The organism is Ensifer sp. R-19, from assembly GCF_049905105.1.
GTDB lineage: Bacteria > Pseudomonadota > Alphaproteobacteria > Rhizobiales > Rhizobiaceae > Ensifer.
This window is the reverse complement of record NZ_CP184569.1, coordinates 3272501-3387843: the sequence shown is the minus strand read 5'-3', so window position 1 is coordinate 3387843 and position 115343 is coordinate 3272501. Positions and strand designations below refer to the sequence as shown.

Annotated in this window: 101 protein-coding genes, 1 tRNA gene and 2 pseudogenes (2 of these 104 running past the window's edge); 57 read left to right on the top strand and 47 right to left on the bottom strand. The window is 62.9% G+C overall.

Annotated elements, in window-relative coordinates; all coding sequences use genetic code 11:
* On the bottom strand, positions 1-275 hold the 5' end (the start) of the coding sequence (locus ACN9MO_RS16380; protein WP_425985632.1) for a hypothetical protein. Its footprint begins 559 nt before the window's first position; only the first 275 of its 834 coding nucleotides appear in the window; the start codon lies at positions 273-275; its stop codon lies off the left edge, out of view.
* 305 nt (positions 276-580) lie between these two features.
* Here ACN9MO_RS16380 and sdhC point away from each other — a divergent pair, with 305 nt between their 5' ends.
* From sdhC to lpdA, 17 genes are all read left to right on the top strand, one after another.
* Positions 581-973 carry a succinate dehydrogenase, cytochrome b556 subunit gene (sdhC, locus tag ACN9MO_RS16375; RefSeq protein WP_034802580.1) on the top strand — a complete coding sequence of 131 codons (393 nt, stop codon included), beginning with the start codon at positions 581-583 and terminating at the stop codon, positions 971-973.
* 14 nt (positions 974-987) lie between these two features.
* Entirely contained in the window at positions 988-1368 is a 381-nt protein-coding gene (sdhD, locus tag ACN9MO_RS16370) for a succinate dehydrogenase, hydrophobic membrane anchor protein (protein ID WP_058321723.1), read from the top strand.
* Between the two features lie 7 nt (positions 1369-1375).
* The gene (gene sdhA, locus ACN9MO_RS16365) at positions 1376-3217 is read left to right on the top strand and encodes a succinate dehydrogenase flavoprotein subunit (RefSeq protein WP_057254997.1); all 1842 of its coding nucleotides are present in this window, start codon (positions 1376-1378) and stop codon (positions 3215-3217) included.
* Between the two features lie 18 nt (positions 3218-3235).
* A complete protein-coding gene (locus ACN9MO_RS16360; protein WP_057254998.1) occupies positions 3236-4015 on the top strand; it encodes a succinate dehydrogenase iron-sulfur subunit in 780 nt (259 codons plus the stop codon).
* A gap of 304 nt (positions 4016-4319) precedes the next feature.
* On the top strand, positions 4320-4868 hold the full coding sequence (locus ACN9MO_RS16355; RefSeq protein WP_057254999.1) for a protease inhibitor Inh/omp19 family protein: 549 nt from the start codon (positions 4320-4322) through the stop codon (positions 4866-4868).
* Positions 4869-4927: 59 nt separating this feature from the next.
* The gene (gene zapE, locus ACN9MO_RS16350; protein WP_057255000.1) at positions 4928-6082 is read left to right on the top strand and encodes a cell division protein ZapE; all 1155 of its coding nucleotides are present in this window, start codon (positions 4928-4930) and stop codon (positions 6080-6082) included.
* Between the two features lie 183 nt (positions 6083-6265).
* Positions 6266-7231 (top strand): malate dehydrogenase, encoded by a 966-nt coding sequence (gene mdh / locus ACN9MO_RS16345; protein ID WP_057255001.1) that lies wholly within the window; start codon positions 6266-6268, stop codon positions 7229-7231.
* Positions 7232-7344: 113 nt separating this feature from the next.
* The gene (sucC, locus tag ACN9MO_RS16340) at positions 7345-8538 is read left to right on the top strand and encodes an ADP-forming succinate--CoA ligase subunit beta (RefSeq protein WP_057255002.1); all 1194 of its coding nucleotides are present in this window, start codon (positions 7345-7347) and stop codon (positions 8536-8538) included.
* A 17-nt stretch (positions 8539-8555) separates the two neighbouring features.
* Positions 8556-9458 carry a succinate--CoA ligase subunit alpha gene (gene sucD / locus ACN9MO_RS16335; RefSeq protein ID WP_058321727.1) on the top strand — a complete coding sequence of 301 codons (903 nt, stop codon included), beginning with the start codon at positions 8556-8558 and terminating at the stop codon, positions 9456-9458.
* Between the two features lie 244 nt (positions 9459-9702).
* Positions 9703-12699, top strand: a complete 2997-nt coding sequence (locus tag ACN9MO_RS16330; RefSeq protein ID WP_057255004.1) for a 2-oxoglutarate dehydrogenase E1 component — start codon at positions 9703-9705, stop codon at positions 12697-12699.
* Positions 12700-12755: 56 nt separating this feature from the next.
* Complete coding sequence (gene odhB / locus ACN9MO_RS16325) at positions 12756-13988, top strand: 2-oxoglutarate dehydrogenase complex dihydrolipoyllysine-residue succinyltransferase (protein ID WP_057255005.1); 1233 nt, start codon at positions 12756-12758, stop codon at positions 13986-13988.
* A gap of 64 nt (positions 13989-14052) precedes the next feature.
* Positions 14053-14442, top strand: a complete 390-nt coding sequence (locus ACN9MO_RS16320; protein ID WP_425985622.1) for an MAPEG family protein — start codon at positions 14053-14055, stop codon at positions 14440-14442.
* 14 nt (positions 14443-14456) lie between these two features.
* Entirely contained in the window at positions 14457-14882 is a 426-nt protein-coding gene (locus ACN9MO_RS16315) for a VOC family protein (RefSeq protein WP_057255007.1), read from the top strand.
* The gene (locus ACN9MO_RS16310) at positions 14879-15520 is read left to right on the top strand and encodes a LysE family translocator (protein ID WP_057255008.1); all 642 of its coding nucleotides are present in this window, start codon (positions 14879-14881) and stop codon (positions 15518-15520) included. The genes ACN9MO_RS16315 and ACN9MO_RS16310 overlap by 4 nt, the downstream gene beginning before the upstream one ends.
* Positions 15521-15522: 2 nt before the next feature.
* Positions 15523-16023 carry a hypothetical protein gene (locus ACN9MO_RS16305; protein WP_057255100.1) on the top strand — a complete coding sequence of 167 codons (501 nt, stop codon included), beginning with the start codon at positions 15523-15525 and terminating at the stop codon, positions 16021-16023.
* Positions 16020-16772 (top strand): SDR family oxidoreductase, encoded by a 753-nt coding sequence (locus ACN9MO_RS16300; protein WP_057255101.1) that lies wholly within the window; start codon positions 16020-16022, stop codon positions 16770-16772. Before ACN9MO_RS16305 ends, ACN9MO_RS16300 begins: the two co-directional genes overlap by 4 nt.
* Positions 16773-16796: 24 nt before the next feature.
* On the top strand, positions 16797-18203 hold the full coding sequence (gene lpdA, locus ACN9MO_RS16295) for a dihydrolipoyl dehydrogenase (RefSeq protein WP_058325694.1): 1407 nt from the start codon (positions 16797-16799) through the stop codon (positions 18201-18203).
* Between the two features lie 149 nt (positions 18204-18352).
* Here the strand turns inward: lpdA and ACN9MO_RS16290 are convergent, their stop codons facing one another.
* A complete protein-coding gene (locus ACN9MO_RS16290; protein WP_057255010.1) occupies positions 18353-18847 on the bottom strand; it encodes an acyl-CoA thioesterase in 495 nt (164 codons plus the stop codon).
* A 215-nt stretch (positions 18848-19062) separates the two neighbouring features.
* Here ACN9MO_RS16290 and ACN9MO_RS16285 point away from each other — a divergent pair, with 215 nt between their 5' ends.
* Complete coding sequence (locus ACN9MO_RS16285; RefSeq protein WP_112995693.1) at positions 19063-19551, top strand: DUF2867 domain-containing protein; 489 nt, start codon at positions 19063-19065, stop codon at positions 19549-19551.
* Positions 19552-19578: 27 nt separating this feature from the next.
* Here ACN9MO_RS16285 and ACN9MO_RS16280 read toward each other — a convergent pair whose 3' ends face one another.
* Entirely contained in the window at positions 19579-20655 is a 1077-nt protein-coding gene (locus tag ACN9MO_RS16280) for a TraB/GumN family protein (protein ID WP_113133413.1), read from the bottom strand.
* 99 nt (positions 20656-20754) lie between these two features.
* Positions 20755-21690, bottom strand: a complete 936-nt coding sequence (locus ACN9MO_RS16275; protein WP_112995695.1) for a tyrosine recombinase XerC — start codon at positions 21688-21690, stop codon at positions 20755-20757.
* 134 nt (positions 21691-21824) lie between these two features.
* Between ACN9MO_RS16275 and ACN9MO_RS16270 the strand changes: the two genes are divergently transcribed.
* Both ACN9MO_RS16270 and ACN9MO_RS16265 read left to right on the top strand, forming a co-directional pair.
* Positions 21825-22748, top strand: a complete 924-nt coding sequence (locus ACN9MO_RS16270; protein ID WP_057255014.1) for a GNAT family N-acetyltransferase — start codon at positions 21825-21827, stop codon at positions 22746-22748.
* A gap of 62 nt (positions 22749-22810) precedes the next feature.
* On the top strand, positions 22811-23944 hold the full coding sequence (locus tag ACN9MO_RS16265; protein WP_112995696.1) for an AAA family ATPase: 1134 nt from the start codon (positions 22811-22813) through the stop codon (positions 23942-23944).
* A gap of 51 nt (positions 23945-23995) precedes the next feature.
* On the opposite strand, the gene fsa is transcribed toward ACN9MO_RS16265, so the two are convergent.
* Complete coding sequence (fsa, locus tag ACN9MO_RS16260; RefSeq protein WP_057255016.1) at positions 23996-24649, bottom strand: fructose-6-phosphate aldolase; 654 nt, start codon at positions 24647-24649, stop codon at positions 23996-23998.
* Between the two features lie 177 nt (positions 24650-24826).
* On the opposite strand from fsa, the gene ACN9MO_RS16255 reads away from it, so the two are divergent.
* From ACN9MO_RS16255 to ACN9MO_RS16220, 8 genes are all read left to right on the top strand, one after another.
* A complete protein-coding gene (locus ACN9MO_RS16255) occupies positions 24827-27043 on the top strand; it encodes a primosomal protein N' (RefSeq protein WP_112995697.1) in 2217 nt (738 codons plus the stop codon).
* 138 nt (positions 27044-27181) lie between these two features.
* Positions 27182-27568, top strand: coding sequence for a hypothetical protein (locus tag ACN9MO_RS16250; RefSeq protein WP_057255018.1), 387 nt, complete (start codon positions 27182-27184; stop codon positions 27566-27568).
* 262 nt (positions 27569-27830) lie between these two features.
* A complete protein-coding gene (locus ACN9MO_RS16245; RefSeq protein WP_058325691.1) occupies positions 27831-28391 on the top strand; it encodes a F0F1 ATP synthase subunit delta in 561 nt (186 codons plus the stop codon).
* A complete protein-coding gene (atpA, locus tag ACN9MO_RS16240; RefSeq protein WP_057255020.1) occupies positions 28391-29920 on the top strand; it encodes a F0F1 ATP synthase subunit alpha in 1530 nt (509 codons plus the stop codon). The genes ACN9MO_RS16245 and atpA overlap by 1 nt, the downstream gene beginning before the upstream one ends.
* Positions 29921-29947: 27 nt before the next feature.
* Complete coding sequence (locus ACN9MO_RS16235; protein ID WP_058325690.1) at positions 29948-30829, top strand: F0F1 ATP synthase subunit gamma; 882 nt, start codon at positions 29948-29950, stop codon at positions 30827-30829.
* Positions 30830-30853: 24 nt separating this feature from the next.
* On the top strand, positions 30854-32371 hold the full coding sequence (atpD, locus tag ACN9MO_RS16230) for a F0F1 ATP synthase subunit beta (RefSeq protein WP_093233134.1): 1518 nt from the start codon (positions 30854-30856) through the stop codon (positions 32369-32371).
* Between the two features lie 119 nt (positions 32372-32490).
* Positions 32491-32892: a F0F1 ATP synthase subunit epsilon gene (locus ACN9MO_RS16225; RefSeq protein WP_057255102.1), complete on the top strand. Its 402-nt coding sequence runs from the start codon at positions 32491-32493 to the stop codon at positions 32890-32892.
* 254 nt (positions 32893-33146) lie between these two features.
* On the top strand, positions 33147-34574 hold the full coding sequence (locus ACN9MO_RS16220) for a mannose-1-phosphate guanylyltransferase/mannose-6-phosphate isomerase (RefSeq protein ID WP_112995698.1): 1428 nt from the start codon (positions 33147-33149) through the stop codon (positions 34572-34574).
* 223 nt (positions 34575-34797) lie between these two features.
* Here the strand turns inward: ACN9MO_RS16220 and ACN9MO_RS16215 are convergent, their stop codons facing one another.
* On the bottom strand, positions 34798-35901 hold the full coding sequence (locus ACN9MO_RS16215; protein ID WP_057255024.1) for a saccharopine dehydrogenase family protein: 1104 nt from the start codon (positions 35899-35901) through the stop codon (positions 34798-34800).
* A 125-nt stretch (positions 35902-36026) separates the two neighbouring features.
* On the opposite strand from ACN9MO_RS16215, the gene ACN9MO_RS16210 reads away from it, so the two are divergent.
* Positions 36027-36458, top strand: coding sequence for an Lrp/AsnC family transcriptional regulator (locus ACN9MO_RS16210; protein WP_057255025.1), 432 nt, complete (start codon positions 36027-36029; stop codon positions 36456-36458).
* Between the two features lie 36 nt (positions 36459-36494).
* On the opposite strand, the gene ACN9MO_RS16205 is transcribed toward ACN9MO_RS16210, so the two are convergent.
* A complete protein-coding gene (locus tag ACN9MO_RS16205; RefSeq protein ID WP_255571356.1) occupies positions 36495-37421 on the bottom strand; it encodes a DUF6030 family protein in 927 nt (308 codons plus the stop codon).
* 277 nt (positions 37422-37698) lie between these two features.
* Here ACN9MO_RS16205 and ACN9MO_RS16200 point away from each other — a divergent pair, with 277 nt between their 5' ends.
* Complete coding sequence (locus ACN9MO_RS16200) at positions 37699-38604, top strand: aminoglycoside phosphotransferase family protein (protein WP_112995717.1); 906 nt, start codon at positions 37699-37701, stop codon at positions 38602-38604.
* A 432-nt stretch (positions 38605-39036) separates the two neighbouring features.
* Entirely contained in the window at positions 39037-39786 is a 750-nt protein-coding gene (locus ACN9MO_RS16195) for a F0F1 ATP synthase subunit A (RefSeq protein ID WP_112995718.1), read from the top strand.
* Positions 39787-39825: 39 nt separating this feature from the next.
* On the opposite strand, the gene ACN9MO_RS16190 is transcribed toward ACN9MO_RS16195, so the two are convergent.
* The 4 genes from ACN9MO_RS16190 to ACN9MO_RS16175 are packed head-to-tail and all read right to left on the bottom strand — an operon-like array spanning position 39826 to position 43365.
* Positions 39826-40674 carry a metal ABC transporter permease gene (locus ACN9MO_RS16190; protein WP_112995699.1) on the bottom strand — a complete coding sequence of 283 codons (849 nt, stop codon included), beginning with the start codon at positions 40672-40674 and terminating at the stop codon, positions 39826-39828.
* Entirely contained in the window at positions 40671-41531 is an 861-nt protein-coding gene (locus ACN9MO_RS16185; RefSeq protein ID WP_057255029.1) for a metal ABC transporter permease, read from the bottom strand. The genes ACN9MO_RS16190 and ACN9MO_RS16185 overlap by 4 nt, the downstream gene beginning before the upstream one ends.
* On the bottom strand, positions 41528-42463 hold the full coding sequence (locus ACN9MO_RS16180) for a manganese/iron ABC transporter ATP-binding protein (protein WP_058321745.1): 936 nt from the start codon (positions 42461-42463) through the stop codon (positions 41528-41530). Before ACN9MO_RS16180 ends, ACN9MO_RS16185 begins: the two co-directional genes overlap by 4 nt.
* On the bottom strand, positions 42460-43365 hold the full coding sequence (locus ACN9MO_RS16175; protein WP_112995700.1) for a metal ABC transporter substrate-binding protein: 906 nt from the start codon (positions 43363-43365) through the stop codon (positions 42460-42462). Before ACN9MO_RS16175 ends, ACN9MO_RS16180 begins: the two co-directional genes overlap by 4 nt.
* A 122-nt stretch (positions 43366-43487) precedes the next feature.
* Between ACN9MO_RS16175 and ACN9MO_RS16170 the strand changes: the two genes are divergently transcribed.
* On the top strand, positions 43488-43916 hold the full coding sequence (locus ACN9MO_RS16170) for a Fur family transcriptional regulator (RefSeq protein WP_057255032.1): 429 nt from the start codon (positions 43488-43490) through the stop codon (positions 43914-43916).
* 71 nt (positions 43917-43987) lie between these two features.
* Here the strand turns inward: ACN9MO_RS16170 and ACN9MO_RS16165 are convergent, their stop codons facing one another.
* The gene (locus tag ACN9MO_RS16165; RefSeq protein WP_112995701.1) at positions 43988-44899 is read right to left on the bottom strand and encodes a DMT family transporter; all 912 of its coding nucleotides are present in this window, start codon (positions 44897-44899) and stop codon (positions 43988-43990) included.
* 158 nt (positions 44900-45057) lie between these two features.
* Positions 45058-46545, bottom strand: coding sequence for a nucleobase:cation symporter-2 family protein (locus tag ACN9MO_RS16160; RefSeq protein ID WP_113133414.1), 1488 nt, complete (start codon positions 46543-46545; stop codon positions 45058-45060).
* Positions 46546-46846: 301 nt separating this feature from the next.
* Here ACN9MO_RS16160 and ACN9MO_RS16155 point away from each other — a divergent pair, with 301 nt between their 5' ends.
* On the top strand, positions 46847-47302 hold the full coding sequence (locus tag ACN9MO_RS16155; RefSeq protein ID WP_162728077.1) for a hypothetical protein: 456 nt from the start codon (positions 46847-46849) through the stop codon (positions 47300-47302).
* A 111-nt stretch (positions 47303-47413) separates the two neighbouring features.
* Here the strand turns inward: ACN9MO_RS16155 and ACN9MO_RS16150 are convergent, their stop codons facing one another.
* The 8 genes from ACN9MO_RS16150 to ACN9MO_RS16115 all read right to left on the bottom strand — a co-directional run bounded on the left by ACN9MO_RS16150 (position 47414) and on the right by ACN9MO_RS16115 (position 56062).
* Complete coding sequence (locus tag ACN9MO_RS16150) at positions 47414-49135, bottom strand: ABC transporter substrate-binding protein (protein ID WP_057255036.1); 1722 nt, start codon at positions 49133-49135, stop codon at positions 47414-47416.
* A 79-nt stretch (positions 49136-49214) separates the two neighbouring features.
* Positions 49215-49637: a DUF2160 domain-containing protein gene (locus ACN9MO_RS16145; RefSeq protein WP_082616181.1), complete on the bottom strand. Its 423-nt coding sequence runs from the start codon at positions 49635-49637 to the stop codon at positions 49215-49217.
* Positions 49637-50455, bottom strand: a complete 819-nt coding sequence (locus ACN9MO_RS16140; RefSeq protein ID WP_057255037.1) for a carbohydrate ABC transporter permease — start codon at positions 50453-50455, stop codon at positions 49637-49639. The genes ACN9MO_RS16145 and ACN9MO_RS16140 overlap by 1 nt, the downstream gene beginning before the upstream one ends.
* Before the next feature lie 22 nt (positions 50456-50477).
* Positions 50478-51344 carry a carbohydrate ABC transporter permease gene (locus ACN9MO_RS16135; RefSeq protein WP_057255038.1) on the bottom strand — a complete coding sequence of 289 codons (867 nt, stop codon included), beginning with the start codon at positions 51342-51344 and terminating at the stop codon, positions 50478-50480.
* A 2-nt stretch (positions 51345-51346) separates the two neighbouring features.
* Positions 51347-52417: an ABC transporter ATP-binding protein gene (locus tag ACN9MO_RS16130; RefSeq protein ID WP_093233142.1), complete on the bottom strand. Its 1071-nt coding sequence runs from the start codon at positions 52415-52417 to the stop codon at positions 51347-51349.
* A 21-nt stretch (positions 52418-52438) separates the two neighbouring features.
* Positions 52439-53509: an ABC transporter ATP-binding protein gene (locus ACN9MO_RS16125; protein ID WP_110878788.1), complete on the bottom strand. Its 1071-nt coding sequence runs from the start codon at positions 53507-53509 to the stop codon at positions 52439-52441.
* A 139-nt stretch (positions 53510-53648) separates the two neighbouring features.
* Positions 53649-55166: a glycerol-3-phosphate dehydrogenase gene (gene glpD / locus ACN9MO_RS16120; protein WP_058321751.1), complete on the bottom strand. Its 1518-nt coding sequence runs from the start codon at positions 55164-55166 to the stop codon at positions 53649-53651.
* A 131-nt stretch (positions 55167-55297) separates the two neighbouring features.
* Positions 55298-56062 (bottom strand): DeoR/GlpR family DNA-binding transcription regulator, encoded by a 765-nt coding sequence (locus tag ACN9MO_RS16115; RefSeq protein WP_058321804.1) that lies wholly within the window; start codon positions 56060-56062, stop codon positions 55298-55300.
* Positions 56063-56233: 171 nt separating this feature from the next.
* Between ACN9MO_RS16115 and ACN9MO_RS16110 the strand changes: the two genes are divergently transcribed.
* The 7 genes from ACN9MO_RS16110 to ACN9MO_RS16080 all read left to right on the top strand — a co-directional run bounded on the left by ACN9MO_RS16110 (position 56234) and on the right by ACN9MO_RS16080 (position 64305).
* Complete coding sequence (locus tag ACN9MO_RS16110; protein ID WP_112995705.1) at positions 56234-57001, top strand: SDR family oxidoreductase; 768 nt, start codon at positions 56234-56236, stop codon at positions 56999-57001.
* A gap of 220 nt (positions 57002-57221) precedes the next feature.
* Positions 57222-58118, top strand: coding sequence for a LysR family transcriptional regulator (locus tag ACN9MO_RS16105; protein ID WP_112995706.1), 897 nt, complete (start codon positions 57222-57224; stop codon positions 58116-58118).
* A gap of 179 nt (positions 58119-58297) precedes the next feature.
* Positions 58298-58777 (top strand): formate dehydrogenase subunit gamma, encoded by a 480-nt coding sequence (locus ACN9MO_RS16100; RefSeq protein ID WP_057255044.1) that lies wholly within the window; start codon positions 58298-58300, stop codon positions 58775-58777.
* A complete protein-coding gene (locus tag ACN9MO_RS16095; protein WP_112995707.1) occupies positions 58774-60330 on the top strand; it encodes a formate dehydrogenase beta subunit in 1557 nt (518 codons plus the stop codon). The genes ACN9MO_RS16100 and ACN9MO_RS16095 overlap by 4 nt, the downstream gene beginning before the upstream one ends.
* An 11-nt stretch (positions 60331-60341) precedes the next feature.
* A complete protein-coding gene (fdhF, locus tag ACN9MO_RS16090) occupies positions 60342-63221 on the top strand; it encodes a formate dehydrogenase subunit alpha (RefSeq protein ID WP_058321755.1) in 2880 nt (959 codons plus the stop codon).
* Positions 63222-63242: 21 nt separating this feature from the next.
* Positions 63243-64082: a formate dehydrogenase accessory sulfurtransferase FdhD gene (gene fdhD / locus ACN9MO_RS16085; protein WP_113133417.1), complete on the top strand. Its 840-nt coding sequence runs from the start codon at positions 63243-63245 to the stop codon at positions 64080-64082.
* Positions 64072-64305 carry a formate dehydrogenase subunit delta gene (locus tag ACN9MO_RS16080; protein WP_057255048.1) on the top strand — a complete coding sequence of 78 codons (234 nt, stop codon included), beginning with the start codon at positions 64072-64074 and terminating at the stop codon, positions 64303-64305. Before fdhD ends, ACN9MO_RS16080 begins: the two co-directional genes overlap by 11 nt.
* Before the next feature lie 150 nt (positions 64306-64455).
* Here the strand turns inward: ACN9MO_RS16080 and ACN9MO_RS16075 are convergent, their stop codons facing one another.
* From ACN9MO_RS16075 to rocF, 4 genes are all read right to left on the bottom strand, one after another.
* Positions 64456-66240: a methyl-accepting chemotaxis protein gene (locus ACN9MO_RS16075; protein WP_113133418.1), complete on the bottom strand. Its 1785-nt coding sequence runs from the start codon at positions 66238-66240 to the stop codon at positions 64456-64458.
* A 433-nt stretch (positions 66241-66673) separates the two neighbouring features.
* Positions 66674-67153, bottom strand: coding sequence for a chemotaxis protein CheW (locus ACN9MO_RS16070; protein ID WP_057255050.1), 480 nt, complete (start codon positions 67151-67153; stop codon positions 66674-66676).
* Positions 67154-67492: 339 nt separating this feature from the next.
* Positions 67493-68698: an ornithine--oxo-acid transaminase gene (gene rocD / locus ACN9MO_RS16065; RefSeq protein ID WP_112997084.1), complete on the bottom strand. Its 1206-nt coding sequence runs from the start codon at positions 68696-68698 to the stop codon at positions 67493-67495.
* 22 nt (positions 68699-68720) lie between these two features.
* A complete protein-coding gene (gene rocF, locus ACN9MO_RS16060; RefSeq protein WP_058321760.1) occupies positions 68721-69644 on the bottom strand; it encodes an arginase in 924 nt (307 codons plus the stop codon).
* A 154-nt stretch (positions 69645-69798) separates the two neighbouring features.
* Here rocF and ACN9MO_RS16055 point away from each other — a divergent pair, with 154 nt between their 5' ends.
* Both ACN9MO_RS16055 and ACN9MO_RS16050 read left to right on the top strand, forming a co-directional pair.
* Positions 69799-70233 carry an Lrp/AsnC family transcriptional regulator gene (locus ACN9MO_RS16055; RefSeq protein WP_043614769.1) on the top strand — a complete coding sequence of 145 codons (435 nt, stop codon included), beginning with the start codon at positions 69799-69801 and terminating at the stop codon, positions 70231-70233.
* A 111-nt stretch (positions 70234-70344) separates the two neighbouring features.
* On the top strand, positions 70345-70827 hold the full coding sequence (locus ACN9MO_RS16050; RefSeq protein WP_057255053.1) for a VOC family protein: 483 nt from the start codon (positions 70345-70347) through the stop codon (positions 70825-70827).
* Positions 70828-70893: 66 nt separating this feature from the next.
* Here ACN9MO_RS16050 and ACN9MO_RS16045 read toward each other — a convergent pair whose 3' ends face one another.
* The 5 genes and pseudogenes from ACN9MO_RS16045 to ACN9MO_RS16025 all read right to left on the bottom strand — a co-directional run bounded on the left by ACN9MO_RS16045 (position 70894) and on the right by ACN9MO_RS16025 (position 80016).
* Complete coding sequence (locus tag ACN9MO_RS16045; protein WP_425985584.1) at positions 70894-71685, bottom strand: APH(3') family aminoglycoside O-phosphotransferase; 792 nt, start codon at positions 71683-71685, stop codon at positions 70894-70896.
* A 160-nt stretch (positions 71686-71845) separates the two neighbouring features.
* Positions 71846-74659, bottom strand: a pseudogene (locus ACN9MO_RS16040) (translocation/assembly module TamB domain-containing protein); the annotation flags it as partial.
* Between the two features lie 1468 nt (positions 74660-76127).
* Positions 76128-78041: an autotransporter assembly complex protein TamA gene (locus tag ACN9MO_RS16035; RefSeq protein WP_113133424.1), complete on the bottom strand. Its 1914-nt coding sequence runs from the start codon at positions 78039-78041 to the stop codon at positions 76128-76130.
* Positions 78042-78310: 269 nt separating this feature from the next.
* Entirely contained in the window at positions 78311-79540 is a 1230-nt protein-coding gene (locus ACN9MO_RS16030) for an MFS transporter (protein ID WP_425985581.1), read from the bottom strand.
* 218 nt (positions 79541-79758) lie between these two features.
* Positions 79759-80016: a glycine zipper domain-containing protein gene (locus tag ACN9MO_RS16025; RefSeq protein WP_058321762.1), complete on the bottom strand. Its 258-nt coding sequence runs from the start codon at positions 80014-80016 to the stop codon at positions 79759-79761.
* 430 nt (positions 80017-80446) lie between these two features.
* Between ACN9MO_RS16025 and ACN9MO_RS16020 the strand changes: the two genes are divergently transcribed.
* The 4 genes from ACN9MO_RS16020 (at position 80447) to hemA (ending at position 85720) form a co-directional block, all read left to right on the top strand.
* The gene (locus tag ACN9MO_RS16020) at positions 80447-80935 is read left to right on the top strand and encodes a (2Fe-2S)-binding protein (protein ID WP_034802397.1); all 489 of its coding nucleotides are present in this window, start codon (positions 80447-80449) and stop codon (positions 80933-80935) included.
* A gap of 81 nt (positions 80936-81016) precedes the next feature.
* Entirely contained in the window at positions 81017-83362 is a 2346-nt protein-coding gene (locus tag ACN9MO_RS16015; protein ID WP_112997303.1) for a xanthine dehydrogenase family protein molybdopterin-binding subunit, read from the top strand.
* Positions 83363-83377: 15 nt separating this feature from the next.
* Entirely contained in the window at positions 83378-84175 is a 798-nt protein-coding gene (locus tag ACN9MO_RS16010) for an FAD binding domain-containing protein (protein ID WP_057255057.1), read from the top strand.
* A gap of 330 nt (positions 84176-84505) precedes the next feature.
* Positions 84506-85720 (top strand): 5-aminolevulinate synthase, encoded by a 1215-nt coding sequence (gene hemA, locus ACN9MO_RS16005; RefSeq protein ID WP_057255058.1) that lies wholly within the window; start codon positions 84506-84508, stop codon positions 85718-85720.
* 250 nt (positions 85721-85970) lie between these two features.
* Here hemA and dxr read toward each other — a convergent pair whose 3' ends face one another.
* Positions 85971-87146, bottom strand: coding sequence for a 1-deoxy-D-xylulose-5-phosphate reductoisomerase (dxr, locus tag ACN9MO_RS16000; protein ID WP_425987124.1), 1176 nt, complete (start codon positions 87144-87146; stop codon positions 85971-85973).
* Positions 87147-87355: 209 nt separating this feature from the next.
* Between dxr and ACN9MO_RS15995 the strand changes: the two genes are divergently transcribed.
* From ACN9MO_RS15995 to ACN9MO_RS15980, 4 genes are all read left to right on the top strand, one after another.
* Entirely contained in the window at positions 87356-88078 is a 723-nt protein-coding gene (locus ACN9MO_RS15995; protein WP_112997068.1) for an META domain-containing protein, read from the top strand.
* A gap of 133 nt (positions 88079-88211) precedes the next feature.
* Positions 88212-88373, top strand: coding sequence for a Thivi_2564 family membrane protein (locus ACN9MO_RS15990; protein ID WP_089044368.1), 162 nt, complete (start codon positions 88212-88214; stop codon positions 88371-88373).
* A 135-nt stretch (positions 88374-88508) separates the two neighbouring features.
* Positions 88509-88877, top strand: a complete 369-nt coding sequence (locus ACN9MO_RS15985) for a VOC family protein (protein WP_110878799.1) — start codon at positions 88509-88511, stop codon at positions 88875-88877.
* Positions 88878-89066: 189 nt separating this feature from the next.
* Positions 89067-89999, top strand: coding sequence for a phosphatase PAP2 family protein (locus ACN9MO_RS15980; protein WP_057255060.1), 933 nt, complete (start codon positions 89067-89069; stop codon positions 89997-89999).
* Between the two features lie 185 nt (positions 90000-90184).
* Here ACN9MO_RS15980 and ACN9MO_RS15975 read toward each other — a convergent pair whose 3' ends face one another.
* Both ACN9MO_RS15975 and ACN9MO_RS15970 read right to left on the bottom strand, forming a co-directional pair.
* A complete protein-coding gene (locus ACN9MO_RS15975; RefSeq protein ID WP_112997070.1) occupies positions 90185-90673 on the bottom strand; it encodes a RidA family protein in 489 nt (162 codons plus the stop codon).
* A complete protein-coding gene (locus ACN9MO_RS15970) occupies positions 90667-91389 on the bottom strand; it encodes an SDR family NAD(P)-dependent oxidoreductase (RefSeq protein WP_112997071.1) in 723 nt (240 codons plus the stop codon). Before ACN9MO_RS15970 ends, ACN9MO_RS15975 begins: the two co-directional genes overlap by 7 nt.
* 113 nt (positions 91390-91502) lie before the next feature.
* On the opposite strand from ACN9MO_RS15970, the gene ACN9MO_RS15965 reads away from it, so the two are divergent.
* Positions 91503-92405, top strand: coding sequence for a LysR family transcriptional regulator (locus ACN9MO_RS15965; RefSeq protein ID WP_112997072.1), 903 nt, complete (start codon positions 91503-91505; stop codon positions 92403-92405).
* Here the strand turns inward: ACN9MO_RS15965 and ACN9MO_RS15960 are convergent.
* Together ACN9MO_RS15960 and ACN9MO_RS15955 are read right to left on the bottom strand one after the other, a co-directional pair.
* Complete coding sequence (locus ACN9MO_RS15960; protein ID WP_112997073.1) at positions 92402-92902, bottom strand: GNAT family N-acetyltransferase; 501 nt, start codon at positions 92900-92902, stop codon at positions 92402-92404. The genes ACN9MO_RS15965 and ACN9MO_RS15960 overlap by 4 nt on opposite strands.
* 132 nt (positions 92903-93034) lie before the next feature.
* Positions 93035-93111, bottom strand: a tRNA-Arg gene (locus ACN9MO_RS15955).
* Positions 93112-93362: 251 nt separating this feature from the next.
* Here ACN9MO_RS15955 and ACN9MO_RS15950 point away from each other — a divergent pair.
* The 4 genes from ACN9MO_RS15950 (at position 93363) to metH (ending at position 99857) form a co-directional block, all read left to right on the top strand.
* The gene (locus ACN9MO_RS15950) at positions 93363-94259 is read left to right on the top strand and encodes an ROK family protein (protein ID WP_112997074.1); all 897 of its coding nucleotides are present in this window, start codon (positions 93363-93365) and stop codon (positions 94257-94259) included.
* 4 nt (positions 94260-94263) lie between these two features.
* Positions 94264-94758: a heme-degrading domain-containing protein gene (locus ACN9MO_RS15945; protein WP_112997075.1), complete on the top strand. Its 495-nt coding sequence runs from the start codon at positions 94264-94266 to the stop codon at positions 94756-94758.
* Positions 94759-94761: 3 nt separating this feature from the next.
* Complete coding sequence (locus tag ACN9MO_RS15940; RefSeq protein ID WP_110878826.1) at positions 94762-95922, top strand: AGE family epimerase/isomerase; 1161 nt, start codon at positions 94762-94764, stop codon at positions 95920-95922.
* A gap of 164 nt (positions 95923-96086) precedes the next feature.
* Positions 96087-99857 carry a methionine synthase gene (metH, locus tag ACN9MO_RS15935; RefSeq protein ID WP_113133421.1) on the top strand — a complete coding sequence of 1257 codons (3771 nt, stop codon included), beginning with the start codon at positions 96087-96089 and terminating at the stop codon, positions 99855-99857.
* Positions 99858-99935: 78 nt separating this feature from the next.
* Here metH and ACN9MO_RS15930 read toward each other — a convergent pair whose 3' ends face one another.
* Both ACN9MO_RS15930 and ACN9MO_RS15925 read right to left on the bottom strand, forming a co-directional pair.
* The gene (locus ACN9MO_RS15930; protein ID WP_112997076.1) at positions 99936-100742 is read right to left on the bottom strand and encodes an alpha/beta fold hydrolase; all 807 of its coding nucleotides are present in this window, start codon (positions 100740-100742) and stop codon (positions 99936-99938) included.
* A 39-nt stretch (positions 100743-100781) separates the two neighbouring features.
* Positions 100782-101804 (bottom strand): DUF1254 domain-containing protein, encoded by a 1023-nt coding sequence (locus tag ACN9MO_RS15925; protein ID WP_425985566.1) that lies wholly within the window; start codon positions 101802-101804, stop codon positions 100782-100784.
* A gap of 234 nt (positions 101805-102038) precedes the next feature.
* Here ACN9MO_RS15925 and ACN9MO_RS15920 point away from each other — a divergent pair, with 234 nt between their 5' ends.
* Positions 102039-104255, top strand: a complete 2217-nt coding sequence (locus tag ACN9MO_RS15920; protein WP_113133422.1) for an adenylate/guanylate cyclase domain-containing protein — start codon at positions 102039-102041, stop codon at positions 104253-104255.
* 29 nt (positions 104256-104284) lie between these two features.
* On the opposite strand, the gene ACN9MO_RS15915 is transcribed toward ACN9MO_RS15920, so the two are convergent.
* From ACN9MO_RS15915 to ACN9MO_RS15880, 8 genes and pseudogenes are all read right to left on the bottom strand, one after another.
* Positions 104285-104788 carry a YHS domain-containing (seleno)protein gene (locus ACN9MO_RS15915; RefSeq protein WP_255571361.1) on the bottom strand — a complete coding sequence of 168 codons (504 nt, stop codon included), beginning with the start codon at positions 104786-104788 and terminating at the stop codon, positions 104285-104287.
* A gap of 29 nt (positions 104789-104817) precedes the next feature.
* A complete protein-coding gene (locus ACN9MO_RS15910; protein ID WP_112997077.1) occupies positions 104818-105408 on the bottom strand; it encodes an ankyrin repeat domain-containing protein in 591 nt (196 codons plus the stop codon).
* 133 nt (positions 105409-105541) lie between these two features.
* Positions 105542-106201: an aspartate/glutamate racemase family protein gene (locus ACN9MO_RS15905; protein ID WP_112997078.1), complete on the bottom strand. Its 660-nt coding sequence runs from the start codon at positions 106199-106201 to the stop codon at positions 105542-105544.
* Entirely contained in the window at positions 106198-107661 is a 1464-nt protein-coding gene (locus ACN9MO_RS15900) for an MFS transporter (protein ID WP_058325623.1), read from the bottom strand. Before ACN9MO_RS15900 ends, ACN9MO_RS15905 begins: the two co-directional genes overlap by 4 nt.
* 294 nt (positions 107662-107955) lie before the next feature.
* Positions 107956-108798, bottom strand: a complete 843-nt coding sequence (locus ACN9MO_RS15895) for a MurR/RpiR family transcriptional regulator (protein ID WP_112997395.1) — start codon at positions 108796-108798, stop codon at positions 107956-107958.
* Between the two features lie 224 nt (positions 108799-109022).
* Positions 109023-109943 (bottom strand): polyphosphate kinase 2, encoded by a 921-nt coding sequence (ppk2, locus tag ACN9MO_RS15890; RefSeq protein ID WP_057255075.1) that lies wholly within the window; start codon positions 109941-109943, stop codon positions 109023-109025.
* A gap of 117 nt (positions 109944-110060) precedes the next feature.
* Positions 110061-111545, bottom strand: a pseudogene (locus ACN9MO_RS15885) (aldehyde dehydrogenase family protein).
* A gap of 376 nt (positions 111546-111921) precedes the next feature.
* Positions 111922-112410 carry a DMT family transporter gene (locus ACN9MO_RS15880; RefSeq protein ID WP_112997384.1) on the bottom strand — a complete coding sequence of 163 codons (489 nt, stop codon included), beginning with the start codon at positions 112408-112410 and terminating at the stop codon, positions 111922-111924.
* An 84-nt stretch (positions 112411-112494) separates the two neighbouring features.
* On the opposite strand from ACN9MO_RS15880, the gene ACN9MO_RS15875 reads away from it, so the two are divergent.
* The gene (locus tag ACN9MO_RS15875; RefSeq protein ID WP_057255078.1) at positions 112495-113421 is read left to right on the top strand and encodes a LysR family transcriptional regulator; all 927 of its coding nucleotides are present in this window, start codon (positions 112495-112497) and stop codon (positions 113419-113421) included.
* A gap of 82 nt (positions 113422-113503) precedes the next feature.
* On the opposite strand, the gene ACN9MO_RS15870 is transcribed toward ACN9MO_RS15875, so the two are convergent.
* Together ACN9MO_RS15870 and ACN9MO_RS15865 are read right to left on the bottom strand one after the other, a co-directional pair.
* Complete coding sequence (locus tag ACN9MO_RS15870) at positions 113504-114541, bottom strand: Tim44 domain-containing protein (protein ID WP_113133428.1); 1038 nt, start codon at positions 114539-114541, stop codon at positions 113504-113506.
* A 214-nt stretch (positions 114542-114755) separates the two neighbouring features.
* A protein-coding gene (locus tag ACN9MO_RS15865) for a GMC family oxidoreductase (protein ID WP_113133423.1) crosses the window boundary here: on the bottom strand, positions 114756-115343 show its final stretch. It continues 1008 nt past the right edge of the window; only the last 588 of its 1596 coding nucleotides appear in the window; its start codon lies beyond the right edge, outside the window — the gene reads right to left on this strand; it ends in the stop codon at positions 114756-114758.

The following is a 115343-nucleotide window of genomic DNA, read 5'->3' as shown; positions in this document are numbered from 1 at the left end:
TGCCGGGTGCGGGTGTTCACGTCCGGCAACCCATCGTTGGCCATCCAGTCGCGACGGTGCATGCGATTGCGGTTCCAGCCGTTGCGGTAGCCCATGCCGCCAAACTCGTAGCGCGGACCGGGGCGACCTTGATACATGCGGACATGGTTGGTTCGTGTCTGAACGCCGCGTGCTCCGCCCCAGTCGCGGGCCTCCAAGGGGATGCAGGTGGTGACGATGACCAGGCCGGCGAGCGCTAGCACTTTGGTCGCATGGATTGCCTTGAACAGAGTCATTCTGTTCGCCCTCCGGAGGACACTTAACAATTGGTTAAGATCACTCTCGCCCACTTTCGCGGGAAAGTCACGGAATTGCTTGGCTTTTTGCGGCTATCGTTAACGGATGCCCATGTCTCCGGCAGGCTGGAAAATGGCGCAATTCGTCTAATCGATTAAATTGATTTTGCACCGCAAACACACTTGTCGTTAAGCATTATGGTGATTAAAGGTCCGAATGACTGAATTGCGCACAATCAGGTGCGATACCGGACTAAATTCGTCCAGTTTTTTGGGCGAAAATCCGGGCATTCCGTGAGGTTCCGATGACGAATGTCACAAGAAGCCGGCCACTCTCGCCGCATCTTCAAATCTATAAGCCGATCCCGACGATGGTCATGTCCATTGTGCACCGCATCACCGGCGGCGCGCTCTACTTCGGCACCATCCTCGTTGCCTGGTGGCTGATCGCCGCCGCGTCGGGTGCGGCCTACTACGACTGGGTCAGCTGGCTGTTCGGCACGCTGATCGGCAAGCTGGTGCTCTTCGGCTACACCTGGGCGTTGGTGCACCACATGCTCGGAGGCTTGCGCCACTTTGCCTGGGATCTCGGCTACGGTTACGAGAAGCACTTCGCCACCAAGATGGCCAAGGCGACGATCATCGGTTCGGTGGCTCTGACGCTGCTGATCTGGGTTGTCGGCTATCTCGTCCGCTAAGAGGAAAGACACCCATGGATATGCGCACACCTCTCGGCAAGGTCCGCGGCCTCGGTTCGGCCAAGGAAGGCACCGATCACTTCTGGCGCCAGCGCCTGACGGCGGTCGCCAACGTTCCGCTGTTGATCTTCTTCGTCATCTTCCTCGTTCGCTACGCCGGTGCGCCCCACGCGGACGTCGTCGCCGCGCTTGCGAACCCCTTCGTCGCCGTCGTCATGGCTCTTGTCGTGCTCTCGGGCCTCATCCACATGCGGCTCGGCATGCAGGTGATCATCGAAGACTACGTGCATGGCGAAGGCATGAAGATCGTCCTTCTCATGCTCAATACATTTTTCACGATCGCGGTTGGTGGGCTCTGTCTCTTCGCCATCCTGAAGATCGCTTTTGCAGGGTAATTTCGCCATGGCATCGAACAGTTCACCCGCTGCAAACGGCAAGGCCTATGAATATGTCGATCACGCCTTCGACGTCGTCGTCGTCGGCGCCGGCGGCGCCGGTCTGCGTGCCACCCTCGGCATGGCAGAGCAGGGTCTGAAGACCGCCTGCATCACCAAGGTCTTCCCGACCCGCTCGCACACGGTTGCCGCCCAGGGCGGCATCGCTGCCTCGCTGCAGAACATGACGCCGGACAGCTGGCAGTGGCACCTCTACGACACCGTCAAGGGTTCCGACTGGCTCGGCGACGTCGACGCCATGCAGTATCTCGCCATGGAAGCGCCGAAGGCGGTCTATGAGCTCGAGCACTACGGCGTGCCCTTTTCGCGCAATGCCGAAGGCAAGATCTACCAGCGGCCCTTCGGCGGCCACATGCAGAACTACGGCGAAGGCCCGCCGGTTCAGCGCACCTGTGCTGCTGCCGACCGTACCGGCCACGCGATCCTGCACACGCTCTATGGCCAGTCGCTCAAGAACAATGCCGAGTTCTTCATCGAGTATTTCGCGCTCGACCTGATCATGTCGGATGACGGCCGCTGCACCGGCGTCGTCGCCTGGAACCTCGATGACGGTACGATCCATCGCTTTTCCGCCAAGATGGTGGTGCTGGCGACCGGCGGCTACGGCCGCGCCTATTTCTCGGCGACCTCTGCGCACACCTGCACCGGCGACGGCGGCGGTATGATCGCGCGCGCCGGCCTGCCGCTGCAGGACATGGAATTCGTCCAGTTCCACCCGACCGGCATCTACGGCGCGGGCTGCCTGATCACCGAAGGCGCACGCGGCGAAGGCGGTTACCTCGTCAACTCCGAAGGCGAGCGCTTCATGGAGCGCTACGCGCCCTCGGCCAAGGACCTTGCCTCGCGTGACGTCGTATCGCGCTGCATGACGATGGAAATCCGCGAAGGCCGCGGCGTCGGCAAGAACAAGGACCACATCTTCCTGCACCTCGACCACCTGGATCCGGCGGTCCTGCACGAGCGCCTGCCGGGCATCTCGGAATCGGCGAAGATCTTTGCCGGCGTCGATGTGACGCGCGAGCCGATCCCGGTTCTGCCGACGGTGCACTACAACATGGGCGGCGTGCCGACCAACTACTGGGGCGAAGTCCTGAACGCCGATGCCCAAAACCCGGAGCGCATCGCGCCCGGCCTGATGGCGGTGGGCGAAGCCGGCTGCGCCTCGGTGCACGGCGCCAACCGTCTCGGTTCCAACTCGCTGATCGACCTCGTGGTCTTCGGCCGCGCCGCTGCCATCCGCGCCGGCCAGGTGATCGACCGCAACGAGGCGGTGCCGGAGCTCAACAAGGCCGCCTGCGACCGGATCATGGACCGCTTCGACCGCCTGCGTAACGCCAATGGCAGCACGCCGACGGCGGTGCTGCGCGAAAAGATGCAGCGCGCCATGCAGGAAGATGCGGCCGTGTTCCGCACCCAGGAATCGCTGGAATCGGGCTGCAAGCGCATCTCGGCGATCTGGAAGGAGCTGCCTGATATCAAGGTCACCGACCGCTCGATGATCTGGAACTCCGACCTGGTCGAGACGCTGGAACTCGAAAACCTCATGGCCAACGCCATCACGACGATCTACGGCGCCGAAGCGCGCAAGGAGAGCCGTGGGTCGCACGCCCGCGAGGACTTCACCGAAGGCGCTCTCGGCGGCCGCGACGACGTCAACTGGCGCAAGCACACGCTTGCCTGGGTCAACGAAGCCGGCGACGTCAAGCTCGACTACCGCCCCGTTCATACCGACCTGATTGCCGACGGCATCGATCCCAAGAAGATCGAGCCGAAGGCGCGCGTCTACTGATCTTGAGGAATAAGCCACATGGTTGAACTCGCTCTCCCCAAGAACTCGCAGATGACGGAAGGCAAGGTCTGGCCGAAGCCGCAGGGCGCGACCAACGTTCGCGAATACCGCATCTACCGCTGGAACCCGGATGACGGCGCCAATCCGCGCATCGACACCTTCTACATTGATGTCGACGATTGCGGCCCGATGGTGCTCGACGGTCTGCTCTACATCAAGAACAAGATCGACCCGACGCTGACGTTGCGCCGCTCCTGCCGCGAAGGCATCTGCGGCTCCTGCGCCATGAACATCGACGGCACCAACACGCTCGCCTGCACCAAGGGCATGGACGAGGTGAAGGGCACGGTGAAGGTTTATCCGCTGCCGCACATGCCTGTCGTCAAGGACCTTGTGCCGGACCTCACCAACTTCTACGCCCAGCACCGCTCGATCGAGCCCTGGCTGAAGACGGTGTCGCCGACGCCGGCCAAGGAATGGAAGCAGAGCCACGAGGACCGCCTGAAACTCGACGGCCTCTACGAGTGCATTCTGTGCGCCTGCTGCTCGACCTCCTGTCCGAGCTATTGGTGGAACGGCGACCGCTACCTCGGTCCGGCCGTGCTGCTGCAGGCCTATCGCTGGCTGATCGACAGCCGCGACGAAGCGACCGGCGAGCGTCTCGACAATCTCGAGGACCCCTTCCGCCTCTACCGCTGCCACACGATCATGAACTGCGCCCAGGCCTGTCCGAAGGGCCTGAACCCGGCGAAGGCGATCGGCGAAATCAAGAAGATGCTGGTCGAGCGCCGCGTCTGACCGGCCGGATTGGAAACGAAGTTCAGGAGACGGCGAGCCTTGGCTCGCCGTTTTCTTTTTGATGTCATCGGTGAAACGGCGATCGACAATTCGTGATTGTGCCGCGGCGACAGGGGATAGGCAGTTGGCAATGTGGCGATAACCGCGCCGAGCATGCGTCTTGCAGCCGGGCTGTCAGGACGTTTCAATCCTGCAACAGGTCGCAAGGAATCGTCGTCGCTTGATTTGTCAGGTGGATTTGCTGTATTTCGGCCTATATTGTCGCGTTGCATCATGGTTCGCGGACACGAACAGGAGTAGGGATATGCGGGTTATTCATGCGGCGGCGGGGCTGGCAGTTGTGCTTGCGCTGACCGGATGCCAAAGAACATCGATGGGCGGTTTCGGTTCCCAGGATGTTTCACCCGCTCCCATCCAGGCCGCACCGGTTCCCTCGGTTTCGTCGAACCAGCTTCCGGCGCCGAGCGGCAACACCTCGCAATTCCCGGCTGCACCGGCGAGCGGCACGGCGATCGCCGGCGGCGGTGTTCAGCAGCCCGGCACGCAGGTCGCCGCGGCGGCGGGCGGCGGGCTTGACGTCACCAAGGAATCGATGGTCGGCAACTGGCGCGTATCGAGCGCCGGCTCCTCCTGTGACATGTTCCTGACGCTTACCAATCTCGGCTCCGGCTCGCGCGGCGGCACCCGCGGCTGCGCCGGCGAGCTGACGACCATGGGCTCCTGGGAAGTGGCCGGCAAGCAGGTGGTTCTGAAAGACCGCAGCGGCAACGCCATCGCCCGTCTCTACAAGACGGCCGACGCCCGGTTCGACGGCTCGACCAATGGCGGCCAGCCGGTCAGCCTCAGCCGCTGACGCTTTTCCAGCCCGGTCTCGCGCCGGGCTTTTGTTTTCCGGCTCCTCTCGGGTGAGACGTGCTCAATCCTGACGACAGTATCTACCGCAAGCTCGAAGCGCTCGTTACGAGTGGCGAGCGTAAGCGCGACCCCGCACAGTTTACGATTGCGCGGCGTTTCGATCATCTTTCCGCCGAGCTGCTCGCCAGCCGCCCGTCGCGCAAGACCAATGCGCTCGGCTGGCTGTTCGCCTCGCGCAAGAAGGACCATCCGCCGGTAAAGGGCCTCTACATCCATGGCGGCGTCGGGCGTGGCAAGACCATGCTGATGGACCTGTTCTTCGATACCGTGCCGATCCAGCGCAAGCGTCGGGCGCACTTCCACGAGTTCATGGCCGATGTGCACGAGCGCATCTACAAGCACCGCCAGAAGCTGAAGAACGGCGAGACGAAACAGGCCGATCCGATCCCGCCTGTCGCCTCGGAGCTTTTCGGCGAGGCCCGGCTGCTCTGTTTCGACGAGTTTTCGGTGACCGATATTGCCGACGCGATGATCCTTGGGCGGCTCTTCGGCGAGCTTTTCGCAAAGGGCTGCGTGCTGATCGCGACGTCGAACGTGGCGCCTGACGATCTCTATCGCGACGGCCTCAATCGCGGCCTGTTCCTGCCCTTCATCGATCTGCTCAAGGCGAATGCCGAGGTCATTTCCTTGGACACGGATACCGACTATCGCCTCACGAAGACGGACGGAAGTCCGGTGTGGCTTTCGCCGCTCGGCCCGGAGGCGGATGCGGCGATGGCGCGCGCCTGGATGCGGGAAACCCGCAACGAGGCTGTTGCTCCGGCCGAAGTGCCGCGCAAGGGCCGCAAGATCCATGTGCCGGCCGCCGCCGGCCAGAGCGCCCGCTTTGCGTTCGCCGATCTCTGCCAGCAGCCACTGGGTGCTGCCGATTATCTGGCGATCCTCGAGCGTTACTCGACGATCTTCGTCGACCACGTGCCGCATCTGGGACCCCATATGCGCAACGAGACCAAGCGCTTCATCCTTCTGGTCGACACGCTCTACGACAATGGCGCCCGATTGTTCGCGTCGGCCGCGGCCGAGCCACAGGATCTCCTGACCCAGAAGAAGGGTACGGAAGGCTTCGAGTTCGACCGCACGGTTTCGCGTCTGATCGAGATGCAAAGTGAGGAATATGCCGCCGAACACCCCGCCAATCGGACCGTTTCGTGACGCGGTTGTGACGGAAAGTCTTACGTTTACGTAAGACTTTTATGATCTAACCGATTGAAATTGCTTCATCCAAAAGTATCGTTTGATATTTTACCATTTGCCGTTTAATGGCTTTCGGCGAAGGTTTGGCGTTTGCCGCGTTTCAGGCCTTGATCATATTGGGATCACAAAGGAAGCACTTTCATGGCTCGCAACAAGATCGCACTTATCGGTTCAGGGATGATTGGTGGCACGCTGGCGCATCTCGCCGGCCTGAAGGAGCTGGGCGACATCGTCCTCTTCGACATTGCCGACGGCATCCCCCAGGGCAAGGGTCTCGACATCGGCCAGTCCTCCCCGGTCGAAGGTTTCGACGCGAACCTGACGGGTGCCAGCGACTACGCCGCCATCGAAGGCGCCGATGTCTGCATCGTCACCGCCGGCGTTGCCCGCAAGCCCGGCATGAGCCGCGACGATCTGCTCGGCATCAACCTCAAGGTCATGGAACAGGTCGGAGCCGGCATCAAAAAGTACGCTCCGAACGCCTTCGTCATCTGCATCACCAACCCGCTCGACGCCATGGTCTGGGCGCTGCAGAAGTTCTCGGGCCTGCCGAAGAACAAGGTCGTCGGCATGGCCGGCGTTCTCGACAGCGCGCGCTTCCGCCTGTTCCTTTCCCAGGAATTCAACGTTTCGGTCCAGGACGTCACCGCCTTCGTTCTCGGCGGCCACGGCGACACCATGGTGCCGCTCGCCCGCTACTCGACCGTTGCCGGCATCCCGCTGACCGACCTCGTGCAGATGGGCTGGCTCACCAAGGAGCGCCTCGAAGAAATCGTCCAGCGCACCCGTGACGGCGGCGCTGAAATCGTCGGCCTGCTCAAGACCGGCTCGGCCTACTACGCTCCGGCCGCTTCGGCGATCGAGATGGCGGAAGCCTACCTCAAGGACAAGAAGCGCGTGCTGCCCTGCGCCGCGCATCTGACCGGCCAGTACGGCGTCAAGGACATGTATGTCGGCGTTCCGACGGTCATCGGCGCCGGCGGCGTCGAGCGCATCATCGAGATCGATCTCAACAAGGCCGAGAAGGAAGCGTTCGACAAGTCGGTCGCTTCGGTCGCTGGCCTTTGCGAAGCCTGCATCGGCATTGCGCCGAGCCTGAAGCAGTAATCGCGTCGCGTTGAGCGGATGCTGGCATCCGCTCAACCTCTTTGTTTTTGCCGCATTTGTGCGACGGCAGGTGTTTCACCTGTCTGCAGAATGCTCCAGACAGGAAAAACACCATGAACATTCATGAATATCAGGCCAAGGCTCTCCTGAAGAGCTATGGCGCGCCGGTCGCGGAAGGTGTCGCGATCTTCTCCGCAGAAGAGGCAGAAGCCGCTGCCAAGAAGCTCCCGGGCCCGCTCTACGTGGTCAAGAGCCAGATCCATGCTGGCGGCCGCGGCAAGGGCAAGTTCAAGGAACTTTCCGCCGACGCCAAGGGCGGCGTTCGTCTTGCCTTCTCGATCGATGAAGCCAAGGCTCATGCCAAGGACATGCTCGGCAACACGCTCGTCACTGCGCAGACCGGCCCTGCCGGCAAGCAGGTGAACCGCCTCTATATCGAGGATGGCGCCGACATCGACCGCGAACTCTATCTGTCGCTGCTCGTCGACCGCTCGGTCGGCCAGGTTGCCTTCGTCGTTTCGACCGAAGGCGGCATGGACATCGAGGCTGTTGCGCACGACACGCCGGAAAAGATCGTCAACGTCGCGATCAACCCGGAAGCCGGCGTCACCGCCGCTGATCTCGCCAAGCTCACCTCGGCCCTGAAGCTCGAAGGCGAAGCCAAGGCTGATGCCGAAAAGCTCTTCCCGATCCTCTACAAGGCCTTTGTCGAGAAGGACATGAGCCTGCTCGAGATCAACCCGCTGATCGTCATGAAGAACGGCCGCGTGCGCGTTCTCGACGCCAAGGTCTCGTTCGACGGCAACGCGCTCTTCCGCCACGACGACATCAAGGCACTGCGCGACGAAACCGAAGAAGACGCCAAGGAAATCGAGGCCTCCAAGTGGGACCTCGCCTATGTCGCGCTCGACGGCAACATCGGCTGCATGGTCAACGGCGCCGGCCTTGCGATGGCGACGATGGACATCATCAAGCTCTACGGCAAGGAGCCGGCGAACTTCTGTGACGTCGGCGGCGGCGCCGGCAAGGAGAAGGTTGCGGCAGCCTTCAAGATCATCACCGCCGACCCGAAGGTCGAGGGTATCCTCGTCAACATCTTCGGCGGCATCATGAAGTGCGATGTCATCGCTGAAGGTGTCGTTGCGGCCGTGCAGGAAGTCGGCCTCAAGGTTCCGCTGGTCGTTCGTCTCGAAGGCACGAATGTCGAGCTTGGCAAGAAGATCCTGAACGAATCCGGCCTGGCGATCACCGCCGCCGACGATCTGGATGACGCTGCCAAGAAGATCGTCGCCGCGATCAACGGCTAACTGAAGGACCAGACCTCATGTCGATTCTCGTCAATAAGAACACCAAGGTCCTCGTTCAGGGCCTGACCGGCAAGACCGGCACCTTCCATACCGAACAGGCGCTTGCCTATTACGGCACGCAGATGGTCGGCGGCATTCACCCGAAGAAGGGCGGCGAAACCTGGACCGGCTCCAAGGGCGAAACCCTGCCGATCTTCGCGTCGGTTGCCGAAGGCCGTGAAAAGACCGGTGCGGACGCATCCGTGATCTATGTTCCGCCGGCAGGCGCCGCGGACGCGATCATCGAGGCGATCGATGCGGAAATCCCGTTCATCACCTGCATTACCGAAGGCATCCCGGTTGCCGACATGGTGCGCGTCAAGGCTCGTCTCGACCGCTCCAAGTCGCGCCTGCTCGGCCCGAACTGCCCCGGTATCCTGACGCCGGAAGAATGCAAGATCGGCATCATGCCGGGCTCGATCTTCCGCAAGGGTTCGGTCGGCATCGTTTCGCGCTCCGGTACGCTGACCTATGAAGCCGTGTTCCAGACCTCCAACGAAGGCCTCGGCCAGACGACGGCCGTCGGCATCGGCGGCGACCCGGTCAAGGGCACCGAGTTCATCGACGTGCTGGAGATGTTCCTGGCGGACGAGGCCACGACCTCGATCATCATGATCGGCGAAATCGGCGGCTCGGCCGAAGAGGATGCGGCGCAGTTCCTCATCGACGAAGCCAAGAAGGGCCGCAAGAAGCCGATGGCCGGCTTCATCGCGGGCCGTACCGCGCCGAAGGGCCGCACCATGGGTCACGCCGGCGCCGTCGTTTCCGGCGGCAAGGGCGATGCGGAATCCAAGATCGCTGCGATGGAGCAGGCAGGCATCCGCGTGTCGCCGTCGCCGGCCCGTCTCGGCAAGACGCTCGTCGAAGTCCTCAAGGGCTGATCGCAAGACTTCTGTCCGGGCCGGACCATTCCGGTCCGGACAGCGTGCCTGCCGCGTGTTTCCTTGGCTGATTGAAGATCAGGATATGCGGCAATCTACTGCCACGGCGATCCCGGCGCGTCCCTTTGATGCGCGGCGCCGTAGGAAAGGCCAGGCGCCAACCGCGCCGAACGAACATGAACGACCGGGATACCCGGCAACCCAACTTCAGTCAGGAGGCGGACAGAACAGTCCGCGTGAGACCATGACAAGGCAAGAGGCCAACGAGCAATTCCAGCTCACTTCGTTTCTGGACGGCGCCAACGCCGCCTATATCGAGCAGCTCCAAGCACGCTATGAAACGGACCCGGCGTCCGTCTCGGCCGAATGGCAGGCCTTCTTCAAGGCGCTCGCCGACCGGCCGGAAGATGTGGTGAAGGCAGCCAAGGGCGCCTCCTGGAAAAAGAACAACTGGCCGATCGCGGCCAATGGCGAACTCGTCTCTGCGCTCGACGGCGATTGGGGCACGGTCGAAAAGGTCATCGAGAAGAAGGTCAAGGCGAAGGCTGAGGAAGCCGCCGTCGCCACCGGCACTGCCGTGAGCGAGGCAGATATCCTTCAGGCGACGCGCGATTCCGTCCGCGCCATCATGATGATCCGCGCCTATCGTGCCCGTGGCCACCTGCATGCCAAGCTCGATCCGCTCGGCCTTGCTGCCCCGGTCGAGGACTACAACGAGCTTTCGCCCTCGAACTACGGGTTTGAGGAGAAGGATCTCGACCGCAAGATCTTCATCGACAACGTGCTCGGCCTCGAATACGCGAGCATTCGCGAAATGGTCGAAATCCTCGAGCGCACCTACTGCTCGACGATCGGCGTCGAATTCATGCACATGTCCAACCCGGAAGAGAAGGCCTGGATCCAGGAGCGCATCGAAGGACCGGACAAGGGCGTCGAGTTCACGCCCGAGGGCAAGAAGGCGATCCTCCAGAAGCTGATCGAGTCGGAAGGCTTCGAGCAGTTCATCGACGTCAAGTACAAGGGCACCAAGCGCTTTGGTCTCGACGGTGGCGAATCGCTGATCCCGGCACTCGAGCAGATCATCAAGCGCGGCGGCCAGGAAGGCCTCAAGGAAATCGTGCTCGGCATGGCCCACCGCGGCCGCTTGAACGTGCTGTCTCAGGTGATGGCCAAGCCGCATCGCGCCATCTTCCACGAGTTCAAGGGCGGCTCCTACGCGCCTGACGACGTCGAAGGTTCGGGCGACGTGAAGTACCACCTCGGCGCTTCCTCGGACCGCGAATTCGATGGCAACAAGGTTCACCTGTCGCTGACGGCGAACCCCTCGCACCTCGAAATCGTCAACCCTGTCGTCATGGGCAAGGCCCGTGCCAAGCAGGACCAGATGGCGACCGTGTTTGAAGGCGACATCATTCCGTTGCGCGAACGCTCGAAGGTCATGCCGCTCTTGCTGCATGGCGACGCCGCCTTTGCCGGCCAGGGCGTGATTGCTGAAATCCTCGGCCTTTCCGGCCTGCGCGGCCACCGCGTTGCCGGTACCGTCCATTTCATCATCAACAACCAGATTGGCTTCACCACCAATCCGGCCTTCTCGCGTTCGTCGCCCTATCCGTCCGACGTCGCCAAGATGATCGAGGCGCCGATCTTCCACGTCAACGGCGACGATCCGGAAGCGGTCGTCTACGCGGCCAAGATCGCCACCGAATTCCGGATGAAGTTCCACAAGCCTGTCGTCATCGACATGTTCTGCTACCGCCGCTTCGGCCACAACGAAGGCGACGAGCCTGCGTTCACGCAGCCGAAGATGTACAAGGTCATCCGCGCCCATAAGACCGTCGTCCAGCTCTACTCCGACCGTCTGGTCGCCGAGGGCCTGATGTCCGAAGGCGAAGTCGAGAAGATGAAGGCCGACTGGCGCGCTCACCTCGAGCAGGAGTTCGAGGCTGGCCAGTCCTACAAGCCGAACAAGGCCGACTGGCTGGATGGTGTCTGGTCGGGCTTGCGCTCGGCCGACAACCAGGACGAACAGCGCCGCGGCAAGACCTCGGTGCCGATGAAGCAGCTCAAGGAAGTCGGTCGCAAGATCTCGGAGATCCCGGCCGGTTTCAATGCACACCGCACGATCCAGCGCTTCATGGAAAACCGCGCTCAGATGATCCAGACCGGCGAAGGCGTCGACTGGGCCATGGCCGAGGCACTCGCCTTCGGCACGCTCGTCACCGAAGGCACCAAGATCCGCCTTTCGGGCCAAGATTGCGAACGCGGCACCTTCTCGCAGCGTCATTCCGTGCTCTACGATCAGCAGAGCGAAGAGCGCTACATTCCGCTTGCGAACCTGTCGCCGACCCAGGCCCGCTACGAAGTCATCAACTCGATGCTCTCGGAAGAAGCGGTCCTCGGCTTCGAATACGGTTACTCGCTCGCCCGTCCGAACGCGTTGACGCTTTGGGAAGCCCAGTTCGGCGACTTCGCCAACGGTGCACAGGTCGTCTTCGACCAGTTCATCTCGTCGGGCGAACGCAAGTGGCTGCGCATGTCTGGTCTCGTCTGCCTGCTGCCGCACGGTTATGAGGGCCAGGGTCCGGAGCACTCGTCCGCCCGCCTCGAACGCTTCCTGCAGCTCTGCGCCGAAGACAACATGCAGGTCGCCAACGTCACGACGCCGGCGAACTACTTCCACATCCTGCGCCGGCAGGTGAAGCGCGACTTCCGCAAGCCGCTGGTCCTGATGACGCCGAAGTCGCTGCTGCGCCACAAGCGGGCGGTTTCGAGTCTGTCGGAAATGGCCGGCGAGAGCTCGTTCCACCGCCTGCTGTGGGACGATGCCGAGGTGATCAAGGATGGTCCGATCAAGCTGCAGAAGGACTCGAAGATCCGTCGCGTCGTGCTCTGCTCGGGCAAGGTCTACTACGACCTGCTCGAAGAGCGCGAGAAGCGCGGCATCGACGACGTCTACCTGCTGCGCGTCGAACAGCTCTATCCGTTCCCGGCCAAGGCGCTGATCAACGAGCTCAGCCGCTTCCGCAACGCGGAGATGGTCTGGTGCCAGGAAGAGCCGAAGAACATGGGCGCCTGGTCGTTCATCGACCCCTATCTCGAATGGGTTCTCGCCCATATCGACGCCAAGTATCAGCGCGTGCGCTACACCGGCCGTCCGGCTGCCGCCTCGCCGGCAACGGGCCTGATGTCGAAGCACCAGGCGCAGCTTGCCGCCTTCCTCGAGGACGCGCTGGGGGGCTGACGCTCCCCACGCTCTGAGCCAATAGAAACAGATATCTGATCAACGGAACAAAAATCATGGCAACAGAAATCCGCGTTCCCACCCTCGGCGAATCCGTCAGCGAAGCGACCGTCGGCACCTGGTTCAAGAAGGTCGGCGATGCCATCAAGGCCGATGAGCCCCTGCTCGAACTCGAAACCGACAAGGTGACGATCGAAGTGCCGGCGCCAGCCGCTGGCACGCTTTCCGAAATCGTTGCGCAGGCCGGCGAGACCGTCGGTCTCGGCGCGCTGCTCGGCCAGATCGCTGCCGGCGCTGCTGCTGCCGCTCCGGCGGCTGCTGCCGAAAAGAAGGCCGAGCCGGCCGCTGCCGCTCCGGCTGCCCCGGCTGCCGCTGCAGCACCCGCTGCCTCGTCGATGCCGCCGGCACCGGCTGCCGCGAAGCTGCTCGCCGAAAACAACCTGTCGGCCGATCAGCTCGATGGCTCCGGCAAGCGTGGCCAGGTGCTGAAGGGTGACGTGCTTGCAGCCGTCGCCAAGGGCATCTCGACCCCTGCTGTCGCAGAGCCCGCAAAGGTCCAGGCCCGTGCGCCGTCGACGGCAGAAGATGTCGTGCGCGAAGAGCGCGTCAAGATGACCCGCCTGCGCCAGACGATCGCCAAGCGCCTCAAGGATGCGCAGAACACCGCCGCCATGCTCACCACCTACAACGAGGTGGACATGAGCGCCGTCATGTCGCTGCGCAACAAGTACAAGGACATCTTCGAGAAGAAGCATGGCGTGAAGCTCGGCTTCATGGGCTTTTTCACCAAGGCCGTGACCCACGCGCTGAAGGAAATCCCGGCTGTTAACGCCGAGATCGACGGCACCGACATCATCTACAAGAACTACTGCCACATCGGCGTCGCCGTCGGCACCGACAAGGGCCTTGTCGTTCCGATCGTGCGCGATGCCGACCAGATGTCGATCGCCGAGATCGAGAAGGACATCGGCCGTCTCGGCAAGGCTGCGCGTGATGGCGCGCTGTCGATGGCCGACATGCAGGGCGGTACCTTCACCATCTCCAACGGCGGCGTCTACGGTTCGCTGATGTCCTCGCCGATCCTCAACGCGCCGCAGTCGGGCATTCTCGGCATGCACAAGATCCAGGACCGTCCGGTCGCCATCGGCGGCCAGGTCGTCATCCGCCCGATGATGTACCTCGCGCTCTCGTACGATCACCGCATCGTCGACGGCAAGGAAGCCGTGACCTTCCTCGTCCGCGTCAAGGAAAGCCTCGAGGATCCGGAGCGTCTGGTTCTCGATCTCTAAGAGTTGGGCGGGGGCGATTGCAGCCCCCGCTTCTTTCTGCGCCGCGCTTCTCCGGATCGCATCGATGTCGTTCGAACTGACCTACCTGCTCTGGAGTGCCGTTCTCGCCTTCGCCTATATGATGGCGCAGGCGGGCGCCTATCGCCTGCAGCACGGCGTCATCGAAGCTGATACCAATCGCGACGTCGTGCCGGAGCCCAATGTCTTTACCGGGCGGGCGGGACGGGCGCTGCGCAATTTTCACGAGACCTATCCGGTCTTCATCGCCCTTGCGGTCGTGATAGAATTCTCCGGACGGAGCGGACCGCTCACCCAATGGGGCGTGGGGATCTGGTTCTGGGCAAGACCCGCCTACCTGCCGATTTATATTGGCGGCCTCGGATTGGTTCGCTCCGCCGTCTGGACCGTTTCGGCGGTCGGGCTCCTGCTGATGATTGCGGGTATTCTGATCTGAACGGAGGAACTCGCATGGCATCCGAACCAAACGTTCCGCCGATCCAGGTGCATCTCTGCGTCAAGGACGGCATCGCGGCGATCGCCTTTTACGAGAAGGCCTTTGGTGCCCAACACACCTTTTGCCAGCTGGCGGAGGATCGCAAGCGCGTGATGCATTCCAATCTCGCGCTCTTCGGCGGCGAGATCATGCTGCACGACGAATTTCCCGAATTCGGCTCGAACGTTCTTTCGCCGAAGACGGTCGGTGGTGCGAGCGTCGCCATCAACATCAATCTGCCTGATGCCGCCGACGTCGATGCAGCCTATGACCGGGCGATCGCCGCCGGGGCATCGACAGTTCTGGAGCCGCAGGATACCTTCTGGCACGCACGTTACGCGCGCATCCAGGATCCCTTCGGCCACGTCTGGGCCTTCAACGCACCGGTCGCACAACCATGAGCCAATATCTCCTAGAACTCGCATCGCTGATGGCGATCTTCGCCTTTGCGATCGTCTCTCCCGGCGCCGATCTGGCCATGGTCATGCGCCAGTCGATCGTGCATGGCCGGCGCCCGGCCATCATCACGTCCTTCGGCATCGGCACCTCGCTGATGTTCCATGTGACTTACACGATCCTCGGTCTGGGGCTGATCATTTCGCAGTCGATCTACCTCTTCAACATCGTCAAATGGTGCGGCGTCGCTTACCTGATCTATATCGGCATCAAGGCGCTCCGTGCCGGCCAGACGGAGATCAAGGTCGAGCGCGCGGAAGGCAATGAGCCGGCCAAGGGCCAGTCGACCGCCAAGGCTTTCGGCCTCGGCTTTGCCGCCAATGCGCTCAATCCGAAGCCGGTATTCTTCTTCCTGTCGATCTTCTCGACCGTCGTCAGCGCCCACACGCCGATCCTCGTCAAGTTCGGCTATGGGCTGGTCATGGCCACCTGCCTGATCCTCTGGTTCGTCGGCGTCAGCCTGTTCATGACGACGCCGCGGATGCGCGCCGCCTTCACCCGCGCCAGCAAGTGGATCGACCGCGCCAGCGGCGTGGTCTTCATTGCGCTTGGTCTCAGGCTCGCGACGGAGAAGGCAGCCTGATCATGATCTCCGGTCGCTTCATCTTGATGCTGTTCTGCACCGCGCTTGCAGCGCCGGCTGCCGCTGCCGATTGCAAGCAGTCGCACGCGATCTACGCCGATCGTGACGGCGGCTATGAGCTGCGCTTCGAGCCGGTCGGCTCGGCAAGTGCGGCGACCAGCAACCACTTCAAGGTGGCGGTGCTCAAACCCGGGCTTCTGCTCGACGGCGTCGTGATGCCGGCGGGAGAGCCGGAACGCGCCACGGGGCTGATCATGCACAATTGCCCGGAGGGTGACGCGACCGGCGAGGAACTGCGCGCCTGCACGGTATGGCAGGGCGTCGTCTATGCGCTCGACAAGGCCGGTGCGATCAGCGAGATCCCTGGTGAAGCCGAACAGGCGGCCGAGCAGTTGCTGCTTCCCGATTTCGGGCCTTCCCTCAGAGCATCGAGCGCCTGGGGCAAGGGCAAGGCCGAGGCCGACAGCTGGGATTCTTTCACCCTCAAGGGATGCGCCGCATGAGCGCAGGCCCCGTTCTTCTCGTGACAGGCGGTAGCCGCGGTATCGGCGCGGCGGTTTGTGTCGCCGCGGCGAAAGCCGGCTGGCGTGTCGCAGTCAACTACGCGACGAACCGTGATGCGGCAGATGCGGTTGTCGGCGCGATCGAAGCGGCCGGCGGCTCGGCGATTGCGGTTCAGGGCGATGTCGGCTCGGAGGCGGATATCCAGGCGATGTTCGCTGCCGTCGATGCGGCCTTCGGCCGGCTGGATGGCCTCGTCAACAATGCCGGCATCGTTGGGCCGACCGCGCGGATCGACGAGATGTCGGTCGAGCGGCTGGAGCGGATGTTCCGCATTAACGTCACCGGCTCCATTCGCTGCGCGGCGGAAGCGGTTCGGCGCATGTCGACGCGCTACGGCGGCAAGGGTGGCGCCATCGTCAACATCTCCTCGGCCGCAGCCGTGCTCGGCTCGCCGGCACAATATGTCGACTACGCCGCCTCGAAGGGTGCGATCGACACCTTCACCATCGGCCTTGCGCGCGAGGTTGCGACCGAGGGCATTCGCGTCAATGCGATCCGTCCCGGCGTCATCGATACCGAGATCCATGCCTCCGGCGGCCTGCCGGACCGGGCGCGCGATCTTGCTCCCACCATTCCCGTTCAGCGACCCGGCACCGCCGAGGAAGTCGCTGACGCGGTTCTCTACCTCCTGTCAGACAAGGCGACTTATGTGACGGGGGCAATTCTCAATGTCAGCGGCGGGCGGTAACCGCCCTGAAGGAAGGATATTCTAATGGCTTATGATCTCATCGTTATCGGCAGCGGCCCCGGCGGCTATGTCTGCGCCATCAAGGCGGCTCAGCTCGGCCTGAAGGTGGCCGTCGTCGAGAAGCGCGCCACCTATGGCGGCACCTGCCTCAACATCGGCTGCATCCCGTCGAAGGCGCTACTGCATGCTTCGGAGGTGTTCCATCAGGTCGCCCATGGCGTCGACGCGCTTGGCGTCGAAGTCGCAGCACCGAAGCTGAACCTCGAAAAGATGTTGGCCCACAAGGACGCGACCGTTAAGTCCAACGTCGAGGGCGTCTCGTTCCTGTTCAAGAAGAACAAGATCGACGGCATCCAGGGCACCGGCAAGGTTCTCGGTCAGGGCAAGGTTTCGGTCACCAACGACAAGGGCGAGGAGCAGATCCTCGAAACCAAGAACATCGTGATCGCCACCGGCTCCGACGTCGCCGGCATTCCGGGCGTTCAGGTCGATATCGACGAGAAGGTGATCATCTCCTCGACCGGCGGCATCGCGCTCGAAAAGGTCCCGGCCAACATGATCGTCGTCGGCGGCGGCGTCATCGGCCTCGAGCTCGGCTCGGTCTGGGCGCGCCTCGGCGCCAAGGTTACGGTTGTCGAATATCTCGATACCATCCTCGGCGGCATGGACGGCGAAGTTGCCAAGCAGTTCCAGCGCATGCTCGCGAAGCAGGGCATGGACTTCAAGCTGGGCGCCAAGGTGACCGGCGTCGTCAAGGACGGCAAGGGCGCCAAGGTGACCTTCGAGCCGGTCAAGGGCGGCGACGCCGTGACGCTCGATGCCGACGTGGTGCTGATTGCCACCGGCCGCAAGCCTTACACCGATGGTCTTGGCCTCGATAAGGCCGGCGTCGTCATGGACCAGCGCGGTCGTGTCGAGATCGACCATCACTACCAGACGAGCGTTACCGGCATCTACGCGATCGGTGACGTCGTGCGCGGCCCGATGCTCGCCCACAAGGCGGAAGACGAAGGCGTCGCGGTTGCCGAGATTCTCGCCGGACAGGCCGGCCACGTGAACTATGACGTCATCCCGAGCGTCGTCTACACCCAGCCGGAAGTCGCCTCCGTCGGCAAGACCGAGGAAGAGCTGAAGGCTGCGGGCGTCGCCTACAAGGTCGGCAAGTTCCCCTTCACCGCCAATGGCCGCGCGCGCGCCATGCTTGCCACCGACGGCTTCGTGAAGATCCTCGCCGACAAGGAAACCGACCGGGTTCTCGGCGGCCACATCGTCGGCTTCGGCGCCGGCGAGATGATCCACGAAATCGCCGTGCTGATGGAGTTCGGCGGTTCGTCGGAAGACCTCGGCCGCACCTGCCACGCGCATCCGACCATGTCGGAAGCGGTCAAGGAAGCGGCTCTTTCGACCTTCTTCAAGCCGATCCACATGTAATGATCCAGCGAGGGGGCTGCAGCAAGCGGCCCCCTTGTTCCAGCCGCGCGCTTCAACACGCCGGCTGTTGTTGCGGCGCTTTCACCAGTGCCGCGTCAGCGTTCGCTGACATCCCCCCCGGAGATTTCGTGGCGGATGGCGACTATCTCTCATTCTTCAGAAGCAGATCGGAGCGCGTGGAAGCGCTCCTCGAACTCCCGCCTGAGGCTGCGTCGTGCTTCGGCCGCGCGCTGCCGGCGCTTGCGGTCGGCGGTGTCAGTGTTCAGCGGAGGTACGGGCGTCGGCGCGCCGTCGGCGTCGACCGCGACCATCGTGAAGTAACAGGAGTTGGTGTGTCGCCGCTCGCCACTCCTGATGTTCTCGGCCTCGACGCGGATGCCGATTTCCATCGAGGTGCGGCCGGCATTGTTGACCGCGGCACGGAAGGTGACGAGCTCGCCGACGTGGATGGGCTGGCGGAAGGTCACCTGGTCGACCGAAAGCGTCACCGCATATTGCTGCGAATAGCGCGAGGCGCATGAGAACGCCACGCGATCCAGGAGATTGAGCAGCGCGCCGCCATGGACCTTGCCGCTGAAATTCGCCATGTCCGGCGTCATCAGCACGACCATTTCGAGTTCGCGTGTGTCGTGGCTGGTTTCCATTGTCCATCTCCAGAATTTGCAACGCTCAGCTTGAGTTATGCAGCTTGTCGGAGCGAAGGGAAGGGGCCTCACCGCATCGGCGAATGACGGCCCCGGCGGCAGACTGGGTGTGACGATTGGACCGAGGGCTGCGACAAGCGGTCTCCTGTCCAGGCACGACGGAGGGCGCAATCATGTCTCAAAGGACAAGCGACGCCGTGGCGTCAGGAGGAAACATGAATCCGAGAGCCGTGGCCACCTCGTTGCCGAACCGGCATCTACCCGACGCCGATTGGGCCGACCGATTCGAGCTCGCGCTCGACGGCAAGGGCGTGACCGCTGCGGAAGCGGCCGAACGTTCGCTTGGCCGTTCGCCGCGATGGATTCGCGAACTGCTGCGCCTGCGCAACCGCGTGGTCTCGCTCATTGGCCTGAAATCGGCAGCGCCGAAACCGGGTCGCTTCGGGCTGGTCGGGGCGTTTCCAGTGCTGTCGAAAAGCGACGACGAAGTGGTGCTCGGTTTCGACGACAAGCATCTCGATTTTCGCATCGTCGTGGATGTCAGGGCGGGATCCGCGGTCAACCAGATCGTCGGCGTCACCACGCTCGTCCGCAGGCACAATACGCTCGGGCGGGTTTACCTGGCGGCGGTCACACCGTTTCACAAGGTGATCGTGCCGACGCTTCTGGCCCGGGTGGCGGGTCCGGGCGGTCAGATTGGCTGATCAGTCTCCGGCTTGAACGCCCGCCAGTCAGTTGGCGCGCGTGACCGTGAAGCCCTGGGCGCGGAGCAGTTCGACAAGACCTTCCTTGCCCGGAAGGTGCAGCGCTCCGACCGCCATGAAAGCGCCGCCGTCCTTCAGGATCGGTTCGGCACGTGTCGCCATCGTCTTGTTGCGGTCGACGATGATGCGCTGCTCGAAATCGGCATAGCCGAAATCCTCGGCGGAGCCCTTGTCGGAAACGGATCTCATCATCGGCATGATCATGCCGGTGTCGCCGGAAAGGTAGAGATCGGTCATTGTCGCGAAGACGTCGTCGATCGTCTTGCCGAGCGCCAGCGTCTCGATCAGCGCGCGCAGGTGCAGTTCTGTCGGAAGCGAATCCATCGCTGCGAGCTGTTCGATCAGCGTCTCCAGGCCCTTGAGCGTTTTGCCCTGGCTGACCGCATCCTCGGCAATCTTCTTGTCGAGGAAGGAGGCGCCGGTCGCCTTGCGGCTGATCTCGCAGGCGGGCAACGCGACGAAGCTCGCGATCATCCAGGGTTTCATGCGCGCAACGAGCGTCAGCGGAATGCCGCGGGCTTTGAGGCCCGCTTCGAGCTGTTCGCGATCGCCGGGCTCCAGGAAATCGGCGATCGTCTTGTTGTCCGGAAACATGGTGAGGTCGGGCCGCATCAGGATCGCGGCGGCCGATTTCTTCTCGTCGACGATCTCGTCCGATTCGACGATGACGGTTGAGGCTGCTTCGAAAGCGGCCGGCGCCTCGGCAGGCAACGCCAGTACGCGCGGATCGGTCACGTGCATGGTGCCGAGCAGCCAGGAGGCCGCGATGCCGTCCTTCTCGATCTTCCAGAAGATGCCTTTGCCGTTCGGCACGGCGGCGGCTTCCGCTTCGAGTGCGGCGAATTTGGTCGGATCCGACTTGGCAAGGGCGGTGAGCACATTCGAGCCGCCGCATTCGGCTTCCTGCGCATCGGCTTCCGCAACGAAGAAGAGTGCAACGACGAGGCTGGCGGCAAGAACAACATGCAAGAGGGCAATGAGCCAAAGCGTATCGTCAGCGACCCGCGCAAGCAGGTTTCGATCAGGTCTCGCAAAGGCGGTCATCATTGTTCCCCGACGGTCGGACGGTCGTTGCTGAACCCTAGGGCCGGGCCGGTCACGGCTTCCTTAAAGGGCATGGTTAATCCATCGTTTCGCCGAAAATCAGGCGCGCGGATGGGCGCGATCGTAGATTTCCAGAAGCCGCGCGGAATCGACACCGGTATAGACCTGCGTGGTCGACAGGCTGGCGTGGCCGAGCAGTTCCTGGATGGTTCGCAGATCGCCGCCGCCGGCCAGCAGATGGGTGGCGAAGGAGTGTCGCAGCGCATGCGGCGTTGCCGTGTCCGGCAGGCCGAGGGCCCCGCGCAGCTTCTGCATTTCCCGCTGGATGATTGCCGGCTGCAGCTTGGCGCCACGGGCACCACGAAACAACGGTTCATCAGCAGGCGGCTGATAGGGGCAGAGTTTGATATAGGCTGCGACGGCTTCACGCGCAGCCTGAATCAATGGCACGAGCCGCGTCTTGCCGCCTTTGCCGATGATGCGCAGCGACGAGGGCGAGTCGGCGAAATCGCCCGATGTCAGCCCGAGCGCTTCGGAAATGCGCAGGCCGCAGCCATAGAGCAGGGTCAGCACCGCGGCATTGCGCGCGGCGATCCAGGGCTCCTCGGCAAGCTGCGCCTCCGAGGTCACGACGTTCAGCGCCTCTCGGTCGGTCAGCGGCTTCGGCAGGGATTTCGGCTGCTTCGGCGAGCGCACGGCGGCGGCACCTGCTGCGTTCGCAAGGCCATTGCGTTCGAGAAAGCGCAGGAAGGAGCGCAAACCGGCGAGGCCACGGCCGAGCGTGCGTGCACCGGCGCCACCCTTGCGGCGCTGGGCGAGGAAGCCGCGCAGATCCGCCGGCCGCAGCGTCCGGATGTCGGAAAGGCGCGGCGGCCCGGCCAGATGGCCGGTCAGGAATGTCAGGAATTGACGGGTGTCGCGCTCATAGGCCTCGACGGTGTTGTCGGAGAGGCGCCGCTCCCGCATGAGCCCATTGAGCCAACGTTGGCGTTCGGCAAGGAGTTCCGGATGGCCGATGACGAGGAGCTCGTTCATTGTCGCTTCCCAAGTTGGTCCATCGGCGACAATGCCCTGACGCATCTTATGTTTTTGCTAATGCGCCCTTGGAATCTGTCATTCTTCGATCATATAGAATTGCGATGGTCAGCCGGAAAGAATCGGATCGGACTATGGTGGGACGGGATTCGGTGAACGGATTCGCGCATTTTGCTGAAGTACTCGCCCTGGTCTCACAGGGAAAACCTGGTCACATCGTTGACACCCTGATTGCCGAGCGCGGGCAGCGCATCGTCAAGAGCCCGATGTGGCCGTTGATGCGACCTTTTCTCTACGCGTTGCTGAACTACCGCAAGGCGCACGAGTTCGCCGATGCGGTCGCCAACATGCCCGGCTTCCAGGCCTTCGAACATCTGAGTTCGCTTCTCTCGCTGGAGGTGCGGGTCGACCGGGCCGAGCGCATTCCGGCCAAGGGCGGCTTCCTGCTCGTCAGCAACCATCCGACCGGCATTGCCGACGGTATCGCTGTTTTCGACCTGCTCAAGACACGGCGGCCGGACATGATGTTCTTCGCCAATCGCGACGCCATCCGCGTCAATCCACGCTTTGTCGAGATGGTCATCCCGGTCGAATGGCGTGAGGAGCACAAGAGCAAGCTGAAGGCCCGCGAGACGCTGCAGGTGACCAACCGGGCGATCGGCGAGGGCAAGGCGACGGTGCTCTTCCCTTCCGGGCGCATCGCCTATTGGGCGGACGGCTGCCTCAACGAGCGGCCGTGGAAGACGTCTGCGGTGGGCTTTGCGCGCAAATACGGCCTGCCGATCCTGCCGGTGCACATGAGCGCCCGCAATTCCGGCCTGTTCTACTGGTTCGCCAAATGGTCGACGGAACTGCGCGACATGACCGTGTTCCACGAGCTGCTCAACAAGAAGGGCGACTTCTTCGATTTCCGCATCGGCAACCTGATCCCGCCGGAGGCGCTGGAAGGTGAGCCTGGCGAGGTGACGAAGGCGCTCGAGCGGCACACGGTGTTCGATCTGGCCATGGACGCGGACGTGGCGTTCCAGCCCCGGTTGCAAGCAGAGGTCGCGCTCTAGCGATCAGCCGCGCCATGCCTGCCGGGCTTCACGCCGTGCGGCGGATCGGCTAGGTCTTGGGCATGCAGCTTCAATCCATGTTTGCCGAAAACTACCGTTCGTTGAAGTCGATCCGCATGGATCTGACGGGCGTCAACCTGTTCATCGGCGAGAACGGCGTCGGCAAGTCCAATCTCTATCGTGCGCTTCAACTCGTGCAGTCGGCGACGCGCGGCACTCTGGCGCGCGAGATCGCGGAGGAGGGCGGGATGTCGTCGGCGCTCTGGAGTGGCCGCCGCCGCGCCGACAAGCCGGCGCGCATAAGGCTCGAGACCGAGTTGCTGGATGAGGAGCGGGCGATCACCTTTCGCTACCGCATCGAGGCCGGGCTGCGTCCGCCTTTGGCGGCCGCAGGGTTTGCCTATGAGCCCCAGGTCAAGGAAGAGGAACTGACCGTTGAAACCGGCCGCCGTCCCGTGACGATGATGAAGCGGTCCGGCCCCGGCATCTTCGTGCGCGGCGACCGCGGGCGGATGGAGGACTATCCGGAAACGGCTCTGACCTCGGAAACGGCGATCTCGCTGCTCGGCGATGCCGGCCACTATCCGGAGGTCGGCACCTTTCGCCGCGCGGTCGACCAATGGCGGTTCTTCCATGGCTTCCGCACCGATCGCGATTCGCCGTTGCGGTTGCCTTGCCTCGCCGTGACGGCGCCGATGCTTGACGAGACGGGTGTCAACATGGCTGCGGTGTTTGCGACGCTCAGGCACACACGTGAGGATACGGTTGATCTCGATCGAGCGGTCGCCGACGCCTTCGGCGGCGCCTATCTCGACGTTCCCGAACCGGGACAGTTTGCCGAGTTTTCGCTGGTCTTTCCGGATTTCCCCAACCGGCCGTTTTCGCCGCGCGAGCTGTCGGATGGGCAGATGCGGTTCCTGGCGCTGGCGGCGGCGCTGCTTTCCTATCGCCGGCCCCGGTTCATTGCGCTGAACGAGCCGGAGACGAGCCTGCATCCGGACATGCTGCCGGCGCTCGCCGACATGGTCGCCAGCGCTTCGCGCGAAAGCCAGATCTGGATCGTCACTCATTCTGAGCGGTTGGCGGAGGAAGTGCGCCAGCGTTGCGGCATCCGTCCGCGCCGGGTGATCCGCAAGGACAGCGCCACCTGGATCGATGGCATGCGGCTGACGGGGCTGATGGACGACGACGAGTAGGCAACAAAAAACCCCGCAGCGATGCGGGGTTTTCATTCATTCCTGAAGCAATCAGGCGATCTTCTGGCCGGTCTTGGCCCAGTCGGCCAGGAACATTTCGAGGCCCTTGTCGGTCAGCGGGTGCTTGACCAGAGCCTTCAGCGTTGCCGGCGGCGCGGTGATGACGTCGGCGCCGATGAGGGCGGCTTCCTTGACGTGGTTCACGGTGCGGATCGAGGCTGCAAGGATCTCGGTCTCATAGCCGTAGTTGTCGAAGATGTGGCGGATCTCGCGGATCAGGTCCATGCCATCGAAGGCGATGTCGTCGAGGCGGCCGACGAAGGGCGAAACGAAGGTCGCGCCGGCCTTGGCGGCGAGCAGGGCCTGATTGGCCGAGAAGCACAGCGTCACGTTGGTCTGGTGGCCGTCCGAGGTCAGCGCCTTGCAGGCCTTGAGACCGTCGAGCGTCAGCGGCAGCTTGATGCAGATGTTGTCGGCGATCTTCGAAAGAACGGCCGCTTCCTTCATCATCTCGGCGTATTCGGTGGCGGTCACTTCAGCCGAAACCGGGCCTTCGACGATCGAGCAGATTTCCTTGGTGACTTCCGTGATGTCGCGGCCCGACTTCAGGATCAGCGACGGGTTGGTGGTGACGCCATCGAGAAGGCCGAGATCGTTCAGCTCGCGGATTTCCTTGACGTCGGCGGTATCAACGAAAAATTTCATGGAGTCACTCCTTGGGCACGATTGCCGCTCGGGCGCATCTCTACCGGGGAGGAATTCCGTTGGCAGAGATCGCGCGCGTTGAAACTCTGGTGGAACCGTGACAAACCCTGCGCCGGCAAGGCTGCGGTTCGCAGCGCAGTTTTCTTTAACCGAAACACGTGGCAAGGTCACGGCAAAATGACTCGCGATTCAACCGATTTATTCGGCGATTTGCTCGGGCCGATTTCTGCCCGTCGCGTCGTGCCGGTCCTGGTGCCCATGCCGGCGCCGAAAGCCTATTCCTATGCGGTTCCCGACGGCATGGCGGTCGAGCCGGGCTCGATCGTGCAGGTGCCGCTCGGCCCCCGTCTCGTCGTCGGCGTGGTCTGGGATGGAGACGATGACGGCAATGTCGATCCGAAGAAACTCAAGACAATCGAGAAGGTTTTTGACTGCCCGCCGCTGACGAGGGACATGCGAACTTTTCTTGACTGGGTTGCTGCCTACACTGTGACGCCGCCGGGGCTCGTCGCGCGCATGGCGCTCCGGGCACCGGCGGCCTTCGATCCGGAGCCGATGGTGGAAGCGCTGCGCCTCACGGAGATGCGACCGGAGCGCATGACGGCGGCTCGTGAGCGCGTCATCGCGACCGCGAGCGACGGCCTCTCCTGGACGCGCTCCGGGCTTGCGCATGCGGCCGGCACATCGTCGAGCGTGATCGAGGGGCTGACGCAGCAAGGCGTCTTAGAAACCGTATTCATGGCGCCGCCGCCGGTGGTTGCCTTGCCTGATCCCGATTTTGTCGCGCCCCGGCTCGAAGGGCCCCAGAAGGATGCGGCAGCCGATCTCCTGGCGGCGGTGGAGGAGGGCGGCTTCTCTGTGTCGCTGATCGACGGCATCACCGGCTCCGGCAAGACCGAGGTTTATTTCGAGGCGATTGCCGCGACGCTTCGGGCAGGCAAGCAAGTGCTGATACTCTTGCCGGAGATCGCGCTGACATCGAGTTTCCTCGAGCGCTTCCAGGATCGTTTCGGGGCGAAGCCGGCGGAGTGGCACTCGGACCTTGCGCCGCGGACGCGCGAAAAGGTCTGGCGCCAGGTGACGACCGGCACGGTGCGTGTCGTTGCCGGCGCGCGGTCCGCGCTGTTCCTGCCGTTCGAAGAGCTCGGTCTCATCATCGTCGACGAAGAGCACGACCCGGCCTACAAGCAGGAAGACCGCGTCTTCTACAATGCGCGCGACATGGCGGTCGTGCGCGGTCGGATCACCGGCTTTCCCGTCGTGCTCGTCTCGGCGACGCCATCGGTCGAAAGCCGAGTCAATGGCGAAGTCGGCCGTTACAAGCCGATCCACCTGCCGACGCGTTTCGGCGATGCGGCGCTGCCGCGGCTCGGCGTGGTCGATATGCGCCAGCATCCGCCGGCGCGCGGCGGCTTCCTTTCGCCGGTTCTCATCAACCAGATCGGCAAGGCCGTTGAGCGCGGCGAACAGGCGCTGCTTTTCCTCAACCGCCGCGGTTATGCGCCGCTGACGCTCTGCCGCGTCTGCGGCCATCGCTTCCAGTGCCCGGACTGTTCAAGCTGGCTCGTCGAACACCGCTTCCGCGGGCAGATCCAGTGCCACCATTGCGGCTATACGGAGAAGACGCCGGAGGCCTGCCCCGAATGCGGCACGCTCGATCATCTCGTTGCCTGCGGCCCGGGGGTCGAACGCATTGCCGAGGAGGTGGAGCGGCATTTCCCCGAGGCGCGCACGATCGTGCTGTCCTCCGACCTCATGGGCGTCAAGCGGCTGCGGCTGGAACTCGACGCCATTGCGCGCGGCGAAGCGGACATCGTCATCGGCACCCAGCTTGTCGCCAAGGGGCATAACTTTCCGCTGATGACGCTGGTCGGCATCGTCGATGCCGACCTCGGCTTGGCCAATGGCGATCCGCGGGCAGCCGAGCGGACGTTCCAGCTTCTTTCGCAGGTGACCGGCCGCGCCGGGCGAACCGGCCTCAAGAGTCTCGGCCTGTTGCAGACCTACCAGCCGCAGCATCCGGTGATGCAGGCCATCGTCTCCGGCGATGCGGATGCCTTCTACGACCGCGAGATCGCCGAGCGCGAAAAGGCCTTGCTGCCGCCCTTCGGCCGGCTCGCCTCGCTGATCGTTTCGGCCGATACCCGTCAGGATGCCGAGGGCCATGCGCGGGGCTTGCGCATGGCTGCGCCGCGGACCGACGGCATCACCATTCTCGGCCCGGCGGAGGCGCCGCTGGCGCTGATCCGTGGACGGCATCGCTTCCGCCTGCTGGTGCATGGCCGGCGCAACAGCGACATGCAGGCTTTCGTCAAGGCGATGATCGCCGCCGGCCCCAAGGAGCGCGGCTCGATCAGCGTCCAGCTCGACATCGATCCCCAAAGCTTCCTGTAAATTCAAGTTTCCTGTGATCGTCGCGTTGAACAGGCCGCGGGCGATTCACAACCGGGGCGACATGCGCTAGAGGTCAAGGACGCGCCGCTTCGGCCGAAGACGAAACGGCATGACAAGGGCTCATCTGCAGGAACGGGCATGGAATTCTACATTCCGACGGAAACCGGCGAATTCCTCGCCTTCTGCGCGGCCGTGGCTGCGGCGCTGATCGGCGTCGTCATGCTGTTTGCGCCGCGGCTTACCTTTCGTGCGGCTGGCATCGGCATTGCCGAGGGGCGGCGCGGCGGTTATGCCGAGGCACGCTCCACCATGGGCGGCATGCATGTGGGGCTCGGCCTTGCCGCGATCCTCCTGGCGCAGCCGATGGTCTATCTTGCAGTCGGAGCGGCGTTCGCGCTTGCCGCCTTCGGCCGAATCCTCTCGATGATGAGCGACAACGGCGGCACGGTCTACAACTGGCTGGCGCTCTTCGTTCAGGCGGCACTCGCCATCCTTCCGCTCGCATACGTCTTCGGCATGATCTGATCGTGCCGCGGGCCGTTCCGCGATTCACAACGCAGGAAACGAATTTACGGCAAAATTCGGCCAAGGTGGCCGACTTATGCCGCATTCCTGCCGTTCGCGTGTTGCGAGTCCAAACATCCTATGCTAGACGAACCGCGAATTGCGGGGGAAGTGGGTCGCCAGGCCTCGATATCCTGCAAATTATTGCAGCAAATTCAAGAATTTAAGTTGACGGCCCACCGCCAGCTCGGTTCTTGGATGAAAATGAGAGAAGCTTGTGCCCGTGGCAGACACATCCCAGCTTATTTCCGGTGTTGCAGAAAGATACGCGTCCTCGCTTTTTGAACTCGCGCTCGGCGCCGGTTCCGTCGAGGCAGTCGGCGCGGATCTGACCCGCGTCCAGGCCCTGATCGACGGCAGCGATGATCTGAAGCGGCTGATCGTAAGCCCGGTCTTTTCTGCAGACGACCAGTTCAAGGCCATTTCGGCAGTTGCCGAGAAGGCTGGTATCTCCGGGCTCGTCGGCAACTTCCTCAAGGTCGTTGCCCGCAATCGCCGACTCTTCGCGCTGCCGGGCATGATCAAGGCGTTCCGCCTGATCGCCGCACGCCATCGTGGCGAAGTCTCCGCCGACGTCACGTCGGCCCATGCGCTCTCTGCAGTGCAGGAAAACGAATTGAAGGCGACGCTGAAAAGCGTCACCGGCAAAGACGTGACGGTCAACGTCACCGTCGACCCGTCTATTCTTGGAGGTCTGATCGTCAAGGTCGGGTCCCGCCAGATTGACACCTCCCTTCGCACCAAACTCTCTACCCTTAAGCTTGCACTGAAAGAGGTCGGCTGATGGATATCCGCGCCGCGGAAATTTCCGCAATTCTCAAAGATCAGATCAAAAATTTCGGCCAGGAAGCAGAAGTCTCCGAAGTCGGTCAGGTGCTTTCCGTCGGTGACGGTATTGCCCGCGTCTACGGCCTCGACAATGTTCAGGCAGGCGAGATGGTCGAATTCCCGGGTGGAATTCGCGGCATGGCGCTGAACCTCGAAGCCGACAACGTCGGTGTCGTTATTTTCGGTTCGGACCGTGACATCAAGGAAGGCGACACCGTCAAGCGGACCGGCGCCATCGTGGACGTCCCGGTTGGTCCGGAACTGCTCGGCCGCGTCGTCGACGCGCTCGGCAACCCGATCGACGGCAAGGGCCCGATCAACGCCAAGCAGCGCTCGCGCGTTGACGTCAAGGCTCCGGGTATCATTCCGCGCAAGTCGGTTCATGAGCCGATGTCGACCGGCCTCAAGGCCATCGACGCTCTGATCCCGGTTGGTCGTGGCCAGCGCGAGCTCGTCATCGGCGACCGCCAGACCGGCAAGACCGCGATCATCCTTGACACGATCCTCAACCAGAAGGCCATTCACGACAATGGTCCGGAAGGTGACAAGCTGTATTGCGTCTACGTCGCAATCGGCCAGAAGCGTTCGACGGTTGCCCAGTTCGTGAAGGTTCTGGAAGAGCGTGGCGCTCTGCAGTACTCGATCATCGTTGCTGCAACCGCATCCGACCCGGCTCCGATGCAGTACCTCGCACCGTTCGCCGGTTGCGCGATGGGCGAATACTTCCGTGACAACGGCAAGCATGCCCTCATCGGCTACGACGACCTGTCGAAGCAGGCTGTTTCCTACCGTCAGATGTCGCTCCTGCTGCGCCGCCCGCCGGGCCGCGAAGCTTACCCGGGCGACGTTTTCTACCTGCACTCCCGCCTGCTCGAGCGCGCTGCAAAGCTCTCGGACGACAATGGCGCCGGTTCGCTGACGGCTCTGCCGGTCATCGAAACGCAGGGCAATGACGTTTCGGCGTTCATCCCGACCAACGTGATCTCGATCACCGACGGCCAGATCTTCCTTGAAACCGACCTGTTCTACCAGGGCATCCGTCCGGCCGTTAACGTCGGTCTGTCGGTTTCGCGCGTCGGCTCTGCCGCGCAGATCAAGGCGATGAAGCAGGTTGCCGGCTCGATCAAGGGCGAACTCGCTCAGTATCGTGAAATGGCCGCCTTCGCGCAGTTCGGCTCGGACCTCGATGCCGCTACGCAGCGCCTGCTGAACCGCGGTGCCCGCCTGACCGAACTCCTGAAGCAGCCGCAGTTCTCGCCGCTGAAGACGGAAGAGCAGGTCGCGGTCATCTTCGCTGGCGTCAACGGTTACCTCGACAAGCTGCCGGTCAACCAGGTCGGCAAGTTCGAGCAGGGCCTGCTTTCGTACATGCGTTCGGAAGGCAAGGACATCCTGGAAACCATCCGCAAGGACAAGGCGATCTCCGACGACGTCAAGGGCAAGCTGAAGGCTGCAATCGACAGCTTCGCCAAGTCTTTCGCCTGAGCGGATTTCATTTAGGACGGATAACGGATGCCTTCACTTAAGGATCTGAAGAACCGGATCGCCTCCGTCAAGGCGACGCAGAAGATCACCAAGGCGATGAAAATGGTCGCCGCGGCGAAGCTTCGGCGTGCGCAGGAGGCGGCCGAGGCCGCCCGGCCTTACTCGCAGCGCATGGCTACCGTTCTCGCCAACATCGCTCAGGCGGTTGGTGCGGACGACAGCGCGCCTGCCCTGATGACCGGAACCGGCAAGGACGATACGCACCTTCTGGTCGTCTGCACGGCTGAACGCGGCCTTTGCGGCGGCTTCAACTCGCAGATCGCCCGTCATGCCCGCGACCACGTTCGCAAGCTGCTCGCAGCCGGCAAGACGGTCAAGATCATCTGCGTGGGCAAGAAGGGCTTCGATATTCTGCGTCGCGAATTCGCGTCGCTGATCATCGATCGTGTCGACCTGCGTGAAGTCAAGAAGATCGGCTTCGAAAACGCCGACCAGATTGGCCACAAGGTCATCGCGCTCTTCGAAAAGGGCGAGTTCGATGTCTGCACGCTGTTCTACTCCGAGTTCAAGTCCGTTATCGCCCAGATTCCGACGGCTCAGCAGCTGATCCCCGCTTCGGCCGGCCCGGTCGCAGCGGAAGCATCGGATGCTTCGGCCGTCTATGAATATGAGCCGGACGCGGGCGCGATCCTGAGCGACCTCATTCCGCGCAACATTTCCGTGCAGATCTTCCGGGCCCTGCTCGAGAACGTCGCCGGCGAAATGGGCGCGAAGATGAGCGCGATGGACAATGCGACGCGCAATGCTGGTGAGATGATCAACAAGTTGACGCTGAACTATAACCGTCAGCGCCAGGCTCAGATCACCAAGGAACTCATTGAAATCATCTCGGGCGCGGAAGCGCTCTAAGGTTACGGAAAGAGGGTAAGGATTATGGCTAAGGCAGCTACCCCGAAAGAAACCGCAGTGGAGAAGAAGCCCGCTGCACCGAGGAAGGCAGCTTCCGCCAAGACCGCAGCAGTTGCCGCAACCGGCGCTGTCGGTCGCGTAACGCAGGTCATCGGCGCCGTCGTTGACGTCGTGTTCGAAGAAGGCCAGCTTCCGCAGATCCTGAACGCGCTGGAGACCGACAACCACGGTAACCGCCTCGTTCTCGAAGTCGCTCAGCACCTCGGCGAAAACTCCGTCCGCACGATCGCCATGGACTCGACCGAAGGTCTCGTGCGCGGCCAGCCGGTCACCGACACCGGTGCGCCGATCACGGTTCCGGTTGGCGACGAAACGCTCGGCCGCATCATGAACGTCATCGGCGAGCCGGTCGACGAAGCCGGTCCGCTCGTTACCTCGGGCAAGCGCGCGATCCACCAGGATGCGCCGTCCTACGTCGAGCAGTCGACGGAAGCACAGATCCTTGTCACCGGCATCAAGGTCGTCGACCTTCTCGCGCCTTACGCAAAGGGCGGCAAGATCGGCCTCTTCGGTGGTGCAGGCGTCGGCAAGACCGTTCTCATCATGGAACTGATCAACAACGTCGCCAAGGCGCACGGTGGTTACTCGGTGTTTGCAGGCGTGGGTGAACGCACCCGCGAAGGCAACGACCTCTACCACGAAATGATCGAGTCCGGCGTTAACAAGCATGGCGGCGGCGCAGGCTCCAAGGCTGCGCTCGTTTACGGCCAGATGAACGAACCGCCGGGCGCCCGCGCTCGCGTCGCTCTGACGGGCCTCACGATCGCTGAAGACTTCCGCGACAAGGGCCAGGACGTTCTGTTCTTCGTCGACAACATCTTCCGCTTCACCCAGGCAGGTTCCGAAGTGTCGGCTCTGCTCGGCCGTATTCCTTCGGCCGTGGGTTACCAGCCGACGCTGGCGACCGACATGGGTCAGATGCAGGAACGCATCACCACGACGACCAAGGGTTCGATCACCTCGGTTCAGGCCATTTACGTTCCGGCCGACGACTTGACCGACCCGGCGCCGGCTACCTCGTTCGCCCACCTGGACGCAACGACGGTTCTGTCGCGCTCGATCGCCGAAAAGGGCATCTACCCGGCCGTTGACCCGCTCGACTCCACGTCGCGCATGCTCGACCCGATGATCGTCGGCGAGGAGCACTACGAAGTGTCGCGTAAGGTGCAGACGACCCTGCAGCGCTACAAGTCGCTCCAGGACATCATCGCCATCCTCGGCATGGACGAACTGTCTGAAGAAGACAAGATCGCCGTTGCCCGCGCTCGTAAGATCGAACGCTTCCTGTCGCAGCCGTTCTTCGTCGCCGAAGTCTTCACGGGTTCGCCGGGCAAGCTCGTCGCTCTCGAAGACACGATCAAGGGCTTCAAGGGCCTGGTCAACGGCGAATACGACCACCTGCCGGAAGCTGCCTTCTACATGGTCGGCTCGATCGAAGAAGCGGTCGAAAAGGCCAAGAAGCTGGCTGCTGAAGCCGCTTGATTGCACTGTTAAGCCTCGGCGCGATCCAAGCGCCGAGGCTTTCATCCTGCCTTATCAGAAGGCAGGGAAGACATGCACAGCCGCCTTTTAGGTGGCGCGCCCACGAGAAGTGAATGGTCATGGCCGATTTCAACTTTGAGCTTGTTTCCCCCGAGCGCCTGCTCCTCTCCGAAAAGGTGACGGAAGTCGTCATTCCGGCGACCGAGGGCGAGATGACCGTGATGGCCAATCACGCTCCGACGATGACGACGGTCAAGCCCGGCGTGGTCACGGTGAAGACGGCGGACGGCAAGACCGAGCGCTTTGCTGTGTTCGGCGGCTTTGCCGACATCCTGCCGACCGGCTGCACGCTTTTGGCCGAGTCCGCCGTCCACGTCGACGAACTCGACCGTACGGTTCTTGAAAACCGCATCGATGCGGTTCGTGCCGAGCTGGAAGGCGCCGGCGACGAGAAGAAGACCCGTCTCGAGCAGTTCGTCGCCGAACTGACGAAGCTCGGCGAGATCGTGATCCCGGCCTGAAAGGGACACCCGGAAGGGTAATGCAAATCCGAAAGCCCCGCCTTCGTGCGGGGTTTTTTGTTGATCGCGAGTTCTTTGCCGTGACGCTTCGCTTAAGTGGAGCGGGATGCGGGCGGACAACCGTATACCCTTCCTCATCAGTATTAGCCTTCGCGTCGGTGAATGGCTTGCCCGGATCGGCGCTTTAGCTATTCTTCATCAGAAGCCCTTTATTGGTCCCTGAAAGTTCAGCTCAAAGAAGAAGAGGCGCCGGCATGACGTCAAAGATTGTTCCGGTGATCATGGCGGGCGGGCGCGGCACCCGTTTGTGGCCGCTCTCTCGCGCCGCCGCTCCGAAGCAATTCCTGCAGATCCTTTCCGATCGTTCACTGTTCCAGCAGACGCTGGAGCGCGTGCGCGACGCCGGCCAGTTCGAGCCGGCCATCATCGTCACCAACAGCGACTTTCGCTTCATCGTCGCGGAGCAGGCGCGGGCGATCGACGTACATCTGGGCGACATCCTCCTTGAGCCGGTTGCACGCAACACAGCGCCGGCGCTGACTGCCGCGGCTTTCCAGGTACTCAGCCGTTACGGCAAGGGTGCGGTCATGCAGGTGCTTGCTTCTGACCATGAGATCGATGCCGGCGAGGTCTACAGGGATTGCATACTCAGGGCGCACCAGGCCGCCCGCCACGGAGAACTGGTGACCTTCGGCATCACGCCGACGGAACCGGCGACCGGCTACGGCTACATCGAGCGCGGCGAAGAACTGACGGCTGGCACGAACCGTGTGGCGCGGTTCGTCGAGAAGCCGGACCGCGCCAAAGCCGAGGCAATGCTCGAGACCGGGCGCTACCTCTGGAACTCCGGCATGTTCATGCTGCCGGTAAAACCCTTTCTTGATGAGATGAAGCGCCACGCGCCCCAAGTCTGGGAAGCGACGAAGCTCGCGGTCGACGGGGCTCAGAAGGATCTCGACTTCACGCGGCTGAATGCCGAGAGCTTCGCGGCCGCGCCTGATATTTCAGTCGATTATGCGGTCTTCGAAAAGACCGAGCGGGCAGCCGTGGTGCCGTCTTCCTTCCTCTGGTCCGATCTCGGCAGCTGGGACGCCGTCTGGAAGACGGGAGAAAAGGACGGCGACGGCAATGTCGTCACCGACAAGGCCACGGTGTCGAACACGCGCAATTCGCTGGTCCTGTCGCGCGACATTCACCTTGCAGTTCAAGGGCTGGACGATGTCGCCGTCATTGCCGGCGAGGATGCCGTCTATGTCGGACGGCTGGCCGATAGCCAGAGCGTCGGTTCCATCGTCAAGACGCTGGCGAAGTCGCCACAGACGGCGGCGCTGACCGAGATACACCCGACGTCCTATCGCCCCTGGGGGGCGGTCGCGGCCATTTCGGACGGAGAACGCTTTGCCGTCAAACGTCTGCGCGTGAACCCCGGCAAGAAGATCTCACTGCAGAAGCATCATCATCGGGCGGAACATTGGATCGTGGTGCGCGGCACGGCGGAGATCACGATGTCCGGGGAAACGCGAATGCTGCACGAGAATGAGTCGGTCTATATTCCGCCGGGGATCGTGCATCGGCTTCACAACCCGGGCAAAATCCCGCTGGAACTGATTGAGGTGCGCACCGGCTCCTATCTCGGCGAAGACGACATCATCCGTATCGAGGACGAATTCGGCCGAAGCTAAGGGGTAATCCCTTACTGCATGTCTCCTTGAATCGGCCTCGATTTAAGGACGAAGACCTGCAGCAAATCAAAGTGCTAGCGACCTTTGCGCGTCTGATGAGACTGCGCCGCAGGCCCGAATGATCGGACGACACGAAAAAAGCCCGGGCCAAGACCCGGGCTTTGCGTAGGTGAGAGCGGGAGGGCTGTCCCGCTCCAAATTCGGCACGCTTATAGCTGATGGATCAGCCGGCGACGCGCTCGGTTTCGCCCTTCTGAGCGTAGTAGTGGCCGAAGCGGTTTGCGAGGAAGGTGTCGAGGCTGATGTCTTCCTGGCGAACGAAGCCCTTCGAGGCGATCTTGCCTTCGGCGAGCAGATCGAGCACGGCGCAGATGCTGCCTGCCGTGGTGATCTGGATACCGCTCTGCATGCGGCCGGCAACGACGCCGCTATAGACCTTGTTGGCGTAGGTTTCCTGGATCAGGCGGCCGCTGCGGAAGCCCGAAACCGTAACGAAGATCACGACGACGTCCTGGGTGGTGGTCGGCAGGGCGTTCTCGAAGATGTCCTTGAGGACTTCGCGGCGGTGGCGCAGGCCGAGGTCGTTGAGGAGCGCCTTCATGATGGCGGCATGGCCCGGATAGCGGATCGTCTTGTAGTTGAGCGTGCGAACCTTGCCCTTCAGCGTTTCGCAGAGGGTGCCGAGACCGCCCGAGGTGTTGAAGGCTTCATAGGTGACGCCGTCGAGCGAGAATTCTTCGCGCTCTTCCATGGCCGGCACTTCGATGAGGTTGTTTTCGACGATCGCTTCGCAGGGCTCGATATATTCGTTGATAACGCCGTCGGTGCTCCAGGTAAGATTGTAGTTGAGCGCGTTCGACGGGTACTGCGGCAGGGCGCCAACGCGCATGCGCACGCTTTCCAGCGTCTCAAAGTGGCTGGCGAGATCGTTGGCGACGATCGAGATGAAGCCCGGTGCGAGGCCGCACTGCGGGATGAAGGCGGTGTTCGCCTTGGCGGCGATCGCCTTGACCTGGCGAGTGGATTCGACGTCTTCGGTCAGGTCCAGGTAGTGGATGCCGGCTTCAGCAGCGGCTTCGGCGATGGCGACCGTCAGGTGGAACGGAGCGGCGCTGAGGACGGCAAACTTGCCCGACAGAAGAGCGACGAGCTGCTTCTTGTCGGCGATATCGACCGTCGCGGTCGTGATAGCAGCGTGCTTTTCCACCTGCTCCAGCTGCTCGGCGCTGCGGTCGGCGACGCAGACGCTGTAGTCGCCGGTATGGGCGAGCATGCGAGCGATGGTGGAGCCGATCTTGCCTGCTCCGATGACGACGATATTCTTCATTCTTTCCCCCAGGGCATGAGAACTGTGTGTGCCCCTATTGTCGTGGGAGGGGTTGTTGATTTGAAGCGCTGAAACGACTAAATCGCCTATAGATATTCGGCAGATTGCCCAACCGGACCGACGAAATGCAAATCACGGATAAGGATCGAGAGCTCCTCGCCGTCCTCAGCGAAAATGCCCGCATGCCGACGGCGACGATCGCGCGCCGGCTCGGCCTGTCGCGCACGACAGTGCAGGCGAGGATCGAGCGGTTGGAGCGCGAGGGAATCATCGCCGGCTATGGCGTGCGCCTGTCGGAGAGCTACGAGAAGGGGCTGGTCAAGGCGCATGTGCTGATCACCATCGCGCCGCGGGCGCTGAGCCGCGTGACCCCCGAACTCAGTGCCATCCGTGAAATCCAGACGCTGCATTCTGTCAGCGGCAGTTTCGATCTTATCGCGGTGGTCGCGGCGACGTCGATCAGCGAACTCGATCTTCTGATCGATCGCATTGGCGAGATCGACGGCGTCGACCGGACGCTTTCTTCGATTATCCTTTCGACCCGGATCGATCGGTAGGCCGTTGCTTTCCTAAGTCAGCGAGTGACGGGATCGTCATGGCGCATGCCCCGCGGAGGGCTTCTCGCCTGATGTGGCGTCCGTCGCTGGCTCCTTCCCATTCGGCACTTTTGCCGGCACGTTCCAGTCTGTCGGGCCCTTGACGAAGCTACGCAGTCCGGCATCGCCATAGGCGAGCCATTTGCTCCGGTCGAAGTAAAGCTCGGCAATGCTCTTCGGCCGCGCGCGCGGCGGCTGGTTGGCAAGGAAGTTAAAGCGCGGCGTCACCTCGTCGGACTCGCGCTTGAACTGGATGCGGCTGCCGAAACGCTTGAGATCGAATTCCTTCAGCGCCTGGATTTGCAGGGTGACGCTTGCGGCATCGGCCCAGCGCACGTGGTCGAGGAACACCGCCGCTGCCCGCGCCGCTGCCGTGGTCACGGCCTGGCGGTCCTCCGGTCGCTCGATGTTGAGCTTGACGCGGAAGGAGGTGATTTCCTCCTCGCCGCTGCCTTTGACGAAGATGAAGATCGATGAGGGCTTGTCCTCGCCCGGACGCGGGAAGGAGACGAGTGACGAACATTCCCATTGGGCACGCTCACCGGCACCGGCTTTCCATTCGAGTTCGCGAAAGCCGGCGTCGCGCAACTCGTCGCAGAGCGCCTTGGGATCGCTGCGGATGACGCGCAGGAACTGCTGCTCCGGCGTCTGCAGATCCTGGAAGGTCCAGGCGGGCAGGGCGATGCGTGGCGGTTCGCGCCTTGCCGGCTTCTCGGCCGTCGATTCGGAGGGCTTGCTCTTCGCCAGGAAGGTCGTCGGCAGACCCAATGCCACGAGAACTTTCTTGAGGTTGCGCTGTTCGTTGGCAAGCAGGGCCGTCGCGAGAATGGCGGTGACGATCAGGATGAGAGCGACGAGAAAGAAGCGCAGTCCCGTCCGACCGGCAGGCTTTGGAGCCGGCGTCTTGCCACGGGGCGTGCTCATGCGGTCCCGCCTGCCCGGCGGGGCGCGATGAGGCGCGGTACCTCCAGCAAAAGGTGATCGGTCGGCCGGGCTTCCATGATCTCAAGTTATCAACGGGTCTAGGCCTTCTTCATCCCCGAAATCCGTCGCGGTCGCAATATGCAACCGCCGATATCGGCAAGCCACTGTCACGTCTCAACACAACGCGCCGCTGAACGAGAATTACCGTGAACTAGGAAGTTGAAATCCGGGGGCGATCACATAGCTTGCTGGACGCAAACATCGAATGGAATACGTCATGGCAAACCCGAATTCAGCCGAGCTTGTGATCGATGCGTCGCTGGTACGGCGGCTGATCGCGACACAGTTTCCGCAGTGGTCGGATCTTGCGGTGCGTCCGATCGAGCCCGGCGGCTGGGACAACAGGAGCTTCCGGCTCGGCGAGCGGATGACCGTGCGCCTGCCGAGCGCCGAGCACTATGTGCTGCAAGTGGATAAGGAGCACCGCTGGCTGCCGCGGCTGGCTCCCCAATTGCCGCTGCCCATTCCCGTGCCGCTGGCCAAGGGCATGCCGGGAGAAGGCTTTCCCTGGCCCTGGTCGGTCTACCGCTGGCGTCAGGGGGAAACGTTGGCCGTGGAGCGGGTCGCAGATCTCGGGCAAGTGGCGAAGGATCTCACGCGGTTTCTGCGCGCCTTGCGGCAGGCGGATGCCGCGGGTGGGCCCTTGCCTGGCGACCACAATTTCCACCGCGGCGGTCCGCCTGCCTTCTATGACGAGCAGACGCGCCAGGCGCTCGCACTGCTTGAGGGACAGGTCGACACGGCGGCGGCCAGAGAGGTCTGGGAAGCGGCCCTTGCTGCGCCATTCGAGGGGGCCCCCGTCTGGTTTCACGGCGACATCGCCTGGGGCAACCTTTTGGTCGAGCAAGGTCGCTTGAGCGCGGTCATCGATTTCGGCACCTCGGGTGTCGGCGACCCCGCCTGCGATCTGGCGATAGCCTGGACGTTCTTCCACGGCGAGAGCCGCGAGGTCTTCCGTGATGGCATGGCACTCGATCGCGGTGCCTGGGCGTGCGGGCGTGGCTGGACCCTGTGGAAGGCGCTGATCGTGCTTGCCGGCATGACCGGCGCGTCCGCAAGCGAGAAGGCAAAGCAGCTCACGGTGATCGAAGACGTGCTTGCGGATCATCGCCGCTTCGGCTAGCGCCCGAGCCACGATCGGGCGCAAGCCAGCTTGACCCCGCTGCAAATTGCCTCTAGCTCAGGCGCACGCGGGACGACCCGCGTCGGTGCTTCGCCTGGGGACGGCCCCAGTATCTCGACCGAGATACTTGGAGTCGATCGCATCATGCAGCCCCAAAGCTCGCGGCACGTCCGCGCGACCTTTCCCTTTATTGAGCAGCCTAGAGCATCCCGCTCTCAAGTGGAGTCACTGGAGGCGGAAAGATGCTCTAGAATCAAAGTGCTAGAGCGTCCTTTGCGCGTTCAGTTGAACGCGCGGCGCTCTAGTCATTCCATCGGAAGCAATCGCTTCGTGGGACGGCCTCGGCCGCCGATCGCTTATCCAACACATTGACGCGCCGGCGGCCGCCGACGCGCGCCGCCGATGCGTCTCCGCCAACACATGAGGTTGATGATAGCCGGACCCATCGAACAATTTGAGATCAAGTCACTCCTACCGATCGCCGAGATCGGCTGTCACCAGATCAGCTTTACCAACTCGGCCGCCTATATGGTGCTGACGGTGGCGATCGCCAGTCTGTTCCTGATCCTGTCAACGGGAAGACGCGGCCTCGTGCCGAACCGGGCGCAGTCGGCGGCAGAGATCCTCTATGAGTTTGCGGCAAAGACGCTGCGCGACAATGCCGGCGAGAAGGGCATGCGCTTCTTCCCGCTGGTCTTCTCGCTTTTCGTGTTCATCCTCACCGCCAACCTGATCGGCATGTTCCCCTATGCCTTCACGGTGACGAGCCATATCGCGGTCACCTTCGCGCTGGCCATGCTGGTGTTCCTGACGGTCACGCTCTATGGCCTTTACCGGCACGGCTTCGGCTTCCTCAGGCTGTTCATGCCGGCGGGCGTGCCGTTGATTCTGGCGCCGATCATCATCCCGATCGAGGTGGTCTCCTACCTCTCGCGTCCCGTCAGCCACTCGGTTCGTCTATTCGCGGTCATGCTGGCCGGCCACATCACGCTCAAGGTTTTCGCCGGTTTCGTCGTGGGCCTCAGCGGCTTTGGGGCGCTCGGGATCCTGGCCGCGGTCATGCCGCTGCTGATGACGGTGGCGCTGACCGGGCTCGAACTGCTGATGGCGCTCATCCAGGCCTATATCTTCACCATGCTGACCTGCATGTATCTCAACGACGCGCTCCATCCGAGCCACTGAGAACAGGCGATGAGGCTCCCTGCACCGGGAGCCTCTTTGTCATTCGATCGCCCGCCGCGCTTCGTTCCGGTAGGTCCGCCAGGAGGTCCAGGCAAAGGCGATCAGGAACATCACGGTCATCAGGAGCACGATGGTCGGCGCCGGCGCGCTGTCGATGAAGAAGGAGAGATAGACGCCGCAGAAGGAGGCCGTCATCGCGATGATCACGGCGACGATGAGCATGGCGCCCATGGTGCGGGTGACCAGGAAGGCGATGGCGCCGGGTGCGATCAGCATGGCGATGGCAAGGATCAGCCCCACCGCCTTCAGCGCGCCGACGATCGTCAGCGACAGGATCGCGAGCAGCCCATAGTGCAACCAGTTAACCGGAAGACCGACGGCTTTGGCCTGGGCGGGATCGAAGGCGTGCAGCAGGAAATCGCGCCATTTGACGGCGAGAATACCGGTGGCGACCAAGGCGATCACGCCGGTCTCGGCGATGTCGCGCCAGCCGATGCCGAGCATGTCGCCGAAGAGGATGTGGTCGAGGTGCACGTCGCTCTGGATCTTGGTGTAGAGCACCAGCCCGAAGCCGAACATGCCGGAGAAGACCACGCCCATCACCGTATCCTGCTTGATGCGGCTGTTTTCCTTGAGATAGCCGGTCAAAAGCGCGCAGGACATGCCGGCGGCAAAGGCGCCGACGGCAAGCGGCAGGCCGACGATGTAGGAGATGACGATGCCGGGGAAGACCGCATGCGAGATCGCGTCGCCCATCAGCGACCAGCCCTTCAGCACCAGGAAACAGGAGAGCATGGCGGTCGGGATCGCCACCAGCACCGAGATCAGAAGCGCGTTGCGCATGAACTCGAATTCGAAGACCGCAAGCAGCATGTCGAGCGAGATCATCGGGCAGCCTCCATCGGTTCGGCGCTGCGCCTGCGCGCGGCGAGCAGCCCGTGCTTCGGGGCCAAGACGAAGGCCGTCAGGAAGATGAGTGTCTGCAGCACGATGATGATGCCGCCGGTGGCACCGTCGAGGAAGTAGCTGAAATAGGCGCCGAAGAAGCTCGTCAGCGCACCGATGGCGACGCTGATCAGGATCAGCCGCGGAAAGCGATCCGTGAGCAGGTAAGCGGTCGCGCCAGGCGTCACCACCATGGCGATGACAAGGAAAGCGCCGACGGTCTGCAGTGCTGCGACCGTACAGGCCGAGAGCAGGGTGAAGAACAGCACCTTGAGGAAGGTGGTGGGAATGCCGATCGAGCGGGCGTGGCTCTCATCGAAGAAGGTCACCATCAGGTCCTTCCACTTCGCTGTCAGAATGACCAGCGAGACGATGCCGATGATCGCGAGCTGCAGTGTGTCGGCGGGCGTGATCGCCAGGATGTTGCCGAGCACGATGGTCTGAATATTCACCGATGTCGGCGACAGCGAGACCATGAAAAGCCCGAGGCCGAAGAAGGAGGTGAAGATCAGGCCGATGATCGTGTCTTCCTTGAGCCTTGTGCGCTGGTTGAGAAACAACATGGCGCCGGCGGCAAGCGAGCCGGAGAAGAAGGCGCCGAGCGAGAAGGGCAGGCCCAGCATATAGGCGCCGGCGACCCCCGGGACGATCGAATGCGAGAGGGCATCACCGATCAGCGACCAGCCCTTGAGCATCAGATAGGAGGAGAGGAAGGCGCAGACGGCGCCGACCAGCGCGCTCACCCACATGGCATTGACCATGTAGCCATAGGTGAAGGGTTCCAGGAGCGTGGCGATCATTTGCCGTTCGGTTCCCCGTTGGTCTCGGGTTTTGCCGGCTGCGCCACCATCCGATCCTTGTCGCCATACATGACGAGCGGGCGCTCGTCGTCGGTGATGACGGCGAGCTGCCGCGGATCGGCATCGTCATGCAGGTTTTCGCCGCCGAGCACGAAGTGCCGGAGAACGCCGCCGAAGGCGAGTTCCAGGTTTTCGCGGGTGAAGGTGGTTTCCGTCGGGCCATAGGCGAGCACGGTGTTCTTGAGGAGCACGGTGCGGTCGCAGAATTCCGGCACACTGCCGAGATTGTGGGTGGAAACCAGCATGACCCGGCCCTCGTCACGCAGGCCGATCAGGAGGCGAATGATCGCGTCCTCGGTCTTGACGTCGACGCCGGTGAACGGTTCGTCGAGCAGGATGACCTTGCCATCCTGGGCGAGCGCGCGCGCCAGGAAGACGCGCTTCTTCTGGCCGCCGGAGAGTTCACCGATCTGGCGCTTGCGATAGTCGCTCATGCCGACGCGCGCAAGCGCTGCCTCGACCGCCTCATGATCCGCCGTCTTCGGGATGCGCAGCATGTTCATGTGGCCGTAGCGGCCCATCATGACGACGTCCTCGACCAGGACCGGGAAGTTCCAGTCGACCTCCTCGGCCTGCGGCACATAGGCGACGAGGTTCTTCTTGAGCGCTTCCGGAACCGAACGGCCAAGGATCGAGATCTCGCCGCGCGAGAGCCGGGCAAAGCCCATGATCGCCTTGAAGAGTGTCGACTTGCCGCTGCCGTTGACGCCGACGAGCGCGGTGATCGTGCCCGTCGGGATCTCGAAGGTCGCGTCGCGCAGGGCCCGCAGGCCGTTGCGGTAGGTGACTGTCGCGCCAGAGACACGGATGCCGCTGCCCTGTTCGCCGGACGCCGGCACGGGGCCGGAGCGGGGCTTCACCTGAAGGTTCATTGCGAAAGCCCCTTGGCGATGGTTTCCGATGTGACGCGCAGCAGATCGATATAGGTGGGAACCGGACCGTCCGCCTCGCTCAAGGAATCAACGTAGAGCACGCCACCGTATTTTGCACCGGTTTCGCGCGCCACCTGCTCAGCCGGATCGGGCGAGATCGTGCTTTCGGAAAAGACGACCGGAATGTGGTTGGCCCTGACGGCGTCGATGACCTTGCGGACCTGTTGCGGGGTACCCTGTTGGTCGGCATTGATCGGCCAGAGGTAGAGTTCCTTCATGCCGAAATCGCGGATCAGGTAGCTGAAGGCGCCTTCGCTCGAAACCAACCAGCGCTTGTCTTCGGGGATCTTGGCGATCTCGGCGCGGATCGGCGCGATGGTCGCCTCGATCTTCTGCTTATAGGCCTCGGCATTCGCCTTGTAGGTCTCGGCATTGGCGGGATCGTACTTCACGAAGGCGTCGCGAATGTTGTCGACATAGATGAGGGCTGCCGATGGCGACATCCAGGCATGCGGATTGGGCTTTCCGCTGTAGGGGCCTTCGGCAATCCCCATGGGCTCGACGCCGGTCGAGACGACGGCACCGGGGACGTCATCAAAGTTCTGGAAGAACTTCTCGAACCAGAGTTCCAGGTTCAGACCGTTCCACAGGATCAGCTTGGCGTCGTGCGCCTTCAGGATGTCGCGCGGGGTCGGCTGGTAGTTGTGGATCTCGGCACCCGGTTTGGTGATCGATTCGACGATTGCGGCGTCGCCCGCGACGTTCTTCGCCATGTCGGCAATGACCGTGAAGGTCGTCACTGCCTTGAATTTCTCCTGCGCTGAGCCGGCGCCGGGAAAGAGCGCGATGGCTGCCAGGGCAGCTGCCGCTGCCAGGATCGCGCGCTTCGTCTGATCGATCATTCGCTACTCCCAGATGTTGACATCAACAGGAGTAGGGGAATGATTTGCATAAGTCAATGCAAATGCGAAGCATTCGCAACTAGCTATTTTCAAAACCAATGCCCTTGGCTAGTGTAACGACCATGAAACAGAACAAGAATCGTGTCGAAGAGCTGGAAGGCGTTTTGCGGGATGGCGGCGTGCGCGTTACGCGCCAGCGCTCCGCAATCCTGAAGATTCTCGCCACCGCCGAAGACCATCCGGATGCAAACGAACTGCATCGCCGGGCGAAGGAAATCGACGCCACCGTCTCGCTTTCGACGGTCTACCGGACGCTGTCAGCGCTCGAGCAGCAGGGCGTCGTGCAGCGCCATGCCTTCGAAAGCGCGACGGCGCGTTTCGAGACCGCCGACGCGCCGCATCACGATCATCTGATCGATATCGACACGGGGGCTGTGATCGAGTTCCGTTCCGACAAGATCGAGCAACTGCAAGCGGAGATTGCCGCCGAGCTCGGCTACGATCTCGTGCGCCACCGGCTCGAGCTCTACTGCCGCAAGCGCAAGGACTGAGCGAAGCTCGTCAGAGACGTTGCGCTCGTGATGTCGCGCAACGTCTCCTTTTGCTTTCAAATGAAAGAGTGTCAGCCGCGACCCGCGACGTCGGAGGTGCGCCGCCGTGCCGGTATGGTCATGGCCGCAACGCCGATGATGACGCAACCCAGGCCGATCCAGGCGGTGTCCGACAACCGTTCGCCGAGGAAGATCGCGCCGATGGCGACACCGACCGGCACGCGCAGATAGGCCTGGGCCGTGGCGCCGACCGAACCCAGCGTCTGGATCAGCCGGAAGTAGATGGCGAAGGCAAGTGCTGTCGAAAAGACTGCGAGGCCAAGGAGCGCAAGCAGCGAATCCATGGATGGAGCCAGCGTCCAGGGCCTGTCGACGATGAGGCTGGTGGGGATCAGCAGCACCGTGCCTGATATCAGCGAGCCGGCGGCGGGCATCATCGGGTCGAGCCCTTTGAAGCTGCGCCCGAAGATGGCGGCACCTGCATAACAAACGGTGGCGAGCACCACGGCGAGCTGTGGCAGCAATTGTTCGCCGAGGCCGCCGAAGGCCTCCATGCCGATGATCAGGCTGATGCCGGTCATGCCGGCAATGACGCCGACGAGCTTGCGGGCGGTGACCGGCTCGTGGTGGGTGACCAGGGCCGTCATAAGGAAGGCGAAGATCGGCGTCGTCGCATTGAGAATCGAGGCGATGCCGGCATCGATCGTCTGCTCGGCCCAGGCAATCAGTGTGAAGGGCACGACGCTGTTGAGGCAAGCCTGAAACAGAAACCGTCGCCAGGTTGCGAGGTCGCGCGGCATCTTCAGGCCACGCCAACGGAGAACCGCGAGAAGCAGGGCGCCGGCGATCAAGGTACGAGCGGCAATCAGCGTGACCGGCGGAATGGTTTCAACGCCGATCTTGATGAAGGTGTAGGAAGCGCCCCAGAGCGTGGCAAGCGCAAGCAGCAGGAGAAGCTCGAGGGTGAGATTGGTCTTGGCCATGGCATGGAACCTTCGTGTCGTCGTCGTTGTCCTTCTTCTAGCGCCGTGGAGATGGCAGATGCTTCGGTGGCGATCGAAGTATCGAGATCTCTCCGTGGACGTGAGACGACAAAGCCCCGGTCACCTTTCGGGACCGGGGCGGGTGCTTTCTGTATCGCTCAGTGGCTGTCGGCGAGCTTGGCCGCGTTGACGGACGCGGACCTTTCCAGGCTCAGGCCGTTGAAGAAGGCGTTGAGCACCACCGCCGAGATCGAGGCGAGCACGATGCCGGACTCGATGATCGGGTGGATCGCATGCGGCAGCCACATCAGGTAGTTCGGCGCGATCAACGGGATCAGGCCGAAGCCGACCGAGACGGCGACAACGAAGAGGTTGTTGCGTGACGACTTGAAGTCGACGGTCGACAGGATGCGCACGCCGGTGGCCGCCACCATCCCGAACATCACCAGGCCGGCGCCGCCGAGCACGAAGGTCGGCACCGCTTCCACCAGAGCGCCCATCTTCGGGATCAGTCCGAGCGCGATCATGATGACGCCCCCCATCACGCAGACATAGCGACTCTTCACGCCGGTGACGCCGACGAGGCCGACATTCTGCGAGAAGCTCGTATAGGGGAAGGTGTTGAACAGGCCGCCGATCATCGTGCCGAGGCCATCGACCCGAAGGCCGGCGGTCAATTGCTGCTGCGATACTTCGCGGTTGGTCATTTCTCCGAGCGCCAGGAACATGCCGGTCGATTCGATCATGACGACGATCATGACGAGCGACATGGTGGCGATCAGAACCGGATCGAAGATCGGCATGCCGAAGCGCAGCGGCGTGACCACGGCAAACCAACCGGCGTCGGCCACCCGGTCGAAGTGCATCATGCCGAGTGCGGCGGCGAGGACGCAGCCGAGGACGACGCCGGTCAGCACCGCGATGTTGCTGATCAATCCGCGGCCGAAGCGTGCGATGACGAGGATGGACACAAGCACGAAGGCGGCAAGCGCGATGTGGCTCGGCTCCGCATAGAGCGGGTTCGGCACCGTGGCGCCGAGCACCAGACCATCAGGAATAGCAGGCCCGCCGCCGGCGGCGGCCGCGGCCTTCATCGCGGCCAGCCATTCGGCATGGGCTGGGTCGACCAGTTTCGGCGCCGTTGGGCCGAAAGGATTGCCGAAGATCCAGTTGACGCCCACCCGCATCAGCGAAACGCCGATGACGAGAATGATGGTGCCAGTGACGATCGGCGGGAAGAACTTGAGCAATCTGCCCATCAACGGCGCGATCAGCAGGGCGACGAGGCCGGCGCCGATGATGGCGCCGAAAATCATGCGCGCGCCCTCCTGGCCCGGGGTCATCGCCGCCATCGAAACCATCGGGCCGACAGACGCGAACGTGACGCCCATCATGACGGGAAGGCGGATGCCGAAGCTGCGACCGAGCCCGAGCGACTGGATGATGGTGACGATGCCGCAGACGAACAGATCGGCCGAGATCAGGAAAGCGACATCCTGGGGGCTGAGCTGCAATGCCCGGCCGACGATCAGCGGTACCGCGACGGCGCCGCCATACATGACAAGAACGTGCTGGATCCCAAGCGTCGCGAGCCTGCCCACAGGCAGCTTCTCGTCCACCGGGTGTATGCTGGAAACGTCGCTCATGGTTCCTCCTCCCATCACGTCGACCAGTCCGGTTCCCCCGTCCTCCAACAGGGGAGCGCAATTTTTCCGTGCCGAGGCAGAATGTCGCAAGTATTGCGAAAACGAAAACACTTTCCGGAATCCGGGGGAAATCAGTCACGATGCGCTGGCGGCGGGAACGGTTGCCGCAAGGCCGCGAGCCTTGACGAAAAGCTGCAGGCGAGCCTGACGAGGCCGGAGACCATGCAACGTAGCCGCAATGCGAAGCAGCGATGGTCCCTTACGCCGGTGCTCCGGCGCTGTTCGTTTGGGATCATGATCGATGGTATCTTGGAGATTGGCCTTCTGGCGCTTGCTCGCTGTGCCGTTCGCGCTCGCCTTCGCGCTTCCACCGGTTGCCGCGCGCGCCAACGGCGCCACCTTTCCGGGGCAGTGGCAGCAGGTGGCGTCCGGCACGGACGCCTGCGGGACCTGCTGGGTCGAAATCAAGCGGAACGGTCCGGTCCTGAAGGTGACGGGCAAGGACGGATGGTTCGCGGTGGTCCATCTCGGACGCGCTGGAGGCGGCCATAGCGCCGAGGGGATCGGCCGCTGGAGCGAGGACGGGGACAGCCACTATCGCGGCCGGCCATTCGATATCCGGATCGCTATCGTCGACAAGCATCTCGAGATGGACATGACCGTGCAGATGGACGACGGCTCGACGCGCGCCGTCCGGGCGATCTTCGACAAGCGCCGGTCCGAGAAGTCCGGACGCCTTCGGCTGGCCCGCATGTAGGCACGGCCATGCCGCTCAGGGATTGCCGGCAAAGAAATACCGGGGCCGTTGCCGACCCCGGTGCCGCATCTCCTGAAAGAAAAAGGCCGCCCGGTTTGGGCGGCCTTCTTGTTACTTCTGCCAGCTCTTGACCAGATCGTCATAGTTGACGGTCTGCGGCTTTTCCTTCTCGTTCTCGACCTTCAGCTGCGGAGCGAGGTTGCCAGCCTTGACGGCTTCGGCGTTCCAGTACTCAAGGTCATGCTCTTCGGCGAGCTTCGGACCGATGTCTCCCTGAACGCCCGAACGTTCGAGACGGGAGAGAACCTTCTCCTGCTCGGCGCACAGCGAGTCCATGGCTTCCTGAGCGGTCTTCGCACCCGAGGATGCATCGCCGATCGCCTGCCACCACAGCTGAGCCAGCTTCGGATAGTCAGGAACGTTCGTGCCGGTCGGCGACCACTGCAGGCGGGCCGGCGAACGGTAGAACTCGATCAGACCGCCGAGCTTCGGAGCACGGTCCGTGAAGCTCTTGTGGTCGAGCGTCGACTGGCGGATGAAGGTGAGGCCGACATGGCTCTTCTTCACGTCGACGGTCTTCGAGGTCACGAACTGCGCATAGAGCCATGCGGCCTTGGCGCGGTCGTCCGGGGTGGACTTCAAGAGCGTCCAGGAACCGGCGTCCTGGTAGCCGAGCTTCATGCCGTCCTTCCAGTAGACGCCGTGCGGGCTCGGCGCGAAACGCCACTTCGGCGAGCCGTCCTCGTTGACGACGGGCAGGCCCGGCTTGACGAAGTCGGCGGTAAAGGCCGTGTAGGTGAACATCTGCTGGGCGATTTCGCCCTGCGACGGAACCGGACCGGATTCCGAGAAGGTCATGCCCTGGGCAGCAGCCGGTGCATAGGCCTTCATCCAGTCGAGGTACTTCTGGATCGAGTAGACGGCGGCCGGGCCGTTGGTGTCGCCGCCGCGGGCAACGCACGAGCCGACCGGACGCGAGTTCTCGTCGACCTTGATACCCCATTCGTCGACCGGCTTGCCGTTCGGGATGCCCTTGTCGCCGTTGCCGGCCATCGACAGCCAGGCGTCGGTGAAGCGCCAGCCGAGCGACGGGTCCTTCTTGCCGTAGTCCATGTGGCCATAGACCTTCTTGCCGTCGACTTCGCGGCCGGTGAAGAACTCGGCGATGTCCTCATAGGCCGACCAGTTGACCGGAACGCCGAGGTCGTAGCCGTACTTCGCCTTGAAGTCCGCCTTGTTCTTCTCGTCGTTGAACCAGTCGTAGCGGAACCAGTAGAGGTTCGCGAACTGCTGGTCGGGCAGCTGGTAGAGCTTGCCATCCGGCGCGGTCGTGAAGGACTTGCCGATGAAGTCGTCGATGTCGAGGTTCGGGTTGGTGACGTCCTTGCCTTCATTGGCCATGAAGTCCGTCAGGCTGCGCGCCTGCTGGTAACGCCAATGGGTGCCGATCAGGTCAGAGTCGTTGATGTAGGCGTCATAGACGTTTTCGCCCGACTGCATCTGCGTCTGCAGCTTTTCGACGACGTCGCCTTCGCCGATCAGGTCGTGGGTGATCTTGATGCCGGTGATGTCGGCGAAGGCCTTGGCCAGGGTCTTCGATTCGTATTCATGGGTGGTGATTGTTTCGGAAACGACCTTGATTTCCATGCCGGCGAAGGGCTTGGCCGCATCGACGAACCACTGCATTTCGGCTTCCTGGGCCGCGCGGTCGAGCGAGGACATGTCGCCGATTTCGGTATCGAGGAACTTCTTTGCCTCGTCCATGCCGGCAAAAGCGGTGCCGGTGAAAGCCAGCAGCATAGCCGCCGTCGTAGTCAAAAGATGCCGTCGCATAATTCCCTCCCTTAGGTTTGCGAATGCGGTTCTTTAGCTTTTGAGGGGCCGCTCCCGCGGCCCCTCAAATCGGCTCGCCTCAGACATAGCGGAAGACGCCGACGGCATAGACCAGCGAGAGCGCGAGCGCCCACCACAGGTTCTGCCCGCCGACGAAACCGAGCCATGCGAGGTGAATGAAGGCGCTTCCGAGCAGCGACACGAAGAGGCGATCGCCCCGTGTCGTCTCGAAGCGCAGGATGCCGACGCGCGGGTTTCCGCCCGGCGCGGCATATTCCCAGACCGCCATCATCGACAGCAGCGCGAAGATGGTGAGGAAGAACATGGCCGACGGAAACGACCAGGCCATCCAGCCGCCGGCGACCAGCGGCGCGAACCAGTCGCGTGCGCCGTCCTTGATCGGCAGCATGCTCATGAGCAGCCCGGCGGCGGCGGCGTAGACGATCAGAACGGCGGCGAAGGGCAGTTGCCAACGAGCCTTGCGAATGGGTTGAGCGGTCATCATACCCTCCCCAGGGCAAAGCCCTTGGCGATGTAGTTGCGGACGAAATAGATCACCAGCGCCCCCGGAATGATGGTGAGCACGCCGGCAGCGGCCAGCACGCCCCAGTCGAGGCCGGAAGCGGAGACGGTGCGGGTCATGGTGGCGGCGATCGGCTTGGCGTCCGTGGTCGTCAGCGTGCGGGCTAGCAGCAGTTCGACCCAGGAGAACATGAAGCAGAAGAAGGCGGCGACACCGATGCCCGAGGCGATCAGCGGCATGAAGATCTTCACGAAGAAGCGCGGGAACGAATAGCCGTCGATATAGGCGGTTTCGTCGATTTCCTTCGGCACGCCCGACATGAAGCCTTCGAGGATCCAGACGGCGAGCGGCACGTTGAACAGGCAGTGGGCAAGCGCCACGGCGATGTGCGTGTCGATCAGGCCGAAGGCCGAATAGAGCTGGAAGAACGGCAGGGCGAAAACGGCCGGCGGCGCCATGCGGTTGGTCAAGAGCCAGAAGAACAGGTGCTTGTCGCCGAGGAAGCGGTAGCGCGAGAAGGCGTAGGCCGCCGGCAGCGCTGCCGATACCGAGATCACCGTGTTCATCACGACGTAGATGATCGAGTTGATGTAGCCGTTGTACCAGGATGGATCGGTGAAGATCACCTGATAGTTCCTGAGCGTCGGGTTCACCGGCCAGAGCGAGAAGGTGCTGAGGATCTCGCTCGTTTCCTTGAAGCTCATGTTGACGAGCCAATAGATCGGCAGGAGCAGGAAGACGATGTAGATCGTCGGCACCAGCCAGGAAAGGCGTTCGGTAAGCGGTTGTGTTTGCATGTTGGTTCTCCTCCCGCCTTTATCAGCCTTGCGCGTCGCTCGTGGTCATCACGGTGTAGAAGATCCACGAGAGCAGCAGGATGATGAGGAAGTAGATGATCGATAGCGCTGCCGCCGGACCGAGGTCGAACTGGCCAATGGCCGTCTTGACGAGGTCGATCGACAGGAAGGTGGTGGAGTTGCCGGGGCCGCCGCCGGTAACGACGAAGGGCTCGGTGTAGATCATGAAGCTATCCATGAAGCGCAGCAGGAAGGCGATCAGGAGCACACGCTTCATCTTCGGCAGCTGGATGTAGCGGAACACCGACCAGCGCGAGGCGCCGTCGATCTTGGCCGCCTGGTAATAGGCGTCCGGGATCGAGACGAGGCCGGCATAGCACAAGAGCACGACGAGGCTCGTCCAGTGCCAGACGTCCATGACGATCAGCGTCACCCAGGCAGCGACCGGGTTCTGCACATAGTTGTAGTTGATGCCCATGCCTTCGAGCGTGCGGCCGAGCAGGCCGATATCGACGCGGCCGAACACCTGCCAGATGGTGCCGACGACGTTCCACGGGATCAGGAGCGGCAGCGCCATCAGGACGAGGCAGACCGGGACGCCGAGGCCCTTCTTCGGCATGTTGAGCGCGATGATGATGCCGAGCGGGATTTCGATGGCCAGAATGATCGCCGAGAAGATCAGGTTGCGGGTGAGCGCGTCCCAGAAACGGTCGGAGGTCAGCACCTGCACGTACCAGTCGGTGCCGGCCCAGAAGAACGCGTTGTTGCCGAAGGTGTCCTGGACCGAATAGTTGACGACGGTCATCAGCGGGATGACGGCCGAGAAGGCGACCAGCACGAGAACCGGCAGCACCATGAACCAGGCCTTGTTGTTCCAGGTTTTTTCCATGGTCAGGCCTCCTCGCCGACGCGCCAGGAATCGGCGTAGATGTTGATGGCTTTCTGATCGAAGCGGACGCGCGGATCGGCGGGGATCTCGCCATCCTCGTCGACGATGATCGAGATCGGCTGATCGGCGAAGCGGGCGCGCACGATCTTGTGGCGGCCGATGTCCTCGACCTTGGTGATCGCGACGGGCATGCCTTCGCGGCCGAGCGAGACGAATTCCGGGCGGATGCCAAGCTCGGTCTTGGCGCCGGCCTTGAACTTGGGCAGGAAGTTCAAGGCCACGTGTTCGCCGCCGACCGTCGCGGTGTTGCCGTCGAGCTTGACCGGAAGCACGTTCATGCCCGGCGAACCGATGAAGTAGCCGACGAACGTGTGGCGCGGGCGCTCGAAGAGTTCGGCCGGGGTACCGATCTGAACGATCTGGCCGTCATACATGACGACGACCTTGTCGGCGAAAGTGAGCGCCTCGGTCTGGTCGTGGGTGACATAGACCATGGTGAAGCCGAACTGCTTGTGCAGCCGCTTGATCTGCGAGCGCAGCACCCACTTCATTTCCGGATCGATGACGGTCAGCGGCTCGTCGAACAGGATGGCGCTGACGTCGTTGCGCACGAGGCCGCGGCCAAGCGAGATCTTCTGCTTCTGGTCGGCGGTCAGCCCGCGGGCGGTCTTCTTCGCCCAGCCGCCGAGACCGATCATTTCGATCGTCTCCTTGACGCGGCGGTCGACCTCGGCTTCCGGCACATGCCGGTTGCGCAAGGGGAAGGCCAGATTGTCGTAGACGGTCATCGTGTCGTAGATGACCGGGAACTGGAACACCTGGGCGATGTTGCGTTCCTGGGTCGAGAGATGCGTCACGTCCTTGCCGTCGAAGAGAATGCGCCCTTCGGACGGATTGATCAGGCCCGAGATGATGTTGAGCAGCGTGGTCTTGCCACAGCCGGAAGGGCCGAGCAGCGCATAGGCGCCGCCGTCGTTCCATTCGTGATGCACTTCCTTCAGCGCGTAGTCGTTTTCAGACTTCGGCTTGGCGCCATAGGCGTGGCGAATATGTTCGAGATCGATGCGTGCCATGTTTTCCTCCCAGCGCCCCCTTTAGGCCGCGCCGCCGATGGCGCGTCCATCAGGCCCGAAGGCCATGAGATGACGGGTGTCGACGAAGACCTCGAGGGTCGCGTCGGGTTCGATGTCGTGAATGCCTGGCGCGAGCATGACCCAGCGCGCATTGGCAAATCCGACGTGAATGAAGCTTTCCGAGCCTGCGATCTCGGAGATCGCGGTCTTGACGGTGAGTGCGTCGCCGCTGCCTTGCGGACGATCGAACGATATATGGTGCGGCTGGAAGCCGACAGTGCAGGGACCGTCGGCAATGCCAGCCAGATGCGAAGGCACCGTCAGCACCGGCTTGCCGTCGAGCGCGAAAGCCGCGCCTGATTTGACGAGTTCGATGCAGTTCAGCGGCGGATCGGCGAAGGTGCGGGCGGTGATGAGGTCGACCGGACGACGATAGACGTCGATGGTCTTGCCGAACTGGGTGATGCGGCCCTGGCTGAGGGCTGCCGTATTGCCGCCAAGCAACAACGCTTCCGAAGGCTCTGTCGTCGCATAGACGAAGATGGCACCGGAGGCGGAAAAGATCTTCGGCAGTTCCTCGCGCAGTTCCTCGCGCAGCTTGTAGTCGAGGTTGGCGAGTGGTTCGTCGAGCAGCACGAGATCGGCGTTCTTGACGATGGCGCGCGCCAGCGCCGTGCGCTGCTGCTGGCCACCCGAGAGATTGAGCGGCGTGCGGTCGAGATAGGGCGTCAGCTTCAGGAGATCGGCGGCCTTGCGCACTTCGCGGTCGATCGTCGCGGTGTCGGCGCCGCTGATGCGCATCGGCGAGGCGATGTTCTCATAGACGGTCATCGCCGGGTAGTTGATGAACTGCTGGTAGACCATGGCGACCGAGCGCTTTTGCACCGGCAGGCCCGTCACATCGATGCCGTCGAAGATCAGCGAACCGGAAGCCGGCTTGTCGAGACCGGCCATCAGCCGCATCAGCGACGTCTTGCCGGACAGGGTCGGGCCGAGCAGTACATTGAGCGACCCCCTCTCCAGCACCAGGTCGGTCGGGTAGATATGCGTCTCCCCGCCCACGACCTTGGATATCTTCTTCATTTCAAGCATTGAATTCTCCACCCAGCCTGTCGGCAGTCCCGAGCGTTTCCAAGCCGGCGTGGAAACGCTCCATCTCGTCGTTTTTCGCATTTCCGGACCCAGAACCGCAGCGCGCTTTGGCTGGAAATGCTTCGGAATGCGAGGATCCTCACGCGGCTGCGTCGGCCGCGCCTCGCATGTATTCCTCCAGTGCCGCCGCCTCGCCGGGCGTCAGCTTCAATCCCAGTTTCGTGCGGCGCCACAGCACGTCCTCAGCGCGCCGTGCCCATTCCTTGGCGATCAGCCACTTGACTTCCGCCTCGTAGAGATCGGCGCCGAAGCGGCGGCCGAGCGCCGCCTCGTTCGAGGCCGAACCCAGGAGGGTGGCTGCCTGCGTGCCGTAGAGGCGCACAAGGCGACGGGCATGCACAGGCGCAAGGAAGGGGTATTGCTTTTGCAGTCTTGCGACTTCGTCGGCATAACCCTGGGCGGGGAATTCTCCGCCCGGCAGCTTTGATCCTGCGGTCCATTTCGAACCCTTGACGCCGATCGCCTCGCCGATCTTTTCGAGCGCGGATTCACCGAGGCGGCGGTAGGTCGTGAGCTTGCCGCCGAAGACGTTGAGCAGCGGTGCCGCACCCTTGTCGCCCTCGACGCGCAGCACGTAGTCGCGGGTTGCTTCCTGCGCCTTGCTGGCGCCGTCATCATAGAGCGGGCGCACGGCCGAATAAGTCCAGACGATATCGTCCTTCGTCACCGGTTCCAGAAAATATTCGCTCGCCGCGCTGCAGAGATAGTCGACCTCGGCATCGCTGATGCGCACATCCGCCGGGTTGCCGGTGTAGTCGCGATCGGTGGTGCCGATCAGCGTGAAGTCTTCCTCGTAAGGGATGGCGAACATGATGCGGCCATCCGGGTTCTGGAAGAAATAGGCACGCGGATCGTCGAACTTCTTCTTCACGACGATGTGGCTGCCCTGGACGAGGCGGACATTGTGGACGTCGTTCTTGCCGAGCGCGCCCGAAAGCACCGCATCGACCCAGGGGCCGGCCGCATTGATGAGCATGCGCGCCTGCAGGGTCTTGCGTTCGCCGGTTGCCTGATTTTCGGTCTCGACGGTCCAGAGCGCGCCGTTACGCCGTGCCGAGACGACGCGGGTTCGGGCCATGATCACGGCGCCGCGATCGGCAGCATCGCGGGCATTGAGCACAACCAGGCGGGCGTCATTGACCCAGCCGTCGGAATATTCGAACGCCTTGTTGAACAGCCGCTTCAGCGGCTTGCCGGCCGGATCGCGGTTCATGTCCAGCGTCGCCGTTGCCGGCAGCAGCTTGCGGCCGCCGATGTGATCGTAAAGGAAGAGGCCGAGGCGGATGAGCCAGGCCGGGCGCAGGCCGCCCTTATGATAGGGCAGCACGAAGCGCATCGGCCAGATGACGTGGGGCGCCATTGCCCAGAGCACTTCACGCTCCATCAGCGCTTCGCGCACGAGGCGGAACTCGTAATGCTCGAGATAGCGCAGGCCGCCATGAATGAGCTTGGTGGAGCCGGAAGAGGTGCCGGAGGCGAAATCGTTCATTTCGGCCAAGGCGACCGAGTATCCGCGGCCGACCGCGTCGCGCGCGATGCCGCATCCGTTGATGCCGCCGCCGATGACGAAGACGTCGTAGATTGCCTGCTCTGACACTGCTGTTTCCCCTCCACTTTTCGCGATGCACAAATTGATGCATGAGCGAAAGTGAAATCAGTTAAAACGAAAACATACCGAATGTCAAACGAATGCTCCCCGAATCTTTAGGGGTGTCTAAACCTCCCGATTCAGACGTCGGTTTCGATCAGCCGAACATCCTGTTCGGCACAGATTTTCCTGACATTTTCAAGCGTACAGCGATCGGTGATGAAGGTCTGGACCTGGGAGATATGGCCGATGCGCACCGGCGCGGTTCTTTCGAATTTGGTCGAGTCGGAAACGAGGATGACATGGCGTGCATTGGCGATGATCGCCTGGGCGACTTTCACTTCTCGGAAATCGAAATCGAGTAGCGCGCCGTCATGGTCGATCGCCGAGGCGCCGATGACCGCGAAATCGACTTTGAACTGCTTGATGAAGTCGACGGCGGCCTCGCCGACGATACCGCCGTCGGAGCCACGCACGACGCCGCCGGTGATCACCACCTCGATCGAGGGGAACACTCGCAAGCGGTTGGCGACGTTGATGTTGTTGGTGATGACCATCAATTCCTTGTGGTCGAGCAGCGCTTCACCCACGGCCTCGGTCGTCGTGCCGATATTGATGAACAGCGAGGCGTTGTCGGGGATGAGTTCGGCGGCCGCCCTGCCGATCGCCTGCTTCTCCGGTGCTGCGATCTGGCGGCGGGCATCGTATTTGACGTTTTCCTTGCCGCTCGGGAAGATCGCACCGCCATGAATGCGGTTCAAAATCTTGGCGTCGCAGAGGTCGTTCAGGTCCTTTCGGATGGTTTGCGGCGTAACGGAAAAGCGCTGCGCCAGTTCCTCCACGAGCACCCGGCCCTCGCTCTTCGCCAGCTCCAGGATTTCCGCCTGCCGACCTGTCAGGTACATTCCGTCCTCCCCATTTTCGTTTTGTTTCATAATATGCAAAAACGAAAGCCATGCAATTTCAGATTCGGCGGTTTCGATGAAATCGCTTTCGCTGCGGGCCAAAGGATCAGTGCGCGTTGCATTCGTTTCGCCGATGGGCGACTCTGCTTGAGGAATGAAGAGGGGAAGGACATGTTTCATCCGGCGTTGTTCAAGGGCATGACCGTTGTGGTCACCGGTGCAGGGCGCGGCATCGGGCTGGAGGTTGCCCGGCAGTTTCTGGATTGCGGCGCGCATGTGCTCGTCCATGCCGGCCGATCGATCGGCGATCTGCCCGATTTTCTCGAATCGGCGGCGACGGAAGGCCGGGCGCATGTCGTCACCGCGGATTTTCTGGCGCCCGGTGGCGTCGAGGGGCTGGCCGAGGAGGTCAGAGGCCAGTTCGATAGCATCGATATCCTCATCAACAATGCCGGCACCATGGTCGGTCGCTTCCCGGCGGCAGAGCTGACCGACGAGCAGTACCAAACCGTCGTGCAGCTCAACCAGACTGCGGTCGTCGAAATGACGCGGGCGATGCTGCCGCTTCTGCGTAAGGGTACGCATCCGGCGATCGTCAACACCGTATCGATCTCTGCCCTGACAGGGGGCAGCGCCGGCTCTTCGATCTATTCGGCCAGCAAGGCCTTCGTCGCCACCTATTCCAAGGCGCTGGCGCGCGAGCTCGCGCCCGAGGGCATCCGGGTCAACTGCGTTTCGCCGGGCACGATCACCACCGACTTCCACGAGCGCTATTCGTCGCCGGAAAAACTGGAGGCGACCCGCAAGACCATCCCGCTCGGCCGGCTCGGGACGGCGGAAGATTGCGCGCCGGCCTATCTGTTCCTCGCTTCGCACGCGCTGTCGGGCTACATCACCGGGCAGGTGTTGGAGGTCAATGGCGGGCAATTGATTGCTTGAACATGTGTTTGCGTCGGCGTTCGCCCCTCATCCGCCTGCCGGCACCTTCTCCCCGCGCGCAGGGAGAAGGGACAGCGCTGCGCCGTATTTGTTCTGCCTTGACTGCAAGCGGGCTTGTCTCGCCGGGCACGTCCCCTCTCCCCGCGAGCGGGGAGAGGGTTAGGGTGAGGGGCAAGCCAGTCCAGTAGCGTGGCAGAATCAAGAACTCCAAAGGCATGACATGATCGACAAGCTGGAAATGTTCCTCGTTCTCGCGCGCGAAAGACACTTCGGTCGCGCGGCGGAGGAGTGTGGCGTAGCGCAACCGACCTTGTCGGCCGCCATCCGCCAGCTCGAGGATCAGCTTGGCGTGATGCTCGTCAGCCGCGGGTCGCGCTTCCAGGGACTGACGCCGGAGGGGCAGCGCGTGCTCGAATGGGCGCGCCGTATCGTCGGCGATGCCCGCACCATGCGCGAGGAGATGCGGGCGGCGCGCAAGGGCCTTTCCGGCCATATCCGCCTGGCCGCGGTGCCGACGACGCTGGCGATGGTGCCGATGATTACCGCGCCATTCCAGGAGAAACATCCTGATGTCACCTTCTCGGTGCTGTCGACCACGTCGCTGCAGATTCTGGCGCTGCTCGAAAACCTAGAGATCGATGCAGGTCTCACCTATCTGGAGAACGAGCCGCTCGGCCGGGTAACCAGCGTTCCGCTGCAAGTCGAGCGCTATCACCTCGTCACCGCCGCCGGAACGCCGCTTTCAGAGCGGGAAAGCGTGACGTGGAAAGAGGTTAGCGACGTTCGGCTTTGTCTATTGACGGCCGACATGCAGAACCGCCGCATCGTCAACCAGCATTTTGCCGAGGCAGGCGTGGTCGCCAGGCCGACGCTCGAATCGAACTCGATGATCGTGCTTTTTTCGCATGTGCGGACCGGGCGCTGGGCCAGCATCATGCCGTTCAACGTCGCGAAATCATTCGGTTTTCATGAGGCTATCCGGATGATCCCGATCGTCGAGCCGGATGCCCGTCACACGGTCGGCCTGGTTGCGACCCATCGTGAGCCGTTTACGCCGCTTGTCTCGGCTCTGTTGCACGAGGCGCGTATCCTGGGTGAGCGAAACCAGGTTCAATAGATTTTTTCTATCGATCGACGGAACAGCCTTATTGACCCATCGGGCCATAAGCGCGAAGCTTTTTTGATCATGGCCGGAGACCGCCGAGGAACGGCCTTCGCCAGGTATTGAAATGTCGGCTGGACCGGTCGCCCGTTTGCGGGTGTCGCCGTCCAGCCCATGAGCCGGGAGGGCTCCCGTTGAACATCCATCAGCCGCGTGCCGACATCGCGGAAACCACCCTTGCCATCGTAGAGGAGCTCAAAGGGCTCGAAGGTCCGCTGCTGCCGATCCTGCACGAGTTGCAGGAGGAATTCGGCTACGTACCGCAGGAGTGCCTTCCGGTGATTGCGCGCGAGCTCAACCTGTCGCGCGCCGAAGTCTACGGTGTGATGACGTTTTACCATGACTTCCGCGAGCATCCGGCCGGACGCCATGTGCTGAAGCTCTGTCGCGCCGAGGCCTGCCAGTCGATGGGCGGTGATCAGCTCGCCGAGCGCGCCAAGCGGCTGCTCGGCATCGATTTCCATGAGACGACGCCGGATGGCGCGGTGACGCTGGAGCCGGTCTACTGTCTCGGGCTCTGTTCCTGCGCACCCTCGGCCATGCTTGACGGAGAGGTGCATGCCCGGGTCGATGCCGCCGATCTCGAGGCGCTCGTTCAGGAGGCGCGGCGATGACGGTGAAAATCTATATCCCGCGTGACGCCGCCGCCGTGGCGCTCGGTGCCGAGAAGGTCGCCAAGGCCGTGGCCGAGACGATCGCGGCCCGCGGTCTCGACGCGACAATCATACGCAATGGCTCACGCGGAATGCACTGGCTGGAGCCGCTGGTCGAAGTGGAAACCGCTGAAGGTCGCGTCGCCTACGGTCCGGTCAAGGCACGCGATGCCGGTTCACTGCTTGATGCCGGGCTGCTCGATGGCGGCGACCACGCGCTCTGTCTCGGGAAGACCGAGGAGATCCCCTTCCTCAAGCAGCAGACGCGACTGACATTTGCGCGCTGCGGCATCACCGATCCGCTGTCGCTCGACGACTACCAGGCCCATGGCGGCCTTGCCGGTCTGCGCAACGCCATCGCCATGGCGCCGGAGGCGATCGTCGCGCAGGTGACCGAGAGCGGCCTTCGCGGCCGCGGCGGCGCCGGTTTCCCGACAGGCATCAAGTGGAAGACGGTTCTCGAGGCCGCGGGGACACGCAAATACATCGTTTGCAATGCCGACGAGGGCGACAGCGGCACCTTTGCCGACCGGATGATCATGGAGGGTGATCCCTTCGTGCTGATCGAGGGCATGGCGATCGCAGGCATCGCGACCGGCGCCACCAAGGGCTTCATTTATACCCGCTCCGAATATCCCCATGCGATCGCGGCGATGGCTGAGGCGATCGAGATCGCGCGCAAGGCCGGCGTGCTCGGCGCTTCGGTGCTCGGCTCCGGCAAGGCCTTCGACATGGAGGTGCGCACCGGCGCCGGCGCCTATGTCTGCGGCGAGGAAACGGCGCTGCTCAACAGCCTCGAAGGCAAGCGTGGCATCGTTCGCGCCAAGCCGCCGCTCCCGGCCCACAAGGGCCTCTTCGACTGTCCGACTGTGATCAACAACGTGATCTCGCTCGCCTCCGTCCCTGTTATCATGGACAAGGGGGCTACCTTCTACCGCGATTTCGGCATGGGCCGCTCGCGCGGTACGATCCCGATCCAGATCGCCGGCAACGTCAAGCATGCCGGCCTGTTCGAGACCGCCTTCGGCCTCGCGCTCGGTGAGATCATCGATCACATCGGCGGCGGCACCGCGAGCGGCCGGCCGGTGAAGGCCGTACAGGTGGGCGGCCCGCTCGGCGCCTATTTCCCTCGCGCTCTGTTCGACACGCCGTTCGACTATGAGGCCTTTGCCGCGCGCGACGGCCTCATCGGCCATGCCGGCATCGTCGTTTTCGACGATACCGTCGACATGCTGCACCAGGCGCGCTTCGCCATGGAATTCTGTGCTGTCGAAAGCTGCGGCAAGTGCACGCCCTGCCGCATCGGTTCGACCCGCGGCGTCGAGGTGGCCGACAAGATCGCGGCCGGCATCGAGCCGGAGAAAAACCGCGAACTGCTCGCCGACCTCTGCAACACGATGAAGTTCGGTTCGCTCTGCGCGCTCGGCGGTTTCACGCCCTATCCCGTCATGAGCGCCATGACCCATTTCCCGGATGACTTTCAGCCGGCACCGCGCGTTGAAGCGGCGGAGTGAGGAGGAAGACCATGTCTCTCATACATGAAATCGACTACGGCACTCCCGCTTCCAAGTCCGAAAAACTGGTGACGCTGACGATCGACGGGTGCGAGGTCACGGTACCTGAGGGGACCTCGATCATGCGTGCGGCGATGGACGCTGGCATCGAAGTGCCAAAACTCTGCGCCTCCGACATGATGGATGCCTTCGGCTCCTGCCGGCTCTGTCTCGTCGAGATCAAGGGACGCGCCGGCATGCCGGCATCCTGCACCACGCCGGTGGCGGCGGGTATCGAAGTCTCCACCCAGACGCCGCGGCTGAAGGATGTGCGCCGCGGCGTGATGGAACTCTATATTTCCGACCACCCGCTCGACTGTCTGACCTGTGCGGCCAACGGCGATTGCGAGCTGCAGGACATGGCCGGCGCCGTCGGCCTGCGCGACGTGCGCTACGGCTACGAGGGCGAGAACCACGTCACGGCCCGCAACAATGGCGAGATCAACGCCAAGTGGATGCCGAAGGACGAATCCAATCCGTACTTCACCTATGATCCGGCCAAGTGCATCGTCTGTTCGCGCTGCGTGCGCGCCTGCGAGGAAGTGCAGGGGACTTTTGCGCTGACGATCGGCGGCCGCGGTTTCGACAGTCGCGTTTCGGCCGGTATGGCGGAAGACTTCATGTCGTCCGAATGCGTCTCCTGCGGCGCCTGCGTGCAGGCCTGCCCGACGGCGACGCTCACAGAGAAATCGGTCATCGAGATCGGCCAGCCGGAACATTCCGTCGTCACCACCTGCGCCTATTGCGGCGTCGGCTGCTCGTTCAAGGCGGAGATGCGCGGCGAGGAGCTGGTGCGCATGGTGCCGTGGAAGGATGGCCAGGCCAACCGCGGCCATTCCTGCGTCAAGGGTCGCTTTGCCTATGGCTATTCCAACCACAAGGACCGCATCCTCAACCCGATGATCCGCGAGAAGATCTCCGATCCCTGGCGCGAGGTCACCTGGGAGGAGGCCTATGCGCATGTGGCCTCCGAGTTCCGGCGGATCCAGTATCAGTACGGCCGTGATTCCGTCGGCGGCATCACCTCGTCGCGCTGCACCAATGAAGAGACCTATCTGGTGCAGAAGCTGGTGCGTGCCGGCTTCGGCAACAACAATGTCGATACCTGCGCCCGCGTCTGCCACTCGCCGACCGGCTACGGACTCGGCCAGGCTTTCGGCACATCGGCCGGCACGCAGAATTTCGATTCGGTCGAGTTCACTGACGTTGCCGTCATCATCGGCGCCAACCCGACGGACGGCCATCCGGTCTTCGCGTCACGACTGAAGAAGCGGCTGCGCGAGGGCGCCAAACTGATCGTCATCGATCCCAGGCGCACCGACATCGTGCGCTCGCCGCATATCGAAGCCTCCTATCACCTGCCGCTGCAGCCAGGCACCAATGTCGCGATCCTGACGTCGATGGCGCATGTGATCGTCACCGAAGGCCTCGCCGACGAGAAATTCATCCGCGAGCGCTGCGACTGGTCGGAATACGAGGACTGGGCGGCTTTCGTCGCCGAGCCCTATCACAGCCCGGAAGCGACCGAGGCCTATACCGGCGTGCCGGCCGAACTCGTGCGTGGTGCCGCCCGGCTCTATGCCACCGGCGGCAATGGCGCGATCTACTATGGTCTTGGTGTCACCGAGCACAGCCAGGGCTCAACGACGGTCATGGCGATCGCCAACCTCTCGATGGTCACCGGCAATATCGGCCGGCCGGGCGTCGGCGTAAACCCGCTGCGCGGTCAGAACAACGTGCAGGGCTCCTGCGACATGGGTTCGTTCCCGCACGAGCTGCCGGGCTACCGCCATATCTCCGACGACGCGACGCGCGAAACCTTCGAGAAGCTCTGGGGCGTCGAGATTTCCAACGAGCCTGGCCTGCGCATCCCGAACATGCTCGATGCCGCGGTCGATGGCACCTTCAAGGGCATCTATATCCAGGGTGAAGACATCTTGCAGTCCGACCCGGACACCAAGCATGTGGCCGCCGGGCTTGCCGCGATGGAGTGCGTCGTCGTGCACGACCTCTTCCTCAACGAGACGGCGAATTACGCCCACGTCTTCCTGCCGGGTTCGACGTTCCTGGAAAAGGACGGCACCTTCACCAATGCCGAGCGCCGCATCAACCGGGTGCGCAAGGTGATGACGCCGAAGAACGGCTATGCCGACTGGGAGGTCACGCAGAAGCTTGCCCAGGCCATGGGCCTCAATTGGAACTATCGTCATCCGTCCGAGATCATGGACGAGATCGCCGCGACGACGCCGAGCTTCGCGCTGGTCTCCTACGACTATCTCGACAAGTTGGGCTCGGTGCAGTGGCCATGCAACGAGAAGCATCCCGAGGGCTCGCCGATCATGCATGTCGACGGCTTCGTGCGTGGCAAGGGCAAGTTCATCCGCACCGAATATGTCGCGACCGACGAACGCACCGGTCCGCGCTTCCCGCTGCTTTTGACCACCGGCCGTATCCTCAGCCAGTATAATGTCGGCGCCCAGACGCGGCGCACCGACAACGTTGTCTGGCACGCGGAGGACCGGCTGGAGATCCACCCGCACGACGCAGAGCAGCGCGGCATTCGCGACGGCGACTGGATCAGGCTTGCCAGCCGCGCCGGTGAAACGACCCTGCGTTCGCTGATCACCGACCGCGTGGCGCCGGGCGTCGTCTACACCACCTTCCACCACCCGACGACGCAGGCAAACGTCATCACCACCGACTTCTCCGACTGGGCGACGAACTGCCCGGAATACAAGGTGACGGCGGTGCAGGTGATGCCGTCGAACGGGCCTTCGGACTGGCAGGTGGACTATGACGAGCAGGCCCGCCAGTCGCGCCGGATTTCCGGCAAGCTGGAGGCGGCGGAATGATGTTTTGCGCCGCGACCGACCATGGCGACGTTTAGGACATCGACAACCGTTCCCGAGGCTGCCCGCCGCAAGGGCGCGCTTCGGGACGGTTCACGCGCCGTGCCGGAGGAGACGCCGGTTGCCTTCAGCTATGGCGGCTCGACCCACGCGGTGATGATGGCGACGCCCGGCGACCTTGAAGACTTCGCCGTCGGCTTCAGCCTGACCGAAGGCATCATCACGGATCCCGGCCAGATCGAAACGGTCGAGATCGTCGCCGAGACGGTGGCCGGCAATCTCGGCATCGACCTGCAGATTGTGCTTGAGGACGAAGAGAACGACATGCTCCGCCAGCGTCGCCGGCACATGGCGGGTCCGGTCGGGTGTGGGCTCTGCGGCATCGAATCGATCGAGCAGGCGGTGCGGCCGACGCCGGATGTTTCCGGGTCGAAGCTGACGCTGTCGCAGGAGGATGTCGTCTCCGCCGTGGCACTGCTCAACGGCCAGCAGCCGCTGCATTTCGAGACGCGCGCCGTGCACGGTGCTGCCTTTTATGTGCCTGGACGCGGCCTGATCGCGGTCCGAGAGGATGTCGGCCGCCACAATGCGCTCGACAAGCTGGTGGGTGCTGCGGCGCGTGCCGGCTTTAGGGGAAGCGAGGGTGTCGTCGTCGTCACCAGCCGCGTTTCCGTCGAGATGGTGCAGAAGACGGCTGTCGTCGGCAGCCCCGTGATCATCGCCATTTCGGCGCCGACGGCGCTGGCCATCCGCACGGCCGAGGCTGCGGGCATGACGCTGATTGCGCTGGTGCGCGGCGACGAATTCGAGATATTCACCCATGCCGAACGCATCAAGTCCGGAGCTGTCGCCGATGTCGCATGACAACACCAACGCCAAGCTGATCTACATGGCGAACCAGATCGCCACCTTCTTCAAGAGCCAGCCGCAGAACGAGGCGGCCCAGGGCGTTGCCACCCATATCAACAAATATTGGGAGCCACGCATGCGGCGGAAATTGTTCGAGCATATCGACAATGGCGGCGAGGGGCTGACGCCGCTGGTGCTGGAAGCGGCGGCGAAGATCAAGCGTCCGGAAGCCGCCTAGCTAGCCTGCGCTCATCATCGACCGCAGGTTCTCCGCTCTCCGCGGACAGGGCGTTTTCCAAGCAATTGCTGCGTCTGAAAAGATTTAAGGGAAGGCGGCTACCGGTAGCCGCCTTCCCCATTCCCGAGCGCGGGGTGCAGGGATGTGCGCTCAGAAATTCTGCCAGCCATCCGCGGCCGGTGCCGCAGCAAGGCTTGTTCGTTGGCCGCTGCGCATGGCGCGGGCGGTTGCGTGGAGCCGGGTCGGTTGCGCGCGGTCGTCAAAGTGGCGGTTCGCGTCGATGATCTGGGCTTGCTCGCCGTAGCGGAACTGTCGGAGCAGTTCGTGCAGGGCGTCTGCCTCGCGGGCCATGGCGTGGCTTGCGGCCGTGCTTTCCTCGACCATCGCTGCATTTTGCTGGGTCGCCTGGTCCATCGAGTTGACCGCCTGGTTGATCTCCTTGAGGCCGGTCGACTGTTCGCGGGCGGCCTCGACGATCGCCGAGACGTTGGCATTGATCTCCTGGACCTGGGTCAGGATCTCTTCGAGCGCCGCACCCGTCTGGCCGACCAGCGACACGCCGTTCTTGACATGTTCGGTGGAGGTGCCGATCAGCGCCTTGATATCCTTGGCCGCGCTTGCGGAGCGTTGCGCCAGTTCGCGCACTTCCTGGGCGACGACGGCGAAGCCCTTGCCGGCTTCACCGGCGCGTGCCGCCTCGACGCCGGCGTTGAGCGCCAGGAGGTTCGTCTGGAAGGCGATGTCGTCGATGACGCCGATGATGTTGGAGATTTCGCGTGACGACTGTTCGATCTGGCCCATCGCGCCGATGGCGCTCTTGACCACATTGCCGGAGCGTTCGGCGCCGGCCTTGGTCTTGGCCACCAGTCCGCCCGCCTCTTCGGCCCGGCGGCTGGAGTCGGCAACCGTCGTGGTGATCTCGTCGAGCGCGGCTGCGGTTTCCTCGACGGAGGCCGCCTGCTGTTCCGTGCGCTTCGACAGGTCGTCGGCCGCTGAGCGGATTTCCCGGGCGCCGGAGGCAATCGCGCTGGCATTGTCGCCGACGGTGCGCATCGCCTCGCGCAGCTTGGCGGTCGCCCCGTTGAAGTCGGTCCGCACCGTTTCCATGCTGGGCACGAAGGGCGTGTCGAGGTTGCGGGTCAGGTCGCCCTCGGCGAGCGCCCTCAGGCCGGCGCCGAGGCTGTTGATCGCGCTCATGCGCTCGCTGACGTCGGTCGCGAACTTGACGACCTTGTAGACCTTGCCGCTGAAGTCGCGGATCGGGTTGTAGGCCGCCTGGATCCAGATCTCCTTGCCCCCCTTGCCGTAGCGCACGAACTCGTTGGAGAAGAATTCGCCGGCGGCGAGACGTTTCCAGAAGTCGGCATATTCGGCGGTGCGGGCGTAATTCGGTTCGCAGAACATGCTGTGATGCTTGCCCTGGATTTCCGAGAGGCTGTAGCCGAGTGCGGCGCAGAAATTCTCGTTGGCCGTCAGGATTTCGCCTGTCGGTGTGAACTCGATGACCGCCTGCGAACGGGAGATCGCGTCGAGCTTGCCGGCATCCTCGGTTGCCCGCGCCTTGGCGGCGGTGATGTCGGTTGCGAACTTCACCACCTTGTACGGCTTGCCGCCGCGGAACACAGGATTGTAGGTCGCCTGGATCCAGATTTCGCGGCCGCCCTTGGCGATGCGCTTGTAGGCATTGGCGTCGAACTCGCCGCGCCCGAGGCGGGCCCAGAAGTCGCGGTATTCCTGCGTCTGGGTGTAGTCGGCCGGGCAGAACATGCGATGGTGCTGGCCGACGATTTCCGAAAGGCCGTAGCCGAGCGCCTGGCAGAAGTTCTCATTGGCGGTCAGGATCTTGCCGGTCAGGTCGAACTGAATGATGGCCTGCGACTTCGAAAGCGCGGCGACGATCTGGCGCGCATCTGCAATTTTACCGAGAGCGAACATTGTAACCCTCTGATCTCGTTTGTTGGCTCAAGCCGGGGCTTCGTGCCTTCTTTGACAGGGTTTGCGGGGCCAAAGCGGCGCAACTCCCGGACTAAGACAAATACCGGCCTGCCGAAAATTGTCTGGTCGTCCTACGCCGGCCCACCGGGTCAGCGGCTTCGTGCTTCGTGAGGGGAGTTCGAACTACCGGGCTTCATGCCCAAGGCGCCGTGTTTCTACAATCTAGGTTAGTAACAGGACTATTAAGCCGGTGTTAAAATAGCAACTATCAAATTTCAGTTGTAAAAACTCGTATATCCAATTTTAGTTGAATTAGTTGATCCTGCTTTTCTAATCTACTGCCGTGCAATCTGGGTCTGCCGCCAATAAGAAAGGCCGCCCCACGGCACGTAGGGCGGCCTTCATGTCGTTCGTCTGCTACCTCAGGGTTACCTCAGGCGGCCAGTTCTTCGACTTCACGTTCCTTGAACATTCGCGCCAGGTTGAGGAAGCAGATCATGCCGTTCTCGTTGGCGATGATGCCTTCGGCAAAGCTCTTGTCGAAGGACGCTGTCACTTCCGGCACCGGCTGCACCTGGCTGCCCTGAACGGTGAGGATGTCGGAGACGCGATCGACGACGAGGCCGATCACCATGTTGTGCACTTCGGCGACGACGATGGCGCTGCGTTCGTTGGCCGTCGTCGATTTCATGCCGAGCTTGTGGGCAAGATCGATGATCGGGATCACTGTGCCGCGCAGGTTCATGACACCGATCACTTCCGGCGGCGAATGGGGAATGGGGGTGGAGGGCGCCCAGCCGCGGATTTCGCGGATCGTCGTCGTCTTGACGCAGAATTCCTGATCGTGGAGGCGGAACGCAATGATCTCCAGCGTCTCGCCGTCAAACCCGGCCGTCCTGAGTGTGCTTGTCATCGAAGGTCCTTCCAGCTTTCCGGTCGACGCCCATGGCGCGACACCGCCAAACTCGAGATATCTCCGCATGGCTGCCGGCGCATGGGAGCGCGGCGATGGTCCGTTGGGGAGAGATCCTTACAGTCCGCCGATCACATCCGGCGGGGCGCAGCTGCATCATGCGCGGAAGAACCGCTTTGCGCTTTGGGAAGGGACTATAGGCCGGGATTCGTTAAGACTTGCTTTTGCAAGTGCTTAGAGCAGTTCCAGGAAAAGTGTGAAACGGTTTTCCGTCCGGAATTGCGTCGCTTCAAGGAAGATCCGCCCTGAGCCTGGCTCGGGGCGGATCGGATCTTGGGGTCAGGCGGAGGCGAGAACCTTTGCGAACTGTTCCACGGCCCAGTCGACCTGTTCAGCGTTGATCACTAGCGGCGGCGCAATGCGGATCGTGTCGCCATGGGTGTCCTTAGCAAGGATACCCAGCTGCTTCAGTGCTTCGCAGTACTTGCGGGCGCCACCGGCTTCCGGCACCAGCTCGACCGCCAGCATCAGGCCGCGACCGCGAACTTCCTTGATGATGTTGGAGCGGATGTCGGTGAGGCCCTTCTGGAAGCGCTCGCCCATGCGGGCTGAGTTCTCGATCATGCCTTCTTCCGTCAGCGCCTTCAGCGCCGCCCGGGCGATGGCACAGGCGAGCGGGTTGCCGCCGAAGGTCGAACCGTGCTGGCCCGGCTTCAGAACACCCAATACTTCGGAGTTCGAAAGCACGGCGGAGACCGGGTAGAAGCCGCCAGAGAGCGCCTTGCCGATCAGCGTCACGTCGGCTTCGATGGCTTCGTGCTCTTCGGCGAGCAGCTTGCCGGTGCGGCCAAGGCCGGTCTGGATTTCGTCGAGGATCAGCGTGATGCCATGCTTGGTGCAGAGCTCGCGAACGGTCGTGAAATAGCCAACCGGCGGAACGATAACGCCCGCTTCGCCCTGGATCGGCTCGACGAGGAAGGCGACGGTGTTCTCGTTGATCGCAGCGCGGAAAGCCTCGATGTCGCCGAAGGGCACGACCTTGAAGCCGGGCGCGAACGGGCCGAAGCCGGTGCGGGCATCCGGGTCGGTGGAGAAGCCGACGATGCCCATGGTGCGGCCATGGAAGTTGTTGGAGCAGACGATGATCTCGGCCTGGTTTTCGGCCACGCCCTTGACCTCGTAACCCCACTTACGCACCGCCTTGACGGCGGTTTCGACGGCTTCGGCGCCGGAGTTCATCGGCAGCACCTTGTGCGAGCCGGTGAGGGCTGCGATCTCTTCATAGAAATGCGCGAGCTGGTCGTTGCGGAAGGCGCGGGAGGTGAGCGTCAGCTTCTGCGCCTGCACCATCATCGCCTTCAGGATCTTCGGATGGCAGTGGCCCTGGTTGACGGCCGAATAGGCCGAGAGGCAATCGAGGTAGCGATTGCCCTCCATGTCCCAGACATAGACGCCTTCGCCGCGCGAGAGCACCACGTCGAGCGGTTTGTAGTTATGCGCGCCAAGCCGGTATTCGGTTTCGATCAGGGCTGCCGTCGTATTCATACATTGTCCTCCGTTTGTTATCTCAGGCACTGCGGGTCGGCCGGTCGAGCACGCGGCGGCCGAAGAGGCTCGCCGTCAATTCGACCAGGATACGCGCGCTCTTGCCGCGGTCATCGAGGAAGGGGTTGAGCTCGACGACGTCGAGCGAGGAAACGAGTTCGCTTTCCCAGAGCATTTCCATGATCAGGTGCGCCTCGCGGAAGGTCGCGCCGCCGGGAACGGTGGTGCCGACGCCGGGGGCGAGTTCCGGATCCATGAAATCGACGTCGAGGCTGACATGCAGCAGGCCGTTGGCGGCGCGAACCTCATTGAGGATCTGGCGCATGATGTGGGCCATGCCGAGTTCGTCGACGGCGCGCATGTCATAGACGCGTACGCCGTGCTCGGTGATCTCTTCGCGCTCGCGATCGTCGACGGAGCGGATGCCGACCTGGAAGACCTTCTTCGGATCGACGAACGGCCGGTCGGCCGGCAGAATCGGAGCGAATTCCGCTTCGCCACAGAAATACGCGACCGGCATGCCGTGCATGTTGCCGGAGGGGGAGGTTGACGGCGAATTGAAGTCGGCGTGGGCGTCGAGCCAGAGCACGAAGAGCGGCCGGCCGACTTCGGCGGCGTAACGCGCCATGCCGGAGACGCTGCCCATGGAGAGCGCGTGGTCACCGCCGAGGATGATCGGGAAGTGGCCCTTGCGAACCGTGTCGTGCACGGAATCGTGCAGCGCGCGGGCAAAGGCTGCGACGATCTGCAGATTGTTGGCGCCCGGGTGGTTGGCGAGGTCGCGGGCCGGCAGCGGCTTGACGTCGCCTTCGTCGTGAACCGTGTGGCCGAGGTCGCGCAGCACCGTGTCGATGCCGGCTATGCGCAGGGCCGTCGGCCCCATGGCTGCGCCGCGCCGTCCAGAACCTTCTTCGATGGGTGCGCCGATCAGCGTGATGGTCGTCATATCCGCCCGATTCCTTCTCAAGATAATTCCGTGTGTACCCGGTTGGGATCGCGCGGATTATGGCCAAAATGCATGTCAGCAAAAAGATGGAAAACTGCCGATTAGTGAGATAAAATCGACAGATTGATAAGCACCATGTTACAAAGTGATAGCAATGGATGATCTCGATCAGGCACTCATCAGCGCCTTGCGCCAGAATGCGCGCATCCCCGTTTCAACGCTATCGGAAATGACAGGCGTATCGCGCGCGACCGTTGCTGCCCGCATCGACAGGCTCGTCGCTAATGGCACGATCGCCGCCTTTACCATCCGAACCGGCGCGGAAATCCCGGCTTCCGGGGTCCGCGCCGTGGTGATGATCGAGGTGCATGGAAAGATGGCCGACCGCGTTGCCGAACAGTTGCGCGGCCTGCCGCAGGTCCGGGCGCTGCACAGCACCAATGGCCGCTGGGACTTCATCGCCGAGCTGCAGGATCGCGATCTCGTCTCCTTCGACGAGACGCTGCGGCGCATCCGCCTGATCGACGGGATCACCGTCACCGAGACGAATATCCTGTTGAAAACCAGCAAGATGACCGGTGCATTCTGATCATCTTTCGCCGCCCAAAGCGGTGAGGAAATCGCGACTCGGAGTCGAATTGTTCTTGCTTTGTTCTCATGTTTCGCTATGATGTGCGCCTCACCCAAGATGGAGGATGTCATGGTTGCCAATGGCGGCAGGCTTGCCGATCGGCAGATCTGTGTGAAGCTGTTTGTCAGGCATGGCGACGAGGATCGCGCCATCGCCTTTTATCGCGAGGCGCTCGGCGCCGAGCTCCTGCAGCGGCACGAATGGCCGAGCGGCATTCTGACGAGTGCGGATCTGAGGATCGGGGAATCGGTCTTCCGGATTGCCGGGGCCAACCCGCGCCGCGATGCGGAGCCCAAGCTTGGAGGACCGCGCTCTCCGCATGCGCTGGGCACGACGGCGGTGATCCTGGAACTGCATGTTCGCGATGTCGATCGTGTGATCGGCCGGGCGATCGGCGCGGGGGCAAGCCTGCGCAATCCGGCCGAGACTTTGTCGACCGGTGACCGCGTCGGTGCCTTTATCGATCCTTTCGGCCATATCTGGGCGCTGTTCAACGCCATTGAGGATGCCGAAATCGTCGATCTGAACATCGAGGCCCGCAACGCCGCCTGAGGCGTTGCGGGCCTCTCCTTGTATGGCCGTGCACTTTGGCGGGATATGTTGCCCGCCGCGTGGCAATCAGAAGAACTCGTCGAGCAGGCAGTAGAGGTCGCGTTTCTCCGGATCGTCCCTGTCGATGCCATAGCGCGCCAGAAACGGCTGCACCCATTCCTCGCCGAGATTGTGGGCGATGCTGTGACAGGCAAGTGCAATGTCCTGATAGGGATCGGCGACGCCCAGCCGGCTGCAATCGATGAAACCGGAGAACCGGCCATACCTCTCAATGATGTTCGGCAGGCAGGCGTCGCCGTGGGTAATGACGAGCTTGCCGATCGAAGGTACGCGGGCTCGGAGTTCTGCAAAAAGATCTGCCGCCGTGCGGCCGAGTCGCGTTTCGTCGAAATCGTCTTCATCGATAAGGCCGGCTTCGGTGCGCGCTCCCGCGATGGCGATGCGCTTTTCGATCCGGTGATCGAAGGGGCAGTCGGCGACGTCCAGCCCATGCAAGCGTTTCAGGGCGTCCGCCAAGATGACGATCCGGTCCTTTGGCGACAGCGTCGTGGAGGCGAGGTCCGTGCCCTCGACAGCCTGCAGCAGCAGCCAGTTCGTTTCCGCGTCGAAGGCGCGGGCGATCACCCGCGGACAGGGCATGCCCTGAGACGCCAGCCAATCAAGCCGCTCCGCCTCGTCAACGAATTCGCTGAAGGGGCCGGCAGCCTCGACTTTCAGCACCAGCATCGCGCGATCCGGCGCCTTCAGTAGAAAGATGCTCGAGTCCGACTGTCCGAGCGTGTCATGATTCCAGTCATAGCCTGCAACGAGTGGCAGGAGATTCTCGGGCAATTCGAGATGCGGTTTTCGGGAAGACAATACAATCACCTGAAAAATGAATGCAGCAAATCGGCCGTGACGGCGGCTGATGCCGATGTAGGTACGCATTCGCGCGGCTGCGAATCGTATTCGGTCCGCAGGCCATATCTTGATCTGATCAAAATGTCGTCGAGGAGCGCGACGCCAGACAAACCGCCCCTCAATATTCCTTTTCGAAGAAGATACCGCCCGAGGCCGAGCCGTCGCCGGCGGCCGAGCCCTTGAGTTTCACGCCCTTGCCGACATCGAGATTGATGACCGCCTTGCTGGAGGCGGAATCAGAGCCCTGCTGCAGCTCGATATAGGTCCGGTCGTTGAGATACTTGCCGGCGCGCACCGAAGCGCCGCCGTGCTCGTCGGTGGTGACGTCGAGGTCGTCGACGCCGAGCTTGTTGCGCAGGCCATCAAGCAGCGACGTCGAGCCTCCGCCGGCAAGCTGGCTGACGGCGGAGGCGAGCTGGGCGATCTGGAAGGCCGAGAGGTTCGACAGCGACCGGTTGAAGATCAGCTGTGCCAGGATCTCGTCCTGCGGCAGCGCCGGCGATGACGAGAAGGCGATCTGCGGATTGTTAGCGAGGCCCGCAACCGAGACTGTGATGGTCGTCGAGCCGACGCTGGAGGTCGCCTTGAGGTCAAGCGTCGGGATCAGGTCGCCACCGAAGCCGATATTGCCGTCGGTGAAGGTCAGGCGCTTGCCGAGGATTTCGAGGCGCCCGCGGCGCATTTCGAAGCCGCCGGAAACGATCGGCTGCACGGCCGTGCCCCGGATCGTCAGGTTGCCACCGAGTTCGGCGTCGATGCCGCGGCCGCGCACGAAGACCTGGTTGGCGGCAACTGCCAGATCGAAGGCGATGCCGCCGCTGGCATTGGCGCCGGCTGCCGGCACCTCGTCCTTGCGCAGGTCCTTGACCATTTTCTGCACCTTGGGCGGCGCATTCTTGTGCTTGATGTCGATTGCCGAGAGCGAGGTGGGCAGCTTCTCGGGAATGGTGATCGATGCCTTGCGGATCGTAACCTTGCCGCCGAGCGTCGGGGTCGCGACCAGCGGACCGGTCAGCGTCATTTCGCCATTGAGATTGGCGTTGAACAGCGTGCCGTCGACATAGGTGGCATTGTTCAGGCGGATCGTCAGATTGGCCGGGAAGCCGGAGCCGGGGACCGTGCCGACGGTGCCGGTCGCCTCGATCGAGCCGCCGGTCGCGAGATTGGCCGAGAGCTTGGAGATCGTCGCCTGCTTTCCGTCGAGCGCGACATTGGCGGTCAGATCGTTCAGTGCCAGGTTGCGGCGCACGTCGACGAGCCGCCCGCCGGATGTCCTGACGGTGCCGGCGATCTGCGGCGCCTTGGCGGAGCCGGAAATCGCGAGGTTGATGCCGGCCTGGCCCGTGAGCGTGAAGCCTTTTTCCGCCATCAGGTTGGCAATGAGGGCAAAGGGTAGGTTGCCGTTGAACTTCATTGCGATCGGCATGTTGCCGCCGATATCGACATTGCCGCCGCCCTTGAAGGAAAGGCCGCTGGCGCCCGAAAGCGTCGTGTCGAGCGTTACCTTGTTGTTGGCGAACTTGCCGATGGCGGCGATGTCGAAGGCGGCGACCCCGGCCGTGCGTGCGGCGGCCAGCGACGCGCCAGACCATTTGAGGTTGTAGGCGACGACAGGTGCGGACGTTGCGCCAGCGACGTCGACGGTGCCGGCGATCGTGCCCTCGGCGCCGAGGTCCGGGACAAAAGCGTTGGCCAGCGCTGCGGGCAGCGCATTGAGCTTGGCGGTGATGTCGAGTTTTTCGCCGGCCGTTCCGTTGACCGCGATGGTGCCCTTCGATGCCTGGATCGTCAGCGCGTTGAGGCGGACGGTGCCGTTTTCGATGGCGATGACCGTCGGCTGCGCGAGCTTCAGCGGGATGCCCTTTGGCGTCGCGCCGAAGGAGGCGAGGCGAATTTCCGTGCGTCCCTTCGCACTCGTGAGATCGCCCTTAGCCGTGAGCGGGCCACCATCATATTTGCCGTCGATCGAAAAGCCGGTGCGTCCCGCCTGCTGCTGGAAATCGACGGCGAGGCCGGCAACGCGGTTGGCGCCTTGAGCGATGGTTTCGGCGCGCACGCTGCCCTTGATGGCGAGGGCCGCGACATCGGAGATCGTGATATCGGCAGTCGGCTTGGCGATCGTCAGGGCATCACGCTTGATGCCGCTGCCGCCGGCCTTGACGACGACGGAGGTGATGCCGTTTGCGGTCTTGATTGCGGCCGACCCGTTGAGATCGCCAGAGGCTTTCTGCCCGGCCATGGCGGCAAGCAGGCCGAGATCGGGCAGGTTGAAATCGATCTTGCCGTCCGGTTTGAAGTCCGGGGTGAAACTGATCGCACCGGTCAGCTTGTTTTCACCGATCCTGGCTTCGAGCACGGGGATCGCGGTGCGTCCGTCCTTGGAGACGACGTCGGCCTTGACGTCGATCGCCTGGCCGTCGAGCGCACCGGTTGCGGTCAGGCTCGCCTGCGGGCTCGAGGGGTTGGCCTTCGCGTCGGCCTTGATCGTGAGGTCGCTGAGGGTGCGTCCGGCGAGCGTGGCGCCGCTCGAGGTCAGTTCGGCCTTGATGCCGAGTTCGGCGAGCGGGCCGGTCACGGCTGCGGTAAACTCAGCCTCGCCCTTGGCGTCAGCCAGAAGCTTGCCGAGATTGGGCAGCTTTCCCTTGAGATCGGTGGTCAGTTGTCCCTGGGCCAAGGCTATCGTGCCGGCCGCCTCGATCGTGCTCGATTTGAGCTCGAGGCCCTCGACGGTCACGCTGCCGTCGGTCGCCGTCTTCACTTCGCCGGCAAGCGCGATGGTCCCGTCGAACTTCGCTGCCGCAGCCGGCGGCAGAGCCTCCGGAACGGTAAAGAGCTTGAACGCGGCGGCAACTGTGTTTTCCTCACGTGAGACGGCACCGGTGACCGAACCGCCAATGCCGGGGCTTTCGATCGTCACCGGATCGAAGACGATGTTCTCCTTCGTCACCGACAGGCTGGCGTCGATCTTCATTGGCGCCTGGACCAGCCGGGTGACGTTGGCGTCGACGAAGCCTGCCTCACCGACTTCGATCACCGTTTTTAGCGGGCCTGATTGTGTAGCGAGGTTGAAGCCGTCGCTGCGCGCCGACAGCTTGACGGCGCCAAGTGCCGCGTCCGGCAGCGTCACGGAGGCGACGTCGGCGGCGAGATCGAGGATTGCGGCCTGCGCGTCGCCGATCAGCGACAGGTTGACGGCGTTGATCTTTGCCTGGGCCTCGCCCTTCTGCAGCGGCCAGCGGAAGTCGATCGCGCCGTTGGTGCCGGCAAGCCGGGCCTGCAGATTGTTGTCGCCCTTGCTGTCGAAGGTGCCGAAGGCGCCAAAGGTCAGCGCGCCGGTCGCGATCTGCCCCTTGTCGACGCGCACCATGCCCTGGCCGTTGAACGCGGCTGCGACGTCGATGCTGGTCTCGCCCTCGAACATCGCACGCAGTGCCGGCGGCATCAGCGAACCGAAGCCGCCGCCGCCAGTGACGGTGAGCCGATGCATGCCGTCGGGTGTCTGGACGTGGCGACCGTCGAGCTTGAGGATCTCGCTGCCGTCGAGCGCGGCCGTGGCAGTGCCGGCCCAGTCGGAAAGAGGACCTTCGCCGGTCAGCTTGATGTTGACCGCGGGCTCGTTGGGCAGGCGAAGGAGTTTTGCGAGCACGCCGTTGTTGGGCTCATCGACGGTTGCCTCCAGCTTCAGCTCGTTGCCCGCCGGGTTGAAGACGATATCGGCGACGGCGCGCGCTTCCGGCCGGTCACGCTGGGCGGCGGTCAGGCTGAGGGCAATGCTCTCGTTGGTCGCATTGATCTTGCCGCTGGCGGTCAGGAACTGATCTTCGCCGGCGATTGCCTTGCCGATGACGATCTCCTTGAGATCGATCGCGTCGATCTTGACGTCGACGGGAAGCGCGAAGGTCGCGCGCACTTCCTTGGTCTCGGTCGAGGGGATCGGCAGGCGTTCGACACGCACCGAGCCGGCGGACAACGCCGCGGCGTCGAAGCGGAAGGAGAGGAGGGCCGCCGGCGACCAGTTGAGCTTGAGGTCGCGGACCTCCGCATAGACGCCTTGGCCGTCGAAAAGCGTGATGCTTCCTGCCGCAAACTCACCTGTCAGCAGCGCACTCGGATCAGCGATCCGCACGATCTGGTCAGGCGTTGCCGCATATTTCTCGATTGCCCAGGCGACGAGGCGGGCGCCTGGAGTCGTGAAGCCCACGAAGGCGACGAGAAGGAGGGCAACGACCGCAATCACGCCAAGCACACGAAGGCCATAGCGCAGCGTCGCGCGAAGGAAGCGGACGACCTGATTCATGCTCTACCCTTAGCGCAAGTTGCGCTGCAGCGGAATCGCCGCAGGGCGAAACTATCGCGCAATGACGGCAATTTGCCGGTTCTTGCTGGAGAATCGGCCCTACTCAGAACGATTGGCCGATACCGGCATAGATGCCGTACTTGGTGCCACCGGGATATTTGTTGAGCGGCACGGCGAAGTCGAGACGGATGGGGCCGAAGGGCGTGGCATAACGCAGGCCGATGCCGGCGCCGGCGCGAATGTCGGAGAAATCGGGCGTCGTTTTCGCCGACACCGTGCCGGCATCGATAAACGGCACCACGCCGATCGTGTCGGTGATCGCGATGCGGGCTTCAAGCGAGGCGTTGACATAGGAACGCCCGCCGGTCTCCTCGTTGTCGGCGTTGCGCGGGCCGATCTCCTGGTAGGAGTAGCCGCGCACGGAACCGCCACCGCCAAGATAGAAGCGACGGTTCGCCGGGATATCCTCAAGCCCGCTGCCGCCGACGAGCACGCCGGCGCCGATCTTGCCGGCGAGAACGAAACGCTTCTCGTCGCCGAGCGCATGGTAGCCCGATGCCGACGCTTCGAAGGACGAGAAGAAGGTCTGGCCTTTGATCTCGTAGCTCGGCTTGGCGTTGATCATCGCCCGGTAGCCGTCGGTCGCGTTCAGCTTGTCGTCGCGAGTGTCGCGCACATATTCGAGCGGAATGGCGGCAGTCAGGTAGGAGTTCGAGCCGAAGGCGTCGTCGATGTTGGCCCAGCTCAGCTCGCCGCCACCGGACACGGTGTCGGTCGGCGAGAGTTCGAATGTGGCGCCGGCAGCACCCGTCAGGATCTTGGCGCGGTAGGCGTCCGGATCCTGGATGTTGGCCTTGAGGCTGGCGGTAAAGGTCGAGGCGGGGCCGAAGGCGCCGGGCTTGGCGAAGAGGATGCCGACCGAATAGTCGAGCTTGTCCAGTTCCTTCGTCTCGCCGATGCGGTCGACCGAGCCTTCTATGCGCAGCGATTCCGCCCGCCCGAAGAGATTACGGTGTCCCCAATAACCCGAGACACCCAGACCATCGGTGGTCGAAACCTGCGCACCGAAGCCGAAATATTTATGCTTGCCTTCCGAGACCTCGATCTTCATTGGGATCGATCCGTCAGGCGACAGCGTGTTGGCTTCCTTGATCGTCACGCTTGAGAACACGCCGAGCTGGCGCAGGCGCTCGGATGCCTTGCGGATATCCTCGGGCGAATAGGGGCGCCCTTCGTTGAGGCGCGAATAGTCGCGCACGAAACCGGGATCGACGGTCTTGGTTCCCGATACGCTGACATCGCCGACAGGCGCGACCGGCCCGCCGCTTGCGCCGATGACGACGTCGACGGTGGAATTGGCGTGGTTGGCGACGGCGCTGCGTTCGGTGAGCTTGGCGAGTGGCCGGCCCTGCTCGCGCAGGTCGTTCACGACCTTTTCGCCAGCCTTGATGATCAGGGTCGAATCGGCGCGTGCGCCGGCAGGCAGGCTATAGTTATCAGGATTGAAGCCGGCCGCATCACCTTCGAACCTGACGGAACCGACCGTAAAGGCGGGGCCGGGCGTGACGGTGACCGTTACCGGGATCGCCTGCCCGTCGGGGAAGGCGGGATCCGGCGGCAGGCTGTCGATGTCCTGGCCGTTGACGCGAATTGCCACGGTGCCGCCGTAGCGGGCCTTTTCGTAGAGGGCGGCGAGCAGCCGGTCGCGATCGTCGCGCGCGCGGATGGCAAGACCGAGATCGCCGGACACGGGCTTTTCCTGACCCTGGACGAGCTGCGAGCTGTTTTCCAGCGCTTCCTTCAGTTCCTTTTCTTCGGTGCCGGCGTCGAAGGTAAGCGTATAGTTGACCGGGTCGATGACCGGCGCTTCCTCTTCGTCGCTCTCGAAGAACTTCATGCCGAAGAGCTTGAAGGCATGGGCGTTTTTGGCGGAAATCGGGCCGAGCGCAAACGAGAAGGCGACTGCAAGCGCAGTTGCGGCCTTCCAGTACGCAATACTCGACCGTGGTGGGGACATTCGCTTCCGCATCCCGTCTTCAGGCGACCCAATACAAACTGCCTGCTTATGCGGCCGGGTCACTATTGCATGCCTAAGGTTTTCCATCTGTTAACGATGACAGCCGGCTGCATCCACCCCTGATACCGATTTTCGGTGCCGTTTTCCGGGAAAAAGCTCCGAAATGTTGTCGGCGCAGCACAACCATAGGCTCCGGACGGACGGTTGCCAGCCAGGCGCGCCGGCATTTTGCTGGGTGTTTGGCTGGTTTTGTCCGCGGATCGTCGGGCCTATGCGGCTTCCGGCAGTGCCCGCAACTGCGGCACGCGAGAGGCTATGATAACGAGAAACTGGACCAGGAAACCCGTCGCGGCAACGGCCAGGCATGCCTCGACGCCGAAACGCGTGGCGACGACGGCACCCAGCGCTGCGCCGATCGGCCGCGCGCCGAACGTGGCTGTGGTGATGAAGGCGGAAACCCGACCCAGCATCGCATTCGGCGTGACGGCCTGGCGCAAGGTGAGGGTGGCGATCGACCAGAGCACAGGCCCTGCGCCAAAGAGGAAGAAGCTCAAGCCGGCAAGAACGCCGGATGGCATCCAGATCGTCGAGAGCATCACGGCGGCCGCCGCCAACCCGCCGAGCGGACCAAGCGCAATCATCACGCCGAAGGGGACACGGCGCGCAATGGCGGGCGCGGCGAATGCGCCGATCATCATGCCGGCGCCATAGATGCCGAGCGTGATGCCGACGCCTGTCGCCGTCATGCCGAGGGTTTGAATGGCATAAGCGACATAGACCGCCTGCAGCACGAACCAGGCGGTGTTGAAGACTATCGCCGTGACGAGGATCGGCCTGAGCAGCGTGTGGCCGGCAAGGAACCGTGCGCCTTCGGTCAGATCCTGCAGAAGTTTGCGTTTTGCCGCGGCGGGTTGGTGATGCTCGCCAAGGCCGGCAAGCAGGACGACGGAGAGAAGAGAAAGGCATGTGGCAGCGACATAGGCCAGGGATGCGCCCGTCCATGCGACGATCGCGCCGCCGATCGCCGGCCCGCCCGAATAGGCAAGGCTGCGGGCGAGTTCCAGCCAGCGGTTGGCATCGGCCAGTTGGGCGCGGGGAACGATCACCGGAATAAGGGCAGGGGCAGCGACATTGTAACAAACGGTGCCGATGGCACCGACGAACCCCATCGCAGCCAGAAGCGGCAGGGTCAAAAGGCCGCTGACCATCAGGAGCAGCGTGGCGACCAGCGACAGCGCGCGCAGCATTTCCGAGGAGACCATCAGCCTCAGTCGCGAGGCGCGATCGGCGACGAACCCGGCCGGAATGGCGAGCAGGAGAAACGGAAGTGTCTGGGCCATCTGCAGCCATCCGGTTTCCGCCGGACCGGCGGCGAGCAGCAGCACCGCGGCGAGCGGAGCGGCAGCCAGCGCCATCTGCTCCGAGAATTGCGCAAAAAGATTGGACCAGCCGATCCGCTTGAAGGCTGGCGGCAGTGGATTGCCTGGTGATTTCGACATGTGACGGCCTCGATGGATGATACTTCGAGGACAGCAGACGGATTTGCGCGGCCGATAACCACCCGGTTTGCGCGCGTCGGATCATTTCTTGGGGGTATGCCTAGCTTCGCCGGCGCGTCCGGAACGAAAAACCCCCTCAGGCTTTGCGCCATGAGGGGGGTAATTGGATCCTACGGAGAGCTTGCGCTACGCCGAAGGATGACCGTCTTCGCTACGCCTTAGCGCGGGCAAGAGTCGATGTAGCGGCGGCCATAGCGGTCGCGGTAGTAGCACTGGCCCGGCTGCTCGGTGACGTTGCCGATGACTGCGCCGGAAACGCCGCCGATGGCCGCGCCGACCGCTGCGCCACGGACGTCGCCGGTGACAGCGCCGCCGATGATCGCGCCGGAAACGGCACCGATGCCGGCGCCTTTTTCCGTCTGGGTGCAGCTTGCGACCGATAGGGCGACCAGCACAAGTGCGATGGCTTTCTTCATGTTGTTCTCTCCGATCTCTACGGATCTTAAGCCTAGCGCTCAGTCCGTCCCGTGGATGATGGCGAAGCCGGGAACATCCCGCTCCACCTGAACTTGCAGTTCGGAAAATACGCGGTCCCTATTGAAAGTCTACGGGGACCTGCGGCTTCTTCCGGCGCGCAAGATAATGATATCGTTCCTGAACGGGACATGAAGGCTCAGTTCCGCGAGATACAACCCGCGTGGAAAAATATTGTCGTCCGGCGGGCGGTAGCGGTTGCGGCATTCCCAAAAAAGACAAATGATACAAACAAGCCTGCGACATCCGGAGGAGCGGATCCGTGGGCGACGGGCATCGATATCAGTTGGCGCGTACCCTAGTCGCGTGAACCATCTCACCCGACTTTTCGGCCGCGCTCGTGTTGGCATTGACCGACCCCGGAGGAGCGAAATGGCGAAAGTAACAATGACGGTCAACGGCCGTCAGGTGAGCGGTCATTGCGACGACCGCACACTGCTGGTGCAATTCATACGCGAAAATCTCGGACTGACCGGCACCCATGTCGGCTGCGACACGTCGCAGTGCGGCGCCTGCGTCATCCATATGGACGGAAAATCGGTCAAGAGCTGTTCCATCCTCGCCGCACAGGCGGCCGGATCCACGATCACCACCATCGAAGGGTTGGCGGCGGACGGCGAACTCCATCCGGTGCAGGCGGCGTTCAAGGCCAATCACGGCCTGCAATGCGGCTTCTGCACACCCGGCATGGTGATGACGGCCGTCGACATGATCCGAAGGCACCAGGGCCAACTGGACGAGGCGACGGTGCGCGCCGAGCTCGAAGGCAACATCTGTCGCTGTACCGGCTATCACAATATCGTCAAGGCGATCCTTGCTGCCGCCGCTGAGATGAGCGGCGCCCGCGTGGCCGCAGAATAGCGGTAGATTTGGGGGCGGGACCTCGCCCCGAAGGCATGTCATCGAAGGACTGTCGCTGGATATCTCGGGAGGAGATAGGCAATGGGCGTTGAAGGCATTGGCGCGCGGGTGGCGCGCAAGGAAGACAAGCGGTTCCTGACCGGAAAGGGCCGCTATACGGACGACATGTCCGTGCCGGGCATGAAATATGCGGTGTTCGTGCGCAGCCCGCATGCGCACGCGAAGATTCTGAAGGTGGACGCGTCTGCGGCCAAGGACATGCCCGGCGTGATCGACGTGCTCGACGGCAAGCAGATCCTCGCCGACGGTATCGGCAACCTGATCTGCGGCTGGATGATCCACTCCAAGGACGGATCGCCGATGAAGATGGGCGCCTGGCGGCCGCTTGCGCACGAGACCGTGCGTTATGTAGGTGATGCCGTGGCGATCGTCGTTGCCGATAGCGTGGCCGAGGCACGCGATGCGGCCGAGGCGGTCGTCGTCGATTATCAGGAACTTCCCGTCGTGATCGATGCGTCGAAAGCGCTCGAGGCGGGACAGCCACAGCTTCATCCGGAAGCGCCCAACAACCTGATCTTCGACTGGCAGATCGGCGACGAATCGGAGACTGACAAGGCGATCGCATCGGCCGCGCATGTCACCGAGGTCACGATTCATAACAACCGGCTCTCGCCCAATCCGATGGAGCCGCGGGCCGCACTTGGCATCTATGACGCCGGCGACGACCACTACACCTGCTACACCACCAGCCAGAACCCGCATGTGGCGCGGCTGGTGATGAGCGCCTTCTATAATGTCGCTCCGGAAAACAAGCTCAGGGTGATCGCGCCCGATGTCGGCGGTGGCTTCGGCTCGAAGATCTATATCTATCCGGAGGAGATCGTCTGTCTCTGGGCGTCGAAGCGCACCGGCGTGCCGGTCAAATGGACATCGGATCGGACCGAGGCGTTCCTGACCGATGCGCATGGCCGCGACCACGTGTCGACGGTGAAGATGGCCTTCGATGCGAACAATCGCATCATCGGGCTGAAGGTCGACACGATCGCCAATCTCGGCGCCTATATGTCGCTCTTCTCCTCGGCGGTGCCGACCTATCTCTATGCGACGCTGCTTTCCGGCCAGTACGACATCCCGGCGATCCACGCGAATGTGCGCACGGTCTACACTAACACCGCACCGGTGGATGCCTATCGCGGCGCCGGGCGGCCGGAGGCGACCTATCTGCTCGAACGCACCATGGAGACGGCGGCGCGCGAACTCGGGGTCTCACCGGCGGAACTGAGGCGGGTCAACTTCATCCGCTCCTTCCCGCACCAGACGCCCGTGATCATGAACTATGACGCGGGCGACTACGAAGCGTCGCTGAACGCAGCGATGCAGGCGGCTGACTGGAACGGCTTTGCCGCCCGCAAGGCGGAAGCCGATCGCCGCGGCATGAAGCGCGGCATCGGCATGAGTTGCTACATCGAGGCCTGCGGCATCGCGCCGTCGGCGGCGGTGGGCTCCCTCGGGGCCGGCGTCGGTCTGTGGGAATCGGCCGAGGTGCGGGTCAATGCGGTCGGCACGATCGAGGTCTTGACCGGCTCGCACAGCCACGGCCAGGGCCACGAGACCACCTTTGCACAGCTCGTCGCCGACCGCTTCGGCGTTCCGATTGACAGCGTCAACATCGTGCATGGCGATACCGACAAGGTGCAGATGGGCATGGGCACCTACGGCTCGCGCTCCGGCGCCGTCGGCATGTCCGCCGTCGTCAAGGCACTCGACAAGGTGGAGGCCAAGGCGAAGAAGATCGCCGCGCATCTGATGGAAGCGGACGAAAGCGACATCGTGATTGAGAACGGCGAACTGAAGGTTGCCGGCACCGACAAGGCGGTGCCCTGGTTCCAGATGGCGCTTGCCGCCTACACCGCCCATAACCTGCCCGCGGGCATGGAGCCGGGCCTGAAGGAGGGCGCCTTCTACGATCCGGCCAACTTCACCTTCCCGGCCGGTTGCTACATCTGCGAGGTGGAGGTCGATCCCGATACGGGGCGGACCAAGATCGTCCAGTTCGTCGCCGCCGACGACTTCGGCAATATCATCAACCCGATGATCGTCGAGGGGCAGGTTCATGGCGGCATTGCCCAGGGCATCGGCCAGGCACTGCTCGAAGGGGTACACTACGACCCCTCGGGCCAGCTGCTGACGGCAAGCTACATGGACTACGCCATGCCGCGTGCCGACGATCTGCCGTCGTTCCAGGTCTCGACCTCGAACACGCCCTGCCCGAACAATCCCTTGGGGATCAAGGGTTGCGGTGAGGCGGGCGCGATCGGCTCGCCGCCGGCGCTGATCAACGCCATTACGGATGCCATCGGCAACAACGCGCTCACCATGCCGGCAACACCGCAGAAGGTGTGGGCGGCGGCGCACGCGGCCAAGTGAACGGGAGGACACCGCATGTACGAGACCCAATATCACCGGGCGTCCTCGGTTCAGGATGCCGTCAGCCGAATGGAAGCGGCCGGCGAAGGCAAGTATGTCTCCGGCGGCATGACGCTGATCCCGACGATGAAGCAGCGGCTGGCGGCACCGAGCGATCTCATTGACCTCCGGCATATCGCCGAGATGCAAGGCATCACGGTTTCCGGCCGGTCAGTGCGGATCGGCGCCGCCACGACACATTATGACGTGGCGTCGGCGGCGGCGCTCAAAGCCGTCTGTCCGGCGATCTGCAGCCTTGCCAGCCATATCGGCGACCCGCATGTGCGGCACATGGGCACGATCGGCGGTTCCATCGCCAACAACGACCCGGCGGCCGATTATCCGGCGGCGATGCTGGCGCTCGGTGCGACGATCGTGACCAACAAGCGCGAGATTGCGGCAGATGATTTCTTCACCGGCCTGTTCGAAACAGCGCTGGAGGACAGCGAGATCGTCACCGCCATCAGCTTCGAAGCGCCTGCCAAGGCTGCCTATCAGAAGTTCGCCAATCCGGCATCGCGCTACGCGATGACCGGTGTGTTCGTCGCGCGACGGGACAATGGCGACGTCCGGGTGGCCGTTACCGGAGCGGGAGCGAACGGGGTGTTCCGGCATGGCGATATGGAGGCGGCGCTGGTTGCCAACTGGTCGCCGGACGCGCTCAGCAATGTCAGCGTCGATGCCTCGGAACTGCTCTCCGACATTCACGCCGACGCGGCCTACCGCGCCAATCTGGTGAAGGTCATGGCCAAGCGCGCCGTGGCGGCGGCCTGACCGGCATGGGGTATCGCCAAACAGCAAAAAAAGGGGGCGGCTTCGGCCGTCCTTTTTTCATCCTTGCTTGACTTCGATCAAGCTTGAAGAGATGAACATGCGCTAGGGCTTTCTTTGGAATGTTTCAAAACTAGGGCTCTCCAGGTTGAAACGGTTTCAGTGAAAGCAGCGAAGATGCTTCGGTCCGAAAATGCTAGATCATTCCGGATGCATTCATTGGACACGCAGCGCTTCAGGGGCCTTTTGCCGCAGTTGGCAGATGCCGAGCATTCCGAGGTTGACCCCAGGTCGCTTTGATTGAAGAAAAGCGACCGGGCACTGGAGAAAATGATGGATTTCGAGAATTTCTTTAAGAACGAGCTGGACGGGCTGCATCAGGAAGGCCGCTACCGGGTTTTCGCAGACCTCGCCCGTCATCGCGGCAACTTCCCGAAGGCAGCGCGCCACACGGCTGCGGGCGTTCAGGAAGTCACCGTCTGGTGTTCGAACGACTATCTCGGCATGGGCCAGCATTCCATCGTCACCGAGGCGATGAAGCGCGCCATCGACGAATGCGGCGCCGGCGCCGGCGGCACCCGCAACATCTCCGGTACCAACCATTACCACGTCCTGCTTGAGCGCGAGCTCGCGGACCTGCACGGCAAGGAATCGGCGCTGCTGTTCACCTCGGGCTACGTGTCCAACTGGGCCGCACTCGGGACGCTCTGTTCGAAGATTCCTGGCGTCATCGTCTTCTCGGACGCCGGGAATCACGCTTCGATGATCGAGGGGATCCGTCACTCCAAGTGCGAACGCGTCATCTTCAAGCACAATTCGGTCGCTGACCTCGAAGCCAAGCTCGCCGCCGCCGATCCGCGCGCGCCGAAGATCATCGCGTTTGAGTCGGTTTATTCGATGGACGGCGACATCGCGCCGATCAAGGAATTCTGCGACCTCGCCGACAAGTACGGCGCCATGACCTATCTCGACGAAGTGCATGCCGTCGGCATGTACGGTCCGCGCGGTGGCGGTATTGCCGAGCGCGAAGGCCTGATGCATCGCCTGACGGTGATCGAAGGCACGCTCGGCAAGGCCTTCGGCGTCATGGGTGGCTATATCACCGGTTCTGCGGCGCTCTGCGACTTCATCCGCTCGTTTGCCTCCGGCTTCATCTTCACCACGGCGCTGCCGCCAACGCTTGCCGCCGGTGCGCTCGCCTCGATCCGCCACCTGAAGGAAAGCCAGGTCGAACGCTTCGCACACCAGGAGCGCGTCCGTCGTCTGCGTTCGCTGCTCGACCAGCGCGGCATTCCGCATATGCCGAACCCGAGCCATATCGTGCCGGTCATGGTTGGCGACGCTGCCAAGTGCAAGTGGATCTCCGACCTGCTGCTCGACAATTTCGGCGTCTATGTGCAGCCGATCAACTATCCGACGGTGCCCAAGAAGACCGAGCGCCTGCGCATCACCCCGACGCCGCTGCATTCGGATGCCGATATCGACCATCTCGTCAACGCGCTGCATTCGCTGTGGTCGCGCTGTGCGCTGGCCCGCGCGGTCGCGTAAGCGGCGGCTTAGCTTCCGAGAAGTATGCCCCTCACCCTAACCCTCTCCCCGCTCGCGGGGAGAGGGAACGAGGACAACGGCTGAACTCTGTGTCCGTTCAATGCCGAAACACCGCCTCTCTCCATTCAGAGAAGCAGGAACTTCGAGCGTTAGGGGCGGATCAGAGCGGGTGCTGCAACGTCCCTTCGCCCCGCTTGCGGGGAGAAGGTGCCGGCAGGCGGATGAGGGGCGGGATGCCCGACCAGACCAGTTATTGAAGCAGCCCGGCCGCGAGATGCCGGGCTTTTTCGTCGGCGGCGAAGACATCGTCCATCGATGTAGCCGCCGGCAGGTCGGCGAGCTTGTCCATGACCTTCTCGACGATCTCCGCCATGGCGAGAAAGCCGGTTCGTCCGGCGATGAAGGCGTCGAGCGCCGTTTCCTTGGCGCCGTTGAGCACGGCCCCCTGCACGCCGCCCTCGACCATGGCGCGGCGCGCCAGGCGGATTGCCGGGAAGCGCACTTCGTCCGGCGCTTCGAAATCGAGGCGCGACAGCTTGGCGAAATCGAGCCGTTCGATCGGCAGGCTGCAGCGGCTCGGATAGGCGAGTGCGTAGCCGATGGCGGTGCGCATGTCCGGGCAGCCGAGCTGCGCCAGCACCGAGCCATCCGTGTAGCCGACCATCGAATGGATCACCGACTGCGGATGCACGATCACCTCGACCTGTTCCGGCTTGAGGGCAAAGAGGTGCTTCGCCTCGATCATCTCCAGCGCCTTGTTGAACATGGAGGCGCTGTCGATCGAGATCTTGAGGCCCATCGACCAGTTGGGATGGGCGCGGGCGACATCGGCGGTTACATGCCGCATCTCCTCGAGCGACTTGGTGCGGAAGGGGCCACCCGAAGCCGTCAGGATGATGCGCTCGACCGCGTGGCGCTGGTGCTCGTCCAGCACCTGGAAGATGGCATTGTGCTCGCTGTCGACAGGCAGCAGCCGGCCGCCACCCTTCTTCACCGCGTCGATGAAGAGGCTTCCGGCGGAAACCAGGCACTCCTTGTTGGCGAGTGCGATGTCGGCGCCGCGGCGGGCGGCTGCGAGCGTGGGAGCAAGACCGGCATTGCCGACGATCGCCGCCATCACCCAATCGGCATCGCGTTCGGCTGCCTCGATCAGACCGCTTCGGCCGGCGGCGACGGCAATGCCGGTGCCGGCAAGGGCTGCCTTCAGGTTTTCGAATTGGTTTTCGTTGGCGGTGACGGCGAGTTCTGCACCAACCTTCACGGCCTGTTCGGCGAGCAGGGGGATGTTGCCGTTGCTGGTGACAGCGACGACTTCGAAGCGCTCGCGACCGCCAAGGCGCTCGATGACGTCGAGCGTGTTGGTGCCGATCGAACCGGTTGATCCGAGGATCGTCAGTCGGCGCTTCGCACTGTCGCGGGATGCCATACCAATACCCATGTTCTTCTTTTCGGACGGGATGCCCGGCGCAGCCTGCGCTGCGGACACGTGATCTTCGCGAGATCGATCCGAGTTTTTATGTTGTTTGCTAGGCTCTACAGGCGAATTCCGCCGGCAACAAGGGCGCGGTCTTCAATCCGTGTCGTCCACGGGCTAAGAATCGGACTGCTTTGAGTCGGAGCCCGAAGGAGTTCGCGATGCTGAAGATCATTACCGCCGTTTCCTGCGCGTGCGTGACCATCGAGATGGCCTCGATGCAGCCGGTTGCAGCCGAAAACGTTCCGCCGCAGCTCGTCGGTACCTGGCTTGCCGAGGACATCGGTGGCGGCGGCGTCATCGACGATCTGCAATCGACGCTGGAAATCCGCGAGGACGGCACCTATGGCGGCATGGCCGGCTGCAACCATTTCACCGGCACCTTCAGTCTGTCGGGCACGAAGATCACCTTCGGCCCGGCCGCATCGACACGCAAGATGTGCGTGCCGGCGGCGATGACCCAGGAACAGAAATTCCTGGAGGCGCTTGGCAGCGAACTCTCCTGGGCAGTCGACGGATCGAAACTCGTGCTCAGCAAGGCGGAGGGCCGGACCGCGATCAAACTGGCGTCGATGACGGTGGGTTCCGAAGGGATCGACGTGACGTTCCGTGCTCCGGGAGCCGGTGCGGTGAACCGGCAATCGGCGCGTTATGACTGCGGCGGCAAGCCCGTCGAAGCGGAGTACATCAATGCCGGCCCGGTCTCGCTGGTGACTTTCACGATCGACGATACCTTTGTCGTCGCCTCCAATGTGATTGCCGCTTCGGGCGCGAAATATGCCGGCGGCCAGTATATCTGGTGGACCAAGGGCGACGAAGCGACGCTTTTCGACGCGACGAAGGGCGAACAGGACCAGGGCATCGCCTGCAAGCCTGCGCCTTGACGCGGAGGCTGCCCGGCAACTTCTCCAACCAACCCGGCTAAAGAAGTTTCCGGGAGAATCGGAACTTTTACCCTCGCTCCATAGTTACAATCCCGGCGCAATCGCGCTGTCGTTGTGAAAAGGGAGTTGATCCATGGGGCTACTTATCGGAATCCTGATTACGTTCCTTGTCATCGTGTTGGTGCTTTATCTCGTCCAGCGGCTGCCGCTCGACGCGCGCGCCAAACAGATCGTCCAGATCATCGTCATCATCATCGGCATCATCTCTCTGTTGAAATACCTGGCCGTCTTCTGACGCACCTCGTTCCCAACCAATGTGAAAGCCGCCGGCTCCGATGTGCCTGCGGTTTTTCTGCGCGGTCGGTCGATGCTGACGGAAGCTGACAGTCGTTATGTCTAGGGTCGCGTCATCGAAACGGGAGACCCGACCATGCTGTCACCGAACCTCATCCTGCTTTATGTCGAAGACCCGCTGGCGAGCGCACGCTTCTACACCGACCTGCTCGATCGCGAGCCCGCCGCCGCCTTTCCAAGCTATGTCGCCTTCGAACTGAAAAACGGCCTGACCTTCAGTCTCTGGTCCACGGCGGCGAAGGATTTCGTATCCTCCGGCACGGGCCATCGCTCGGAAATCGCCTTCATGGTGAAGGACGATGCCGAGGTCGAGCGGCTCTATGCCGCTTGGCGGGAGCGGGGGCTTACGATCGAGCAGGAGCTGAAAACGGCCGTCTTCGGTCGCACCTTCGTCGCGCTCGACCCGGATGGCCATCGGCTGCGTGTGTGCCGGCCCGATGATTGAAGTGCTGCGAACGCTGTGATTCCGGGTCGATTTTGCCTAAGCCTGCAGGTGGTTGATCCCTATTCGGGAAAGCAGTGACGCGGCCCTTGCTCGAGTTGAACCAAGTATTGCCGGTACTGGCAAAGAATGGTTCTATGTCGATATGGGGGCTAATCGTCGTTTGGTTCGATCATCGTTGCCGTGACTGTCTTGTTCGCGGCGATCGATGTTGTGTGGCTGCCATTTTCAGTGATCAGCCTTGATCCTCGAAACTTTGGTCACCTTGCGAAGGCGGCGTCGGCCGCTTTGGCTGCCTATCTGATCGGCAGGCTTGTTCTCTACCGCCTGCGCGATGAAAGATCGTGGGCGGCCGGTGCGATGCGATGGGCTGCGGACCGCCTGATTGTACTGGTCGCGGTTTCCACGATCTTTCTACCACTCGGCTTCGTCAGTGCCATCTTCATGTATTTGGCCTCGGCAACCCAGGTTCCCCTGGTCGATGGCAAACTGGCCGCACTCGACGCGGCGCTAGGCTTCGATTGGCGTTCGTTTCTGGAGACGACGAACGGGTCTCCGCCGGTCGCATGGGCATTGGTAATCGCCTATCACAGCCTGACGCCTCAGGTGATTGCGCTGTTTCTCTTGTACAGTGCGGCTCGGCGAGCGGACAAAGCCTTGGAGTTCGTCGCGCTGCTTGCGGTTTCCTCGGTGTTTACCGGCCTGTTGATGGCGATGTTTCCGGCCGCGGGCGCCTATGCCTATTTCGATCCGCCGCCCGAAACCTTCGACGCGTTTACGGCACAAGCCGGGATGTGGCACTACTCCGAACTGCTGAGGCTGAGGTCGGGGGACAACTTCAACCTGTTCGTTGGGAACGCGCAAGGCCTTGTGACTTTCCCCTCCTACCACACGGCCCTTGGAATCATGGTCGTGTATTCCCTGCGCAGCGTTCGCTGGGCCGCCGGCCCGATCGCTGTTTTGAACGCAGTGATGATCATCGGTACGCTGCCGGAAGGTGGACATCATTTGAGTGATGTGATTGCCGGCGCAATGGTCGCTGTGGTTTCAATCCTGGTGGTTAGAGCGGTCATGGGGCTGGGAAGGGAACGGTACCGGCCAGAGCAGGCTGCGACGACACTGTAGGCAATGACCGAAACAAAAAAGGCCGGGGCAAACCCGACCTTCCTCATCACCTTCGATCGACGCCAGTTCATCCGTGGTCATCAAGAAGGTGTGACTGTTCAAATAGCTTCTGTTCGTGACAGGCGAATGACGAACTGACTTCCTTCCCGAAAGTCGGCGGCGTGGATCGCCGCCGACCGATGGTCTCAATCTGCCACTTCGACCAAAAGCTCGATTTCGACCGACAATCCCAGCGGAAGGCTGGCGACGCCGAGGACGATACGGCCCGAGAGAAGCTCGCGACCGAAGACCTTGGCCAGCAGATCGGATGCGCCATCGGCGACTTGAGGATGATCGCGGAAATCGCCTGATGTTGCGATGTAGACGCCGAGCTTGGCGACGGCAGCGACCTTGTCGAGCGAACCGAGCGCCGCCTTGATTGCCGACAATGCACTCAGGGTAGCGATTTCCGCGGCGCGCCGTCCCTCATCGACCGTTAATTCGACCCCAAGCCGGCCGACGACCTGCGGCTTGCGGTCGATAACCGGCAGCATTCCGCTCAGATAGAGCAGCTTGCCGATCCTGACCCCTTCGACATAGTTGCCGAACGGTGTCGGTGGAGGAGGCAGCGCGATGCCGAGTTCATTCAGCCGCTGTTCTGCGCCAGCGGCGGGTGCTTGCCCGCGGCTTACCATTTGCCCAAATGCGCGCCGCCGTCGACGTTCAGCACCTCCCCGGTGACGCGGGGCGCCCTGGTCAGGAACAGGACCGCATCCACGATTTCATCGACGCTGGAAATGCTGTGCATCGGCGAGAGCGTGTTGAGGAAATCCTTCGGGTTGTCCTTGTGGAGCGGGGTGTCGACGACGCCGGGTGCAACGACGTTGACGCGGATACCGTCCCTTGCGTATTCCATGGCGATATTCTTCGAGATCGCATTGATGCCGCCCTTGGTCAGCATCGCGACCGAGGCGTTCATGCCCGCGATCGGGCGATCGGCCAGCGGCGTCGTGATGCTGACGATGCTGCCGCCTCTCTTTTGCGCCAGCATCTGCTTGACGACCAGCTGGGTCGTGTGGAGGAAGCCTTCGATGTTCGTCGCGCTCAGCTGGCGGTAGTCTTCGGCGGTGTAGTCGACGAAGGGCTTGGTGAAGAAGATACCGGCATTGTTGACGAGTGCGTCGATCGAGCCGAATCGATCGATCGCGGTTTCGACCACGCGTTTCGCCGTGGCCGGATCGGCGATATCGCCGTCGACGCGGGCCAGCCGGTCCGATTCGACGATGTCCCGGGACTGGCTGACGCTTCGCGAGGTTGCGACGACACTGTAGCCCTGAGCGAGGAAGGCGTTTGTAAGGCCCGCGCCGATACCCTGGGACGCGCCGGTGATGATGGCGACCTTGTTGGTCATTTGATCTCTCCACGGTTGGATTGCGTTCGTGGGATCAATATGATCGAGGTGCGATTGCACGATTATATGAAATTATCTGGAATTACTTTTCCATCAGTGCAAAAGTCGCGGGCATGGTCGATTTGAACGATATCGCGGTCTTTGCGGCCGTTGCCCAATTCGAGAGCTTCAGCCGGGCGGCGCGGGCGCTTGGCATGCCGGTCTCCACCGTCAGCCGCAAGGTCACGGCCCTCGAGGAGCAACTGGGCGTCACTCTGTTGCAGCGGACGACGCGCAAACTGAACCTCACGCTTCAGGGGCGCGCTTACTACGCGGAATGCAGCGAACCGCTGAAGCAGCTTCACGACGCGGAACGGGTCCTGAGCGAAGCGCAAAGAAAACCCGAGGGGCTTTTGCGCATCACAGTCCCCATGACTCTCGGGCAGCCGCCGTTCTTTGATTTCCTGTCTGGTTTCCTGAAGAAATACCCCGAGATCAAGGTCGACCTGCTGGTCACAAACATGTTCATGGACCTCGTTGCCGAAAACATCGACGTCGCGGTCCGGTTTGGCGAATTGCGCGATTCGTCGCTCGTCGCACAGCGCATCGGCAGGAGCACCCACTTCCTCGTGGCTGCTCCAGAATACGTGCACGAACACGGCATGCCCTCCGCGCCGGAAGATCTGCGCGACCACCGCTGTGTGCTGGTCAACGCCCGGAACAATGAAACCGAATGGCATCTCGTCAACGGGGACGAATCGATCAGGCTTCACGTGACCGGAGCCGTCTCGGTCCACGATATTCAATCGGCCAGCGCCATGACCGAGCGAGGCCATGGCATCGGCCGGCTACCGCCGATCTTCTGCGACAGCCTGCTTGCGAACGGCAGGCTCGTGCGCGTGCTTCCCGGATGGTCGGCCCCTGATGTCTTTGTGCACGCGGTCTATCCGACGCGGCGGTTTCTGCCGTCGCGACTGCAGGTCTTTCTGCAGGCGTTGAGAGCCTGGCGTGGCCCGGCATGGCAGCCGCTTCGCTAGCCGTCGACCTCTTCGCGCTTCTGCGCGAAAACGCTGAAGCCGGCGCGGCGATAGGTGTCCTGCGCCTTGGGATGATCCCATTCGTCGGTGTGAAGCCAGATGCGGTTCGGGCCGCGGCTCCAGACAGCGCGCAGCGCGCTGTCGAGCAGGAACGGTCCGAGCTTCCTGCCGTACGCCTCGGGGACCAAGCCGAAATGGGTGAGCTCGATGTCGGGTGTCCCGACGCGGTCGAATTCGCAGAGCCCGACCGCTCGGTCGTCCACCCGCAGGATGTGGAGGCCAGTCGATTCGCTGCGAAGAAAACCGTCGAGCTCGGCTGCGCTCATGCGCAGGCGCTGATCCCAGCGCAACGGCTCGCCGACGGCGCGGTAGAGCGATAGGAACGTGGCGGCATCGGGCAGCTCGGGCGCGACCGCTGCATGCTCGATCGGCGGTGGAAGCGCTTCGCCCGCGCGTTGTCCACGCATTTCCATATAGGTCACGAGCAACTGAACCATGAGTGCACCAGTGTAATGCGTTTGGCTGGAATCTCACATTTTGGCCGGGGGCATAGAGCGCTGCGTAAACGCGAGTGGGGAACGGCCCGGGGAATGTGTCGGAGGGTTGGAATTCTATCTATTTGATTTTTATGGTGATCCCGGCGCGATTCGAACGCGCGACCCCCAGATTAGGAATCTGATGCTCTATCCTGCTGAGCTACGGGACCACTTGGATAGCACCCATACAAAAGCAAGGCGTCTTAGCCAAGTGTTTTTGCATGAGTACCGGCGGAAATGCAGGCCGTGTCGAGCTTCGGCTATCCTGAAAGGGCGGCGCGTCGCCGGGGTCCCCACGGGTTGAAATCGATTACGAAACGGGGGCTGGTCTTTCCGGTCTTTCGAATGCTAAGCAAGGCGGGCGTCGGCTTGAGGAGGCTGGCGTTCCCCGTGAGACCTTCATCAGAGACCTGATCCACATATGTTCATCGGAATAGATTGGGGCGGCACAAAAATGGAAGTCATCGCGCTTGGCCGCGATGGCGAAACGCGCGCCCGGCATCGCGTCGCGACCCCGACCAGCGGTTACGACGACTGCATTCGCGCCGTTCTCGACCTGGTTGCCGCGGCGGAGCAGACGGCGGGCGAAAAAGGCTCCATCGGCATCGGCATTCCCGGCAGCCCCAACCCGCGCACCGGCATCGTGCGCAACTCCAATGCGGTGCTGATCAATGGCAAGCCGCTCGGACGTGACCTGGAGGCGGCACTCGGCCGTGCGGTCAGGCTCGCCAACGACGCCAACTGCCTGGCGGTTTCGGAAGCGGTCGACGGTGCGGGCAAGGACGCGCATGTGGTTTTCGGCGTCATCGTCGGCACCGGCCATGGCGGCGGCCTTGCGATCGACAAGAAGGTGCATGCCGGCTACCAGGGCGTTGCCGCCGAGATCGGCCACTATCCGCTGCCCTGGATGACGAAGGACGAGTATCCCGGGCATAAGTGCTGGTGCGGCAAACACGGCTGCCTCGACATGTATGCCTGCGGTACCGGCGTCGAGCTCGACTATCGCCTGACGACAGGTGTCGAAAAGCGCGGGCGCGACATCATCGAGGCGAAGCGGGCGGGCGACCCGGTGGCAACGGGCGTCTACGAGCGCTTCGTCGACCGGCTGGCGCGCAGCCTGGCGCTGCTCACCAATATCGTCGATCCCGACGTTTTCGTGCTCGGCGGTGGCATGTCGAATGTCGACGAGATCTATGACGACGTGCCGCCGCGGGTGGTCAACTATCTCTTCGGCGACACGTTCGAAACCCCCATCCGCAAGGCCCTGCATGGCGACAGTTCCGGTGTGCGCGGTGCGGCCTGGCTCTGGAAGGACTGAACCCATGAATATCGACAAGGACTTGGGCCGCATCGCGCGGCAGGAACAGGAATTGCAGTTCGAGCGCTTCGATCTCGAAACGGCCTGGGAGCTCGGCGCGCTGCTGCGCAAGATGGCGGTCGAGCGCAAGCTCGGTGTGGTCATCGATATCACGCTGTTTTCGATGCAGGTGTTCTACGCCGCGCTCGAAGGGGCGACGCCCGACAATCCGAACTGGGTGCGCCGCAAGCGCAACACCGTCTTCCGGCTGTTCAAGAGCAGCTATGCCACGGGCCGCGAGCTCGCCAAGGCACAGACCAATCTGCAGGCAAAGCTCGGGCTTGCCGATGCTGATTACGCCGCGCATGGCGGCAGCTTCCCGATCGTCGTCAAAGGCACCGGCTGCATCGGCGCAGTCACGGTTTCCGGCTTGCCGCAGCGCGAGGACCACAACATGGTCGTTGAAGCGCTTTCGTCCTTGCTCAGCAAGGATCACGACGCGCTGAAGCTTGAGGGTTAAGTGTTGGCAGGCGATATTTTCTCTCAGTCCCAGATTTTGTCGCAATGGCTGGCCGACAAAGCCCTGCCGCTCTGGCGTGACAAGGGTGTCGATCCCTCAGGTGGCTTCGTTGAGACGATCGACATGGCAGGTGAACCGACCCGCGCCAACCGGCGTTCGCGGGTGCAGCCGCGGCAGGTCTATTGCTTCTCGGAGGCGGGCCGACGCGGATGGAGCGGCGACTGGCGCGGTGCTGCCGAAGGCGGACTTGCCTATTTCGATCGCGTCTTCAAGCAGCCGAGCGGTTTCTACGGCGCGCTCGCCGATGCCGACGGTAATCTTCTCGATCCGTCCTTCGATCTCTACAACCAGGCTTTCGCGCTGCTCGCCTTCGCTTACCTTGCCGAGGTCGTGCCGGCTCGAAAGGCGGAGATGATCGAACGCAGCAACGACCTTCGGTCTCGGATCGAGGCGCATGTCAAGCATCCGGTCGCCGGCTTCGAGGAAGACAACCCTCCGCGCCTGCCGCTTTGCTCCAACCCGCACATGCATCTCTTCGAGGCGTGCCTCGCCAGCGAGGCGGTCGAGGGCTTCGATCAGGTCGCCTGGGCCAATCTCGCTGACGAGATTGCGGATCTGGCGATGGATCATTTCATCGACGCTGAGACCGGCGTCCTGCGTGAGTTCTTCGATCACGACTGGGCGCCGATTGCCGGCGACAAGGGCCGCATCGTAGAGCCCGGTCATCTCTTCGAATGGGCCTGGCTGCTGTTGCGCTGGGCGGAACGCCGCGGCAGCGCCGAGGCGATCGTGAAAGCGCGGCGGCTCTTCGATATCGGCGAGGCGCACGGCATCTGCGCGAACCGCAACGTTGCGATCATGACGCTTCTCGACGATCTCTCGGTGGCCGACCCGATCGCGCGGCTCTGGCCGCAGACCGAGTGGCTGAAGGCCGCGGTTCGTTTCGCGGCGCTGACCGGCGGCGCCGAGCGGGAGCGTTATCTCGCTTCGGCTGCGCGGGCGGCGGCAGCGCTTCAGACTTTCCTGGAGACCCCGGTCGCGGGTCTCTGGCGCGACAAGCAGAAGGCCGATGGCAGCTTCGTTGACGAGCCTGCACCGGCCAGCAGCTTCTATCACATCCTCTGCGCCATATACGAAACCGAGGATTGCCTGGCACGGCTTTGATTTGCCGTCCGGAGCAGGTCCTTTCATAATGGCCCGTCGCAATCGCGGCGGGCCATTTTCTTTGTCCAGATGGCCAAATGTGATCGCGCCATATGTTGACATAAAGATATCTTTATGTGATTGACTCGATTATTGTTTGTCGTTTTCAGAACGGGAGATTTCCCATGTCCGCCATCGGCGCCCTTTTCGGTGACGTTTCCTCCAAGCCGGACGGCTCCGAGATCAAAGAGGCGCTGCGTCGGGCGGCGAGTGAACGCATCCTGATCATGGATGGCGCGATGGGCACGGAAATCCAGCAGCTCGGCTTTATCGAGCAGCATTTCCGTGGTGACCGGTTCGGCGGCTGCGCGTGTCATCAGCAGGGCAACAACGATCTTCTGACGCTGACGCAGCCGAAGGCGATCGAGGACATTCACTACGCCTATGCGATCGCCGGCGCCGACATCCTCGAGACCAACACCTTCTCCTCGACCCGCATCGCCCAGGCCGACTATGGCATGGAGGACATGGTCTATGAGCTCAACCGCGACGGCGCCCGGCTGGCGCGCCGCGCCGCCAAGCGTGCCGAGGCCGAGGACGGCCGCCGGCGCTTTGTCGCCGGCGCGCTCGGACCGACCAACCGCACGGCGTCGATCTCGCCCGAAGTCAACAATCCCGGTTACCGCGCCGTCACCTTCGACGACCTCAGGATCGCCTATGCCGAACAGATCCGCGGGCTGATCGACGGCGGCGCCGATATCATCCTGATCGAGACGATCTTCGATACGCTGAACGCCAAGGCCGCGATCTTCGCCACCAAGGAAGTCTTCGCCGAAAAGGGCATCGAGCTGCCTGTGATGATCTCAGGCACGATCACCGACCTTTCGGGCCGCACGCTTTCCGGCCAGACGCCGACCGCCTTCTGGCATTCCGTTCGCCATGCCGATCCGTTCACCATCGGGCTCAATTGCGCGCTCGGCGCCAATGCCATGCGCGCCCATATCGACGAGCTCTCGGGCGTTGCCGATACCCTTGTCTGCGCCTATCCGAATGCCGGTCTGCCGAACGAGTTCGGCCAGTATGACGAAACACCCGAGCAGATGGCCGCCCAAGTGGAAGCCTTCGCGCGCGATGGCCTCCTCAACGTCGTCGGCGGCTGCTGCGGCTCGACGCCGGCTCATATCAGCGCGATTGCGAGAGCGGTTGCCAAGCATCCGCCGCGCGAGATCCCCAAGGTCGAACCGCTGATGCGGCTCTCCGGCCTGGAACCGTTCACGCTGACCGCGGACATTCCCTTCGTCAATGTCGGCGAGCGTACCAACGTCACCGGCTCGGCCAAATTCCGCAAGCTGATCACCGCCGGCGACTATTCGGCAGCGCTCGATGTCGCGCGGGACCAGGTGGCAAACGGCGCGCAGATCATCGATATCAACATGGACGAGGGCCTGATCGATTCGAAGCAGGCGATGATCGAGTTCCTGAACCTCGTCGCCTCCGAGCCGGATATCGCCCGCGTGCCCGTGATGATCGACTCGTCGAAATGGGAAGTGATCGAGGCGGGCCTGAAATGCGTTCAGGGCAAGCCGCTGGTCAATTCCATTTCCATGAAGGAAGGCGAAGAGGCTTTCCTGCATCACGCGAAACTCTGCCGCGCTTATGGTGCAGCGGTCGTTATCATGGCCTTCGACGAGGTCGGTCAGGCCGATACCAAGGCGCGCAAGGTCGAGATCTGCAGCCGCGCCTACAAGCTCTTGACGGAAGAGGCCGGCTTCCCGCCCGAGGATATCATCTTCGACCCGAACATCTTCGCGGTGGCGACCGGCATCGAGGAGCACAACAATTACGGTGTCGACTTCATCGAGGCGACGCGCGAGATCATCAAGACCTTGCCGCATGTGCATATCTCCGGCGGTGTCTCCAACCTCTCCTTCTCCTTCCGCGGCAACGAGCCGGTGCGGGAGGCGATGCATGCCGTCTTCCTCTATCACGCCATTCAGGCGGGCATGGACATGGGCATCGTCAATGCCGGCCAGCTTGCCGTTTACGATGCAATCGATGCAGAGCTGCGCGAGGCCTGCGAGGACGTGGTGCTCAACCGCCGCGCCGATTCGACCGAGCGCATGCTTGAAATCGCCGAGCGCTATCGTGGTCAGGGTGGTTCACAGGCGCGCGAGAAGGATCTCTCCTGGCGTGAATGGTCGGTCGAAAAGCGACTGGAACATGCTCTGGTCAACGGCATCACGGAGTATATCGAGATCGACACCGAAGAGGCCCGGCTAACCGCCGCGCGGCCGCTGTACGTCATTGAAGGCCCGCTGATGGCCGGCATGAACGTCGTCGGCGACCTCTTCGGTTCCGGCAAGATGTTCCTGCCGCAGGTGGTGAAATCCGCACGCGTGATGAAGCAGGCGGTTGCCGTGCTCTTGCCGCACATGGAGGCGGAGAAGCTTGCCAATGGCGGCGAAGCGCGCGAAAGCGCCGGCAAGATCCTGATGGCGACGGTCAAGGGCGACGTGCACGACATCGGCAAGAACATCGTCGGCGTCGTGCTCGCCTGCAACAATTACGAGATCATCGATCTTGGCGTCATGGTGCCTTCGGCGAAGATCCTCGACGTGGCGCGCGAGCGGAAGGTCGATATCATCGGCCTTTCGGGGCTCATCACCCCGTCGCTCGACGAAATGGTGCATGTCGCCTCCGAACTCGAGCGCGAAGGCTTCGACATTCCGCTTTTGATCGGCGGCGCGACGACCAGCCGCGTCCATACGGCGGTCAAGATCAATCCGCGCTACGATCGTGGCCAGACTGTCTATGTCACCGATGCCAGCCGCGCCGTCGGCGTGGTTTCAAGCCTCCTGTCGCCGGAGGCGCGGGGCAACTATATGGAGACCGTCCGGGCGGAATACCGCAAGGTTGCAGAGGCGCATGCCCGCAACGAAGCGGAAAAGCGACGGCTGCCTTTGTCGCAGGCGCGCGCCAACCAGCACAAGGTCGACTGGTCTGCCTATCAGGCGAAGGCGCCGTCCTTCCTCGGCACGCGGGTCTTCGAGAGCTGGGATCTGGCGGAACTCGCCCGCTACATCGACTGGACGCCGTTCTTCCAGACCTGGGAACTGAAGGGCGTTTATCCGAGGATCCTGGAGGACGAGGCGCAAGGTGCGGCCGCCCGGCAACTGTTCGACGACGCCCAGGCGATGCTTGCGCAGATCATCGAGGAGAAGTGGTTCGCGCCGAAGGCCGTGGTCGGCTTCTGGCCGGCCGGCACCGTCGGCGACGACATCCGGCTCTTCACCGGCGAAGATCGGGCGTCTGAGCTTGCGACCTTCTTCACGCTGCGCCAGCAGCTGACGAAGCGCGACGGCCGCCCGAATGTGGCCCTTTCCGACTTCGTCGCTCCGGCCAGCAGCAGCTCCAACGACTATGTCGGTGGCTTTGTCGTCACCGCCGGTATCGAGGAAGTGGCGATTGCCGAGCGTTTCGAACGCGCCAATGACGACTATTCCTCGATCCTGGTCAAGGCGCTGGCCGACCGTTTTGCCGAGGCCTTTGCCGAGCGCATGCATGAATATGTGCGCAAGGAGCTCTGGGGCTATGCGGCCGACGAGGTCTTCACGCCGCAGGATCTGATCGGCGAGCCCTATGCCGGCATCCGTCCGGCGCCGGGCTATCCGGCGCAGCCCGACCATACGGAAAAGGCGACGCTCTTCCGGCTGCTCGATGCGGAGGCAGCGATCGGCGTCAGCCTGACCGAGAGCTATGCGATGTGGCCGGGTTCGTCAGTGTCCGGCCTCTATATCGGCCACCCCGAGGCATATTACTTCGGTGTCGCCAAGGTGGAGCGCGACCAGATCGAGGATTACGCGACACGCAAGCGCATGCCGGTGCGCGAGGTCGAGCGCTGGCTGTCGCCGATCCTCAACTACGTGCCGATGCCGGAGACCGAGGCGGCCGAGTAATCTCGTTCGAATGGCAGCCAGACGGTCCGGTCTTGGCCCGTCCATTCGCACGGAGGCCGTCGCGCCCGGGGAGTGCGGTCAGTCGGGAAGGCTTGCCAGAAAGCCGATGAGCGCGACGTTGAAGCGGTCCGGCCGCTGCAGCGGTGCGAAGTGGCTGACGCCGGGGAGCAGGATGAACTCGGCGCCGGGAATGCTGCGCGCCAGATAGTCGGCGTGCTCGCGCTTGATGAACTCGTCGTTTTCGCTCTGGACGATCGCGACCGGTACGCGGATCCGGCCGAGTTCTTCGGCGGTGTAGTTCGGCTCAGTCTTCTGCATCTCGCTGACGGCATCGACGAAGGCGCCGAAATCATCCGGCGTTGCCGACAGCTGTCTGTAGTCGCTCGAATGGCGGCCGAAGCAGCGGTCGAGCGCCGGGCTCGGCTCGATTTCCATGGTTCCGCTCGGGTCCATGTTGCAGGCGAAGAAGAAGACGCCGGCGGCACGCTCCGGTTCCATCGAGGCGAGGACGAGCGCAATGCAGGCGCCGTCGCTCCAGCCGGCAAAGGCTGCTTTTTGAAGCTCGAGCCTGTCCATAACGGCGAGCACGTCCGACGCCATCAGCTCATAGGTGTAGGGCCTGGTGTCGCGGGTGCTGCGGCCGTGGCCACGGCTGTCGATCAGGATGACGCGGTGCCCGGCCTCAAGCAGCGTCGGGACCTGGTAGCCCCAGTTGCCGCTATGGCCGAGGCCGCCATGCAGCAGGATCACCGGAGTGCCCCTGCCATAGGCTGCGTACCAGATGCGCGCGCCATTGTGCTCGACGTGGCCCTCGACGGTTGCGACGGGCAGAGGCGCTGCGCCATGCTCGGCAAACGCGACAAGATCATCGTCCCGGAACTCCATGCGCTCAGTCTCCCGTGCCTGATTCACGACGCGGGAAGCTTAGTTCATCGGTTGCGGCTCGGGAAAGTGCCAGGAGCCGTCGAGAATCTCCTTCCGGGGCCGGTAGAGCCGCACGGTATAGTTCCAGCCGTCGACCACAGGCAGGCAGTTGGGGATCTTGCCGTCGCAGCCGCCGAACTGGATCGAGACGCTGCCATCGTCGCCCTTCTTGGCGGTGATGTTGTTGATGGTATAGGCATCATACCGGTTCTTCTCGTAGAAGCCTTGTGCATCGTAGACGCTGACCGACCAGAAGGCATCGACCGGCACGTCCTTGACGTCAAGCTTGTAGATCGTCTTGCCGTCATTCTTAGTGAGCGTGATGTTGAGATAGGTCGCATCCTTGTCGGGATTGCCGCCCCAGCCGGTCGCGGTGCCGATCAGGTGGCGGATGGGATCGACCTCTTCCCTGGTGCCGAACGCCTTCTTGAAGTCCGGCATGGTGGCGCCGAGGGCGAGCAGCGCCTCGCGCACCTTCTTCTGGCTGGCCGGATCCCACGCGGGAACCTCGAACTTGCCTTCCTTCTGCTGGCTGGCCTTGATCGCGTCCTGCAGGGTGTGAACCTCGGCGATATCCTTCGGGTCGGCCGGATCGACGAGCGTGCGGACGCCGACGACGACGTAGCGCGTGCCGACCTTTTCCTTCGTCAGCGTCGTTTCGCCGGCGCCGTAGACGACCTCAGGCACGTAGTGATCCTCGTTGATCACCTGCAACGACATGAAGCGTTTTCCCGCGTCCGGCATGGTGATGGTAACCGGCCCGGCATCGAGATCGAACACGGCCGACGAATAGAGCGTATCGCGGTTGAGGCGAATGACGGTCTGATTGTCGATCGAGGCGGGCTCGCGCCGGTGCAGGAATTTGCCGAAGGCACCGTCCTTGACCATGGAGGCGAGGTACATGTCGCTTTCGGCACGAACGAAGTTGTCAACGCCGACCGTGTCGGGGTCGGCGGCGGTTGATTGTGTGGCGACGGCCATCACCAGTGCGCCGGCCATGAAGAGCGAACGACAAAACATCATGCTCGGATCCTTCTCAGTCAGTTGCCGCGCTGCATCGGCGGCGCTCGCTTCGTCACCTAGCGTGGCAAACTCCATCCGATGGTCGCCCAAAATCGTGCCAGTTCGACGGGGAACCGCAAGTACGTAACGGTTACGACGCACGCGGGGCGCCATCGCCGGACCGCGCCGATGGCGCCGCCTGCCAAGCTGCGGTAACATCTGCGTTGGAGTACATCGTACGTTGAGAGCTCGTCGATGGAGCGCCGTCTCGCTGCCGTCCTGATCGCGGATGTCGTCGGTTACAGCCGCCTGAGCCGGCTGGACGAGGAAGGGACGCGCCTGCGATTCCAGTCGGACCTTTCCAACATCCTGGTGCCGCTTTTTATCGAGCATCACGGGCGTCTGGTGAAGACGATGGGCGACGGGCTGCTCGTCGAGTTCCGCAGCGTCGTCGATGCGACGCAGTGCGCAATCGAAATCCAGAGGCGCAAGGCGGCAGAGGTCGACAAGGGGCCAGATGGCGAGCGGCTGGATTTCCGCATCGGCATCAATCTCGGCGATATCATCGTCGAGGGCGACGACATCCATGGTGATGGCGTCAATATCGCCGACCGGGTGCAGGGATTGGCCGAGCCTGGCGGCATTGCGATATCCGGCACGGCCTATGACCAGGTCAACTCGAAGCTGAAGGCCGGTTTCGTGTCGCTCGGGCAGCAGCCGGTCAAGGGGCTCGGCGATCCGATCCGGGTCTACCGTGTGCTCCTGGACCCGGAAGCCGCGGGCAGGACGCTTGTTGAGAAAAACCGGCGAAATACTGCCTGGTTAAAGGGGCTGGTGGTCGGACTTGCGGCGATCGCAATTTCAGCCGCGCTCGCCTGGTGGCAGCCGTGGACATGGATCGGGCAGGACGGCCCGGCGCAGCGTTTCGCCTATCCCCTGCCGGACCAGCCTTCCGTCGCGGTGCTGCCCTTCATCAATGTCAGCGGCGACAGCGACCACGACCACTTGGCCGAGGGACTCACCGACGATCTCATCACCGAGTTGTCCAAGGTTTCCGGCCTCTTCGTCATCGCCCGGCACTCGGTATTTGCGCTCAAAGGGAGCGCCACCAAGATCCAGGACGTGGCGGCCGAACTCGGCGTGCATTATGTGCTGGAGGGCACGCTGCAGCGGGCCGACCAGCGGCTGCGCATCAACGTCAAGCTCTTCGACGCGGTGAGCGGGTTGTCGCTCTGGGCGGAGCGCTATGACCGCCAATATGCCGATCTCTTTGCCGTTCAGGATGACGTCATCGGCAAGATCATTGCCGCGCTTGAGGTCAAGCTCAGCGAGGGCGAGCGCGACCGGTTGGCACGGATCCCCACCGATAATCTCGAGGCCTATGACAACTACATGCGCGCCGAGCAGCAAGGCCTTATCTGGCGCGATGTCGAGACAAATCGTCAGACACTCACCTTTTATCAGCGGGCGATCGATCTCGATCCGAATTTCGCCGATGCTCATGCCGGCATAGCCCGCATCGCGGTCGACGTCTGGCGCAACGACTACAACTATCTCTGGTCGGCGGCCGTGGCACGCAAGATCGCCTATGATGCGGCCGGGCAGGCGTTGAAACTCGACGCCAACAATGCGCGCGCCCACACGGTGCTGGCGCTGCTGCAGCTCGTCGATGGACGCGCTTCGGAGGCAAAGGAATCGGCGCTTAGGGCTGTCTCGATGCAGCCCAACGATGCCGAGGCGCTCGCCAATCTGGCGCTGATCCTTGCCCAGACCGGGGAGCACGAGCAGGCCTTAGACGATATCGAACGGGCACTCAGGCTCGATCCGTCGCCCTCATCGAGCCTGCAGCTTCTGGCGGGCATCGTCTACTACACGGCGCGCCGCCTCGAAAAGGCGATCCCATTGATCGAAGCGGCGCGCGAGACGCTGCCGAAGGCGGAAGCCGTGAAGGAGTATCTCGCCTCGGCCTATGCCCAGCGCGGCGATCAGCCGAGCGCAGCGGCAGTAGCCGCGGAACTGCTAAAACTCTTTCCGGACACCAACCTGACCTATTATAGCTATCTCTATGACTACTGGCGCGAAGAGGACCTCTATCGTCACCTTTTCGGCCTGCGTGTCGCTGGCATTCCGGAATGGCCCTTCGGCTTTGTTGGTGCTGCCAGCGACCGGCTTGGCCCGGCGGAACTCAAGCAACTGACCGATGACAAGACCTGGGTTGGCGTGCACAAGAACGGCACGAGCTTCGCGCAGTTCTTCGACAAGGACGGAAACACCGCCTACCGCACCAGCAATACGAACATCACCGGCCGCATCGAGGTGAAGGGCAACCAGCTCTGCGAGAAGTATGACGGATATTTCCTCGACCGCATGGTTTGTGGCTACGTCTACCGCAACACGGCAAAGGGCGAGCGCACGGCGGACTACATCAACGTCACGCCGCAGGCTCTGAAGTTCTTCTCGATCGAGCGGTGATCGCGATCATCGTCCGAGCGATAAGCCACTCAGGGCGAGGGCTTCGTCCAGTTGATCGACGCCTTCTCGGTGAGCAGCGTCTGCTCGACCTCGGACCAGTGCTTGCGCGAATCGACCACCTTGTTCGGGTTCTTCACAAGGCCGTCAGCAGCGCCCGGATCGTAGCTGAGGTACAGCTTGTCCTCGATGATGCGCCAGGCCTTGGGGTCGATGTTGGTCGTCACCGTGCCGAAGGAGACGCCGTCGGCGCAGTAGCCGCCATATTGCGGCGCATAGCGAGTGGGTTCCTTGATGAACTGGTCACGGTGCTCGGCGCTTGCGAACTGCCAGGTGGCGCCGAGCCAGCGATAGCTGAATTCGGGCGATCCTTCGACCGCCTTGTTCTCTGTAAAGTAGGCGACCGGATCATAACCCTTGATCGCCACGTCGCCGAAGTAGCCGGTGTTGACAGGTTCTTCCGCTAACCCCGGGCTGGCGAATGCGAACAGCACTGCCGTCGCCGTGATTGCGCCCGCTATCGGATATCGAGACATGCTATGTCCTCCGTTTCCGGATGTGCTTGTTATTGTCGTTTGGTGCATTCGCCGTAGAGCCAGTCGCCGACGAGGTCGGCCTTCTGGCAGGTGGCTCCAGCCTTCAGCAACAGTTCGGCGGCCGGCCAGTGGGAGCGCCACCCCGCTTGCGTCAGCGGGGTGTAGCCGTTGCGTTCCTTGGCCTCGATGTCGGCCTTGTTGGTCAGCAGGAAAGCCACGATCTCGGCGTGGCCCTCTTCGGCTGCCGCATGCAGCGGCGACATCTTGTAGAAGTTGGCGACGTCGTTGACGGCGGCACCCTTGGCGACGAGCAGCTTGACGGTTTCGAGACTGCCGCCATAGGCGGCGGCGTGCAGTGCGGTCAGGCCGCCTTTGTTGCGGATCTCGATGTCGCCGCCGCGCTCGATGAGAAGCGCGACAACTTCGGTGCGCCCTTTGAGAGCGGCAATCAGCAGCGCCGGCTCGCCGGCCGCATCGGGCTCGGTTATGTCGGTTCCCTGATCGAGCAACTGCTTGACTCGTTCCGTGTCGCCGTCCCGTGCCGCGTCATGCAAAGGGCCGGCCATCGCCACCGCAGCAAAGGACGCCACCGCGACGAATGCTGCCAGGATAGATTTCATCGCGCAACCTCCGCCCCAGCTTCGGTCTTGCCCAATTGGAAAGAGCGAAAATACCACAGGGCGACCGGTGGAAACAGGCGTTACCGTTGCCTGATCCATACTCCTTTTGGGTGGCTGCGATGATGAATGCCTGTCAGGCGGCGACCTGCATCAGGTCGAGCATGCGGTCGATCGCGCTCGGAATGGGCGCGATGATCGGCGTCGGGAACAGCGGCTGGAGCTGTTCGGCCGCCTGGCCGAGCGGGCCGCCACCGATGATGACGGCCTCGGCGCCATCCAAGTCAATACACTGACGGACAGCGTCGCCGAGGGCTTCCAGCAGGCGCTCGGGGTTGGCGGAGAGCGCGAGCGGGTCGCCGGGCGTGCAGCGAATGCCGGTATACTGGTCCCACACGCCGAGATCGCGGGCGCGGTCGTCGATCGCCTGGATCAATTCCGGCGTCGTGGTGGCGACGCCGAACTTGCGGCCGCCCTGCGAGGCCTCGATCATCGAGGCCTCGCAGATGCCGATCACGGGGATCGCGAGGCGGCGTTTGAGGGCGGCAAGGCCGGGATCGCCGAAGGCACTGACGACAATACCGAGGCATCCAGCCTCATGCCTTTCGCCGATCTCGACGACCTCGGCAGCGGCCGCATCCAACTGCTCGGGCGTCACGATCATCGGCGGGTTCCGCATGGCCGTGGCGACTGCCACGGCCATGCGTCCTGATGCAGCCCGGCGTGCGATGGAGACCATCATGTCGCTGGTGGCAAGCGAGCTGTTCGGGTTAATCAGAAGGATATGTGCACTCACGTTCTCAGTTCCGCGCCGACTTTGATTTCAGAAGTGTCAGCCTTTGCGAGGTCGGCATCGGCAGGCTGGGTCAGGTCTTCCATCGACATGCCATAGGTCTCGGGCCCGAGCTGGATGCAGAAGGCGAAGACCGCATACATGCCGGCGGCGAGACCGAAGACCCCGACCATGCCGTAGACGTCGAAGAGCGCGCCGGCGATGGTTGGGATGAAGGAGCCCGCGGCCGAGCCGGTTGCCAGGATCAGCGCCACGCCGAAGGCGCGGATGCGGGTCGGGAAGAGTTCGGGCGCATAGATCCAGATCGAGGTGTTGAGCAAGAGCACGAAGAACTGGAAGATCGCGCCGAACATCAGCACCAGATAGATGTTGGTGCCGAGATAGGCGATCGAGACCGCCGCAAGGCAGGCGAAGACGGCACCCAGGGTCAGCACCCTCTTGCGCGGGAAGTAATAGCCGAACATCGAGGCGGCGATAGCACCGAGCACACTGCCGCTCTGGATGATCATGCTGTAGAGCAGGCTTCCCTGGAGCGTGTAGCCCATGGACACGAAGATGATCGGCATCAAGGTGAGCACCGAGAGCTGGGCGCCGTAGCTCATCAGGATGGCGATGGCGACCGGGACGGTGCGGCCGATGAAGGGCGCGCGGAAGAGTTCCTTCCAGTCGCTCTTGGCCGGTTCTTGGTCCTTGAGGTGGTCCTTGGTCAGATATTCCTGGACCTTGAGGTTGCGCGGGCGCAGCGACCCGGAGGCGAGGATCGAAAGCACCTTATTGGCCTCGTCGATCTTGCCCTGTGATGCCAGGAAACGCGGTGTTTCCGGCACGAAACGGCGATAGAAGACGACAAGCAGGGCCGGCAGAGCAAGCGAGGCGAAAAGCCAGCGCCAGCTGTTTTCACCCGGGAAGAGGGTGAAGATCATCAGGCCGAAGGCAGGTGCCAGGAAGTTGCCGAAACCGCCAGCACCGACATTGACGAGGCCGGCTGCCGTGCCGCGGAATTTTGGCGAGCAGAATTCCGACAGCATCGTGACCGCCGTGGAGATCTCGCCGCCGACCCCGAAGCCGACGATGGCGCGGGCAAAGCAGAGGGTGGCGAAGTTCGGCGCCATGGCGCAGGCGGCCGAACCGATGGTGAAAAGCAGGAGGTTGATGGTCAGCATCACGCGGCGGCCGTAGCGGTCGCCAAGGATACCGGAGAGCAGGCGGCCGATGGCGGCGCTGCCGAAGGTGATGGTGTTGAGGAAGCCGATGTCGGTGCCGGTGAGACCCCAATGTTCTTTCAGGATCGGACCGGCGACGCCGATGGTGTTCTGTTCGAAGCTGTCGAACAGGCAGCCAATGAGCACGAGGGCGAGGATCTGTTTGTGGGCGCCGGTGACGCCGATTTTGGTGAAGGCTGATTCCAACTGTCTGATGACCGGCGATGACCTGCCGGACGGCACCATATTTTCCGCTGCCATGGTTCGTTCCCCTTTATGGCTTAACAACGTGAAAATGTGAAAACTCAGTTTCATGAAATCTACATCATGAAACTGAGGTTTCATAGAAGATTCTGTGATGCACTGCGAAAGGACGGAGCCCTTCGCTGCATAAAATTCGTGGAATGCAGGTTTCGTGCCATCTCAAGAGAAACCACAGTTTCTCTTTTGCAGTCAGCGGCTTGGAGGCTGGCTGTCGTGTCGCAAGCGAACGAAACTGAGATTTCTTATGTGCAAAAAATAATCTGGCGTTTCAGGCCGCTGCCCAATCTACGCTCACAATTCCTCGAGCGCATCGTTGATGGCTTCGATGCCACGCAGCCGATTTCGACCGGCAGTGCCGGCGATTTCGATGCATCGTGTCGTCAAGAGATGGCAGAGCGCCATGACCGAGACGTGGTTGAAGAGGGGGCCTGGCGCCAGTGTCTGGCAGCGGAAATGCCATTCCGCCTGGTTGAGGAAGGGCACGCCCTCGTCGGTGATGTAGAGCAGCCGCGCGCCGGATCTTTCCAGCTGTCCGAGAATCGGCTCCATGAGGGAGACGCGCCGGCGCAGCCCGAAGAGGATCACGACATCGTCGCGGCCGATGCTGACCAGATGTTCGCCGAGCGTCTGGCCGCCGCCGGGGATGGCGGCGATGTGTTCGACCACCTGGGTCATCTGCCATTGCAGATAGGTGGCGAAGGAATGGCTGGCGCGGAAGCCGATGACCCAGACCTTGCGGGCGCCGAGAATGGCGGTTGCCGCCGCCGTCACCTGGGTCTCGGAGATGGCGAGAAAGGTCGCCTCGATGTTGGCCACGCCTTGCGCCACATGTGAGGAGAGCGACTGTTCGCCGCCGCTGTCGGTGGCAGTCGCAAGGAACAGCCGCGAGCCCGTCTGCTTGTCGGCGCGAGCATGACGGCGCGCCTCCTCGTAGTTGTCGTAGCCCAAGCGCTGGATGAAGCGGGAGACGGTCGCCTTCGACACATGCGCCAGCGCCGCCAGCTCCTGGGCCGAGTAGCTCGCGACCTCGCCGGGAAAATCGCAAAGGAAATCCCCCAGCCGCCGCTCGGCCGGATGCAGCTCCGGCAGCACCTGGCGGACGCGCGTGAGGAAGGAGCGTTCTTTGGGGCTCATGTCGATTCCATGAAACTGTCGTTTCACGGCAATCTCTGATTTTCGAGAGGATATTGCAAGCGAGGCGGGCGGGTGCCGCCTCGCTTTCAACTGGGAACGGGGGAAGGTCCTACAGCGCCGCGCGTCTTATCAGACGCGCGAAGGTCGCTGTAGCACTTTGATTTGCTGCATGTCTTCGTCCTTAAATCGAGGTCGATTTAAGGAGACATGCAGTAGCCCCGCCGTCAGTACTTCGACGGCACGTAGAGTTCCGGCGGCAGCACCTTGCGCTCGTAATCCGGGTTGAAGACGCGTTCCGGCAGCGAGATTTCCTCGTGCGGCACCTCCTCGTAGGGGAACTGCGTCAGAAGATGATCGATGCAGTTGAGCCGGGCACGCTTCTTGTCGTTTCCTTCGACGATATGCCAGGGCGCTTCCGGAATGTTGGTGCGGGCGAAGGTCTCTTCCTTGGCCTTGGTATAGCCCTCCCAGCGCACCCGCGATTGCAGGTCCATGGGCGACAGCTTCCACTGCTTCAGCGGATCATGGATGCGCACAAGGAAGCGCATCTGCTGTTCTTCATCGGTGATCGAGAACCAGTACTTGACCAGCCGAATGCCCGAACGCACCAGCATGCGCTCGAATTCAGGGACGTCGTTGAAGAACTGCTCGACCTGATCTTCGGCGGCAAAGCCCATGACCCGCTCGACGCCGGAGCGGTTGTACCAGGAGCGGTCGAAGAGCACGATCTCGCCGCCGGCCGGCAAATGCGGCACGTAGCGCTGGAAATACCATTGCGTCTTTTCACGGTCGGAGGGTGCCGGCAGCGCGACGACGCGCACGACACGCGGATTGAGCCTCTGGGTGATGCGCTTGATGACGCCGCCCTTGCCGGCGGAGTCACGCCCCTCGAAGATCACCACCACTTTTTCCTTGTGGTAGACCACCCAGTCCTGCAGCTTGATCAGCTCCGACTGCAGCTTCAGCAGCGCGCGGAAGTAATCGATGCGCGGGATCGTCGGCGGGTGGCTCTTGCGATAGATCTTGCGGATCTCTTCAGAGAGCGCCGGTTCTGAAAGCTCGAGTTCGTAGTCTTCGTCGAGCGTGTCGGCCAGTTCCGCTTCCAGCCAGTCCTGCGTCTCGATCTCGTCGTTCGACCTGTTCATCTGACCCTCCGATACGATGTGTCCACCGACAGCTTTGCAAATTCTATCGTTAGTCGGCTTATTTCACAGCCGCATGAAAGGAATTTGACGCCGGGACTTCTGCGCCCCTGATCGCCCCTATCCCTTCATATACCAGCCCCAGGGTTCGTCGGTGTCGAAGCTGGTGATCTGTTTGGTCTCGAGATAGTTGTCGAGGCCCCAGCGACCAAGCTCGCGGCCGATACCGGACTGCTTGTAACCGCCCCAAGGCGCCTCGGTGAATGTCGGTTGCGAGCAGTTGATCCAGACGATGCCCGCGCGGAAGGCAGCGGCAACGCGCTCGCAGCGCTCGTCATCGGTCGACATGACTGCGGCGGCAAGGCCGAAGCGGGAATCGTTTGCGAGGCGGATCGCTTCCTCCTCGGTCTCGAACGGACGAATGCAGACGACCGGACCGAAGATCTCCTCGACCCAGGCATCACTATCTTAGCGTCATATCGGTGAGGATCGTCGGCGCGACGAAGTAGCCCTTGTCGAATCCGGCGGATCTGCCACCGCCGGCAGCGACCGTGGCCCCGTCCTGCTCGACGGCGCGCTCGATGTGGCCGAGGACATCTTCATACTGCCCCTTGTTGACGAGCGGCCCGAGCAGCGTGCCCTCCTCCAGACCGTTGCCGACCCTGATTTTCCCGGCTTCCTCGACCAGCCGCTCCAGGAGCTTCGGGTAGAGCGGCGCTTCGACCAGAACCCGCGAAGTCGCCGAACACACCTGGCCCTGGTTCCAGAAGATGCCGAACATGATCCATTCGACGGCCTTGTCGATGTCGCTGTCGGCAAAGACGACGAAGGGCGACTTGCCGCCGAGTTCGAGGCTGACATTCTTGATGTCCTGAGCGCCGGCCATCATCACCTTGCGGCCGGTCACGACAGAGCCGGTGAAGGCCACCTTGTCCACCTGCGAATGCTCGACCAGCGCCTGGCCGACGACCGAACCCTTGCCGGAGAGGATGTTCAGCACGCCTTTGGGAAGGCCCGCAGCCTCCGCGATCGCACCCAGTTCCAGCGCGGTCAGCGAGGTGGTTTCGGCGGGCTTCAGGATCATGGTGCAACCCGCCGCAAGCGCCGGTGCCACTTTCCACGAGGCCATGAGCAGCGGATAGTTCCATGGAACGATAGCAACCGCCACTCCGAGCGGCTCGCGCACGGCGCTTGGAGATGAAGCGCTGGTGCCGACGGGCTTCGTCTTCTTCGGACTTCGCCATCGAGTTCCTCAGCGAGATCGGCATAGAAGTCGAAGCAGCCGGCGGCGTCCGCCAGGTCCCATTGGGCCTCAGGCAGCGGCTTGCCGTTGTCGGCGACTTCGAGCCGCGCCAGCGAGTGGCGCTTCTCTTCGATCTTCGCCGCGATCGCCCGGAGATAGACGGCACGCTCAGTGCCTGACAGTTTCGGCCAGGAACCGCTGTCGAAGGCGATGCGGGCGGCCTTTGCGGCCCTGTCCACGTCTTCATAGGTCGCGGCCGGCGCCCGGTGGATGACCTCTTCCGTTGCCGGGTCGACCACGTCGAGCGTGCCGCCGCGCCGCGGTTTTTCCCATTTGCCGCCAATGAACAGCCGATCCTGCATGCCATAACCCCTTTTTAGCCCGGAGCAAGTATGGCCAGTCTATGCGAAGCGCGCCAGTCGCAAGTTACGGCTGGCGTTGATCTTTTTGGTTCGGAGACGTCGCTCAGCGGTCGGTAACGCGCCCGCGCCATGCGAGGAACGGCAGAACCGGCAGCACGGCGCAGGCACTGGCAAACAGCCAGAATTGTCCAAGCGACATGAGCCCATTCGTAAACATCGCTCCCGACAGCATCCCTGCGGCAAGGCCAAGATCCATCAGGGGCAAGGTAACGGCATAGAAGACCGTCTGGCGTCCAAGGGCAGGCAGCGCTGCACGAGGGTGAAATAAGCCGCGAAAGCGACCATCTCCGGTATGCGTCCGCTTTGCGGCTATGCGCTATCGCGTTGCGTTGGCCAATGCCGGAGCAGTATTGGCGATCTGTGTAACCACCATGCCGCCGACGATGAAGAGTAGGCCGGTCAGTCGCGCCGCATTGACCGGCTTTGCGGGGAAACCCATCAGGCCGAAGTGATCGATGAGCAGGGAGACCGCCATCTGGCCGGCGATGACGGCGACGATGAAGCTTGCCGCGCCGAGCTTCGGCGCAAGGAGGAGAGCAGCGGTGATATAGATCACGCCGGCGGCGCCGCCGATCCAGATCCACCACGGACCCTTGAATGCCGTCGCAAGGCTGGGCAACGGCGCCCGCAACGCGATCAGCATCGGCAGGATGAGCGCGAGACTGACGCCGAGCGAGACGACCGTCGCCCAGAGCGGATGGCCGAGGAGGCGGCCAAGGTTGGCATTGGCGCCGGCCTGGAGGGGGACGACGGCGCCGGCGAAGATCGCCGTGGCAAGCATGAGGAGGGAGGAGAGAGTGGGCATTGTTTTTTCCTTCTTGATTGCCTCATCCTCACGCATCGATGGGAGGAATGGAAATTCAAATTTCGTACGTGTTACATTCGCCTCATGAATAATCTCGGCGGAATCGACCTGAACTTGTTGGTGGTGCTCGATGCCCTGCTGGCGGAACGCCATGTATCGCGTGCGGCCCTGCGGCTGAACAAGAGCCAGCCGGCGGTCAGTCATGCGCTTGCGCGCTTGCGGGCTCTTTTCGACGATCCCTTGCTCGTCCGCCATGGCGGACAGCTTGAACCGACGGTGCGGGCGCTGGAGATCGCGCCACAGCTTGCCGAGGCCCTGGCGCACATGCGCCAGCTCATGGGGTCTCAGCCGTTCGATCCGGCAATGGAGCGCCATATCTTTCGGCTCGCGATGTCCGACTATGCCGCCCTCGTTCTGCTGCCGCGCTTGATGGCGGTGCTGCGCCGGCAAGCGCCGTACGTCGATCTCATCGTTAGCCAGGCGAGCCGTGAAGTGATGATGTCGCAAATTGTCGACGGCGAGATCGATCTGGCGCTCGGGGTGTTTCCGACGCTGACCGAGGATCTGAGGACATCGCTCCTGTTTAAGGAACACTTCGCCTGCCTGGCAGATGGCGCGAGCCTTGGTGGCGAAAAGGCGATGGATCTGACGGCCTATCTGGAGCGGCCGCATATTCTCGTTTCGCTGCGCGGCGACACCGGCAACGAGATCGACCTGGCGCTGGCGGCCGCGGGGCACAAGCGCCGCATCGTGCTGGCGCTGCCCCATTGGAGTGCTGCGCCCGGCCTGGTTCTCGGCACGGACATGGTGCTTACGGTGGCACACCGCATCCTGCCGCGTGATGCTGAGGCCGGGTCACTGACCGTCTTCGATCCGCCCTTCGCCATCCCGCCTTTTTCGTTCCGTCAGATCTGGCATCGGCGGCGCGACGGCGATCCCGCCCACCGCTGGCTCCGGGATCTGATCACCCACATTCTCGCGCCATCGGAGTCGGTTCCGGCCATCGTTTGATCGTGGGAAAATGTGATCCTGAAAATGAAAAGGCCCGGTGCGGCGATGCCGACCGGGCCTTTCTCATAGACTCTGTTTCGCGTCAGTCGTGGCTGACGCCCTGGATCGCCGAAACCTGCCATTCCGCGCCCGGCTTGCGGACGAAGGTCCAGAGCTCGACCGCTTCGGTCAGCTTGTCCGGATCACCGCTGATGACCTTGCCCGTGGCGCGGTCTCGCATCACGTCGATGCTTTCGTAACGCATGGCAACGGTCGCGTAGTCGGTCCCGTTTTCGGACCAGGCCTCGGCCACGTCGCCCTGGACAAGGTGCACGTCGCGCACATCGTTCTTGACGCCGCTCGTCGCGTTGTCGCTCAGTTCTTCGGCGAGGTAGGACATGGCTTCCGGCGTCGTCAGGCGACGCAACGTGCCGTAGTCTTCAGCGGCGTAGGCCGCCTGCACGTCCTTCAGCATCTTTTCGAACTGTTCGAGGTCGGCCTGCTGGACGCCGATTTCGTCAGCCGGGCCGTCGGTGACGGGGGCCGGTGCAGGTGCTGCCGTCGGGCGCGCGTTCGCCTGACCGCCGGCCTGGGCGCCACCGATGCTCGGAATCTTGAACGACGGCATGCCGTTCGGCTGAGCCGACGACCGCTCGGACGGGCCCGCATAGGCCGTCTGCTGGCGGTTGCGGCCGAAGAAGCGCATGGCAAGCATGATCAGACCGCCGATGAGGAGCATCTGCACGATCAGGCCGAGGAAACCGGCCGCACCGCCGAAGCCGCCGCCCATCAGCATGCCGATCAGGCCGCCGACCATGAGGCCGCCGAGCAGCGAGCCGCCAAAGCCGCTGAAGAAGCCCGGACGGGCGTTCGGCTGGGTAGCGTTCGGGCGCGTCTGGCCGGCCGCCGGATTGGTGGCGGTGGGGCCGGCGTCCTGGCGCGGCGTCATCGAGCGGTCGATCGGTGCCGCGTTGGTCGGCGCCGTGCGGGTAACGGGCGGCTGCGAGAAGGTGCGGGTGCCGCGGCTACCGAAACCGCCACCCGAACGCCGCGCTTCGGCGACGTCTACAACTGTCAACGCGACGGTCAAGCCAATCGCCATCATTGCCAGAGCTCGTCCAAGACGCCCAAATCGCTGCATTGCCATCACAACCCCTATTCTTGCTTGGGCTCAAAACTGAGCCATCAGGGCCTGATATAGGGGTTCAAGGCCCGTGATTTAAGCGTTTCGCCTCGTATTTCGGCCAGTTTACCGTTATCCGCTGCCGCTCTCCGGGCCGAATCCGGCGTCGAATCAGCACCTTCGATCACATTGGATGTCGCATTCGTTGACGCAAAACCACCCCGCATTTTCGCTAGCGATTGGCTGCCAGGATCATGGCGGCGGCCTTTTCGGCGATCATGATCGTCGGCGAATTGGTGTTGCCCGAGGTGATCGTCGGCATGATCGAGGCGTCGGCGATGCGCAACCCCTTGAGGCCGCGAAGGCGCAGTTCGGGATCGACAACGCTTTCAGCGTCAGCGCCCATGCGGCAGGTCCCGACCGGATGAAAGATCGTCGTGCCGATATCGCCGGCGGCGCGCTTCAGGTCGTCCTCCGTCTCGTAGGATGGCCCCGGTTTGAACTCGACCGGGTTGAAGCGGGCGAAGGAGGGCTGTTTGACGATCTGCCGCGTCAGGCGGATGGCGCTGACGGCGACGTTGCGATCGGCCTCTGCGGTCAGGTAGCGCGGCCGGATGTCCGGTGCCGCGGCGAAGTCCGGGCCTTTGAGGTGCACCGAGCCGCGGCTTTCCGGGCGCAGATTGCAAACGCTGGCGGTGATCGCCGGGAAAGAATGAACAGGTTCGCCGAACTTGTCGAGCGAGACCGGCTGCACGTGATATTGCAGGTCGGGCGTTTCCTTCTCCGGGCCGGACCGGGTGAAGATCCCGAGCTGGCTTGG

Coding starts and splice junctions, on each gene's coding strand:
- sdhC (WP_034802580.1), top strand. CDS start 581: ATGACGAATGTCACAAGAAGCCGGCCACTCTCGCCGCATCTTCAAATC.
- sdhD (WP_058321723.1), top strand. CDS start 988: ATGGATATGCGCACACCTCTCGGCAAGGTCCGCGGCCTCGGTTCGGCC.
- sdhA (WP_057254997.1), top strand. CDS start 1,376: ATGGCATCGAACAGTTCACCCGCTGCAAACGGCAAGGCCTATGAATAT.
- ACN9MO_RS16360 (WP_057254998.1), top strand. CDS start 3,236: ATGGTTGAACTCGCTCTCCCCAAGAACTCGCAGATGACGGAAGGCAAG.
- ACN9MO_RS16355 (WP_057254999.1), top strand. CDS start 4,320: ATGCGGGTTATTCATGCGGCGGCGGGGCTGGCAGTTGTGCTTGCGCTG.
- mdh (WP_057255001.1), top strand. CDS start 6,266: ATGGCTCGCAACAAGATCGCACTTATCGGTTCAGGGATGATTGGTGGC.
- sucC (WP_057255002.1), top strand. CDS start 7,345: ATGAACATTCATGAATATCAGGCCAAGGCTCTCCTGAAGAGCTATGGC.
- sucD (WP_058321727.1), top strand. CDS start 8,556: ATGTCGATTCTCGTCAATAAGAACACCAAGGTCCTCGTTCAGGGCCTG.
- ACN9MO_RS16330 (WP_057255004.1), top strand. CDS start 9,703: ATGACAAGGCAAGAGGCCAACGAGCAATTCCAGCTCACTTCGTTTCTG.
- odhB (WP_057255005.1), top strand. CDS start 12,756: ATGGCAACAGAAATCCGCGTTCCCACCCTCGGCGAATCCGTCAGCGAA.
- ACN9MO_RS16320 (WP_425985622.1), top strand. CDS start 14,053: ATGTCGTTCGAACTGACCTACCTGCTCTGGAGTGCCGTTCTCGCCTTC.
- ACN9MO_RS16315 (WP_057255007.1), top strand. CDS start 14,457: ATGGCATCCGAACCAAACGTTCCGCCGATCCAGGTGCATCTCTGCGTC.
- ACN9MO_RS16310 (WP_057255008.1), top strand. CDS start 14,879: ATGAGCCAATATCTCCTAGAACTCGCATCGCTGATGGCGATCTTCGCC.
- ACN9MO_RS16305 (WP_057255100.1), top strand. CDS start 15,523: ATGATCTCCGGTCGCTTCATCTTGATGCTGTTCTGCACCGCGCTTGCA.
- ACN9MO_RS16300 (WP_057255101.1), top strand. CDS start 16,020: ATGAGCGCAGGCCCCGTTCTTCTCGTGACAGGCGGTAGCCGCGGTATC.
- lpdA (WP_058325694.1), top strand. CDS start 16,797: ATGGCTTATGATCTCATCGTTATCGGCAGCGGCCCCGGCGGCTATGTC.
- ACN9MO_RS16290 (WP_057255010.1), bottom strand. CDS start 18,847: ATGGAAACCAGCCACGACACACGCGAACTCGAAATGGTCGTGCTGATG.
- ACN9MO_RS16285 (WP_112995693.1), top strand. CDS start 19,063: ATGAATCCGAGAGCCGTGGCCACCTCGTTGCCGAACCGGCATCTACCC.
- ACN9MO_RS16280 (WP_113133413.1), bottom strand. CDS start 20,655: ATGACCGCCTTTGCGAGACCTGATCGAAACCTGCTTGCGCGGGTCGCT.
- ACN9MO_RS16275 (WP_112995695.1), bottom strand. CDS start 21,690: ATGAACGAGCTCCTCGTCATCGGCCATCCGGAACTCCTTGCCGAACGC.
- ACN9MO_RS16270 (WP_057255014.1), top strand. CDS start 21,825: ATGGTGGGACGGGATTCGGTGAACGGATTCGCGCATTTTGCTGAAGTA.
- ACN9MO_RS16265 (WP_112995696.1), top strand. CDS start 22,811: ATGCAGCTTCAATCCATGTTTGCCGAAAACTACCGTTCGTTGAAGTCG.
- fsa (WP_057255016.1), bottom strand. CDS start 24,649: ATGAAATTTTTCGTTGATACCGCCGACGTCAAGGAAATCCGCGAGCTG.
- ACN9MO_RS16255 (WP_112995697.1), top strand. CDS start 24,827: ATGACTCGCGATTCAACCGATTTATTCGGCGATTTGCTCGGGCCGATT.
- ACN9MO_RS16250 (WP_057255018.1), top strand. CDS start 27,182: ATGGAATTCTACATTCCGACGGAAACCGGCGAATTCCTCGCCTTCTGC.
- atpA (WP_057255020.1), top strand. CDS start 28,391: ATGGATATCCGCGCCGCGGAAATTTCCGCAATTCTCAAAGATCAGATC.
- ACN9MO_RS16235 (WP_058325690.1), top strand. CDS start 29,948: ATGCCTTCACTTAAGGATCTGAAGAACCGGATCGCCTCCGTCAAGGCG.
- atpD (WP_093233134.1), top strand. CDS start 30,854: ATGGCTAAGGCAGCTACCCCGAAAGAAACCGCAGTGGAGAAGAAGCCC.
- ACN9MO_RS16225 (WP_057255102.1), top strand. CDS start 32,491: ATGGCCGATTTCAACTTTGAGCTTGTTTCCCCCGAGCGCCTGCTCCTC.
- ACN9MO_RS16220 (WP_112995698.1), top strand. CDS start 33,147: ATGACGTCAAAGATTGTTCCGGTGATCATGGCGGGCGGGCGCGGCACC.
- ACN9MO_RS16215 (WP_057255024.1), bottom strand. CDS start 35,901: ATGAAGAATATCGTCGTCATCGGAGCAGGCAAGATCGGCTCCACCATC.
- ACN9MO_RS16210 (WP_057255025.1), top strand. CDS start 36,027: ATGCAAATCACGGATAAGGATCGAGAGCTCCTCGCCGTCCTCAGCGAA.
- ACN9MO_RS16205 (WP_255571356.1), bottom strand. CDS start 37,421: ATGAGCACGCCCCGTGGCAAGACGCCGGCTCCAAAGCCTGCCGGTCGG.
- ACN9MO_RS16200 (WP_112995717.1), top strand. CDS start 37,699: ATGGCAAACCCGAATTCAGCCGAGCTTGTGATCGATGCGTCGCTGGTA.
- ACN9MO_RS16190 (WP_112995699.1), bottom strand. CDS start 40,674: ATGATCTCGCTCGACATGCTGCTTGCGGTCTTCGAATTCGAGTTCATG.
- ACN9MO_RS16185 (WP_057255029.1), bottom strand. CDS start 41,531: ATGATCGCCACGCTCCTGGAACCCTTCACCTATGGCTACATGGTCAAT.
- ACN9MO_RS16180 (WP_058321745.1), bottom strand. CDS start 42,463: ATGAACCTTCAGGTGAAGCCCCGCTCCGGCCCCGTGCCGGCGTCCGGC.
- ACN9MO_RS16175 (WP_112995700.1), bottom strand. CDS start 43,365: ATGATCGATCAGACGAAGCGCGCGATCCTGGCAGCGGCAGCTGCCCTG.
- ACN9MO_RS16170 (WP_057255032.1), top strand. CDS start 43,488: ATGAAACAGAACAAGAATCGTGTCGAAGAGCTGGAAGGCGTTTTGCGG.
- ACN9MO_RS16165 (WP_112995701.1), bottom strand. CDS start 44,899: ATGGCCAAGACCAATCTCACCCTCGAGCTTCTCCTGCTGCTTGCGCTT.
- ACN9MO_RS16160 (WP_113133414.1), bottom strand. CDS start 46,545: ATGAGCGACGTTTCCAGCATACACCCGGTGGACGAGAAGCTGCCTGTG.
- ACN9MO_RS16155 (WP_162728077.1), top strand. CDS start 46,847: ATGGTATCTTGGAGATTGGCCTTCTGGCGCTTGCTCGCTGTGCCGTTC.
- ACN9MO_RS16150 (WP_057255036.1), bottom strand. CDS start 49,135: ATGCGACGGCATCTTTTGACTACGACGGCGGCTATGCTGCTGGCTTTC.
- ACN9MO_RS16145 (WP_082616181.1), bottom strand. CDS start 49,637: ATGACCGCTCAACCCATTCGCAAGGCTCGTTGGCAACTGCCCTTCGCC.
- ACN9MO_RS16140 (WP_057255037.1), bottom strand. CDS start 50,455: ATGCAAACACAACCGCTTACCGAACGCCTTTCCTGGCTGGTGCCGACG.
- ACN9MO_RS16135 (WP_057255038.1), bottom strand. CDS start 51,344: ATGGAAAAAACCTGGAACAACAAGGCCTGGTTCATGGTGCTGCCGGTT.
- ACN9MO_RS16130 (WP_093233142.1), bottom strand. CDS start 52,417: ATGGCACGCATCGATCTCGAACATATTCGCCACGCCTATGGCGCCAAG.
- ACN9MO_RS16125 (WP_110878788.1), bottom strand. CDS start 53,509: ATGCTTGAAATGAAGAAGATATCCAAGGTCGTGGGCGGGGAGACGCAT.
- ACN9MO_RS16115 (WP_058321804.1), bottom strand. CDS start 56,062: ATGTACCTGACAGGTCGGCAGGCGGAAATCCTGGAGCTGGCGAAGAGC.
- ACN9MO_RS16110 (WP_112995705.1), top strand. CDS start 56,234: ATGTTTCATCCGGCGTTGTTCAAGGGCATGACCGTTGTGGTCACCGGT.
- ACN9MO_RS16105 (WP_112995706.1), top strand. CDS start 57,222: ATGATCGACAAGCTGGAAATGTTCCTCGTTCTCGCGCGCGAAAGACAC.
- ACN9MO_RS16095 (WP_112995707.1), top strand. CDS start 58,774: ATGACGGTGAAAATCTATATCCCGCGTGACGCCGCCGCCGTGGCGCTC.
- fdhF (WP_058321755.1), top strand. CDS start 60,342: ATGTCTCTCATACATGAAATCGACTACGGCACTCCCGCTTCCAAGTCC.
- fdhD (WP_113133417.1), top strand. CDS start 63,243: ATGGCGACGTTTAGGACATCGACAACCGTTCCCGAGGCTGCCCGCCGC.
- ACN9MO_RS16080 (WP_057255048.1), top strand. CDS start 64,072: ATGTCGCATGACAACACCAACGCCAAGCTGATCTACATGGCGAACCAG.
- ACN9MO_RS16075 (WP_113133418.1), bottom strand. CDS start 66,240: ATGTTCGCTCTCGGTAAAATTGCAGATGCGCGCCAGATCGTCGCCGCG.
- ACN9MO_RS16070 (WP_057255050.1), bottom strand. CDS start 67,153: ATGACAAGCACACTCAGGACGGCCGGGTTTGACGGCGAGACGCTGGAG.
- rocD (WP_112997084.1), bottom strand. CDS start 68,698: ATGAATACGACGGCAGCCCTGATCGAAACCGAATACCGGCTTGGCGCG.
- rocF (WP_058321760.1), bottom strand. CDS start 69,644: ATGACGACCATCACGCTGATCGGCGCACCCATCGAAGAAGGTTCTGGA.
- ACN9MO_RS16055 (WP_043614769.1), top strand. CDS start 69,799: ATGGATGATCTCGATCAGGCACTCATCAGCGCCTTGCGCCAGAATGCG.
- ACN9MO_RS16050 (WP_057255053.1), top strand. CDS start 70,345: ATGGTTGCCAATGGCGGCAGGCTTGCCGATCGGCAGATCTGTGTGAAG.
- ACN9MO_RS16035 (WP_113133424.1), bottom strand. CDS start 78,041: ATGTCCCCACCACGGTCGAGTATTGCGTACTGGAAGGCCGCAACTGCG.
- ACN9MO_RS16030 (WP_425985581.1), bottom strand. CDS start 79,540: ATGTCGAAATCACCAGGCAATCCACTGCCGCCAGCCTTCAAGCGGATC.
- ACN9MO_RS16025 (WP_058321762.1), bottom strand. CDS start 80,016: ATGAAGAAAGCCATCGCACTTGTGCTGGTCGCCCTATCGGTCGCAAGC.
- ACN9MO_RS16020 (WP_034802397.1), top strand. CDS start 80,447: ATGGCGAAAGTAACAATGACGGTCAACGGCCGTCAGGTGAGCGGTCAT.
- ACN9MO_RS16015 (WP_112997303.1), top strand. CDS start 81,017: ATGGGCGTTGAAGGCATTGGCGCGCGGGTGGCGCGCAAGGAAGACAAG.
- ACN9MO_RS16010 (WP_057255057.1), top strand. CDS start 83,378: ATGTACGAGACCCAATATCACCGGGCGTCCTCGGTTCAGGATGCCGTC.
- hemA (WP_057255058.1), top strand. CDS start 84,506: ATGGATTTCGAGAATTTCTTTAAGAACGAGCTGGACGGGCTGCATCAG.
- dxr (WP_425987124.1), bottom strand. CDS start 87,146: ATGGCATCCCGCGACAGTGCGAAGCGCCGACTGACGATCCTCGGATCA.
- ACN9MO_RS15995 (WP_112997068.1), top strand. CDS start 87,356: ATGCTGAAGATCATTACCGCCGTTTCCTGCGCGTGCGTGACCATCGAG.
- ACN9MO_RS15990 (WP_089044368.1), top strand. CDS start 88,212: ATGGGGCTACTTATCGGAATCCTGATTACGTTCCTTGTCATCGTGTTG.
- ACN9MO_RS15985 (WP_110878799.1), top strand. CDS start 88,509: ATGCTGTCACCGAACCTCATCCTGCTTTATGTCGAAGACCCGCTGGCG.
- ACN9MO_RS15975 (WP_112997070.1), bottom strand. CDS start 90,673: ATGGTAAGCCGCGGGCAAGCACCCGCCGCTGGCGCAGAACAGCGGCTG.
- ACN9MO_RS15970 (WP_112997071.1), bottom strand. CDS start 91,389: ATGACCAACAAGGTCGCCATCATCACCGGCGCGTCCCAGGGTATCGGC.
- ACN9MO_RS15965 (WP_112997072.1), top strand. CDS start 91,503: ATGGTCGATTTGAACGATATCGCGGTCTTTGCGGCCGTTGCCCAATTC.
- ACN9MO_RS15960 (WP_112997073.1), bottom strand. CDS start 92,902: ATGGTTCAGTTGCTCGTGACCTATATGGAAATGCGTGGACAACGCGCG.
- ACN9MO_RS15950 (WP_112997074.1), top strand. CDS start 93,363: ATGTTCATCGGAATAGATTGGGGCGGCACAAAAATGGAAGTCATCGCG.
- ACN9MO_RS15945 (WP_112997075.1), top strand. CDS start 94,264: ATGAATATCGACAAGGACTTGGGCCGCATCGCGCGGCAGGAACAGGAA.
- metH (WP_113133421.1), top strand. CDS start 96,087: ATGTCCGCCATCGGCGCCCTTTTCGGTGACGTTTCCTCCAAGCCGGAC.
- ACN9MO_RS15930 (WP_112997076.1), bottom strand. CDS start 100,742: ATGGAGTTCCGGGACGATGATCTTGTCGCGTTTGCCGAGCATGGCGCA.
- ACN9MO_RS15925 (WP_425985566.1), bottom strand. CDS start 101,804: ATGATGTTTTGTCGTTCGCTCTTCATGGCCGGCGCACTGGTGATGGCC.
- ACN9MO_RS15920 (WP_113133422.1), top strand. CDS start 102,039: ATGGAGCGCCGTCTCGCTGCCGTCCTGATCGCGGATGTCGTCGGTTAC.
- ACN9MO_RS15915 (WP_255571361.1), bottom strand. CDS start 104,788: ATGTCTCGATATCCGATAGCGGGCGCAATCACGGCGACGGCAGTGCTG.
- ACN9MO_RS15910 (WP_112997077.1), bottom strand. CDS start 105,408: ATGAAATCTATCCTGGCAGCATTCGTCGCGGTGGCGTCCTTTGCTGCG.
- ACN9MO_RS15900 (WP_058325623.1), bottom strand. CDS start 107,661: ATGGCAGCGGAAAATATGGTGCCGTCCGGCAGGTCATCGCCGGTCATC.
- ACN9MO_RS15895 (WP_112997395.1), bottom strand. CDS start 108,798: ATGAGCCCCAAAGAACGCTCCTTCCTCACGCGCGTCCGCCAGGTGCTG.
- ppk2 (WP_057255075.1), bottom strand. CDS start 109,943: ATGAACAGGTCGAACGACGAGATCGAGACGCAGGACTGGCTGGAAGCG.
- ACN9MO_RS15880 (WP_112997384.1), bottom strand. CDS start 112,410: ATGCCCACTCTCTCCTCCCTCCTCATGCTTGCCACGGCGATCTTCGCC.
- ACN9MO_RS15875 (WP_057255078.1), top strand. CDS start 112,495: ATGAATAATCTCGGCGGAATCGACCTGAACTTGTTGGTGGTGCTCGAT.
- ACN9MO_RS15870 (WP_113133428.1), bottom strand. CDS start 114,541: ATGCAGCGATTTGGGCGTCTTGGACGAGCTCTGGCAATGATGGCGATT.